Source organism: Polaromonas sp. (assembly GCF_036676035.1).
In the GTDB taxonomy this organism is placed as follows: Bacteria; Pseudomonadota; Gammaproteobacteria; order Burkholderiales; family Burkholderiaceae_C; genus Polaromonas.
Window position 1 is genome coordinate 1 of the sequence record NZ_JAKFDR010000118.1, and the last position, 106,086, is coordinate 106,086.

At 63.3% G+C, this 106,086-nt stretch carries 102 protein-coding genes and 3 pseudogenes; 44 read left to right on the forward strand and 61 right to left on the reverse strand.

Going from position 1 to position 106,086, the window contains the following annotated elements; all coding sequences use genetic code 11:
• From V6M61_RS18280 to flgL, 3 genes and pseudogenes are all read left to right on the forward strand, one after another.
• Nucleotides 1–301: pseudogene (locus V6M61_RS18280) on the forward strand (methyl-accepting chemotaxis protein); the annotation flags it as partial.
• A 129-nt stretch (nucleotides 302–430) separates the two neighbouring features.
• Complete coding sequence (gene flgK / locus V6M61_RS18285) at nucleotides 431–2,419, forward strand: flagellar hook-associated protein FlgK (protein WP_332778023.1); 1,989 nt, start codon at nucleotides 431–433, stop codon at nucleotides 2,417–2,419.
• A gap of 20 nt (nucleotides 2,420–2,439) precedes the next feature.
• Complete coding sequence (gene flgL / locus V6M61_RS18290; protein WP_332778024.1) at nucleotides 2,440–3,657, forward strand: flagellar hook-associated protein FlgL; 1,218 nt, start codon at nucleotides 2,440–2,442, stop codon at nucleotides 3,655–3,657.
• A gap of 129 nt (nucleotides 3,658–3,786) precedes the next feature.
• Here flgL and fliR read toward each other — a convergent pair whose 3' ends face one another.
• From fliR to fliF, 13 genes are all read right to left on the reverse strand, one after another.
• Nucleotides 3,787–4,581: a flagellar biosynthetic protein FliR gene (fliR, locus tag V6M61_RS18295; RefSeq protein ID WP_332778025.1), complete on the reverse strand. Its 795-nt coding sequence runs from the start codon at nucleotides 4,579–4,581 to the stop codon at nucleotides 3,787–3,789.
• A complete protein-coding gene (gene fliQ / locus V6M61_RS18300; RefSeq protein ID WP_332778026.1) occupies nucleotides 4,581–4,850 on the reverse strand; it encodes a flagellar biosynthesis protein FliQ in 270 nt (89 codons plus the stop codon). The genes fliR and fliQ overlap by 1 nt, the downstream gene beginning before the upstream one ends.
• Nucleotides 4,851–4,863: 13 nt before the next feature.
• Entirely contained in the window at nucleotides 4,864–5,643 is a 780-nt protein-coding gene (gene fliP, locus V6M61_RS18305; protein ID WP_442957810.1) for a flagellar type III secretion system pore protein FliP, read from the reverse strand.
• A gap of 5 nt (nucleotides 5,644–5,648) precedes the next feature.
• The gene (gene fliO, locus V6M61_RS18310; RefSeq protein ID WP_332778027.1) at nucleotides 5,649–6,128 is read right to left on the reverse strand and encodes a flagellar biosynthetic protein FliO; all 480 of its coding nucleotides are present in this window, start codon (nucleotides 6,126–6,128) and stop codon (nucleotides 5,649–5,651) included.
• Nucleotides 6,125–6,562, reverse strand: a complete 438-nt coding sequence (gene fliN / locus V6M61_RS18315) for a flagellar motor switch protein FliN (RefSeq protein WP_332778028.1) — start codon at nucleotides 6,560–6,562, stop codon at nucleotides 6,125–6,127. Before fliN ends, fliO begins: the two co-directional genes overlap by 4 nt.
• Nucleotides 6,555–7,559: a flagellar motor switch protein FliM gene (gene fliM, locus V6M61_RS18320; RefSeq protein ID WP_332778029.1), complete on the reverse strand. Its 1,005-nt coding sequence runs from the start codon at nucleotides 7,557–7,559 to the stop codon at nucleotides 6,555–6,557. Before fliM ends, fliN begins: the two co-directional genes overlap by 8 nt.
• A gap of 22 nt (nucleotides 7,560–7,581) precedes the next feature.
• Complete coding sequence (gene fliL, locus V6M61_RS18325) at nucleotides 7,582–8,031, reverse strand: flagellar basal body-associated protein FliL (RefSeq protein WP_332778030.1); 450 nt, start codon at nucleotides 8,029–8,031, stop codon at nucleotides 7,582–7,584.
• Between the two features lie 244 nt (nucleotides 8,032–8,275).
• A complete protein-coding gene (locus tag V6M61_RS18330) occupies nucleotides 8,276–9,598 on the reverse strand; it encodes a flagellar hook-length control protein FliK (RefSeq protein WP_332778031.1) in 1,323 nt (440 codons plus the stop codon).
• Nucleotides 9,599–9,615: 17 nt separating this feature from the next.
• Nucleotides 9,616–10,071: a flagellar export protein FliJ gene (fliJ, locus tag V6M61_RS18335; RefSeq protein ID WP_332778032.1), complete on the reverse strand. Its 456-nt coding sequence runs from the start codon at nucleotides 10,069–10,071 to the stop codon at nucleotides 9,616–9,618.
• Between the two features lie 30 nt (nucleotides 10,072–10,101).
• The gene (gene fliI, locus V6M61_RS18340; RefSeq protein ID WP_332778033.1) at nucleotides 10,102–11,523 is read right to left on the reverse strand and encodes a flagellar protein export ATPase FliI; all 1,422 of its coding nucleotides are present in this window, start codon (nucleotides 11,521–11,523) and stop codon (nucleotides 10,102–10,104) included.
• Entirely contained in the window at nucleotides 11,516–12,301 is a 786-nt protein-coding gene (gene fliH, locus V6M61_RS18345; protein ID WP_332778034.1) for a flagellar assembly protein FliH, read from the reverse strand. Before fliH ends, fliI begins: the two co-directional genes overlap by 8 nt.
• Nucleotides 12,294–13,286 (reverse strand): flagellar motor switch protein FliG, encoded by a 993-nt coding sequence (gene fliG / locus V6M61_RS18350; protein ID WP_332778035.1) that lies wholly within the window; start codon nucleotides 13,284–13,286, stop codon nucleotides 12,294–12,296. The genes fliH and fliG overlap by 8 nt, the downstream gene beginning before the upstream one ends.
• Nucleotides 13,279–14,991 (reverse strand): flagellar basal-body MS-ring/collar protein FliF, encoded by a 1,713-nt coding sequence (fliF, locus tag V6M61_RS18355; protein WP_332778036.1) that lies wholly within the window; start codon nucleotides 14,989–14,991, stop codon nucleotides 13,279–13,281. Before fliF ends, fliG begins: the two co-directional genes overlap by 8 nt.
• A 411-nt stretch (nucleotides 14,992–15,402) precedes the next feature.
• On the opposite strand from fliF, the gene fliE reads away from it, so the two are divergent.
• The 14 genes from fliE (at nucleotide 15,403) to cheA (ending at nucleotide 27,540) form a co-directional block, all read left to right on the forward strand.
• Entirely contained in the window at nucleotides 15,403–15,720 is a 318-nt protein-coding gene (fliE, locus tag V6M61_RS18360; RefSeq protein WP_332778037.1) for a flagellar hook-basal body complex protein FliE, read from the forward strand.
• Nucleotides 15,721–15,889: 169 nt separating this feature from the next.
• Entirely contained in the window at nucleotides 15,890–17,203 is a 1,314-nt protein-coding gene (locus tag V6M61_RS18365) for a FliC/FljB family flagellin (protein ID WP_332778038.1), read from the forward strand.
• A 144-nt stretch (nucleotides 17,204–17,347) separates the two neighbouring features.
• A complete protein-coding gene (locus tag V6M61_RS18370; protein WP_332778039.1) occupies nucleotides 17,348–17,746 on the forward strand; it encodes a flagellar protein FlaG in 399 nt (132 codons plus the stop codon).
• A 50-nt stretch (nucleotides 17,747–17,796) separates the two neighbouring features.
• Nucleotides 17,797–19,233 (forward strand): flagellar filament capping protein FliD, encoded by a 1,437-nt coding sequence (gene fliD / locus V6M61_RS18375; protein WP_332778040.1) that lies wholly within the window; start codon nucleotides 17,797–17,799, stop codon nucleotides 19,231–19,233.
• Nucleotides 19,234–19,248: 15 nt separating this feature from the next.
• Nucleotides 19,249–19,725, forward strand: coding sequence for a flagellar export chaperone FliS (gene fliS / locus V6M61_RS18380; RefSeq protein WP_332778041.1), 477 nt, complete (start codon nucleotides 19,249–19,251; stop codon nucleotides 19,723–19,725).
• Between the two features lies 1 nt (nucleotide 19,726).
• Nucleotides 19,727–20,071 carry a flagellar protein FliT gene (locus V6M61_RS18385; protein ID WP_332778042.1) on the forward strand — a complete coding sequence of 115 codons (345 nt, stop codon included), beginning with the start codon at nucleotides 19,727–19,729 and terminating at the stop codon, nucleotides 20,069–20,071.
• 53 nt (nucleotides 20,072–20,124) lie between these two features.
• Complete coding sequence (locus V6M61_RS18390) at nucleotides 20,125–21,495, forward strand: flagellar hook-length control protein FliK (RefSeq protein ID WP_332778043.1); 1,371 nt, start codon at nucleotides 20,125–20,127, stop codon at nucleotides 21,493–21,495.
• A 106-nt stretch (nucleotides 21,496–21,601) separates the two neighbouring features.
• A complete protein-coding gene (locus V6M61_RS18395; protein ID WP_332778044.1) occupies nucleotides 21,602–21,880 on the forward strand; it encodes an EscU/YscU/HrcU family type III secretion system export apparatus switch protein in 279 nt (92 codons plus the stop codon).
• A 264-nt stretch (nucleotides 21,881–22,144) separates the two neighbouring features.
• Complete coding sequence (gene flhD / locus V6M61_RS18400) at nucleotides 22,145–22,462, forward strand: flagellar transcriptional regulator FlhD (RefSeq protein ID WP_332778045.1); 318 nt, start codon at nucleotides 22,145–22,147, stop codon at nucleotides 22,460–22,462.
• A 57-nt stretch (nucleotides 22,463–22,519) separates the two neighbouring features.
• On the forward strand, nucleotides 22,520–23,137 hold the full coding sequence (gene flhC, locus V6M61_RS18405) for a flagellar transcriptional regulator FlhC (protein ID WP_332778124.1): 618 nt from the start codon (nucleotides 22,520–22,522) through the stop codon (nucleotides 23,135–23,137).
• A 59-nt stretch (nucleotides 23,138–23,196) separates the two neighbouring features.
• The gene (motA, locus tag V6M61_RS18410; protein WP_332778046.1) at nucleotides 23,197–24,060 is read left to right on the forward strand and encodes a flagellar motor stator protein MotA; all 864 of its coding nucleotides are present in this window, start codon (nucleotides 23,197–23,199) and stop codon (nucleotides 24,058–24,060) included.
• A 16-nt stretch (nucleotides 24,061–24,076) separates the two neighbouring features.
• Nucleotides 24,077–25,000, forward strand: coding sequence for a flagellar motor protein MotB (motB, locus tag V6M61_RS18415; protein ID WP_442957809.1), 924 nt, complete (start codon nucleotides 24,077–24,079; stop codon nucleotides 24,998–25,000).
• On the forward strand, nucleotides 24,997–25,380 hold the full coding sequence (locus V6M61_RS18420) for a response regulator (RefSeq protein WP_332778048.1): 384 nt from the start codon (nucleotides 24,997–24,999) through the stop codon (nucleotides 25,378–25,380). Before motB ends, V6M61_RS18420 begins: the two co-directional genes overlap by 4 nt.
• Before the next feature lie 123 nt (nucleotides 25,381–25,503).
• On the forward strand, nucleotides 25,504–27,540 hold the full coding sequence (gene cheA, locus V6M61_RS18425; RefSeq protein ID WP_332778049.1) for a chemotaxis protein CheA: 2,037 nt from the start codon (nucleotides 25,504–25,506) through the stop codon (nucleotides 27,538–27,540).
• Between the two features lie 342 nt (nucleotides 27,541–27,882).
• On the opposite strand, the gene V6M61_RS18430 is transcribed toward cheA, so the two are convergent.
• The 8 genes from V6M61_RS18430 to V6M61_RS18465 form a co-directional block, all read right to left on the reverse strand.
• A complete protein-coding gene (locus V6M61_RS18430) occupies nucleotides 27,883–28,278 on the reverse strand; it encodes a RidA family protein (RefSeq protein ID WP_332778050.1) in 396 nt (131 codons plus the stop codon).
• Entirely contained in the window at nucleotides 28,275–28,727 is a 453-nt protein-coding gene (locus V6M61_RS18435; protein WP_332778051.1) for an acyl-CoA thioesterase, read from the reverse strand. Before V6M61_RS18435 ends, V6M61_RS18430 begins: the two co-directional genes overlap by 4 nt.
• Nucleotides 28,724–30,370 (reverse strand): AMP-binding protein, encoded by a 1,647-nt coding sequence (locus tag V6M61_RS18440; protein WP_332778052.1) that lies wholly within the window; start codon nucleotides 30,368–30,370, stop codon nucleotides 28,724–28,726. Before V6M61_RS18440 ends, V6M61_RS18435 begins: the two co-directional genes overlap by 4 nt.
• A gap of 8 nt (nucleotides 30,371–30,378) precedes the next feature.
• Nucleotides 30,379–31,560, reverse strand: a complete 1,182-nt coding sequence (locus tag V6M61_RS18445; RefSeq protein ID WP_332778053.1) for an acyl-CoA dehydrogenase family protein — start codon at nucleotides 31,558–31,560, stop codon at nucleotides 30,379–30,381.
• 45 nt (nucleotides 31,561–31,605) lie between these two features.
• The gene (locus tag V6M61_RS18450) at nucleotides 31,606–32,460 is read right to left on the reverse strand and encodes an enoyl-CoA hydratase family protein (RefSeq protein ID WP_332778054.1); all 855 of its coding nucleotides are present in this window, start codon (nucleotides 32,458–32,460) and stop codon (nucleotides 31,606–31,608) included.
• Entirely contained in the window at nucleotides 32,457–32,948 is a 492-nt protein-coding gene (locus tag V6M61_RS18455; protein WP_332778055.1) for a MarR family winged helix-turn-helix transcriptional regulator, read from the reverse strand. Before V6M61_RS18455 ends, V6M61_RS18450 begins: the two co-directional genes overlap by 4 nt.
• A gap of 29 nt (nucleotides 32,949–32,977) precedes the next feature.
• Entirely contained in the window at nucleotides 32,978–35,335 is a 2,358-nt protein-coding gene (locus V6M61_RS18460) for a bifunctional salicylyl-CoA 5-hydroxylase/oxidoreductase (RefSeq protein WP_332778056.1), read from the reverse strand.
• Nucleotides 35,336–35,475: 140 nt separating this feature from the next.
• Nucleotides 35,476–36,225 (reverse strand): 2OG-Fe dioxygenase family protein, encoded by a 750-nt coding sequence (locus V6M61_RS18465; protein ID WP_332778057.1) that lies wholly within the window; start codon nucleotides 36,223–36,225, stop codon nucleotides 35,476–35,478.
• Between the two features lie 98 nt (nucleotides 36,226–36,323).
• Between V6M61_RS18465 and V6M61_RS18470 the strand changes: the two genes are divergently transcribed.
• Nucleotides 36,324–36,638 carry a DUF1840 family protein gene (locus V6M61_RS18470; protein WP_332778058.1) on the forward strand — a complete coding sequence of 105 codons (315 nt, stop codon included), beginning with the start codon at nucleotides 36,324–36,326 and terminating at the stop codon, nucleotides 36,636–36,638.
• 141 nt (nucleotides 36,639–36,779) lie between these two features.
• Here V6M61_RS18470 and V6M61_RS18475 read toward each other — a convergent pair whose 3' ends face one another.
• The 10 genes from V6M61_RS18475 to V6M61_RS18520 form a co-directional block, all read right to left on the reverse strand.
• Nucleotides 36,780–37,745, reverse strand: coding sequence for a Bug family tripartite tricarboxylate transporter substrate binding protein (locus tag V6M61_RS18475; protein WP_442957811.1), 966 nt, complete (start codon nucleotides 37,743–37,745; stop codon nucleotides 36,780–36,782).
• A 198-nt stretch (nucleotides 37,746–37,943) separates the two neighbouring features.
• Nucleotides 37,944–38,927, reverse strand: a complete 984-nt coding sequence (locus V6M61_RS18480; protein ID WP_332778060.1) for a tripartite tricarboxylate transporter substrate-binding protein — start codon at nucleotides 38,925–38,927, stop codon at nucleotides 37,944–37,946.
• A gap of 85 nt (nucleotides 38,928–39,012) precedes the next feature.
• A complete protein-coding gene (locus V6M61_RS18485; protein WP_332778061.1) occupies nucleotides 39,013–40,272 on the reverse strand; it encodes a phenylacetate--CoA ligase family protein in 1,260 nt (419 codons plus the stop codon).
• A 168-nt stretch (nucleotides 40,273–40,440) separates the two neighbouring features.
• On the reverse strand, nucleotides 40,441–41,250 hold the full coding sequence (locus tag V6M61_RS18490) for an ABC transporter ATP-binding protein (protein ID WP_332778062.1): 810 nt from the start codon (nucleotides 41,248–41,250) through the stop codon (nucleotides 40,441–40,443).
• A gap of 148 nt (nucleotides 41,251–41,398) precedes the next feature.
• Nucleotides 41,399–42,733, reverse strand: a complete 1,335-nt coding sequence (locus tag V6M61_RS18495; RefSeq protein WP_332778063.1) for an ABC transporter substrate-binding protein — start codon at nucleotides 42,731–42,733, stop codon at nucleotides 41,399–41,401.
• A 187-nt stretch (nucleotides 42,734–42,920) separates the two neighbouring features.
• Nucleotides 42,921–43,997, reverse strand: a complete 1,077-nt coding sequence (locus V6M61_RS18500) for a branched-chain amino acid ABC transporter permease (RefSeq protein ID WP_332778064.1) — start codon at nucleotides 43,995–43,997, stop codon at nucleotides 42,921–42,923.
• Between the two features lie 152 nt (nucleotides 43,998–44,149).
• Nucleotides 44,150–45,079, reverse strand: coding sequence for a branched-chain amino acid ABC transporter permease (locus V6M61_RS18505; RefSeq protein ID WP_332778065.1), 930 nt, complete (start codon nucleotides 45,077–45,079; stop codon nucleotides 44,150–44,152).
• 139 nt (nucleotides 45,080–45,218) lie between these two features.
• A complete protein-coding gene (locus V6M61_RS18510; protein WP_332778066.1) occupies nucleotides 45,219–46,100 on the reverse strand; it encodes an ABC transporter ATP-binding protein in 882 nt (293 codons plus the stop codon).
• Between the two features lie 55 nt (nucleotides 46,101–46,155).
• Entirely contained in the window at nucleotides 46,156–48,102 is a 1,947-nt protein-coding gene (locus V6M61_RS18515) for an AMP-dependent synthetase/ligase (protein ID WP_332778067.1), read from the reverse strand.
• Nucleotides 48,103–48,275: 173 nt separating this feature from the next.
• The gene (locus V6M61_RS18520; RefSeq protein ID WP_332778068.1) at nucleotides 48,276–49,469 is read right to left on the reverse strand and encodes an ABC transporter substrate-binding protein; all 1,194 of its coding nucleotides are present in this window, start codon (nucleotides 49,467–49,469) and stop codon (nucleotides 48,276–48,278) included.
• A 153-nt stretch (nucleotides 49,470–49,622) separates the two neighbouring features.
• On the opposite strand from V6M61_RS18520, the gene V6M61_RS18525 reads away from it, so the two are divergent.
• Nucleotides 49,623–50,348 carry a Crp/Fnr family transcriptional regulator gene (locus V6M61_RS18525; RefSeq protein WP_332778069.1) on the forward strand — a complete coding sequence of 242 codons (726 nt, stop codon included), beginning with the start codon at nucleotides 49,623–49,625 and terminating at the stop codon, nucleotides 50,346–50,348.
• A 98-nt stretch (nucleotides 50,349–50,446) separates the two neighbouring features.
• Here the strand turns inward: V6M61_RS18525 and V6M61_RS18530 are convergent, their stop codons facing one another.
• Entirely contained in the window at nucleotides 50,447–51,457 is a 1,011-nt protein-coding gene (locus V6M61_RS18530) for a zinc-dependent alcohol dehydrogenase family protein (protein ID WP_332778070.1), read from the reverse strand.
• A gap of 130 nt (nucleotides 51,458–51,587) precedes the next feature.
• Here V6M61_RS18530 and V6M61_RS18535 point away from each other — a divergent pair, with 130 nt between their 5' ends.
• Entirely contained in the window at nucleotides 51,588–52,496 is a 909-nt protein-coding gene (locus tag V6M61_RS18535; protein WP_332778071.1) for a LysR family transcriptional regulator, read from the forward strand.
• Nucleotides 52,497–52,805: 309 nt separating this feature from the next.
• Nucleotides 52,806–53,669 carry a pseudouridine synthase gene (locus V6M61_RS18540; protein ID WP_332778072.1) on the forward strand — a complete coding sequence of 288 codons (864 nt, stop codon included), beginning with the start codon at nucleotides 52,806–52,808 and terminating at the stop codon, nucleotides 53,667–53,669.
• 93 nt (nucleotides 53,670–53,762) lie between these two features.
• On the opposite strand, the gene V6M61_RS18545 is transcribed toward V6M61_RS18540, so the two are convergent.
• Nucleotides 53,763–54,134 (reverse strand): hypothetical protein, encoded by a 372-nt coding sequence (locus V6M61_RS18545; protein WP_332778073.1) that lies wholly within the window; start codon nucleotides 54,132–54,134, stop codon nucleotides 53,763–53,765.
• Nucleotides 54,135–54,416: 282 nt separating this feature from the next.
• Between V6M61_RS18545 and V6M61_RS18550 the strand changes: the two genes are divergently transcribed.
• Nucleotides 54,417–55,772, forward strand: a complete 1,356-nt coding sequence (locus V6M61_RS18550) for an esterase/lipase family protein (RefSeq protein WP_332778074.1) — start codon at nucleotides 54,417–54,419, stop codon at nucleotides 55,770–55,772.
• A gap of 19 nt (nucleotides 55,773–55,791) precedes the next feature.
• Here the strand turns inward: V6M61_RS18550 and V6M61_RS18555 are convergent, their stop codons facing one another.
• The 6 genes from V6M61_RS18555 to V6M61_RS18580 form a co-directional block, all read right to left on the reverse strand.
• Nucleotides 55,792–56,700, reverse strand: coding sequence for a hypothetical protein (locus V6M61_RS18555; protein ID WP_332778075.1), 909 nt, complete (start codon nucleotides 56,698–56,700; stop codon nucleotides 55,792–55,794).
• Between the two features lie 225 nt (nucleotides 56,701–56,925).
• Nucleotides 56,926–57,831 (reverse strand): spore coat protein U domain-containing protein, encoded by a 906-nt coding sequence (locus V6M61_RS18560; RefSeq protein ID WP_332778076.1) that lies wholly within the window; start codon nucleotides 57,829–57,831, stop codon nucleotides 56,926–56,928.
• Nucleotides 57,828–60,200 carry a fimbria/pilus outer membrane usher protein gene (locus tag V6M61_RS18565; RefSeq protein WP_332778077.1) on the reverse strand — a complete coding sequence of 791 codons (2,373 nt, stop codon included), beginning with the start codon at nucleotides 60,198–60,200 and terminating at the stop codon, nucleotides 57,828–57,830. Before V6M61_RS18565 ends, V6M61_RS18560 begins: the two co-directional genes overlap by 4 nt.
• Before the next feature lie 50 nt (nucleotides 60,201–60,250).
• Nucleotides 60,251–60,982: a fimbrial biogenesis chaperone gene (locus V6M61_RS18570; protein WP_332778078.1), complete on the reverse strand. Its 732-nt coding sequence runs from the start codon at nucleotides 60,980–60,982 to the stop codon at nucleotides 60,251–60,253.
• Nucleotides 60,983–60,984: 2 nt separating this feature from the next.
• Nucleotides 60,985–61,569 carry a hypothetical protein gene (locus V6M61_RS18575; RefSeq protein ID WP_332778079.1) on the reverse strand — a complete coding sequence of 195 codons (585 nt, stop codon included), beginning with the start codon at nucleotides 61,567–61,569 and terminating at the stop codon, nucleotides 60,985–60,987.
• Between the two features lie 35 nt (nucleotides 61,570–61,604).
• A complete protein-coding gene (locus V6M61_RS18580; RefSeq protein WP_332778080.1) occupies nucleotides 61,605–62,081 on the reverse strand; it encodes a hypothetical protein in 477 nt (158 codons plus the stop codon).
• Nucleotides 62,082–62,362: 281 nt separating this feature from the next.
• On the opposite strand from V6M61_RS18580, the gene htpG reads away from it, so the two are divergent.
• Together htpG and V6M61_RS18590 are read left to right on the forward strand one after the other, a co-directional pair.
• Nucleotides 62,363–64,243: a molecular chaperone HtpG gene (gene htpG, locus V6M61_RS18585; RefSeq protein ID WP_332778081.1), complete on the forward strand. Its 1,881-nt coding sequence runs from the start codon at nucleotides 62,363–62,365 to the stop codon at nucleotides 64,241–64,243.
• Nucleotides 64,244–64,316: 73 nt separating this feature from the next.
• A pseudogene (locus V6M61_RS18590) lies at nucleotides 64,317–64,634 on the forward strand (hypothetical protein); the annotation flags it as partial.
• 80 nt (nucleotides 64,635–64,714) lie between these two features.
• Here the strand turns inward: V6M61_RS18590 and V6M61_RS18595 are convergent.
• Both V6M61_RS18595 and V6M61_RS18600 read right to left on the reverse strand, forming a co-directional pair.
• The gene (locus tag V6M61_RS18595; RefSeq protein WP_332778082.1) at nucleotides 64,715–65,746 is read right to left on the reverse strand and encodes a serine/threonine protein kinase; all 1,032 of its coding nucleotides are present in this window, start codon (nucleotides 65,744–65,746) and stop codon (nucleotides 64,715–64,717) included.
• Between the two features lie 238 nt (nucleotides 65,747–65,984).
• Nucleotides 65,985–66,668 (reverse strand): GntR family transcriptional regulator, encoded by a 684-nt coding sequence (locus V6M61_RS18600; RefSeq protein ID WP_332778083.1) that lies wholly within the window; start codon nucleotides 66,666–66,668, stop codon nucleotides 65,985–65,987.
• A gap of 125 nt (nucleotides 66,669–66,793) precedes the next feature.
• Between V6M61_RS18600 and V6M61_RS18605 the strand changes: the two genes are divergently transcribed.
• From V6M61_RS18605 to V6M61_RS18620, 4 genes are all read left to right on the forward strand, one after another.
• Nucleotides 66,794–67,480: a DUF2848 domain-containing protein gene (locus V6M61_RS18605; RefSeq protein WP_332778084.1), complete on the forward strand. Its 687-nt coding sequence runs from the start codon at nucleotides 66,794–66,796 to the stop codon at nucleotides 67,478–67,480.
• 17 nt (nucleotides 67,481–67,497) lie between these two features.
• A complete protein-coding gene (locus V6M61_RS18610) occupies nucleotides 67,498–68,856 on the forward strand; it encodes an amidase (RefSeq protein WP_332778085.1) in 1,359 nt (452 codons plus the stop codon).
• Between the two features lie 23 nt (nucleotides 68,857–68,879).
• A complete protein-coding gene (locus tag V6M61_RS18615) occupies nucleotides 68,880–69,536 on the forward strand; it encodes a hypothetical protein (protein ID WP_332778086.1) in 657 nt (218 codons plus the stop codon).
• Nucleotides 69,537–69,647: 111 nt separating this feature from the next.
• The gene (locus V6M61_RS18620) at nucleotides 69,648–70,667 is read left to right on the forward strand and encodes a Bug family tripartite tricarboxylate transporter substrate binding protein (protein ID WP_332778087.1); all 1,020 of its coding nucleotides are present in this window, start codon (nucleotides 69,648–69,650) and stop codon (nucleotides 70,665–70,667) included.
• Nucleotides 70,668–71,142: 475 nt separating this feature from the next.
• On the opposite strand, the gene V6M61_RS18625 is transcribed toward V6M61_RS18620, so the two are convergent.
• Together V6M61_RS18625 and V6M61_RS18630 are read right to left on the reverse strand one after the other, a co-directional pair.
• Nucleotides 71,143–71,571 carry an organic hydroperoxide resistance protein gene (locus V6M61_RS18625; protein ID WP_332778088.1) on the reverse strand — a complete coding sequence of 143 codons (429 nt, stop codon included), beginning with the start codon at nucleotides 71,569–71,571 and terminating at the stop codon, nucleotides 71,143–71,145.
• A 68-nt stretch (nucleotides 71,572–71,639) separates the two neighbouring features.
• Nucleotides 71,640–72,095, reverse strand: a complete 456-nt coding sequence (locus V6M61_RS18630) for a MarR family winged helix-turn-helix transcriptional regulator (RefSeq protein ID WP_332778089.1) — start codon at nucleotides 72,093–72,095, stop codon at nucleotides 71,640–71,642.
• Between the two features lie 131 nt (nucleotides 72,096–72,226).
• Here V6M61_RS18630 and V6M61_RS18635 point away from each other — a divergent pair, with 131 nt between their 5' ends.
• A complete protein-coding gene (locus V6M61_RS18635) occupies nucleotides 72,227–73,186 on the forward strand; it encodes a class I SAM-dependent methyltransferase (RefSeq protein ID WP_332778090.1) in 960 nt (319 codons plus the stop codon).
• A gap of 5 nt (nucleotides 73,187–73,191) precedes the next feature.
• Here the strand turns inward: V6M61_RS18635 and pcaQ are convergent, their stop codons facing one another.
• Nucleotides 73,192–74,130 carry a pca operon transcription factor PcaQ gene (gene pcaQ, locus V6M61_RS18640; RefSeq protein WP_332778091.1) on the reverse strand — a complete coding sequence of 313 codons (939 nt, stop codon included), beginning with the start codon at nucleotides 74,128–74,130 and terminating at the stop codon, nucleotides 73,192–73,194.
• Between the two features lie 143 nt (nucleotides 74,131–74,273).
• On the opposite strand from pcaQ, the gene pcaH reads away from it, so the two are divergent.
• The 3 genes from pcaH (at nucleotide 74,274) to V6M61_RS18655 (ending at nucleotide 76,547) form a co-directional block, all read left to right on the forward strand.
• Nucleotides 74,274–74,987 carry a protocatechuate 3,4-dioxygenase subunit beta gene (gene pcaH, locus V6M61_RS18645; protein WP_332778092.1) on the forward strand — a complete coding sequence of 238 codons (714 nt, stop codon included), beginning with the start codon at nucleotides 74,274–74,276 and terminating at the stop codon, nucleotides 74,985–74,987.
• Nucleotides 74,988–75,004: 17 nt separating this feature from the next.
• Nucleotides 75,005–75,595, forward strand: a complete 591-nt coding sequence (gene pcaG, locus V6M61_RS18650; protein ID WP_332778093.1) for a protocatechuate 3,4-dioxygenase subunit alpha — start codon at nucleotides 75,005–75,007, stop codon at nucleotides 75,593–75,595.
• A gap of 214 nt (nucleotides 75,596–75,809) precedes the next feature.
• Entirely contained in the window at nucleotides 75,810–76,547 is a 738-nt protein-coding gene (locus tag V6M61_RS18655; protein ID WP_332778094.1) for a hemerythrin domain-containing protein, read from the forward strand.
• 26 nt (nucleotides 76,548–76,573) lie between these two features.
• Here the strand turns inward: V6M61_RS18655 and V6M61_RS18660 are convergent, their stop codons facing one another.
• The 4 genes from V6M61_RS18660 to V6M61_RS18675 all read right to left on the reverse strand — a co-directional run bounded on the left by V6M61_RS18660 (nucleotide 76,574) and on the right by V6M61_RS18675 (nucleotide 80,455).
• On the reverse strand, nucleotides 76,574–77,944 hold the full coding sequence (locus V6M61_RS18660) for a GAF domain-containing protein (RefSeq protein WP_332778095.1): 1,371 nt from the start codon (nucleotides 77,942–77,944) through the stop codon (nucleotides 76,574–76,576).
• Complete coding sequence (locus V6M61_RS18665) at nucleotides 77,941–78,453, reverse strand: hypothetical protein (protein WP_332778096.1); 513 nt, start codon at nucleotides 78,451–78,453, stop codon at nucleotides 77,941–77,943. The genes V6M61_RS18660 and V6M61_RS18665 overlap by 4 nt, the downstream gene beginning before the upstream one ends.
• A 47-nt stretch (nucleotides 78,454–78,500) precedes the next feature.
• Nucleotides 78,501–79,328, reverse strand: coding sequence for an ABC transporter permease (locus V6M61_RS18670; RefSeq protein ID WP_332778097.1), 828 nt, complete (start codon nucleotides 79,326–79,328; stop codon nucleotides 78,501–78,503).
• Nucleotides 79,329–79,486: 158 nt separating this feature from the next.
• Complete coding sequence (locus tag V6M61_RS18675) at nucleotides 79,487–80,455, reverse strand: ATP-binding cassette domain-containing protein (RefSeq protein ID WP_332778098.1); 969 nt, start codon at nucleotides 80,453–80,455, stop codon at nucleotides 79,487–79,489.
• A gap of 115 nt (nucleotides 80,456–80,570) precedes the next feature.
• On the opposite strand from V6M61_RS18675, the gene purT reads away from it, so the two are divergent.
• On the forward strand, nucleotides 80,571–81,797 hold the full coding sequence (gene purT, locus V6M61_RS18680; RefSeq protein WP_332778099.1) for a formate-dependent phosphoribosylglycinamide formyltransferase: 1,227 nt from the start codon (nucleotides 80,571–80,573) through the stop codon (nucleotides 81,795–81,797).
• Nucleotides 81,798–81,979: 182 nt separating this feature from the next.
• Here purT and V6M61_RS18685 read toward each other — a convergent pair whose 3' ends face one another.
• Nucleotides 81,980–82,906: a LysR family transcriptional regulator gene (locus tag V6M61_RS18685; protein ID WP_332778100.1), complete on the reverse strand. Its 927-nt coding sequence runs from the start codon at nucleotides 82,904–82,906 to the stop codon at nucleotides 81,980–81,982.
• Between the two features lie 97 nt (nucleotides 82,907–83,003).
• Here V6M61_RS18685 and V6M61_RS18690 point away from each other — a divergent pair, with 97 nt between their 5' ends.
• Nucleotides 83,004–84,083 (forward strand): 4-oxalomesaconate tautomerase, encoded by a 1,080-nt coding sequence (locus V6M61_RS18690; protein WP_332778101.1) that lies wholly within the window; start codon nucleotides 83,004–83,006, stop codon nucleotides 84,081–84,083.
• 11 nt (nucleotides 84,084–84,094) lie between these two features.
• Nucleotides 84,095–85,066 carry a tripartite tricarboxylate transporter substrate binding protein gene (locus V6M61_RS18695; RefSeq protein ID WP_332778102.1) on the forward strand — a complete coding sequence of 324 codons (972 nt, stop codon included), beginning with the start codon at nucleotides 84,095–84,097 and terminating at the stop codon, nucleotides 85,064–85,066.
• Nucleotides 85,067–85,198: 132 nt separating this feature from the next.
• On the opposite strand, the gene V6M61_RS18700 is transcribed toward V6M61_RS18695, so the two are convergent.
• Genes V6M61_RS18700 through V6M61_RS18710 form a run of 3 tightly spaced genes read right to left on the reverse strand, consistent with a single transcriptional unit; the run spans nucleotide 85,199 to nucleotide 88,992 of the window.
• Nucleotides 85,199–86,695, reverse strand: coding sequence for an AMP nucleosidase (locus V6M61_RS18700; protein ID WP_332778103.1), 1,497 nt, complete (start codon nucleotides 86,693–86,695; stop codon nucleotides 85,199–85,201).
• Nucleotides 86,696–86,708: 13 nt separating this feature from the next.
• Nucleotides 86,709–88,088 carry a glutathione-disulfide reductase gene (gene gorA, locus V6M61_RS18705; RefSeq protein WP_332778104.1) on the reverse strand — a complete coding sequence of 460 codons (1,380 nt, stop codon included), beginning with the start codon at nucleotides 88,086–88,088 and terminating at the stop codon, nucleotides 86,709–86,711.
• Nucleotides 88,089–88,101: 13 nt separating this feature from the next.
• Nucleotides 88,102–88,992 carry a LysR family transcriptional regulator gene (locus tag V6M61_RS18710; protein WP_332778105.1) on the reverse strand — a complete coding sequence of 297 codons (891 nt, stop codon included), beginning with the start codon at nucleotides 88,990–88,992 and terminating at the stop codon, nucleotides 88,102–88,104.
• Between the two features lie 123 nt (nucleotides 88,993–89,115).
• Here V6M61_RS18710 and V6M61_RS18715 point away from each other — a divergent pair, with 123 nt between their 5' ends.
• Both V6M61_RS18715 and V6M61_RS18720 read left to right on the forward strand, forming a co-directional pair.
• A complete protein-coding gene (locus V6M61_RS18715) occupies nucleotides 89,116–89,781 on the forward strand; it encodes a glutathione S-transferase family protein (protein WP_332778106.1) in 666 nt (221 codons plus the stop codon).
• 112 nt (nucleotides 89,782–89,893) lie between these two features.
• Nucleotides 89,894–90,844, forward strand: a complete 951-nt coding sequence (locus V6M61_RS18720) for a pyridoxamine 5'-phosphate oxidase family protein (protein WP_332778107.1) — start codon at nucleotides 89,894–89,896, stop codon at nucleotides 90,842–90,844.
• Between the two features lie 28 nt (nucleotides 90,845–90,872).
• On the opposite strand, the gene V6M61_RS18725 is transcribed toward V6M61_RS18720, so the two are convergent.
• The gene (locus tag V6M61_RS18725) at nucleotides 90,873–91,796 is read right to left on the reverse strand and encodes a LysR substrate-binding domain-containing protein (protein ID WP_332778108.1); all 924 of its coding nucleotides are present in this window, start codon (nucleotides 91,794–91,796) and stop codon (nucleotides 90,873–90,875) included.
• A 95-nt stretch (nucleotides 91,797–91,891) separates the two neighbouring features.
• Between V6M61_RS18725 and V6M61_RS18730 the strand changes: the two genes are divergently transcribed.
• The 3 genes from V6M61_RS18730 (at nucleotide 91,892) to V6M61_RS18740 (ending at nucleotide 93,341) form a co-directional block, all read left to right on the forward strand.
• A complete protein-coding gene (locus V6M61_RS18730; RefSeq protein WP_332778109.1) occupies nucleotides 91,892–92,131 on the forward strand; it encodes a DUF2917 domain-containing protein in 240 nt (79 codons plus the stop codon).
• A 44-nt stretch (nucleotides 92,132–92,175) separates the two neighbouring features.
• Nucleotides 92,176–92,961, forward strand: a complete 786-nt coding sequence (locus V6M61_RS18735) for a crotonase/enoyl-CoA hydratase family protein (protein ID WP_332778110.1) — start codon at nucleotides 92,176–92,178, stop codon at nucleotides 92,959–92,961.
• A 65-nt stretch (nucleotides 92,962–93,026) separates the two neighbouring features.
• Nucleotides 93,027–93,341, forward strand: a complete 315-nt coding sequence (locus V6M61_RS18740) for a hypothetical protein (protein ID WP_332778111.1) — start codon at nucleotides 93,027–93,029, stop codon at nucleotides 93,339–93,341.
• Between the two features lie 218 nt (nucleotides 93,342–93,559).
• On the opposite strand, the gene V6M61_RS18745 is transcribed toward V6M61_RS18740, so the two are convergent.
• Together V6M61_RS18745 and V6M61_RS18750 are read right to left on the reverse strand one after the other, a co-directional pair.
• A complete protein-coding gene (locus V6M61_RS18745; RefSeq protein WP_332778112.1) occupies nucleotides 93,560–94,780 on the reverse strand; it encodes an MFS transporter in 1,221 nt (406 codons plus the stop codon).
• Between the two features lie 151 nt (nucleotides 94,781–94,931).
• A pseudogene (locus tag V6M61_RS18750) lies at nucleotides 94,932–95,210 on the reverse strand (antibiotic biosynthesis monooxygenase family protein); the annotation flags it as partial.
• On the opposite strand from V6M61_RS18750, the gene dbpA reads away from it, so the two are divergent.
• Entirely contained in the window at nucleotides 95,204–96,598 is a 1,395-nt protein-coding gene (dbpA, locus tag V6M61_RS18755; RefSeq protein WP_332778113.1) for an ATP-dependent RNA helicase DbpA, read from the forward strand. The pseudogene V6M61_RS18750 and the gene dbpA overlap by 7 nt on opposite strands.
• A gap of 259 nt (nucleotides 96,599–96,857) precedes the next feature.
• Here the strand turns inward: dbpA and V6M61_RS18760 are convergent, their stop codons facing one another.
• On the reverse strand, nucleotides 96,858–97,493 hold the full coding sequence (locus V6M61_RS18760) for a cysteine hydrolase family protein (protein ID WP_332778114.1): 636 nt from the start codon (nucleotides 97,491–97,493) through the stop codon (nucleotides 96,858–96,860).
• A 115-nt stretch (nucleotides 97,494–97,608) separates the two neighbouring features.
• Between V6M61_RS18760 and V6M61_RS18765 the strand changes: the two genes are divergently transcribed.
• A complete protein-coding gene (locus V6M61_RS18765) occupies nucleotides 97,609–98,601 on the forward strand; it encodes a GlxA family transcriptional regulator (RefSeq protein ID WP_332778115.1) in 993 nt (330 codons plus the stop codon).
• 135 nt (nucleotides 98,602–98,736) lie between these two features.
• Complete coding sequence (locus tag V6M61_RS18770; RefSeq protein ID WP_332778116.1) at nucleotides 98,737–99,954, forward strand: RtcB family protein; 1,218 nt, start codon at nucleotides 98,737–98,739, stop codon at nucleotides 99,952–99,954.
• Nucleotides 99,955–100,049: 95 nt separating this feature from the next.
• On the opposite strand, the gene V6M61_RS18775 is transcribed toward V6M61_RS18770, so the two are convergent.
• The 5 genes from V6M61_RS18775 to V6M61_RS18795 all read right to left on the reverse strand — a co-directional run bounded on the left by V6M61_RS18775 (nucleotide 100,050) and on the right by V6M61_RS18795 (nucleotide 104,910).
• Nucleotides 100,050–101,072, reverse strand: a complete 1,023-nt coding sequence (locus V6M61_RS18775) for a branched-chain amino acid ABC transporter permease (protein WP_332778117.1) — start codon at nucleotides 101,070–101,072, stop codon at nucleotides 100,050–100,052.
• A 143-nt stretch (nucleotides 101,073–101,215) separates the two neighbouring features.
• Complete coding sequence (locus V6M61_RS18780; RefSeq protein WP_332778118.1) at nucleotides 101,216–102,100, reverse strand: branched-chain amino acid ABC transporter permease; 885 nt, start codon at nucleotides 102,098–102,100, stop codon at nucleotides 101,216–101,218.
• A 52-nt stretch (nucleotides 102,101–102,152) separates the two neighbouring features.
• On the reverse strand, nucleotides 102,153–103,349 hold the full coding sequence (locus tag V6M61_RS18785; protein ID WP_332778119.1) for an ABC transporter substrate-binding protein: 1,197 nt from the start codon (nucleotides 103,347–103,349) through the stop codon (nucleotides 102,153–102,155).
• A gap of 83 nt (nucleotides 103,350–103,432) precedes the next feature.
• Entirely contained in the window at nucleotides 103,433–104,137 is a 705-nt protein-coding gene (locus tag V6M61_RS18790; RefSeq protein ID WP_332778120.1) for an ABC transporter ATP-binding protein, read from the reverse strand.
• A complete protein-coding gene (locus V6M61_RS18795) occupies nucleotides 104,137–104,910 on the reverse strand; it encodes an ABC transporter ATP-binding protein (RefSeq protein ID WP_332778121.1) in 774 nt (257 codons plus the stop codon). The genes V6M61_RS18790 and V6M61_RS18795 overlap by 1 nt, the downstream gene beginning before the upstream one ends.
• Nucleotides 104,911–105,416: 506 nt before the next feature.
• Here V6M61_RS18795 and V6M61_RS18800 point away from each other — a divergent pair.
• Complete coding sequence (locus tag V6M61_RS18800; RefSeq protein ID WP_332778122.1) at nucleotides 105,417–105,797, forward strand: hypothetical protein; 381 nt, start codon at nucleotides 105,417–105,419, stop codon at nucleotides 105,795–105,797.
• The last annotated feature ends 289 nt before the right edge of the window (nucleotides 105,798–106,086 follow it).

A 106,086-nucleotide genomic window follows, 5' to 3' on the forward strand; every position in this document is an offset into this window, starting at 1 on the left:
GATCAACCAGGCGATCACGCAGATGGACCAGGTGACGCAGCAAAACGCGGCCCTGGTGGAGGAGGCCGCTGCAGCCGCCGCATCCCTGCAGGAGCAGGCCAGCGGCCTGTCGCAGGTGGTCAGCGTCTTCAGGCTCGATGGCCTGCAGGAGACGATGTCTGTGCAGGCACGCGCAAAGCAGCCCAAGGTCCCGGTGACGAAGGTACACCCGCAGCCGCCCAGGCGGGCGATGGAAGCTTTGCCATCCGGGCGGCTTGCTGCGGCAGGGCCTTCTGGGGCGGGCAATTGGGAAGAGTTTTAAGCCACCGGCAAAGCGTCGTGGCAAATGAATTGCGCATTCACCCTCAAGTTCTTCTTGAGGCTGTCGTTATCTACCAAGGAGCCGTTAAAAGCTGCCGGGTGCGAGTTGTTGCTTTAGAGGATCAGGTTTATGTCAAACAGCATGTTTTATACCGGGCTTAGCGGCCTGAACGTTGCACAGGCCGCCCTGGTGACCACTGGCCACAATACGGCCAACGTGAATACCGCTGGCTACAGCCGCCAGTCAGCACAGATTGCATCAAGCGGTGGTGTTTACAGCCCGAGCGTCGGGTTTTTCGGCAGTGGCGCAAAGGTCAGCGACGTCACCCGCAGTTACGACCAGTACCTGGCATCGCAGCTCAATCAGGCGCAGTCGGCCAATCAATCGCTGACCACTTATTACACGCAGGTCAGCCAGATCGACAACCTGCTGGCCAATCAGAAGGCCGGGCTGGCACCGCAGATACAGACCCTGTTTACCCATGTGCAGGCGGTAGCGAACACCCCGGCCGACCCGTCGGCCCGGCAGCAATTGATCAGTTCCGGGCAGGCCGTGGCCAATCAGTTCAGAGCGATGGATCAATACCTGGGCAGCCTCAACGCCAGCGTCAATGAGCAGATTTCGGGCAGCGTCGCTCAAATCAACACCTACGCAGACCAGATCGCCAATCTCAACAAGCAGGTGGCACTGCTCAGCAATGCGGCGGGCGGTCAGGCGCCCAATGACCTGCTCGACCAGCGTGATCAACTGGTCAATGAACTGGGCAAGCTGGTCGGGACCAAGCTGGTCGTGCAGGACGGCGGCCAATACAACGTTTTCATTGGCAACGGGCAAACCCTGGTGCTGGGCGACAAGGCGACCCGCTTGACGGCCCTCAGCTCGGCCAGCGATCCGAGTCGCACCACCCTTGCAGCGGTCAATGCCGCTGGCAATGCGGTGGAATTGCAGGAGGGCCTGATCTCCGGTGGTTCGCTTGGCGGTCTGCTGCAATTTCGCACCGAGACGCTGGCGACATCGCAGAATTCGCTGGGCCGCATTGCCATTGCATTGGCCGATACCTTCAATGACCAGCAAAATCTGGGCGTCGACCTCAATGGTGCGCTGGGAACGGATTTCTTTTCCCAGGCCAGTCCAGGCCTGATCTCGAACAGCAGGAACACCGGCACCCTGGTGTTGACGCCGTCGTTTGCCAATAGCAATCAATTGACCACCAGCGACTACCGCCTGGATGTCACCGCCGGCCCGGCGTACACCCTGACGCGGCTGTCAGACAAGCAGACGATTCCTCTTACGCCCGGTTTTCCGGGCGCTGCACCTGCGAACACCACCACCTTCGACGGTGTCACACTCACGCTCGCCAGCGGTGCCGCCATGGCCGGCGACTCCTTCCTGATTCAGCCAACCCGCACGGGTGCGCGCGATCTGACGGTTTTGGTGTCCGATCCCGCCAAGGTGGCGGCAGCTTCGCCCATCGCCACTGGCAATGCGGCTGACAATCGGGGCAGCGGCGCGATCAGTGCCGGGACGGTGGATGCCAGTTATCCGGCGACGCCACTCGCTGCCAACGCGACGCTGACGTATAACAGCGCGACCAATCAACTTTCCGGTTTCCCGGCCGGAGCGGCCGTCTCGGTGACGCTGGCAAATGGCTCGCCAGATCCGGCCAGTCCTTATGCCGCAGGCACCCCGGTCACCTATTCGGCCGGTGCCAGGATGACCTTCGACGGCATCACGGTCAGCATCAGCGGTGCGCCATCCAATGGCGATACCTTCACCATAGCAAAAAACACCGGCGGCGTGTCCGATGGCAGCAACGCGCTGCTGCTGGGCGCGCTGCAAAACAAAAAAACAATCGGCAACAACACGACCAGCTTCAACGACGCCTACGGTCAGCTGGTCAGCACCGTCGGCAACAAGGCCCGGCAGATCCAGATTGCAAATACGGCCCAGACAAGCCTGGCAACGCAAATCCGCGCCGCCCAGCAGTCGGTTTCGGGGGTCAACCAGGATGAAGAAACCGCCAACCTGCTGATGTTCCAGCAGATGTACCAGGCCAATGCCAAGGTGATCCAGACGGCATCAACGATGTTTGATGCGGTACTGGGCATCAGCCATTAAGCGCCATCAAGGAGTTCACGATGCGTATCAGCACCCAGTCTTTTTACGAACAAAGCCAGACGGCAATGGGGTCGCAGCAGAGCAACCTGCTGCGCGTGCAGCAACAGATTGGCGCCATGACCAAGGTTTTGGCGCCGTCGGACGATCCGCTTGGCGCCACCCGCGCGCTGGCCATATCCCAGTCAATCGCACTGAATTCACAGTATTCGGCCAGCCGTTCTCACGCCACACAGACCCTGACACTGGAAGAAAATGCCTTGCAAAGCGTCACCACGGTTCTGCAAAATATCAAGAGTCAACTGATAGCGGCGGGCAACGGCACCATGACCGATGCCGATCGGGCCACCATCGCCACCACGCTGCAAAGCAGTTTTGACCAGTTGCAGGGTCTGGCCAATAGCGATGACGGCAACGGTCAGTTTCTGTTTGCCGGCTTCAAGAGCGGCAGTGCGCCCTTCGTTAAGCAGGCCAACGGCAGCATTGTGTATGCCGGCGACCAGGGGCAGCGCCTGATGCAGGTCGATGTCTCGCGGCAGATGGCCGGTACTGACGATGGCCGAAGTATTTTTCAGACGGTGCAAGGGGGTGCCGGCTACGTCAGCGCCTCCCCTGTTGGCAACGTTGGCAGTGGGGTGTTCAGCGCAACGTCGGTGATCGACGTGACCGATCCGAATTACGGCCAGGATTTTGTGATCAGCTTCCCGACTGCCACGACTTACCAGGTCGATACCGCGACAGTGCCACCGGTAGCCATCGTGCCCGCCACGGCCTACACGGCGGATAGCGCTATCCAGTTCGGAGGTCTGCAAATCAGCATCAGCGGCTCGCCTGCTGTGGGTGACAAATTCAATGTGTTCACCGCAAAAAATGCCGGCGCCAATGTTTTTTCTGCCATCAGTGACGTGATCACCGCGCTGAAGACACCGGTGGACAATGCCGGTCCGGCGGCTCAGGCTAAATTGTTGAATGCCTTGAGCACGGGCAACAGGAAGATCACCAATGCGCACGACAACGTACTGACTGTGCGCGCATCGGTTGGTTCGCGCCTGCAAGAGCTGGAGGCGCTGGGGAGCACCGGAGACAGCCGCAATCTTTCTGACAAGAGCTATCTGTCCGATTTGCAGGACCTGGACTATGCCACCGCGATCGCCGAGTTTTACCAGCGCCAGACGGCCTTGCAGGCGAGCCAGCAAACCTTTGTCAGGATCCAGCAGATAGCGTTGTTTAACTATTTGTAGGCGTCTGGTCTGGTTTTGTAAATCAATTTGCTATCAATAACATAGCTTGTTGAGGCCATATTTAAAGGGCTACAGGTCTAAATGGCATGTATGCCTGCGGGCCTGGGCAGGTCCCGAGCCCGACAGCCCCTAGGGGCGCAAACCTTGCAGGAACTGAAGGGTAGACGCAAATCCGGCCGCAAACCGCGGTTCGAGAAATGGCGCGATGTACTGCATCAGCATTTGCAGCATGCCCATGCCTGCCAGCAGCGTGATGGGAAAGCCCACCGCGAAAATGCTGAACTGAGGTGAGACCCGGTTCATGATGCCCAGGGCCAGGTTGAGCGTCAGCAGGGCCGCGATGAGTGGCAGCGCCAGCATCAGTCCGCCGGAAACAATCTGACTGCCTGCCGCGACCAGCAAAAGCCAGCCGCCGGCGGCCAGCGGCGCGTCAGCAATCGGCAGCGTGTGAAAGCTTTCGACCAGTGTCGTGATCAGCATCAGATGGCCGTCTATCGCCAGGAAGATCAGCATGGCCATCACGTTCAGCAGGCGCGCGAGCACCATGGTGTTGCCGCCACTGGTGGGGTCGAAGAAGGAGGCGAAAGACAAACCCATCTGCAGGCCTGCGTATTCGCCCGCCGCCTGCACAATGGCAAATACCATCCGCATCGAAAATCCCATCGCCACGCCAATGAGGACTTGCTGAATCAAAATCCAGGCGCCGCCGGCAGAAACCAGCGGGACCGACGGCATGGCGCCTAGCGCAGGCGTGATGACAATCGACAGCAAGGCCGCCAGACCAACCTTGGCGGAGCGCGGAACGGCCGCCTCACTGAAAACCGGTGCGGTGCCGATAAGGGCCAGCATGCGCACAAAGGGCCAAAGAAAGGCCACCATCCAGACGCTCAACTGGTCTGAGGTGACCGAAAAAACGGGGGGCATCAGCCTACCAGCTGCGGAATGCTGGAGAACAGATTGCGCATGTAGTCGAGGACCGTGCCCAGCATCCACGGGCCGGCAATCACCAGCGTGGCGAACACGGCCAGCAGCTTGGGGATGAAAGACAGCGTCATTTCATTGATCTGGGTGGCGGCCTGAAACAGGCTGATGAGCAAGCCGGTGATGAGCGCCACCAACAGCAGCGGCGCACCCAGCAGCAAGGAAAGTTTCATGGCTTCGTAGCCCAGCGTCATGACCGATTCGGGTGTCATTGTCAGCTCATCCCTAGGTGTAAAAGCTCTGCGCCAGCGCTCCGATCAGCAGCTGCCAGCCATCCACCAGAACGAAAAGCATCAACTTGAACGGCAGCGAAATGGTGGCTGGCGGCACCATCATCATGCCCATGGACATCAGTACGCTGGCAACAACCAGATCGATAATCAGGAAGGGAATAAAGATGGTGAAGCCGATCTGGAAGGCGGTTTTAAGTTCGCTGATTACAAATGCCGGCACCAGAATCCGCAAGGTGACTTGTTCCGGACCTTCCATGGGCGCCACGTTGGCCAGTTTCGCAAACAGCGCCAGATCGGCTTCCCGGGTTTGCTTCAGCATGAACTGCTTGAAGGGCTGAACGCCCCGCTCCAACGCCTGCTCTGCACTGATTTTGTTGTCGGAGAACGGCTTGTAGGCGTCGCTGTGCACCTTGTCGAATACCGGCGACATGACAAAAAAGGTGAGAAACAGCGAGAGCCCGACCAGTATCTGGTTGGGCGGTGCCGATTGTGTGCCAATGGCGGTGCGCAGCAACCCCAGTACGATAAGAATCCGGGTGAAGCTGGTCATGGACAGCAACAGCGCCGGCAGGAAGGACAGCGAAGTCAGCAGCACCAGCGTCTGGACGCTGAGCGACCAGGTCTGGCCGCCGCCGGGCCCGCGCGTGCTGGTGATGCCCGGCAGCCCCTGGGCGGACGCCCCTGCCGGCAACAACATCAACACCAGCAGCAGGAAGAGGAAAAGCGTCAAGAGCGGGAAGGCCGCACGGCTTCGCAGACGGACCAGGCGCATGTCCATCAGTCCCGCTTTCTCAGCTTGTTCAAGTGGTTGAGGGATTCAAGCAGTTTTTGTGAAAAAGCACCTGCGGCAGTGATCCCGTTCATGGCCGGTGCTGCTTCGACTTCATACAGGTTTTCGGCTGGCATGGTGTGCAGGGCGCGGACCTGGCCAGCAGCGACGCCCAGCACCAGCCATGAGCCGCCTATTTCCACCACCACAACACGCTCGCGCTGGCCGACCATGGCGCTGGACACCACCTTCAGCAGGCGACCGCTGCCGCGCTGTTGCAGGCCGAAGCGCCGCGCTGCCCAGGCGCACAGGAAAATCAGCGCCAGCACCATCGCCAGACCCAAGCCGGCCTGCAGCAGGCCGGCCGCGCCTATTGAGCGGGCCGACTCTGCAGTCGCAGCAGGCACGGTGGGCAGCGCCGCGCCGGCCGTACAACTGATGCCGGCCAGCAACGAAGCTGTCAGCCTGGAGATACGCGACCGGCTCATCGGTTCAGTTTCTGGATGCGTTCGGAAGGCGTGATGATGTCGGTCAGGCGAATGCCAAACTTTTCGTTCACCACCACCACTTCGCCTTGCGCAATCAGGTAGCCATTGATAAAGACGTCCATGGGTTCGCCCGCCAGGCCGTCCAGCTCGACGATGGAGCCTTGTGACAGCTGGAGCAGATTCTTGATGGTGATGCGCGTGCGGCCCAGCTCGGCGGTCAACTGCACCGGAACATCCAGAACCCGGTCGATGTCGGCCTTGGCAATGTCCGACCCGGTGCTGCCCTGCAGCGGCTGGAAAACCCGGTCGCCCGCAGAGGTGGATGCCGCTGCCGGTGTGGGTGCAGGCGCGGAGGCGAGCGCTTGCTCGGCCAGTGCGCTGCCCCAGATGTCATCTTCCTCTGCAGTCGGATCCTGCTGGTTGCCTTCACTCATAGTCGTTTCCCTTGCTTGAATCGCTGTCCTGGTGGGTGATCATCTTCTGTACCCGCAAGGCATAGTGGTTGTTGGACGTGCCGTAGCCGCATTCCATGACAGGAACGCTGTTGACCTTGGCGACAATCGTTTTCGGAATCTCGACCGGCAGCACATCGCCGGCTTTCAGTTTCAGCAACTGGCCAATGCTCGACTGCAAGGTCAGAAAATGCGCGCGGAGTTCAACGTCGGCGCTTTGCACCTGCTGCGACAGCTGTTTGACCCAGCGTTTGTCCACTTCAATCTCGTCCTGCAAGGGGTTCGACAGCAGATCCCGGATGGGCTCGATCATCGAATACGGGATGCAGACGGTCAACGCTCCCCCGATCGGGCCGAATTCGATATGGAAGGTGGTATTGATCACCACTTCGTTGGGCGCCACGATATTGGCCAGCTTGGCGTGCATCTCGGAACGCACATACTCGAAATCGAGCGGATAGACCGGCTGCCAGGCGCTGCCATAACTGTCCAGAGTCAGGTTGAGCAGGCGCTTGATGATGCGTTGTTCGGTCTGCGTAAAGTCGCGGCCCTCGATCCGGACGTGGTAACGACCGTCGCTGCCAAACAAATTGTCAACCACCAGAAACACCAGTTTCGGATCGAACACGAACAAGGCCGTGCCGCGCAAGGGCTTCATGTGCATCAGGTTGATGTTGGCCGGCACCGGCAAATGCCGGATGAAATCACCGTACTTCTGGATCTGAACCGCGCCGACGGAAATATCAGCGCTGCGGCGCATGAAGGTCAGCAGCGAAGAGCGCAGGTGCCGTGCGAAGCGGTCGTTGATGACCTCCAGCGTGTGCATGCGGCTGCGCACGATACGCTCGTCAGTGCCGAGGTTGTAAGTCGGCGGCCCTTGCGGAACCGGTGGCGGCGCGCAGGCAGCATCGGTGTCGCCGGTGACACCTTGCAGCAGCGCATCTACCTCGTCCTGAGACAGCTGCTGTTCATAAGCCATTGGCGATTTTCATTGAGCGGGTTCACTGCAGCATGAAAGTGGTGAACATCACGCTGGATATTTTTTGTGACGGCAGGCTCGGTGCGAATGGCTGATTCAACACGGCCATGATTTCACCGGCCAACTGGGTTTTGTCATTCGGCGTGAGCAGCGAGTCGGCTTGGCGATTGGACAGCACCGTCAGCACGCGGCTGCGTACTTCCGGCAGGTATTGGGTGACCTGGCCCTGAGACTTGGTGTCGGCTACTTTCAGCGTCACGCCGATGTGCAGAAAACGGCTCCGGCCATTGGGCTGCAGGTTGACCGTCAAGGGTTCCAGTGCGATAAAGATGGGATCTTTCGGCACCGTGGCTGCCGCTGTGCCGTTTTGATGGCTGCCCAGGTAATAGGCCGCTGCGCCGGCTGCCGTGATCCCAAGGGCGGCCAAGGCGACCAGTACGACGCTGAGCTTGCGAGTCTTTGGGGTATTCACTGGGTTGGTACTTGTGGCCATGACTTTGCTGCGTGAGTTTGAGGGTTAATTGTTCGCCAAAAGATCGCTCGGGCATCAGTTGATAAAAAGGGGGAAAACGCTTTATCTCCGGCATTTGCCGTGGTTCCTGGCCCCCACGCTTGCCACTTCGTGTGCCTCCGGCGTTGCGCTGCCCCTTGCACGAGGAAGAGGGGCTGTGCTTGCTCGGGGCGGCCCTTCGCCGCGCACGGCTCTACGGTTCCGCTCAGGCGTACGTATCGACGGTGATTCCATGGCCTCGCCGGGGCAGCTCTGTGACCGGCCGGGCGGCGAGGGCCGTAGTGTCCATCATGCGGGGACTTCGGTAGCTCCGTGGGTCCGGCTGCCCGCTTTGGCTGTTGGCAAACGCAGTCTGCTGCTGACTGTCTGCGCTGACCGATGTGTTGCCAAGACTGATTCCGTTGTCGGCCAGGGTGGTGCGCAATTGCGGCAATGCGGCCTCTACCGCGGCCCGGACCGATGAATGCGCTGATACAAACATGGCCTGAATCTGATGATCGTTCATGCTCAGTGTGACTTTCAGCGGCCCCAGCCCGGGTGGATTGAGCTGGAGTTCCGCGACCTGATGACCGGCATGGCCCATTTGGATCATTTGCTGGCCAAGCGCCTTGCCCCATTCGCTGCTGCCTACTTCAGGGGCCAGCAAGGGGGTGGTGGTCACAGGGGGGAGGGCATTCGGGGTAGAAATGCCTGCGGAACCCTGCACTGCCGCATTTACCGGATTGATCGGCAAGGCTGCGCTGGCGCTGAATGTATCGGTGGGGGCGGTCTGGCTGCCGGTCAGGGTTATGGCCGGGGTTTCAACACTGGGAGTCACTGCGGGCGCAACAACTTTGGCTGCGCTGTGTGCGTCGGGCGTCAAGTCGGCGCCTGCATCGCTCATCTTGTCTGCCCTGTTGGCGGCCCCGTCACCACCTTGCGATGACTGATCAGGAAAACCTGCGTCCGGCGCGGTGGGTTGACCGGCGATTTTTCCGAGGTCAAGCTGAAGGGCCGAGCTGTCGCTCACGGGATTGAGCCTGGCTTGCAGCGTGGCTGGGCCAGCATCCTTTTGACTGGCTGCCACCAGTGCAGGTGCCAGTGCAGCCTGCACGCCTGCGTCAGTGTTCACTTCTGTCGCAGCCATGGCACCGTCCGTGGGAACGGGTGTGCCCACAAGCAGGTCGGTCAGCGGCGCCGTGGATGTGGCAGTGGCCGAGGCCGCGTGGTCGGGGGCTGTTGCGGCCTCGCCGACGGGCGCGGCTTGGGCGACTCGGCTTTCCAGCGGAACGAAGGGTAGTGCCATGGCATTGGCCAGGTCTGCTGGATCGGTCTTGTGATCACCTGCCGGGCGTCGTGCCGGCGTGGGTCCTGTGGGCTTCCCGGCAGTTTTTTCAGTTGCTTTTTCCGCGGGTGCCAGCGAACGAGAAAGCGCCTCGCCAAAACTACCCGGCTTATCCTGCCCTTGTTCGTCGCTACGCGCTGTCGCATTGGACGGCGAGCTGCTGGGTTGACGTGGTGCGGAGGTGGCTGGAAGAGTTAAAGACATGACGTTCCCTGATAAATCTAGTCGGCCAAAGTGCTCGAGCGCAGGTAGAACTGTCGGGCGGTGCGCTCGTCACTGTCCCGCTGCTCCCGCTTATTGAGGACCAGCATCTCCTGTTGGCGAACCCGGTCTGCCAGGGTGTCAAAGGAATTGAGGCGGCGCTGGGTGTGCTGCCAGTCGCTGCGCCCATGCGCGAGCCGGGTATCGGCCTGCAAGGTCAATGCGCGCTGCTGCTCAATGGCACCATCCAGGGTGCCGATGAAATGCTGGAAATTGCGCAAATGGGCCGACGGGACGCCATCACGCATCTGCACCTGCAGCTGGTCCAGGTACTCCTGCCGGTACTGCAGCAGCATCTCGAGTTTTCCGGCGGCACTGGTGTGTGCGTTTTGCAGCTGGCCGAGCCGACGGGTCGCTTCGTCAGTTTTGCTTTGTGCCAGTTCGATCAGTGTTGCGAGCGGTAGCTTGTTGGGCATGGCGTTTTCTCCGGGAAAAGCATGAGGCGCTTAGCCCGCATTGAACAAACCGTGCAACTGGCTGGTTGCGGCGGCATAGTCGGCGCGTTCATGCATCGTCTGCTGCAGGAAGGCTTCGATCTTCGGATAGAGCGCAATCGCCTGATCCAGTTGCGCGTCATGGCCGGGGGCGTAGGCGCCCACGCTGATCAGGTCGCGATTGCGCTGGTAACGCGACAACATCTGCTTGAAACTGCGCACCGCTTCGAACTGCGAAGGCTCGATCAGCGCGGTCATCGCGCGGCTGATGGAGGCTTCGATGTCAATCGCCGGATAGTGGCCCGATTCGGCCAGGCTGCGCGACAGCACCACGTGGCCGTCCAGAATGGCGCGGGCAGAATCGGCGATCGGGTCTTGCTGGTCGTCGCCTTCGGTCAATACCGTGTAGAACGCGGTGATGGAGCCGCCCTGGCCCCCGGCATCGCGTGCGCCATTGCCCGCGCGCTCCACCAGCGCCGGCAGTTTTGCAAATACCGACGGCGGGTAGCCCTTGGTGGCAGGAGGCTCCCCCACGGCCAGCGCGATTTCACGCTGGGCCATCGCGTAGCGGGTCAGCGAATCCATGATCAGCAATACGTTCTTGCCCTGGTCCCGGAAATATTCGGCCAGACAGGTGGCATAGGCGGCGCCCTGCAGCCTTAGCAGCGGCGAGGTATCGGCCGGCGCGGCGACCAGCACCGCGCGGGCCATGCCCTCCTCGCCCAGCGTGTTCTCGATGAAGTCCTTGACCTCGCGGCCACGTTCGCCGATCAGGCCGACCACAATCACATCGGCACTGGTGTAGCGGGCCATCATTCCGAGCAATACGCTTTTGCCGACCCCGGAGCCGGCGAACAGCCCCATGCGCTGGCCGCGCCCCACCGTCAGCAGGGCATTGATGGCACGAACGCCGACATCCAGCACGCTGTCGATCGGTGCGCGGGTCAGGGGATTGATGGGCGCTGCGGCCAGTGGCACTTCACGGGCGAAATTGAGCGGGCCCAGGCCGTCGAGCGGCCGGCCTGCTGCATCGACCACCCGGCCCAGCATGCCAACACCGACCGGCAAACGCTTGGTTCTGGGCCCGGTGCCGCTGCCGTGACCCAGGGGCGACTCCAGCGCGTAGACTCGGGCGCCCGGCAACAGGCCGTCAACCTCGCTTTGTGGCATCAGGAAGAGGCGATCTCCGGCGAAACCGACGACCTCTGCTTCGGCGGTTTTTTGGGGGTAACCGGGAGGCAGCTCAATCAGGCAATCGCTACCCACTGGAAGGCGCAGTCCGACTGCTTCGAGCACCAGTCCCACGGCTCGCGTCAGCCGCCCGTAGGTGCGTGCCGGAACACTAAGGGCCACAGCGGCACGGGCGTCGCCCAGCGCGGCCTGCCACGCATCCAGGTGCGGCTTCGCGGCGGCGGGCGCGCAAACGTCAGCCATGGGCCGGGGCCACAGAGGGGGATGCGTTTCGTGCCAACGTCGCTGCAACCCGCTCCCAGCGGGTTTCCAGGGTCGCGTCCCGCTCACCGCTGGCCGCCAGAATTCGGCAACCGCCGCGTTGCATGGTGGCATCGACACGTATCCGCCAGCCGGCTGCCTGCAGGTCGTCAGTCAGGTGTTCTTTCGCCAGCGCCGCATCGTCCGGGTGCAGGAGCAACTGCGGTGTGCCAGTCAGGGCCGGCTCGGTTTGCAACAGTTCACGTACCACAGTCAGGATCGCTTGCGGCTCGACCGTCAAGGCCTGCCCCAGCACCTGGCGGGCAATGTCCAGCGCCAAGGCCAGCAAATCATCAGCGACTTCGCGCTCGGCCATGCGCAGAGCGGTGGGCAGCGCCAGCGTCAGCGCACGCAGGTGCTCGGCCTGCGTGTGTACAGCTGCCATGGCGGCTGCGTAACCCTCGGCATGACCCTCTGCCTGCCCCCGCGCGTAGCCTTGCCGATGGCCTTCGGTTTCGCCGGCCTGTTGTGCCTGGAGCCGCAGACGGGCCAGCTCGGCTTCATCGATCAGCAACGCAGGTTCGAGTGGCTCAAGCAAGGGTTCGGGGTCTGCCTTGGCCTCCCAGGGCGCGGGGACCGGATCCTCCGCGAAAGAGGTCATTTCCCAGCGCTGCCAGGCGGTCAACGACTCCTTGGGCCCGGTGGCCCGCCGCGCAGAAGGGTAGCCGGGCACAAACCTGTCGGCACCAGACGCCGGTGCAATGGCGGGCTTGCTATACATACGAATCGTCGCCTTGTCCGGCCAGCACAATCTCGCCGGCATCTGCCAGGCGGCGCACGATCTGCAGGATGCTCTTCTGCTCCGCCTCGACCTGTGACACCCGTACCGGGCCGCGCATTTCGATATCCTCGCGCAGCATTTCGGCGGCACGTTGTGACATGTTTTTCAGGAACTTGTCGCGCAGCTCTTGCGGCGCACCTTTCAGTGCGATGATCAGCGATTCCGATTCGACTTCCTTGAGCAGCAGCTGGACGCTGCGGTCCTCGAGTCCGAGCAGGTTCTCGAACAGGAACATCTCGTCGATCATTTTTTGCGCCAGCAGCTCATCGTGTTCGCGAACATGCTTGATCACGCTTTCTTCTTGCGCACTGCCCATCATGTTGACGATTTCGGCGGCCGCCCGGACGCCGCCAAGTCGGCTGCGCTTGACGCCTTCGCCCGACAGCATATCGGTCAGCACATCGGTCAATTCCTTGAGCGCCGCCGGTTGCACACCACCGAAGGTGGCTATGCGAAGAACGGCGTCGTGGCGCACGCGCTCGGGGAGCTGCTCCAGCACGTCGGCGGCCCTGCCGCGATCCAGGTGTACCAGCAGCGTGGCGATGATCTGCGGATGTTCGTCGCGAATCAGCTCGACCACTTCGGTGGCCTCCAACTGGTTCAGCCGCTCGATACCGCTGGCCGGGTCGTTGGGCTGGAGAATGTTTTCCAGCAGGTCTGCGGCACGGTTGTCGCCCAGCGCCTTGTTCAGTACGGCGCGCAGATAGCTGCCGGAGTCCAGGTGGAGCGCCGAGTACTGCTCGGTTTCGAGGCGGAACTCTTCCAGAACGTCGCTGACCTCGTCGCGCCTGACTTGCGTGAGGTTGGCCATGGCCTCGCCCAGTGCCTGGACCTCGCTTTGCGGCAGATGCTGCAACACGCTGGCCGCGCCAGCCTCACCGAGCGACATCAAAAGAATGGCGCTTTTTCTTGTGCCTTCACCCATTATTTTTACCCATCCAGTGCTTGATCAGCATGGCCACCATGCGGGGATCTTTGACGGCTGTTTCCTGCGCGTACTGGATGTTGTCCAGATGGCGCTGGGCTTGTCGCTCCTGCGCCAGTGCTTGTGCCTGCGGTTCGGTGCTTTCGGATTGGACCTCTTCCTTGCCTGCAAGCAGTGGTACGGTTGGTGCTGCCTGCAAATGCTTGCGCAACAGGGGCCGCAGCACAGCAAACCACGGATACAAAGCGAGCGTACCCAGCAGCAGGTAGTTGCCCAAGGTCTTGGCCAGCTCGATGTTTTCCGGTTGTTTCCACAGCGGCAGCTCGGCGACGTCGCTGCCGTCCGATGCAAACGGGCTGTTCACCACATTGAGCGAGTCGCCACGCTCGCGGCTGTAGCCCATCGCCTCCTTGACCAGGTTTTTGATCTGCTCCAGCTCGGCAGCCGACAGCGCTTGCGGCGCCCGCTTGCCTTGGGCGCTCAGTGTGCCGCGGTAGTTGACAACCACTGCCACCGACAGACGCTTGATGCCGCCCGCACCTTGCTGCACATGGCGGATGGATCGATCCAGTTCATAGTTGGTGGTGCTGTCTTTGCGTGCGTTGACCGGGCCCCCGCTGCGGGGAATCCCGCCGGCGCCGCCCAGTTCCGTGCTCATCTTGAGCGGGTCCGCGGTCTGGGCACCGGGCTTTTGCTGCCCTTGGGGTGCAGTGACGATCGGTGCAACCGGGTTGGTCGGTGGCTGGTTTGTCAGCGCACCCGGCACGCCACCCGGCGGGGTGGCGCCTTGCTGGCTGGACTCACTCGATTGTTGGCTGCGAATGGCCGCACTGCCAGGCTCCTGGTTCGGGCGGTATTTTTCATCGGTGTTCTCGACGATCGAGAAATCGATGTCTGCCGCCACTTGTGCATGGACATTGCTGGCGCCGACGATCGGTTGCAGTATGGCTTCAATGCGGCGGATATAGCCCTGCTCGATTTCCTGCGCATATTTCAACTGGCTGACATCCAGGCCGCGGGCGCCGGCGTTCGCCGCTGAGAGCAGATTGCCGGCCTGGTCCACCACGGTAATGCTTTTGGCAGACAGCTCCGGCACGCTGCTGGAGATCAGGTGCACGATCGCACTGATCTGGCCTTCGTCAATGGTTCTCCCGCGATGCAGCGTCAAGACCACCGAGGCGCTCGGTTTTTTCTGGTCACGCACAAACAGCGAGGGCTTGGGCAGCGCAAGGTGCACGCGCGCCGAGTCCACCGCGGAAATGGAATTGATCGAACGTGCCAGCTCGCCTTCCAGAGCACGCTGGTAGTTGACCTGTTCGGCAAACTGGCTGGTGCCGAACTTCTGGTTGTCCATCAGCTCAAAACCGACCGTACCGCCCTTTGGCAAGCCCTGCGAGGCCAGTCGCAGGCGCGCTTCAGGCACCTTGTTGGCAGCCACCAGCAATGCCCCGCCGCCTTCGGCGAACTTGTAGGGAATGTTCATTTGCTGCAGCGACGCGATGATGGCGCCGCCATCGCGGTCCGACAAATTGCTGTAAAGCACGCCGTAGTCGGGCGTACGGCTCCACAGCCACAGTGCGGCCATGGCGGCCACTGCGGCAGAGGCCCCGATCATCAGCGGCAAGCGCGGGTTGGCGCGCAGCTGATCGAGCAAGGGCCAGGTTTTGGGCGTTGCCACGTCAGCACCCATTGCGGCGGAACTCATTGGGTAAGCTCCGCGCTAGGCGCTGCGGTATTGGCTACGACGTCACAAGCGCTTCGCGCAGTTGTGAGTCCTTGCCGCAACTTCGTTGTCGCCTTGGGAGCGGCCCGGCATCTCATGCGCTCACCCGGCTACCGCCATGTCGCAAGGGTGATCGGCGTCGGGGATGTAAATGACTGATGACATACGAGACATACGACTGCTTTTTATTGAAAAGAGAGGGAAGGAGCTGGCCTGGCGGATGCCAAGGCACCCCGGGTCTCGCAAATGATTGTCAGAGCGCGGCGTTGTTCTTGATCCGCCGAATAGCCGGGGGTTTTGCCGTCTTTTGGGGCGATGCACCGGCCAGCCGGTTGGTACGCTTCAAGCCCTCCATCAAGAAATGGGCGCGTGTGCCGCCCCTAGGAAAATACCATGGCGATATCGTCTATTGAATCGGTGCTGCAGCAAATGCGTTCGGTGGCCCAAGCGGCTGGCCACGCAACCACTGCGGGCAGCGAAGTGGCCGGCGGTGGCTTTGCCGGCGAGCTGAAGAAATCGCTTGATCGCATCAGCGACACGCAGCAGCACGCGGACAGCCAGGCCGAAGCTTTCGAGCTGGGCAAGGCCGGGGTGGCGCTGAATGATGTGATGGTCGATATGCAGAAGGCCAACATCGGTTTTCAGATGGGCCTGCAGGTGCGCAACCGGGTGGTGGCCGCCTACCAGGAAATCATGGATATGCCGGCCTGATAAGGCGTGCGCATGGGTCAGACAAGGAATTTTTGCGTGTGGCCCTAAAGGTTTTTCCTGAACTGGCCGATAACCTGAATAACGGTGGCTTGCAAACTGTCTCGGCAGACAAGGCCAGCGTTACGGCGAGTTAGCCGGAGTCCACAACCTTTGTAATCAGGAGTCCATCATGGCGCAAGTCATCAATACCAATTCACTCTCGCTGCTCACGCAGAACAACCTCAATAAATCACAGTCTTCGCTGAACACTGCGATCCAGCGCCTGTCTTCCGGTCTGCGCATCAACAGCGCCAAGGATGACGCCGCCGGCCAGGCCATCGCCAACCGCTTCACCTCCAACATCAAGGGCTTGGCACAAGCCCAGCGTAACGCCAACGACGGCATCTCGCTGGCGCAAACGACCGAAGGCGCTCTGACCGAGGTCAACACCAACCTGCAGCGCATCCGTGAACTGGCCGTGCAGTCCACCAACGGCTCAAACTCTGCAGCCGACAAGGCCTCGATCCAGGCTGAAATTACACAGCGCCTGGCTGAAATCGACCGCACTTCGGCGCAAACCGACTTCAACGGCGTCAAGGTGCTGGCTGGCAACAACAAGCTGGCCATCCAGGTCGGCGCGAAGGACAGCGAGACCATCAGCATCGAGCTCAAAGGCATCGATTCCGCCAAGATTGGCCTCAGTGGCTTCTCGGTTGCAAGCAATGCCCTGAGCGTCAGCGCTGCCTATACGACGGTCGACAATGCCGGCACGCCTGTCACTGCCAACCTGGCCGCTGCCGCCTCGGACCTGTCGACCGCGACGGGCACGACCGTCGCCGCTGCCGACCTGTCGCTGCACAACGTACTGACCGCCGCTGGCGCGCCGACCGCGCAGTGGGTCGTCAAGCACGGCTCAGACTACTACGCCGCGTCCACGACGGCCGCCACCGGTGTGGTGGACCTGAACACGGCCGATGTGGACTTTACCGATCCCAACAATGGCATCACTGCAGCCGTCACCCTGACTGCCCAGGTGGTCAAGGTCGGCGCGAACGCTGCCGGTGCGGCAACCGCATTTGTCACGGTCCAGGGCAAGAACTACAACCTCGCTGCACTGGGCGCCGCGCAGACCAACACCGGCGCTGCAGGCAGCAACACGGCTTCCGCCGCCGGTACCGACATCGTTCTGAGTGGCGCGGCCGCGACGGCCGAGTTCTCGGGCGCTGCCAGCATCAATCCGCTGGCCAAGATTGATGCGGCGCTCAAGCAAGTCGCTGACCTGCGCAGCTCGCTGGGCGCCGTTCAAAACCGCTTTGACTCGGTGATCTCCAACATCGGCACCACCATGACCAACCTGTCTTCTTCACGCTCGCGTATTGAAGATGCCGACTACGCCACCGAAGTGTCTGACATGACGCGCGCGCAGATTCTGCAGCAGGCCGGCACCTCGGTGTTGGCCCAGGCCAACCAGACCTCGCAAGGCGTGTTGTCCCTGCTGCGTTAATCGCCGAAAAGCACGCGCCTTCGGGCGGGTGTATTTCAGCTCCACGTGCAAGTCAGGCGGTCCGTCCGCCTGCCCACTTGCGCTAAGCACTCCCGCTTGGAGGTTCAGGCGTGAGTGCCTAGCGATCCTTCAGGAGAGTAAGCGATGACGATTCCCGCAAGCGCCGTGACGGCGTACCCGCTGCGCCGGTCCGTGTTGTCCGCGCCACAGCCGCATGGAAATACCGGCCTGGCGCGCGAGACGGCTGTCCTTGGTCTCGCGGAAAAAACATTTGAGCTTACGCCGGCCTGGGAGAGTGCCACGCTGGTTGAGATCAACCAGGCTTTGGAGATGGCGGCCATCGGATTGCAGTTTGAGTTCGACAAGGAGGCCGACAAGATGATCGCCAAGGTGGTGGATGTGGGAAGCGGCGAGGTGATTCGCCAGATGCCCTCTGAAGAGGTGGTGCGGATCTCGAAAGCCCTGGGCAAGCTGCAGGGTCTCCTGATGCACCAGACGATTCTGAAGCGGTGGTGCGAGTCTCGAAAGCCCCTGGAAAATTAAAGGCTCTTCGAGCGAGGCAGGCGATCCAGTTTAAAGAATAAGGAGCCATCATGGCGTCAGTTGCAAGTTTGGGTGTGGGGTCCAATCTCGATTTGAGCGGCTTGCTCGACAAGCTCGCCAACGCGGAGCGTCAGCCGCTGGTGATGCTGCAGCGCCAGCAGGTCAGCTACACCGCCAAATTGTCGGCCTACGGCACCTTGCAGGGTGCGCTGAGCAGTTTCCAGGCGGCCGCGAGCAAATTGTCCGATGCCAAGTTGTTCCAGGGCGTCAAAGCGTCTTCGAGTGCGACCGACGTGCTCACGGCCACCGCTTCGGCGACGGGTGCGCCTGGCAGTTACGCGATCGACGTCACGCAACTGGCGCAAGCACAGTCGCTGGCAGCGGCCGGGGTGGCGGATGCGAAAGCCGTCGTGGGCAAAGGCACGGTGACGATCGATTTTGGGACCATTTCCGGCGGAACGCTGGACCCGGCCACCGGCCAGTACAGCGGTGCGGCCTTTTCACCCGACGCCAGCCGGGCCGCAAAGTCCATCGTGATCGACGACAGCAACAATTCGCTTGAAGGCTTGCGCGATGCCATCAACAAGAGTGCCGACATTGGCGTGACGGCGAGCATCGTCAACGACGGCGGCGCCTCGCCCTACCGCCTGGTGCTCAACTCCAAGCAGACGGGCGCGGCATCCAGCATCCGGATTGCCGTGACGGGCGATGCCAGCTTGCAGAGCTTGCTGAACCATGATGCTTCAGGGACGCAGAATCTGAAGCAGACAGTCGCAGCCAGCAACGCGGCACTCAAAGTGAACGGCATTGCCGTGACTTCCAGCACCAACACGGTGACGGAGGCCGTCCAGGGCGTCACCATGACGTTGGCAAAGACAGGGCTCAGCACCTTGACTGTCAGCCGCGACACCGCCTCGGTGGAGAGCGCTGTCAGCGATTTCGTCAAGGCCTATAACAGCCTGCAAAGCACGGCCGGCCAGCTGACCAAGTACGACAAGGAGAAGAAAACCGGCGCAGCGCTTGTCGGCGACTCGACGCTGCGCACGATACAGACGCGGATTCGCGCCGCGCTGAATACGCCACAGGCCGGTACGCTCCAGGTGCTGTCAAAAGTCGGCGTGACCTTCCAGAAGGACGGCACGATCGCCTTCGACGCGGCCAAGCTGAGGACGGAATTTGCGGCCAGCCAGGACGCTGTCTCGGAACTGTTTGCCGGCACGGGTGGCGACACGGGCTACGGCAAGCAGGTGTCTGCGCTGGTCGACACTTTCACCAGTACCAGCGGCATGCTCAGCGTCGCCACCGAAGGCGTCAAGACATCGCTGAAATCGCTGGACACGCAGTACGCCGCCACTGAAGACCGCGTGCAGACCAAGGTAGAGCGTTACCGCGAGCAGTTCACCCAGCTCGACATGCTGGTTGCCCGTATGAATTCGACCAACAGCTACCTGTCGCAGCAGTTTGCCAACATGAGCTCCAGCAAATAAGAAGAAGGGATATTTGTGTATACCCCATCCCATTCCTACAACGCGGGCGCCAATGCCTACGCCAAAATCGGTACGGAAATCGGCGCCATGAGTGCGTCACCGCACCAACTGATCACCATGCTGTTCGATGGCGCCAAAACGGCCATCGCCATGGCGCGCCACCATATGGCAAACCAGGACACCCGTGCCAAGGGCAATGCCATCTCCAAGGCGATCAACATCGTCGAAAACGGGCTGAAAGCCAGCCTTGACGCTGAGGCCGGAGGCAAGGCTGGCGCCGAACTGGTCGCGAATCTGTCGGCCTTTTATGACTACATCAACCAGCGTCTTCTCTACGCCAACCTGCGCAACGATCCAGCGCTGCTGGACGAGGCGGATCGGCTGCTGGAAAACATCGGTTCCGCATGGCGCGAAATTGGCCCCCATCAACCGGGCCAGACGCTGGACACGTCTGATGCGCCGGCGACGGCCCGTCTGTCCGTAGGAGCTTGATGTGGGTTCTCAAAGCGAGGTGATGCATTGCTACGAGCAGATTGCGCCACTCACCGAACGCATGCTGATACTGGCGCGCTCCGGCCAGTGGGGGGCGCTGCCGGCACTGGAAGCGCAATGCAGCGACATGGTCGACCGCCTGAAGCTCATCGAGCCACTGAAGACGCTGGATGAAGCGCAGTCGGCGCGAAAGTACCAGCTGCTTGGCCGGATAAATTCCAACCACGCTGAAATTTCCAACATTGTCATGCCGCAGCTGGCGCAGTTGATGGCGGTGCTCAAGAGCCTGGAGCTGCAGCAAAGCCTTCATCAGGCGTACAGCCGGACGGACGAGCCTTTGCTATGAGCGGTGTAACGCCTCTGGTGGATACGCTTTTGGCCACGCGGCTGGCTCAGCGCATGGATCTGATTCCACTCAAGGCGCAGCTCGAAATCGCCGGCCCGGGCGCCGTGACAAATGTTGAAGAAGTCGCCAATGACGTCCGCTTGCCTTCGCGCGCAGCCCTGCAGCGGCAATTGGGTGTGGCGCTGCTCGATCGCGATCACGGCGGCGACATCTCGCCGTCGGTTCGCCCGGGCGGAACCGTCACCTTGAGCACTGTGGCCCGCGCGATCGGTGCAATTCTGGATCTTCAATCCGGGGCTACGCACAAGATCCGGGGGGAAGAGCCGCTGTGGCCACAGCGGCAGCCACCTGTTGCGCATCTGCTGACGGCGACACTGGCCCGTACGGTGGCTGCCTCCGGCCTGTTCTACGAATCCCACCTGCAGCAGTATGCCGCCGGCACGCGCACACTGGCGCAACTGGCGCAGGAGCCGCAAGCCCGCTTTGATGCCCTGGCCAGAACGGAAGGAACGCCCGGTACGCGGCCCGATGCGGCGGCTGTTGTGCCATCCGATGCAAGCGCTGAACCTCCTGCATCGGTGCAGGCAGGCGCTGCTGCCAATGCTGGAACCATCAAGGGCAGCGAGTCCGACGCTGCACCCGCGGCTATGCGATGGCCTGCCGGTCTGCCTGCCCGTCCGGATGCTGCCCATCTGGCCGCAGCCTATGGCCGCGCCAGTGGTCGCGACAAAGCGCCTGCGCCAGTTCACATCATTGCCGGGCAATTTCCCGCCGGGCCGCCCCAAGGGGAATTAGCCCCCTCGGGGGGCAGAGAGCTACACGCAGTGAGCGAACGTGGGGGCCGGCAATTTCCCGCCGGGCCGCCCCAAGGGGAATTAGCCCCCTCGGGGGGCAGGGAGCTACACGCAGTGAGCGAACGTGGGGGCCGGCAATTTCCCGACGCAAAAAATCCCGGCGCAAGCGCGCTGGACGCCGTGCGCAATGACAGTCCTGTCGCCGGCGTGATTCACCCTGATGCCATGGCATTGGTGCGCCAGCAGCTGGAGCTGCTGGCGAACCCGGTATTTCGTTGGGGTGGCGAAGCGTGGCCAGGCACGCCCATGGACTGGGACATACACCAGGAGCGGGATGAAAGCCAAGCTGCGGCTGATGGCGAGGCGGTGCAGCGCACATGGACCACGCGTCTGGCATTGACCCTGCCGACCCTCGGGGCCGTTGAAGTGCGTTTGAGTCTTGCCGGCGCAACGCTGCAGGTGCATCTGGCCGCACGCGAGACCGCCACGCTTGCGTTGCTGAGTAACGAGGGGAAAGAGCTGCCCCAGCGCTTTGGTGCCTTGGGGCTGCAACTGACGGGTTTGCAGATGGGAGCGCTGGCGGTAGAGCCTGCAACACAAGACACCCGGAAAGATGATGATGCCGCCTAGACCCGTGCGCAGCGCAGGGCCGCCCCAAGCAAGCACAGCCCCCTCGGGGGGCAGCGCAGCACACGCAGTGGCAAGCGTGGGGGCTAGTGTGCTTGACGGAGAAATGATGGAGAGCCCGCGGGCAGACCGGCCAAGCGCCGTTGCGCTGTCCCATGTTGCGAAGGACAAGGCGCCCATCGTTGTGGCCAAAGGCTACGGCGCTGTTGCCGAATCGATTGTCCAGCGCGCACGTGAAAGCGGCCTGTATGTGCACACTTCGCCGGATTTGGTGAAGCTGTTAATGCATGTCGACCTGGATGCGCAGATTCCACCCCAGTTGTACTTGGCCGTCGCCGAGGTGCTGGCATGGCTGTACCAGCTTGAAACCGACTCGGCCATGAGTTAGGGATCAGGTGCTACAAAATAATCTAACTAGCAATTTTGTCATATTTATAGAAATTCATATTAATACTAATTGATATCGCATAAATGATACAAAAATGATAAATACGGTTAAACCCTGTAAAGATCCGTAAGAATATGTGAATAATTGCCTCAATGGATTCGGGCATACACATATTGCCAAATCCCTGACATGCAGTTAGGCAACCATGCGGCTTGCCTGCCCGTGTCTGCAAAGAGCAAGTTGTCAAAGAACTAGGAGCGCACAGTGGTTGAGACGGGTACTACCAATGAGATTGGTGATTTGAATTTGGCTTATCTGCTGCTGGCACAGCGGCTGGTGAGGGAGGACCTTGCGACGGCAATGTTCCGCCTTGGCTTGAGCAGGGAGCTGGCCGATTTGCTCGGGAACCTGTCGCTTTCGCAAATTGTGAAGCTGGCAGCTTCCAGCCTGCTGTTATGCCGTTTCAGATTTGATGATCACCCGATTTTGTCGACACTGACGCATGACGGGAAAAACCTGGCGTTGCAGCAGGCGCATACAGCCATTCTTCTTTCCGGGCAGCAGCTCGAGGTGGCTCGATGATGTCGCGCCTTGAGTGCACCGTTGGTGGTTTTTCCCTGGCTTGCAGTTCGGATCATCATGGCCGGTAAAAGCGTCATTCGTGAAGCGCGAGAAATCCATCTTGCGATCGACTTGATCAAACTTGGCGCTCGCCTGCAGTTTCTGGAGGCGGAAACCAGCTTGAGCCGGGATCGTCTGATCAAGCTGTACAAGGAAATCAAGGGCGTTTCGCCGCCCAAGGGGCTGCTGCCCTTCTCCACAGACTGGTTCATGACCTGGCTGGCCAATATTCATTCGTCGATGTTCTACAACATCTACCGATTCATGGTGACCCATGGGGGGTGCACGCGGATTGCCGCCATCATCAAAAGCTACCAGCTCTATATGGAGCAGGTAGAGCGGCAGGGCAGCGAGCCTGTCCTCGACTTCACGCGCGCCTGGACGCTCGTGCGATTTTTTGACGGCGACATGCTGCAGCTGAGTACCTGTACCCGTTGTACGGGCCTGTTCGTTGCGCATGCACACGACTCCCAAAGCAACTACGTGTGTGTTTTGTGCCGACCGCCATCGCGTGCCGGCAAGACGCGCAAGGTCAAACGCGATGCGACCGAAGTGTCCGGCGCCACGAACGGGGACAGGCGCGCGACTTCACCGTCGCAGTGGCTTGCGGATGTGATGAATGGGGCGCGTGCCTGACGGGCAACAAGGTAGTCGGGAGTTTTATTCTCTTCAGGTTTTTTCAGCGGGGGAACGTGGTGCTGGTTATTGTTGGCTATCTGGTGGTGGTGGGCTCCGTCTTTGGCGGCTATGCGCTGATGGGTGGGCATTTCGGTGCGCTGTATCAGCCGCTTGAATTGCTGATGATTGGCGGTTCTGCGGTGGGTGCATTTGTCGCCGGCAACGACGGCAAGACCATCCGCGCCACGATCAAGGAGCTGCCAAAATTGTTGCGCAGTTCGAAAAAGCATGACAAGGCACTCTATATGGAGCTCCTCGCCCTGCTGTATGTGCTGCTGTCGAAAGGACGCAAGGACGGCATGCTGGCGCTGGAGTCCGACATTGACGATCCGCAGGGCAGTGCCATTTTTGCGCCCTACCCGGTGATTCTGGGTGATGCCCGTGTCATGGAATTCCTGACCGACTACCTGCGCCTGATCGTCAGCGGCAACACGGATCCGTTCGAAATCGAGCAACTGATGGAGCACGAGCTCGACACCTACAAGCACGAGGCCGAAGTGCCGGCACACAGCCTGTCGCGGGTTGGCGATGCGCTGCCGGCGCTCGGCATTGTGGCGGCCGTGTTGGGCGTGGTGCACGCGCTGGCCTCCGCCGACTTGCCGCCCGCCGTCATGGGTGAGCTGATTGCCCACGCGATGGTGGGCACCTTCCTCGGCGTATTGCTGGCCTATGGCTTTGTCTCTCCACTGGCATCGTTGATCGAGCACAAAGTGGCTGAGTCCCTGAAGGTCTACCAGTGCATCAAGGTCACGCTCATGGCCAGCCTGAACGGCTACGCGCCGCAGCTGGCGGTGGAATTCGGCCGAAAAATCCTGTATTCGACCGAGAGGCCCTCGTTTACCGAGCTGGATGGGCATGTCCGTGAAGTCAAGAGCCGCTAACAGCACGCCGGGCTGAATGGTCATGAGCGAAGCGCTACACCGGATCATCATCAAGCGCCCTGTCGCGGCTGCGCACAAGCATGGCGGCGGCTGGAAGATTGCCTACGCCGACTTCATGACGGCCATGATGGCGTTTTTCCTGGTCATGTGGCTTCTGGCCATATCGACGCCGAAGCAACTGGCAGGCATTGCAGAGCATTTCAAAATGCCTCTCAAGGTGGCGGTCAACGGGGGCCAAAAAAGCAGCACCAGCACCAGCGTGATTCCCGGCGGCGGCACCGATCCGACCCATGCGGATGGCGAAGTCAAACAAGCCGACAGCGATGCTGATGACGTCAAGCGCCTGGACGAGCTGAAGCAGCGCCTGGACAACATGATCGAAGCCAGCCCCGTCCTCAAACAGTTCCGCCCGCAACTGCTGATCGACATCACGCCGGAAGGCCTGCGGATTCAGATCGTCGACAGCAGCAACCGGCCCATGTTCGACCGCTCCAGCGCCATTGTGGTGTCTTACATGCGAACCATCTTGCGCGAGATCGGTCCGGTGCTTAACGGACAACCCAACAAGATCACCTTGTCCGGACATACCGATGCGACGCTGTACACACAGGGCGACAAGTCCTACAGCAACTGGGAGCTGTCGGCGGACCGGGCGAACGCGTCGCGGCGCGAACTGATTGCCGGGGGCATGCAGGATAACAAGGTGCTGCGGGTCATGGGCGTCGCGTCGAGCATGCACTTGAACCAGGACGATCCGCTGGCACCGGTCAATCGCCGCATCAGCATTGTCGTGCTCAACCACCGTGCGCAAACGGAAATAGAAAGTGCCAATGCGGCCAATGCAGCCAGTGCCGGCGTCAAACCGGCCGTCGCACAGCCGGGCACTGCCCGGCCATCCGCGGTGAAGCTGTCAGCCGCCCACTCTGATCGCCGAATTTGATAAAAAACAAAACCATACTGGTGGTCGACGATTCCGCTGTGATGCGGCAGTTGACCTCGGCCATTCTCGAGGACGGGGGCTACCGCGTGCTGCTTGCCGACGACGGGCACACGGCACTGGAGCACGTCCGTCAAAGGGCGGTCCATATGGTGTTGACCGATTGGACCATGATTCCCATGGATGGCGGCGAGCTGACGCGTCAATTGCGGCTACGGCCCGATCACGCCCATGTGCCCATCCTGGTGTTGAGCACTGTCAGCAGTGGCGCCAGCAAGGCAGAGGCCAGACAAGCCGGCGCCAGCGGCTGGTTGTGCAAGCCGATCGAGCCCGCAACACTCCTGGCGGTGGCCGGCAGTCTGATGAATCTGGCGCAGGCATGAGGACCTGATGTAAGCCCGCAACCCCATTCATCCGCCACGCGACGCCACGGCGTCAGCAGGCACGCAAGGACTCATCCCAGTTAACACGAGCAGCGAGTACCCAACACGAGAGACGCACCCGAGATGGACATTACCCAGTTTTACCAGACATTTTTTGAAGAAGCCGATGAGCTGTTGGGCGAGATGGAGCAGCTGCTTTTGGGGCTCGATCTGCAGGCGCCAGACAGCGAGCATCTCAATGCGATATTTCGTGCCGCGCATTCGATCAAGGGCGGCGCGGCCACGTTTGGCTTCGTCCCGCTGACCGACACCACGCATCTGCTCGAAAATTTGCTCGATCGGGCACGCGTTGGCGAATTGAAACTAAACATAAAGATGATGGATGCCTTTTTGGAGACCAAAGACGTGTTGCAAGAACAATTGAGCGCCTATCGGGCTGGCGGTGAACCAGAGCCCGAAGTGGCTGCGCGAATCTGCGCGGTACTAAGGCAACTGGCTCTGGAGGGCAACGGCGGCGCTTGCGCTGCAGCCATCACAGCGGCGCCGGCGCAAGCGCCAGTTATCACGCCGGTGGCTGCGCCCGGACCCGCACCGGAGCCAACCACCAGCGCGGCGGCGGACCCATCCCTGAAAGTTCACTTTTCCAAGGTCTGCGAAAGCGACCGAAAACTGCTGAGCGAAGAGTTGGGCAATCTGGGCAAGGTGATAGCTCAAACCCAAACGGATGACAGTCTGACCTTATGGCTGGAAACCAGCTGTGGCGCCAATGACGTGATTGCCGTGTGTTGCTTCATCATCGAAGATGATCAGATTGAAATCAGTACTGGGTCGGCCTCCACCCCTGCCTCGGCCTCTGTTGCCGAGCCGGACATGGCGAGCCCCACCCCGCCGCTGGCCCTGGCCGCCACCACCGTGATGTCTGCTGACGCACCCGCGATGGCGAATGCCGCCGCTGCGGTGACTGCAGCAGCGGGCAACGGCAAAGAGTCAAGTTCAATCAGGGTCGATGTTGAAAAGGTCGACCAGATCATCAATCTCGTCGGCGAACTGGTGATTACCCAATCCATGCTGACGCAGACCGCGTCGACGCTGGACCCGGTGCTGCACGAGCGTCTGCTGAGCGGCATGGGGCATCTGGAGCGCAACGCCCGCGATTTGCAGGAGTCGGTGATGTCGATCCGGATGATGCCCATGGACTATGTATTCAGCCGCTTCCCGCGCCTGATACGCGATTTGTCGGCCAAGCTGGGCAAGCAGGTGCAACTGGTGACCGTCGGCAAAGAAACCGAACTGGATAAAGGCCTGATCGAGCGCATCATCGACCCGATCACCCATCTGGTGCGCAACAGTCTTGACCACGGTATCGAGAGGCCGGAACAACGCGCCTTCGCCGGCAAGGACCCGGTGGGCCGGCTGACGCTGTCAGCCCAGCACCAGGGCGGCAGCATCGTGATCGAGGTCAAGGACGATGGCGGCGGCCTGGTTCGAGAGAAAATCCTGGCCAAGGCGGTCCAGCAGGGAATGGTGATCAGCGAGACCATCTCCGACGACGAAGTCTGGCAACTGATTTTTGCACCCGGCTTTTCCACGGCAGAGGAAGTGACCGACATCTCCGGTCGCGGCGTCGGCATGGATGTGGTCAAACGCAACATCCAGGAAATGGGCGGCCATGTTGAAATAGCCTCCGCGCAAGGCCGGGGCACGACCATACGAATTGTCCTGCCCTTGACGCTGGCCATCCTCAATGGCATGTCGGTCAAGGTGGGCGAAGAGGTTTACATTTTGCCCTTGAACTACGTCATCGAATCCTTGCAGCCGCAGGCCAAGGATGTCCATTCGATCACCAGTGATGAGCATGTCATGCATGTGCGCGGCGAGTACCTGGCGCTGATCGAATTGCACAAGCTGTTCGAGGTCGCTGGCGCCGTGCACAATCCGACACAGGGCATCGCGGTGATTGTGCAGGCCGAGGGGACGCGTTTTGCGCTGCTGGTTGACCAGCTGGTCGGCCAGCATCAGGTGGTGGTCAAGAATCTTGAAACCAACTACCGCAAGGTGCCGGGTATTTCCGCGGCAACGATTCTGGGTGATGGCAACGTCGCGCTGATTATCGATGTGGCCGCGATGCAGCGGACGAATCGCGAAAAAGCAAGCCAGTGAATTCCAATGCGTCACGCGCCTGACGGAAAAATCTCATTACTCAGCAGTCCATAAGGAAGGCGAAGGAAGGCGAAGGAAGGCGACGCCACCCATGCTGTCATTCTGAGCAAGGCGAAGAATCTTGGCCAGCATGCCGGGATCCTTCGCTGCGCTCAGGATGACAAAGGATGTCGCACTACTTTTGGATTGCTGAGTAAACCCCGGCATTCAGGCCGGGCAGGGATGGTGCGTCGCCACGTGCGCAGCGAAGGGCCGCCCCAAGCAAGCACAGCCCCTATCTACCGTGAAAGGGGCAGCGAACCGCCGCAGGCACACGAAGTGACGAGCGTGGGGGCGATGTTCCTAGTCCGGCAGCACGGCCGTGACTTCAATTTCGACCTGCGCGCGCTCCTCCACCAGCGCCGCCACCTGCACGCAGGTCATGGCCGGGAAGTTCTTGCCCATCACCTCGCGGTAAACGCCGCCCAGCTCCTTCAGGCGGGCGACGTATTCGGCGCGGTCGACCACGTACCAGGTCATGCGGACCATGTGCTCGGGGCCGGCGCCGCCGGCCTGGAGCACGGCCAGAATGTTGAGCAGCGTCTGGCGGGTTTGGGCGACGAAGTCATCGCTTTCAAATTGCTGCCGGGCGTTCCAGCCGATCTGGCCGCCCACAAAAAGCAGGCTGCCGCGCGCCATCACGCCGTTGGCATAACCTTTGGGCTGGGCCCAGTTGGGGGGGTGCAGGTGTTTCATCATGGAGCTTCTTCCAGGCTGGTTTGAAGGTAGGGGGACAAGGCATGGCGCAGGCCATCGGGGATGCGCAGCGGCTTGCCCTGCGGCACGGTGGAGTGCACCACCACTGCATCAGCCATTAATTTAAGTGATTTAGGCGATTGGCCGGCGTAGATTATGCGCGGGTAGCTATGAATTTCATAGTGCATGCCGATGCTGGAGTGACCCAGTTTGGGCAAGTCCAGGGTGATCAGCACTTCATCGCCGTTGCGGCACATGCCGGTGAATTCGGTCTTCAGGTTCACGATGGGAACCCCCACGCCGGTGGCAATCAGCTGGTGCTCGGGGTAGCCGATGTGGGCCAGAAAATCTTCCTGCACCTCGTGCAGCAGGTAGAAAAACTGCGGGTAAAAAACAATGCCGGCCGGGTCGCAGTGGTGAAAGCGAATCTGCTTTTGGATGCTGAATTTCATGGCTGGCGCAACTTGAAACGCTGCAGCTTGCCGGTCTCGGTCCGGGGCAGGCTGCCCACGAACTGGATCTGGCGCGGGTATTTGAAGGGGGCCAGCATGGCCTTCACGTGGTCCTGCAGGGTTTTGACCATGGCCTCGCCGGCCTCGTGGCCGGGTTTGAGCACCACAAACGCCTTGACGATCATGCCGCGCGCTTCGTCGGGCAGGCCGATCACGCCGCACTCGGCCACGGCCGGGTGCTTGAGCAGGGCGTCTTCCACCTCGGGGCCGCCGACGTTGTAGCCCGCGGTGATGATCATGTCGTCGGCGCGGGCCTGGTAGAAGAAGTAGCCGTCGTCGTCCTGCAAAAATGCATCGCCGGGGTAGTTCCAGCCGTTTTTGACGTAGTTGGCCTGGCGCGCGTCGTCCAGGTATTTGCAGCCCGTGGGGCCTATCACCGCCAGCTTGCCGATGGTGCCGCGCGGCACTTCCGTGCCCTGGTCGTCCACCACCTTGGCGGTGTAGCCCGGCACCACCTTGCCGATGGCGCCACGCCGCACCTCGGCGCCAGCGGATGAGATGAAAATATGGAACATCTCGGTCGCGCCTATGCCGTCGAGCATTTCAATGCCGGTGGCATCTTTCCACAGCTGGCGCGTGGCGTCCGGCAGGCCCTCGCCGGCACTCACGCAGATGCGCAGGCTGGGCATGCCCTGCTGCTTGGCGAACGGGGCCATCTGGCGGTAGAAGGTGGGGGCGGTGTAGCAAATGGTGGCGCCTACCTGGTTGATGAGCTTGACCATGACCTCCGGCGTGTAGGGCACGCTGGGGTAGTACACCGACGCACCGGCCCACATCGGAAAGACCAGCATGCCGCCCAACCCGAAGGTGAAGGCCAGCGGCGGCGAGCCCATCACGATGTCGTCAGGCCTGGCCTTGAGCACATGACGCGGCCAGGCTTCGCAGGCCGCGAGCACGTCGCGGTGCGTGTGCACGGCGGCCTTGGGTTTTCCGGTGGTGCCGGAGGTGAAGGCCATCATGGCGATGTCGTCGGCCGCCGTCGGGCAGGGCTTGAAGCGGCCGTCTTTTTGCGCCGACAGCACGGCCAGCGAGCCGGGCTCGTTCATGACATTGAAGGGCACAATGGTTTTCAGCGTGCTGCTCCCTTGGCCCAGAGCCTGGTCTTGAGCGCTGCGCAGCTCCTCCAGCAGGCTGATATCGCACAGGGCCAGCGCGGGCTGCGACTTCTCGATGATCTCGCCGAGTTCCTTGGCGCGCAGCAGGGGCATGGTGGCGATGGCGACCAGGCCGGCTTTCACCACGCCCAGCCAGGCCAGCGCCATGCCGATCGAGTTGCCGCCGCGCAGCAGCACGCGGTTGCCGGGCACGAGCCCAAAGTCTTCGGTCAGCACCTGCGCGATGCGGTTGACACGCTCCGCCGTGTCGGCATAACTCAGCGTGATCCGGTCCGAACGCAGCAGCGGGCGCACCGACTGGCCGGCCTGGCTGGCCTTGTCGAACAGCACGTCCACCAGGTTGGCCTGCGCCGGGATGTCGAGTTCCGGCAAGTCATAGCGCATCTGCGGCCACTGCTCGGGCGATGGCAGCCGGTCATGGATGAAGCGGTCGGTCTGGACGCTGGGGGCGCCAGGAGGTGTATTCATGGACGTCGTCATGATTGCAACACTGCCTTCCCGATGATGAGTTGCTGTACCTCGGTGGCGCCTTCATAGATGCGCAGGGAGCGGATGTCGCGGTACAGGCTTTCGACCTTGGTGCCGACCTTCACGCCCAGACCACCGTGCATTTGCAGCGCCATGTCAATCACGCGCTGGGCGTTTTCGGTGGCGCTCATCTTGGCCATCGCCGCCTCTGCCGTCACACGGGCGCCGCCTCCCTGGCGCTCGCCTTCGTCGCGCAGCCAGGCGGCGCGGTAGGTCAGCAGGGCGGCGGCATCCACCAGCGCGGCCATTTCGCCGAGCTTGGCCTGCGTCAGCTGGAAGTCGGCCAGCGTTTGCCCGAACATCTGGCGCGTTTTCGAAAACTGGACGGCCTCGGCCAGCGCCCGCCGGGCCATGCCCAGTGCCGCAGCGGCCACGGAGGCACGGAAGATGTCCAGTGTCTGCATGGCCAGCTTGAAGCCGCCATGGAGCGCGCCCAGCCGGGCGCTGTCGGGCAGCCGGCAGTTGGAAAACTTCAGCGTTGCCAGTGGGTGCGGCGCCATCACCGCGATGTGCTCGCTGCTGTCCAGCCCCGGGTTGGTGGCGTCCACAATAAAGGCGGTGATGCCGCGCGTGCCGGCCTGCGCATCGGTTTTGGTGAAAGTCACATAGAAGTCGGCGATGCCGCCATTGCTGATCCAGGTCTTGCTTCCGTCGATGGCCCAGTCGTCGCCGGTGCGGCTGGCGGCGGTTTTCATGGCGGCAACGTCGGAGCCGGCCTCCGGCTCGCTCAGGGCAAAGGCGGCAATTTTTTCGCCGCGCGCCACCAGCGGCAGGTAGGCGGCCTGCTGCGCCGGGGTGCCCGCCAGCGTGATGGCGCCACTGCCCAGGCCCTGCATGGCAAAGGCAAAGTCCGCCAGCGGGGAGTGAAACGCCAGCGTCTCGCGCAGAATCACCAGCGCCCGGGAGTCGAGCTTTTCGAGCGCGCCGCCCAGCGCGCCGCCGGGGCCGGCCGGCACACAGTAGCGCAGCCACTGGCCGGCGCCCAGCCGCCGGACCCACTCCTTGCAGGCCAACCGGTCATCGCTCTCGTCAACCTGCTGCGTGGACACCCAGTCAGCCAGCTGCTGGCCCAGCGCACGGTGCACGTCGTCAAAAAAAGGCAGCGCCAGATGCGTGGTGTTGGATCTCATGCTGAAAGCGTCCTTGGGTTGGGAGGGGCTTGGGGCGAACCGGGCTCAGTCGCCCATGAACACCGGTTTTTGCTTCGCCGCAAAGGCCTCGTAGGCACGCGTGAAGTCTTTGGTCTGCATGCAGATGGCCTGTGCCTGGGCCTCGGCTTCGATGGCCTGGTCCAGCGTCATGGCCCATTCCTGGTGCAGCATGGTTTTGGTCATGCCATGGGCAAAGGTCGGGCCGCTGGCCAGCTCATGCGCCAGCGCCTGGGCTTTGCCGAGCAGCTCCTGCGGCTCGTGCAGGGCGTTGAAAAAGCCCCACTGCAAGCCTTCCTGGGCGCTCATGGCGCGGCCGGTGAACAGCAGCTCGGAGGCGCGGCCCTGGCCGATCAGGCGCGGCAGCAGCGCGCAGGCGCCCATGTCGGCGCCCGCCAGCCCGACCCGGGTGAACAGAAACGCGGTCTTGGCCTGCGCCGTGCCCAGCCGCAGGTCGGCGGCCAGCGCCATCATGGCGCCCGCGCCGGCGCAAATGCCGTCAATCGCCGCGATGACGGGCTGCGGGCACAGGCGCATGGCCTTGATCAGGTCGCCCGTCATGCGGGTGAACTCCAGCAGCTCGGGCATGCTCATCTTGGTCAGCGGGCCGATGATTTCATGCACATCGCCGCCCGAGCAGAAGTTGCCGCCGGCGCCGGTGATGACCACGGTCTTGACATCGGTTGCGCTGTTGAGGCTGCGAAACAGATCGCGCAGCTCGGCGTAGGAGTCAAAGGTCAACGGGTTTTTGCGTTCGGGGCGGTTCAGCGTCAGCGTGGCCACGCCCGCGTCAAACGCGTAGGCGAAGTGGCGGGCCTGGTAGCTGCCCAGCGCATCAAACTGCGCATGCATGGGGTTGTGGGGGCCAATGTAGTGTTTCATGCGGATTCCGGGTTGTTGGACATCTCGTTGTGGAGGTGGTGGTGTTGCTTGACCTTGCCCAGCAGCCTGTGCAGGTTGTCCACCTCGCGTGGCGTGAGGGCCTCGAACGCCGCCACAATCCAGGCTTCGTGCTCTCGGGCCATCTCGTCGAACACCTTGCGGCCGCGCGCCGTCAGGCGCACGCGGTAGGCACGGCGGTCGCCCTGCACCTCCACGCGCTCGACCACGCCTTCGGCCACCAGCTGGTCGGTGACGCCGGTCACGTTGCCGCCGGTAACCATCATGCGGCGCGAGAGCTCGTTCATCTTGAGCCCTTCCGGATTGCGCTCGAGCTGCGCCATCAGGTCAAAGCGCGGCAGCGTGGTGTCGAACTGCTCGCGCAGCTGCGCGCGCACCTGCTTTTCAATCAGCTGGGTGCAGGTGAGCAGGCGCAGCCAGAGCCGCAGGGCTTCAGGGTGCTCGCTGTGTCCCCGTGCTTCCAGGTCCATGGTTTCTCTCCTGTGTATTTTTTTGCTATCTATTTAATAGTGTGTTTTGACCGCTCTGTTTGGGCTGCAATCTCTTTTTGCTTGGAAAGTTCGCGGTAGAGCTGGTCTCGGCCACTGAGGTACTGTTTGGGCCAGTCCACGGCCCGGCTTTGCAGCTTGGCCGCCTCGTGCAGCGTCCAGGCCGGGTCGGCCAGGTGCGGGCGGGCCAGCGCGCACAGGTCGGCCCGGCCGGCGGCAATGATGCTGTTGACATGGTCGACCTCGGAAATCGCGCCCACCGCAATGGTCTGGATGCCGACCTCGTTGCGGATGCGGTCGGCAAACGGCGTCTGGTACATGCGGCCGTACACCGGCCGGGCCTGGCGCGTGGTCTGGCCCGAGGACACGTCGATCACATCGCAGCCGGCCTCCTTGAACAGCCGGGCCACCACGATCGCGTCATCGGGCGTGTTGCCGCCCGGCGCCCAGTCGTGCGCGGAGATGCGCACGCTCATGGGCAGGTGCGCGGGCCAGACCGCACGCATGGCGCGAAACACCTCCAGCGGGTAGCGGCAGCGGTTCTCGATGTTGCCGCCGTACTCGTCGCTGCGCAGATTGGTCAGCGGCGTGATGAAGGCCGACAGCAGGTAGCCGTGCGCGCAGTGCAGTTCCAGCCAGTCGAAGCCGGCAACGGCGGTGCGTCGGGTGGCGTCCACAAACTGCTGCTTGAGCGCTTGCATGTGGGTGTGCGTCATGGCCTGTGGCGTCTGGTTTCGCTCGCCATAGGGCACGGCGCTGGCCGACATCACAGGCCAATTGGCATGGGGCCCGCCGTCGGGCAGCGGCTCGTCCATCTCTTCCCAGCCCACCTGGGTCGAGCCCTTGGGGCCGCTGTGGCCGAGCTGCATGCCGATCTTGGCCGTGCTCTGGCCGTGCACGAAATCCACAATCCGTTTGAAGGCCGCCGTTTGCTCATCGTTCCACAGCCCGGTGCAGGCCGGCGTGATGCGGCCCTCGGGGTTGGGGCTGGTCATCTCCACCATCACCATGGCGGCGCCGCCGAGCGCGCGCGCGCCCAGGTGCACCAGGTGGAAGTCTTGCGGCACGCCGTCGACGGCGCTGTAGGTCGCCATCGGCGAGCAGACAATGCGGTTCTTGAGCTCGGTGCCGCGCACCTTGAAGGGCGTCAGCATGGGCGGCACCACGGGGCCGCCCGAGAGCCAGGACTCATAACCTTCGAGCCATTTCGCATCGCGCAGCCGCAGGTTCTCGTGGCTGATGCGCTGCGAGCGGGTCAGCAGCGAGTAGGCGAACTGCTCGATCTCCATGCCGCTGTAGCGGTTGACGTTCTCGAACCATTCCGTGGAGTTGCGCGCGGCGTTCTGGATCTTCAGCACCTCGACGCTGCGTCGCGCCTCGTAGGCCTGCAGCACCTCGTCCATGCCGCGGCCGGTGCTGAACGCCTCGGCGCTCGCGCTGAATTCATTCGCCAGGTCGATCGCGTCTTCCAGCGCCAGCTTGGTGCCGCTGCCGATCGAGAAATGTGCGGTGTGGGCCGCATCGCCCATCAGCACGATGGGCACGGCTTTGCCCTGGATGGTTTCGTGGTGCACCCAGCGCTCGCAGACCACCCGCGGGAAACGGATCCAGATCGCCGAGCCGCGCACATGGGTGGCATTGTTCATCAGGGCATTGCCGTCCAGGTACCTGGCAAACAGTTTTTCGCAAAAAGCAATGCCGTCCTCCTGGCTCATGGCGTCCAGGCCGTGGGCCTTCCAGACCGCCTCGGGCGTTTCCACGATGAAGGTCGAGGTGGTGTCGTCAAACTTGTAGGCGTGGGCCGCGAACCAGCCGTGCTCGGTTTGCTCGAACGCAAAGGTGAAGGCGTCAAAGGTCTTGTGCGTGCCCAGCCAGACAAAGCGGCAGGCGCGCAGCTCCACATCGGGCTGGTAGGTCGTGGCGTAGCGGTTGCGGATGCGGCTGTTCAGGCCGTCGCTGGCAATCACCAGATCGGCCTGGTACTGCGCGGCGATCTGCTGGTCGTCCTGCACATCGGTTTCAAACACCAGCTTGACGCCGAGTTCAAGGCAGCGGTCCTGCAGGATGTTGAGCAGGCGCTTGCGGCCAATGCCGCAAAACCCGTGGCCGCCCGAGCGCACGCTGCGGCCTTTGAAAAAGACCTCGACATCGTCCCAGTGGTTGAAGGCATCGCCAATCAGCTTGGCGGTGACCGGATCGGCCGCCTGCAGGTTGGCCAGCGTCTGGTCTGACAGCACCACGCCCCAGCCAAAGGTGTCAAACGGGCGGTTGCGCTCCACCACCGTGACCTGATGCGCCGGATTTTGCCGCTTCATCAGGAGCGCAAAGTACAAACCGGCGGGACCACCGCCCTGGCAAAGAATATGCATCGCAGCCTGTCTGTTCTAGATTAATCGAGCCTTAATTGTTTAGGTTTAAACTATTTTCGTCAAGCGGGTTTTTACGGACGGTATGCCGGCCGCAGCCTGGCCGCTTTTCGAGGGCCTGAAGGGCGAAAACCTTGGCAGGGTCAGGGCGACTGGAAGCCTGCAGCGCGGTAAGTGAGCACCAGCGTATCGCGAAAGCCGGGTTCTGCGGCGTTGCCAGCCGGCAAAATCGGCGTGGTTTCGTGGATCACGCGGGCATCATCGAGCAGCAAGGTGGTCAGGGGCTGCTGCATGACAAAGCGCACGCCATCCGGGCCGTTGGCATCAAACACCCGGGTCTCTCCGCCCTTGACGCCTTGGCGGGCCACCAGCATCACCACCACGAAATCCACACCGTCGCGGTGCGCGCCTTCCGGCGTGGGCCGGCCGACCCCCCCGGCCGTGTCGATGCGGAACTGGTGCGCCTCGATATGCCAGCGCGGCGTGGGCTGAACCTGCGCAAACAGCCGGCCCAGGCTGCCGAGCAGTTCGGTCCAGGCCGGCGCGGTGGCCACGGCGGGCTCCACCGGTTCAAACCAGCGCTCAAACCCGCCATGCAGGGCGTTGTAATCCGTTGGCTGCCAGTGAGCCCGGTGCGGCGTTTGCGTGAGCTGCTGGCTGCCCAGTTCCTGGATGAAGCAGGCATGGCGCCGTTTGCGGTAATGGCCGCCGTCCTTGAGGTGGGCATCGGGCGGCAGCCGGTTCCAGGACTCGGCGAGCGAGCGCCATTCGGTGGCCCATGCGGGTTGCCTGAGCGCGAGCGCAGGGGCAAAATCATCAGGCAGGAGCAGGCTCAGGCCGTCCTGGCGCAGGGCCTGCGGCGCGGGCTTTTGAACAGTAGCAATATTGAACATAGCTGCCTATTTTGCGTCAGCCCGGGCCTTGGAGTCTGTACAGGTACAGAGAAAGCGTGCACATAATGGGACGACCCAATTTGCAAGGAGGCTCAACGATGTATAAATTCAAATCGAAAAACGCCGGTGACGTCATCATGCTGGAACCGTATGGCCGGCGCGTGCTGGAGATTATTGGCAAGGGCGGCGGTCACAAGGGCATCATCCTGCCGGAGCAGATGCCCGCTGCCATTGCCGCGCTGCAGGCCGCCATTGAACAGGAAGAGGCCGATAGAAAAGCGGCCGACAAGAAAGAGAAGGACGAAGCCGCGGCCCACGCCGATGGGCTGGGCCTGCGCCAGCGGACGCTGTCGTTTATTCGCATGCTTCAGAGCTGCCGCCAGAGTGGCGATGAAATCATGTGGGGGGTCTAGAGGAGGAGCCCCCACGCTTGCCACTTCGTGTGCTGCGCTGCCCCCCGAGGGGGCTAATTTTCCTAGGGGCGGCCCGTCGGAAAATTGTTATCTTCTATCCGTTCCAGCCTGCGCTCATGCGGGCATTCAGGCTTGCTGCCCTTAATCGATCTTGGCGCCCGACACCTTGACGACCTGCGCCCATTTTTTGATCTCGGCATCAATCAGTTTGGCAAATTCCTGCGGCGTATTGCCACTCGGAATCGCGCCCTGAGCCAGCATCTTTTCCTTGATGGCGGGCGTGTTCAGCGCCTTGGCCACTTCCTGTTGAATACGGTTGACCACCTCAGGCGGTGTACCGGCGGGTGCCAGCAGGCCAAACCAGCTGCTGGCTTCAAAACCCTTGAGCTTGCCGGCTTCTTCCACCGTGGGCAGCTCGGGCATCGCTGCCGAGCGCTGGGCGCTGGTGACGGCAAAGGCCTTGAGCTTGCCGCCCTTGATTTGCGGCATCGCCGAGGGCAGGTTGTCAAACATCACGTCGACGTTGCCGGCGACCAGGTCGAGCAAGGCCGGGCCGGAGCCGCGGTAGGGAATGTGTGTCATGAAAATCCCGTTCTGGGCCTTGAACAATTCGCCCGCCAGGTGGATCGAAGTGCCGTTGCCGCTGGAGGCCATGCTGAACTGGCCGGGGTGGGACTTGGCGTATGTGACGAAATCAGCCACATTGTTGATGCCCAGCTTGCCCGCCTTCTCGGCGTTCATCACCATGACGTTGGGCACACCGGCGACCAGCGTGACCGGCGCGAAGTCTTTTTGGGGGTCAAAGGGCATCTTGCTGTACAGCGACTTGTTGATGCCGTGGGTCCCGACGGTGCCCATCAGCAGCGTGTAGCCATCTCCCGGTGACTTGGCCACGATGTCGGCGCCCACATTGCCGCCGGCGCCGGCACGGTTGTCCACAATGAACTGCTGGCCAAACGCCTTTGAAAGCTCCGGGGCGATGGCGCGCGCCAGGATGTCGGTGGTGCCGCCCGGGGCAAAGGGCACGACGAGCCGGACCGGCTTGCTCGGCCAGGAACTCTGGGCATTGACGGGTGTTGCTATTAAATTAGTAGCTGCCAGCGCAATGCTGACAAGGACAAGGCGGCGGTTCAATGTGAGTTCTGATTTCAAGCTGGTCTCCATGGAAATAGTTGGGCATCTGTCGGGGCAACGATACAGGCCGCCCCGGCGGGCTTCAAGAGGGTTAATCCGGCTCGGACCATGAAAAAAGCCGCCGGGCAGGGCCGGGCGGCTTTTGCTTTGGGCAGCGAGCGCTTGACGGCTTCAGTCTGCAAACTTGCCGGCAGCTTCGATCACCGGTTTGAGCTTGGCGATTTCGGCGGTCACAAAGGCTTTGTGGGCAGCGGGCTCGACGCGCTTGTCGGTCACCACAATGGCGCCCAGGCCTTCCTGCTTCTTGATGAAGTCAGGGTCTTTCAAAGCCGCCTTGAGGGCGGTGTTGAGCTGGGCCAGCACGGCGGGCGGCGTGCCTTTGGGTGCGTACAGGCCGTGCCAGATGGTCAGCTCGAAGTTTTTCAGGCCCATTTCCCGCAGCGTGGGGTAGTCCTTGAGCAGCTTGTGGCCGGACAGGGGTTTGGCCGTGGTGACGGCAAAGGCCTTGACGCGGCCGGCTTCGATCTGGCCGGTGGTGTTGGTGGTCTGGTCGCACATCAGGTCGACCTGGCCGCCGACCAGCGCGTTCATGGCCGGCGCGGTGCCGCCGAACGGGATGGTGGTCATGGCTTCGTTGGCCTTGATGGCCGACTGCCACATCAGGCCGCACAGGTGTGACGCAGAGCCGAGGCCGGCGTGGGCGATGTTCAGTTTGCCGGCATTGGCCCGGATGTAGTTTTCAAAGTCGCGGTAGTTGTTGGCCGGCAACTGGGGCTTGCCGATCAGCGTCATGGGCACTTCGTTGATCATGCCGACGTACTCGAAATCTTCCAGCGGCTTGTAGGGCAGTTTGCGGTACAGGGCGGGCGCGGAAGCCATGCCAATGTGGTGCAGCAGCAGCGTATGGCCATCCGGGCTGGCCTTGGCGACCTTGGCGGCGCCTATGGTGCCGCCGGCGCCACCGACGTTTTCAACCACGAAGTTGGCGCCGCCCATGGACTTGCGCATGGCTTCGGCCAGGTCGCGCGCCACACGGTCGGTCGGACCGCCTGCGGCAAAAGGCACGACAAAGGAAATGGGCTTGGAGCCGGGATAGGTTTGTGCGCTGGCGACAATCGCGGTCGCGGCAGCAGCCAGAACGAGCAGGCGTTTCATAAGGAGTCTCCGTTGAATGGACTCCTGCAGTGTAAGAGCCTGGCCGCCCCGGTATATCGCGGGAACTACGTAAGGGCAATCCCGTTTACTTGTAGCTGCGGGCGTCCTCGATGACCTTGCCGTCATTGGGGAGACTGCCCGGCGGCATCAGCTCGACCGTGCCGCGCAGCTTGGTGACATCGCGGATGGCTTCGCTGATTTTCTGCTCGAACCCCTGCGCCACGCCGGCGGTTTCGACCTTCAGGGTCATGCTGTCGTTGGCCATTTCGCCGGTCACCACCAGCCGGGCCTTGAGCACCTCGGGGAAGCGCCGGGCAATGGAGGCCACTTGGCCCGGGTGCACAAACATGCCGCGGATCTTGGTGGTCTGGTCGGCCCGGCCCATCCAGCCCTTGATGCGGGTGTTGGTGCGGCCACTCGGGCAGCTGCCTGGCAGCACGGCCGACAGGTCGCCCGTGCCGAAGCGGATCAGCGGGTAGTCGGGGTTCAGCGTGGTGACCACCAACTCGCCGACTTCGCCCTCAGGCACCGGGTCACCGGTGCCGGGGCGGACAATCTCGACAATCACGCTTTCGTCCAGCACCAGGCCTTCGCGGGCCTGGGTTTCGTAGGCAATCAGACCCAGGTCGGCGGTGGCGTAGCACTGGTAGCCGTCAATGCCGCGCTCGGCAAACCAGTCGCGCAGGCTGGGCGGGAAGGCCTCGCCGCCAAACATGGCTTTCTTGACGCTGGGCAGGGCCACCCCCATATCGGCCGCTTTTTCGACAATGATCTTGAGAAAACTGGGCGTACCAATATAGCCTGCGGGTTTCAGCTCGGCCATGGCCTGCACCTGTTGCTCGGTCTGGCCGGTGCCGCCTGGAAACACGGTGCAACCCAGGGCATGGGCGCCGGTTTCCATCATGGAGCCCGCGGGTACAAAGTGGTAGCTGAAGCTGTTGTGAATCAGCTCACCGGGACGGAAGCCGGCGGCAAAAATCGCCCGGGCCATGCGCCAGTAATCCTTGCGCGCGCCTTCGGGCTCGTAAATCGTGCCGGGGCTGGCAAAGACCCGGGGCATCTGGGCGCCGTAGCGCAAGGCGCTGAAGCCGCCAAATACATCCTCGGCGCCATCGGCCTGACGCAGTGCCTGCTGGCGCTCGAGCAATTCGTGCTTGCGCGTCACGGGCAGGCGGGCCAGGGCTGCCCGGGAGCTGATGTCCCGGGCATCCACTCCTTGAAGAAGGTTTGCAAAGGCGGAGGTGCTGGCCTGCGCATGGGCAATCTGCTGTGGCAAGGCGGCCAGTAGGGCGGTTTCACGGTCCGCTGGGGCGCGGTTTTCCAGGGCGTCGTAATGTGTTGTCATTTGAGATCTTCCAAATCTTGTCGATACCTCGGTGCGATCAGATTGCAGTGGCGGAGCATGGGGCGATGAATTTGAAGCCAGCAGGGGCCGCGGAACCGGCTTCGCCGGGCCGCAGGCGCAGCACCCCCTCGGGGGGCAGCGACCCGCGCAGCGGCGGAGCGTGGGGGCCTATGCCAACCAGCGCTTGCGGCGCTTGTAGCTTTTCACGTCCTTGAAGCTCTTGCGCTCGCCGCCACCTACGCCCAGGTAAAACTCCTTGACGTCCTCGTTGTTGGCCAGATCGCTGGCCGCGCCGTCCATCACCACACGGCCGCTTTCCATGATGTAGCCATAGTCGGCGTACTTCAGGGCCATGTTGGTGTTCTGCTCGGCCAGCAAAAAGGTGACTTTTTCCTTCTGGTTGAGGTCGCGCACGATGTGGAACACCTCTTCCACAATCTGCGGCGCCAGGCCCATGGACGGCTCGTCCAGCAGCACCATGCTGGGGTTGGCCATGAGGGCGCGGCCGATCGCGCACATCTGCTGCTCGCCGCCCGAGGTGTAGGCGGCCTGCGAGGTGCGCCGGGTTTTCAGGCGCGGGAAATAGTTGTAGACCTTTTCCAGATTGGCGGCCACTTCGGCTTTGCTCTTGCGAGTGTAGGAGCCGGTCATCAGGTTCTCTTCAATCGTCAGGTGGGCAAAGCAGTGCCGGCCTTCCATGACCTGCACCACGCCGCGCTGCACCAGGTCGGCCGGCGAGAGGTTTTCAATGCGCTCGCCGCGCAGCTCGATGGAGCCCTTGGTGACCTCGCCGCGCTCGCCCTTGAGCAGGTTGGAAATGGCGCGCAAGGTCGTGGTCTTGCCGGCGCCATTGCCGCCCAGAATGGCGACAATTTTTCCTTCAGGTACGTTCAGGGAAACCCCCTTGAGCACCAGAATGACGTGGTTGTAGATGACCTCGATGCCGTTGACGTTCAGAACGATGTTTGGTGTGTTCATAGTGTGTTTGGGTTCATTCTCAAGCGCTGCCTCAGCGCTTGAGAATGGACTGTCATTGCGGGCCTGACCCGCAATCCATGCCTCGCTTGAAGCGCAACTGCTTGCTGCGAAGCATGGATCCCGGGTCGAGCCCGGGATGACACGTCTCTCAAGACTGGCAGTCCGCCGGGGTGCGCGCCGTGAGTTTCTTCTCGGCGGCGTACCTGGCGGCGGTGGACTTGACCAGCGGCTTGATGATCTGCTCATCGGCCTGCAGCCAGTCGGAACTGAACTTCCAGGCCTTGCCGTCCCAGGTGTGGATGCGCGCCCAGGCCGCACCCATGTGGTCCGTGCAAGAGGTGCTGATCGGGCGCATCACGCCGGCAAAACCCAGTGCATCCAGCTTGGCCTGCGTCAGGTTCAGGTTCTCAAGACCCCAGCGCACCTGCTCACCGGTCATGACCTTGCCCTTGCCAAAGCGCTCCTGGGCGGCGCGAATGCCTTCCACTGCCAGCATGGCGCTCATGGCGCCGCGCATGTACAGCACCTGGCCCACTTCGTCTTTCGGACCCGTGCCCTGGCCTTTGCCATGCACCATGGTCAACACGTCCTTGACCACCTTGGACTGCGGCTCGGCGCCGTGCTGCATGGCCACGGCGTTATAGCCCTTGGCGCCATCGGCCACGTCTTTCACATCGGGCTCGGCGCCGGCCCACCACACGCCGTACATTTTTTCGCGCGGATAGCCGGTGGCTTGCGCCTCCTTGATGGCGGTGGAGTTCATCACGCCCCAGCCCCACAGCAAGGTGTAGTCAGGCCGGGCCTGGCGGATTTGCAGCCAGGTGGCTTTTTGCTCCACGCCGGGGGCCGTCACGGGCAGCAGTTGCAGCTCAAAGCCCAGTTGTTTGCTGCGTTCCTGCAGCAGCGCGATGGGCTCCTTGCCATACGGGCTGTCGTGGTAGACCAGCGCGATTTTCTTGCCCTTGAGTTTGTCGAGGCCGCCTTCTTTTTTGCCAATGGCTTGCAGGATGGCGTCGGAGGCGACCCAGTAGGTGCCTGCCAGCGGGAAATTCCACTTGAAGATGGAGCCGTCCGCACTTTCACTGCGGCCGTAGCCCACCGTGACGACGGAAATCTTGTCGGCGGGCGCTTTTTCCGTGATGGCAAACGTGGCGCCGGTGGACAGCGGTTGCACCAGGGAGGCGCCGCCGTTTTTGCCTTTCAGGCGTTCATAACATTCCACAGCGCGGGCCGTGTCATAGCCGGTTTCGCACTCTTCAAACGAGAGCCTGACACCGTTGAGGCCGCCCTTGGCATTGACCAGCTTGAAGTAATCGACGTAGCCGTTGGCCCAGGGCGTGCCATTGGGCGCGTAGGGGCCGGTCCGGTACGACAGCACCGGGATGAATTGCTCTTTGGCCTGAGCGAACGCGCTGGTCGCCAGCAGGGACGACGCGCCAGCCGCCACCGCAGCGACTGCCAGAATCAATTTACGAACCTTCATTGTTGTCTCCTAAAAATTAAAAGCAAAGCACCTGAAAAACTAAAACCTCAGTAAACAAACCATTCCCTGACAACGCATTGGTGGTTGCGAGCATCGGAGCCGTGCGCCGCGCCGGGCCGCCCCAAGCAAGCACAACCCCCTCGGGGGCAGCGCATTACACGAAGTGAAAAGCGTGGGGGCCATCATTTCAGTGCGGGAAGGGCCACAGACGCAGCTTCTGCTTGCCAATCGACCAGAGCTTGGCCAGGCCGTGCGGCTCCACGATCAGGAACCAGACAATCAGGCCGCCGAAGATCATGAGCTCGGCATGCGCGATGCCGGCGGTGGAAATGTCGATGCCGAACAGGCCCAGCAGTACCGGCAGGAACTGGTTCAGCGCGATCGGCAGCACCACGATGAAGGCGGCGCCGAAGAAGCTGCCCATGATGGAGCCCATGCCGCCGATGATCACCATGAACAGCAGGCGAAACGACTGGTCGACCGAGAAGGCGGCCGGCTCCCAGGCGCCCAGGTAGACAAAGGCCCACAGCGCGCCGGCCACGCCGATGATGAAGGAGCTCACGGCGAAGGCGCTGAGCTTGGCGTACATCGGACGGATGCCGATCACGGCCGCGGCCACGTCCATGTCGCGAATAGCCATCCACTCGCGGCCGATGGCGCCGCGCACCAGGTTCTTGGCCAGCAGGGCCATGACCACGAGCACGGACAGGCAGAACAGGTATTTGCTGACCGCGCTGTCGATCGGCAGCCCGAACACCTGCAGGCCCGACACCGAGACCGAGCCCGAGGGCGTGTCCAGGGTGAACCACTTGATGCGCAGGAACATCCAGTCGCTGAAGAACTGGGCGGCCAGCGTGGTCACGGCCAGGTACAGGCCCTTGACGCGCAGGCTGGGCAGGCCGAACAGGATGCCGAAGAAGGTGGCGCACAGGCCGCCCAGGATCAGCGCCGCAATCAGCGGCATGCCGGGAATGCGCACGAAGAAGTTGTAGGCCCCGTAGGCGCCGACCGCCATGAAGGCGCCCGAACCCAGCGAGATCTGGCCGCAGTAGCCGACCAGGATGTTCACGCCCAGGGCGGCCAGCGACATGATCAGGAAGGGGATCAGGATGGCGCGGAAGGTGTAGTCGCTGGCCAGGCCTGGCACGACGATGAACGCGCACGCCAGGATCAGAAGGATGGCCAGCCTGTCCTGCGAGATCGGGAAGATCTGCTGGTCGGCGCGGTAGCTGGTCTTGAATTGGCCGTTTTCTCTGTAGAACATATTAGAGCTTTACCGTTAGATCGCGATGGAGAAATATCTGCGCGGGACTGTGTTCCGACCAACAGGGGCCGCGGAACCGGCTTCGCCGGGCCGCAGGCGCAGCGCCCCCCGGGGGGGCAGCGCAGTACACGAAGTGACAAGCATGGGGGCTTTCATACCCGGTCAATAATCTTCTCGCCGAACAGGCCTTGCGGGCGCACCAGCAGGAAGCCGAGCGCGAGCACATAGGCGAACCAGATTTCGATGCCACCGCCCAGCATGGGGCCGAGGAACACTTCGGCGAGCTTTTCGCCGACGCCCAGGATCAGCCCGCCGACGATGGCGCCTGGCACCGAGGTCAGGCCGCCCAGGATCACCAGCGGCAAGGCCTTGAGCGCCAGCACCGACAGCGAGAACTGCACGCCGAGCTTGCTGCCCCAGATCATGCCGGCCACCAGGGCCACGAAGCCTGCCACGCTCCAGACGATGACCCAGATACGGTTGAGCGGAATGCCGATTGACTGGGCGGCCTGGTGGTCGTCCGCCACCGCGCGCAGCGCCCGGCCGGTGCCGGTGTACTGGAAGAAGGCAGCGAGTGCGATGACCAGGGCGGTGGCGATCAGCGCGGCCACCAGGTCTTCCTGATTGACCAGCAGGCCGCCCTGGAACGTGCTTTCCAGCAGGAACATCGGGTCCTTGGGCATGCCCACGTCGATTTTGTAGATGCTCGATCCGAAAATCGTCTGGCCGAAGCCGTCGAGGAAATACGAAACGCCCAAGGTGGCCATCAGCAAGGTCACGCCTTCCTGGTTGACCAGCTTGCCGAGCACCAGCCTTTCGATCAGCCAGGCCACGACGACCATGATCAGCAGCGCGGCGACGAAGGCCAGCACATTGGGCAGGAATTTGCCTTCCAGCCCGGTCCACTGCGGAATCCATTCGGCGAAGCGCGCCATCGCGAGCGCCGCAAACAGCACCATGGCGCCCTGCGCGAAATTGAACACGCCCGATGCCTTGAAGATCAGCACAAAGCCCAGCGCCACCAGCGAATACAGCATGCCCGACATCAGGCCGCCGATCAGTGTTTCGAGGAAAGGTCCCATCACTTGCTCCCCCCCGTTGCCGACTCGCTTCGCGTAGCGGCCTCCCCCCTTGCAGGGGGCGCCGCCTGCGGCCCGGCGAAGCCGGTTCCGCGGCGGCCGCTGAAACAAGTCGGTTCAATGTTTATGTTGTGGTACATGGTTAGTGTGAAGTTCCGAGGTAAGCCTTGATCACATCCGGGTTGTTGCGCACCTCATCGGGCGTGCCGTCGCCTATCTTCTTGCCGTAATCCAGCACCACCACGCGGTCGGAGATGTCCATCACCACGCCCATGTCATGCTCGATCAGAACGACCGTGGTGCCGAACTCGTCGTTGACGTCGAGCACGAAGCGGCACATGTCCTGCTTTTCCTCGACGTTCATGCCGGCCATGGGCTCGTCGAGCAGCAGCACCTGCGGCTCCATCGCCAGCGCACGGCCCAGGTCCACGCGCTTTTGCAGGCCATAGGGCAACTGGCCCACGGGGGTCTTGCGGTAGGCCTGGATTTCGAGGAAGTCGATGATGCGTTCCACGAACTCGCGGTGCCGGATTTCTTCACGCTCGGCCGGGCCGATGCGCAGCGCCTGCAGGAACAGGTTGCTCTTGATCTTGAGGTTGCGCCCCGACATGATGTTGTCGAGCACGCTCATGCCCTTGAACAGCGCCAGGTTCTGGAAGGTGCGGGCCACGCCCATCACGGCCACCTGGTGGCTGTTCATGTGCTTGAAGGTCTGACCGCGGAAGGTGATGGAGCCGTGCTGCGGTGTGTAGACGCCGTTGATGCAGTTGAGCATGGAGCTTTTGCCGGCACCGTTGGGGCCGATGATGGCGCGGATCTCATGCTCCTTCACGTTGAAGGAGATGTCCGTCAGCGCCTTGACGCCGCCGAAGCTCAGGGAGATGTTGCTGACATCCAGGATGACCTCGCCGATTTTCTTGGCCGTGCCTATCGGCTGGTTGGCGCTGGTCTGCTCGACGAGTCGCGCCGCAGTGGCCGGTGCTATGGCTTCAACGGGCTCGGCCCGCAGGGGAATGGTGCTCATTGGGTAACCTCCGCGCTGCGCGCTCCGGTATTCGCCTTGGGAACGGCCCGGCTGCTCATGCTGCCGCCTTCACAGGTGAAAATGTTGTCGTGTCCGCAATCTTCAGGGTCGCGCTCACACTGCCGCTGCGGCCGTCTTCAAACTTGACCACGGTTTCAATGAACTGCTCGGTTTTCCCGCCGTACAGGGCATCCACCAGGGGCTGGTATTTTTCGGCGATGAAGCCGCGGCGCACCTTGTTGGTCCGGGTCAGCTCGCCGTCATCGGCGTCGAGTTCCTTGTGCAGCACCAGGAAGCGGCTGACCTGCGAGCCGGCCAGCAGGGCGTCGACGCTGAGGTCGGCGTTGACTTTTTCCACGCATTCCTTGATGAGCTGGTAGACCTCGGGTTTTTGCGCCAGGTCGGTGTAGCCGGCGTAGGGCAGGTTGCGCCGTTCGGCCCAGTTGCCCACCGCGTCAAAGTCGATGTTGATCATCACGCAGACTTTTTCGCGCTGGTCGCCGTAGGCCACCACTTCCTTGATGTGCGGGAAGAACTTGAGCTTGTTTTCCACATACTTGGGGGCAAACATGGCGCCGTCGTTGGCGCCGCCCTTGATGCGGCCCACGTCTTTCACGCGGTCAATGATCTTGAGGTGGCCATGCGCATCCAGAAAGCCTGCGTCGCTGGTGTGGTACCAGCCATCGGCCGTCAGCACCTCGGCCGTGGCGGCCGGGTTCTTGTAATACTCCTTGAGCAGACCGGCGGACTTGACCAGGATTTCTCCGTTGTCGGCGACCTTGATCTGCACGCCTCGGCAGGGTATGCCCACGGTGTCGGCCCGCGCCTGGTGGTCTGGTTGCAGGCAGACGAACACGGCTGTTTCGGTGGAGCCGTACAGCTGCTTGAGGTTGATGCCGATGGAGCGGTAAAAGGTAAACAGGTCCGGGCCGATGGCTTCGCCGGCTGTGTAGGCCACGCGCACGCGCGAAAAACCCAGGTTGTTGCGCAGCGGGCCATACACCAGCAGCCCGCCCAGGGCGTAGGCCAGCCTGTCCAGCACGCCGACCGGCTTGCCGTCCATCAGGTCGGAGCCGGCTTTCTTGGCCACCTTCATGAAGGTGTGGAACATCTTGCGCTTGATCGCGCCGGCGTCTTCCATGCGGATCATCACGCTGGTGAGCAGGCCTTCAAACACGCGCGGCGGTGCGAAGTAGTAAGTGGGGCCGACCTCCTTGAGGTCGATGGTGACGGTGCTGGCGCTTTCGGGGCAGTTCACCACATAGCCGCAGCACAGCCACTGCGCGTAGCTGAAAATGTTCTGGCCGATCCAGGCCGGTGGCAGGTAGGCCAGCACCTCTTCGGCGCCTGTGAGTTTGTCGAACTCGGCGCCGGCCTGGGCGCGGTCAAGCAGGGTGTTGTGCGTGTGCACCACGCCTTTGGGGTTGCCCGTGGTGCCCGAGGTGAAAAACATGGCGGCCACATCATCGGGCTGTGCCTTGTCAACCTCCGCCCTGAAAAAAGCGGGCTGGCTGGCGGCCAATGTTTTGCCGGATTCAATCAGTGCATCCAGTGAGGTGAGGCCCGGTTCCTGGTAGTTGCGCAGACCCCGGGGGTCGTCAAACACGAGGTTGGACAGCAGCGGGCAGCGGTCGCGGATCTCCAGCAGCTTGTCGACCTGTTCCTGGTCTTCCAGCATGGCAAAGCGCACTTCGGCATTGTTGATGGGGAACACGCATTCAGCGCCCACGGCATCCTGGTACAGGGGGATCGGGACGGCGCCAAGGGCCTGGGCGGCCAGCATGGTGGCGTACAGACGGGGCCGATTGGCGCCAATCACCACCATGTGTTCGTCGCGCCGCAAGCCGGCCTGGTGCAGGCCGCAGGCAATGTGCTCCACCAGCGTGGCCATGTCGGCCCAGCTGTGGGCTTGCCAGATGCCGTATTCTTTTTCGCGCATGGCTGCCGCGCCGGGGCGTTCGGCGGCGTGTTTCAGCAGCAATCGGGGGAACGTGGTCTGCATTCCGTTTCCTTGTCTCCAGCTTTTTCCAGTTTTTATGCGGCTTGCCTGTCATGGAAAACCGTTGGTATGAAATGAATGGTAGGCCCCGGTTTGACGCTATGTTGTCATTGCGACGACAATTTGCGGGTAAGTCCTAGTGGGAGTGTCCCCGGGGTGCTGGACGGACATGCTCCTTACCGTATGAACCGGCCGTCGCGTCCCACCATGGTGAGCTCCACAAAGCGGGACGCGCCCTTGGCGGAGTCGCTAAAGCTCACCTCGAAGCCGCCGAGGTCATAGCGCTTGAGGGCCCAGGTGCTGTCGATAAAGCTGCTGCGGCTCGGGTTGCGGCCGGTGCGGCGCAGTGCCTCGGTGAACACCCTGGCGTTGATATAGCCCTCCAGCGCCAGGTGCGAGGGCTCCAGTGTCACGCCAGCGGCTTTCCAGGCCTGCTGGAACTCACGCACCATGGGCACAATCGTGTTACCCGGCAGGGGCACGACCTGCGATACCGCAATGCCGGTCGCGTCGTCACCCAGCGCCTTGATGGTGGCGGCGGAGCCCATGATGGACAGTGCATACAGCGGCAGTCCCTTGCGCAGCGCGCGGGTGGCCTTCACAAAATCAATCGTCGGTTTGCCCGCCAGGCCGAGCAGCACGGCCTCGGGGTTGGCTGCGACCAGCTTGGCCGAGGCAGCGCCGGCATCCGAGGCGTTGTTTTCCACGGTGACGGTGGCCACCGCCGTGAGCTGGTGCCTGGCCATGGAGCGCTGCGTGGCTTCAAACACCTCCTTGCCGAACGAGTTGTTCTGGTAGGCAATGGCGATGCGCTTGATGCCGATGGTGGCCAGGTGCTGCACCAGCTGCTCGGCCTCGTCGGCGTAGCTCGCGCGGATGTTGAAGACGTTGCGCACGTCTTTCGGCCGCGCCAGCAGGGCGCCGGTGAAGGGCGCGAAAAATGGAATGCCCGACTCGATCACCTGGGGCAGCATGGCCTCGATCATCGGGGTGCCCATGCAGTTGAACAGGGCGAAGTTGCTGCGGTCTTCAATCAGGCTCTTCACATTGGCCAGCGCGCGCTTGACGTCGTAGCCATCATCGAGCGCCACCAGCTCAATCGGGCGGCCAGCCACGCCGCCCTTGGCGTTGACCGCGGTGAAGCAGGCTTTGGCCCCCTGGTGCATGGCCTGCCCCAGTTCGCCGAGCGGGCCGCTCAGGGCGATGGACTGGCCGATTTTGAGGGGCGCGGCGTCCTGCGCCTGCAGCGACGGGTGCACGAGCGCGGGCAGCGCGGCCATGGCGCCCAGTACGCTGCGGCGTGTCAGTTTCTGGCCGTCGGCGGCAACGGTCAAGGCCTGCGGATCAGACGGAAGTGGGTGTGCTTTCATGCCTGCCTTTCAAACGGGTTGGTGGATAAAGGAGGCGATGCTATGCTCACAAATGGCAACGGATTGTCCATCTGACGACAATCCAAGGGTGCGCCCTCCCCGGACTTTCCCGAACCAGTTCGAACCAGTTTTCTGTGAGCCAAGCCAACCGCCATGTCCACCGATTTGTCCCTGCACCAGCGCCGCCGCACCCCTACTGTCGAGGAACTCGGCGGCATTCCGTGGCTGCATCAGCTGCTGCCGGTGGAGCGCGAGCGTGCGGTGGCCGAGCTGCAGGTGGGCGATGCCCTGCCGGGCGACTATGTGTGCCGCATCGGGCGGCCCGTGACCTACTGGTTCGGCGTGGTCGAAGGCCTGCTCAAGATGAGCAGCGACAGCGCTCAGGGCGTCACCATGACCTTCACCGGTGTGCCGCCGGGCGGCTGGTTTGGCGAGGGCACGGCGCTCAAGCGTGAGCCCTACCGCTACAACATCCAGGCGCTGCGCAAAAGCGTGGTTGCGGGCCTGCCGGTCGATACCTTTCACTGGCTGCTCGACCACTCGATCGGCTTTAACCGCTTCGTGATGAACCAGCTCAACGAGCGCCTGGGCCAGTTCATCGCCGCGCGCGAGATTGACCGCATGAACAACCCCGACCTGCGGGTGGCGCGCAGCCTGGCCGCCCTGTTCAACCCGGTGCTCTACCCTGGCGTCGGTGAGGTCCTGCGCATCACCCAGCAGGAGATGGCCTACCTGGTGGGCCTGTCACGCCAGCGCGTCAACGAGGCGCTGACCGCACTGGAAGCGCAGGGCACGATTCGGGTGGAATACGGTGGCCTGCGCGTGCTCGATCTGGCGGCACTGCGTTCCAGCGTGTTTACATACAAAAGAGACCTGTAGCCCAATATTTGTGGGCACAAGTAGCTATTTAATTGATAGCAAAATCCCAGCGTGTATGCGCCTGACAGCACGCCGGGCCGCTGTGCCTGGGCACCAGCTCAGAACTTAAGCACGACCTTGCCGAACGGACCCCGCGTCAGATGCGCCAGCGCTGCGGGCAAGGCGGTGTAATCGTATTCGGCGGCGATCACCGGCTGCAGGCCGGTGGCGTCCACGGCGCGCACCAGTTCTTCGAGCGCACGGCGGTGCCCCACGCTGATGCCCTGGATGGTGGGGCGACCCAGAATCACCGGATAGACCGAGCTGCTGACCTCGTCGCCTTCCAGGATGCCGATCACCGAGGCCCGGCCGCCTTGCGCCAGTGCTTGCAGCGAGCGGCCCAGGTTGGCGCCACCCACGATCTCCAGTGCATGGTCCACGCCGCGCCCGCCGGTCAGCTCGCGCGCGGCGCTCACCCAGTCGGCCGCGCCCTGGCGGTTGATGCCGTGGCTGGCGCCCAGGGTGCGGGCCTGCGCCAGCTTGTCGTCGCTGCCCGATACCACGATGACCTGCGCACCGTGGGCGTGGGCGATTTGCAGCCCGAACAGCGCCACGCCGCCGGTGCCGTGCACCAGCACCGTCTGCCCGGCACGCAGCGCACCGGTTTCCACCAGAGCGAACCACGCGGTCAGTCCGGCGCAGGGCAGGGTGCTGGCCTGCGCGGCACTCAGCGAGCGCGGTGCCGCCACCGCCCATTGCTCGTTCAGCACCACATGGCTGGCCAGCATGCCCGGGCCGGTGCCGCCAAGCGCGAACGAGTCCGCCGGCCAGGCGCCATCGGTCCAGCCGGCCCAAAAAGTGCTGATGACGCGATCGCCTTCGCGCCAGCGGCTCACGCCGGCACCAGTGGCGATGACGGTGCCGCACATGTCGGACGCGGGGGTGAAGGGCATGGCGAGCGGCAGGCCCATGCCGTTTTCGATCATCAGCTTGTCGCGGTAGTTCAGGGAGACGGCCTCGACCCGGACCAGCAACTCGCCCGGGCCGGGTGTGGGCACGGGATGTTCTTCCAGGCTCAGGTTGTGCGGGCCGAAGCGGGTGAGTTGCCAGCGTTTCAGGGTGTTTTGCATGGTGTTGCTTTCATTTCAGGGGTTGCGGTGTTTCGTTGTTCACAGCAGAATGGTATTGATTCCAATGAATCGCCGGTGGTGTAAATTAGTAATCTAAATGTTGAATTAATTGATCCAATGAACGGAAGCCATGAATGACCGCTTGAGTGGCATCGAAGAATTTGTCGCCGCAGTGGAGGCCGGTAGCTTTGCGCTGGCGGCCCGGCGGCGGCAACTCACGCGCTCCGCCGTGGCCAAGAGCATTGCCCGGCTCGAGGCGCGCCTGGGCACCCGGCTGTTTCTTCGCACCACGCGCAGCCAGAGCCTGACCGAGGACGGCCAGGCCTACTACGAGCGCTGCCAGCGTGTGCTGGCCGAACTGGACGCGGCGGACGCGAGCATGGATGCCGCCCGTCGCACACCCACGGGCTGCGTGCGCTTGAGCATGCCGGTGCTGTTTGGCCGCCTGTGCATAGGGCCGCTGCTGCTGGAGTTGGCGCGCCGGCACCCGCAACTGGCGCTGGAGGCGTCGTTCTCGGACCGTCGCAGCGACCTGGTGGAGGAGGGTATTGACCTGGCCGTGCGCAGCGGGCCGCTACCCGACAGCACCGCACTGGTGGCGCGACGCCTGGGCGTGCAGCGCATGGTGATGTGCGCGGCCCCGGCCTACCTGGATGCACATGGCTGGCCGCGCGGCATGGATGAGCTGGCTGGGCACCAGGGCATCGTCTACGGGCGCGGCGGCCAGATCAAGCCCTGGGAGTTTCACGATGCGCGCGGCCTGCGGGTCGAGGTGCCCATTGCCTCGCGCTTTTGCTTCGACGACCTCCAGATGATCGCCAGCGCGGCGCAGGCCGGCGTGGGCCTGGCCCGCCTGCCGGTGTGGCTCGTGGCCGACGCGCTGCGCGAGGGCTCTCTGGTGCAACTGTTCGACGAGCCGCAGCCCTTCGGTTATGAGCTGCATGCCGTGTGGCCGTCCACCCGCTACCTGCCGCTGAAAACCCGCGTGGTGGTGGACCTGATGCTGCAAAAATTGCCGCCCTTGCTGGACGCGGGTTGAGGTGCCGGCTTGCAGCCGTGTTGCCACCACTTTGCGCGTCCGGCAGGACAGTTGTCTCCAAAAAAGGGCAGCGACGCAATAAACTGCTATTTAATTTGTAGCTGCTAACGCCCGAAGTGTTTGGGCTGTGGCCCGATTTATGCAAAAGTTACATCTTTCCCATCAAGGTTTGAAAATCCGAACCTTGAGGCCTTCAATGGCGGAAAAATGTTTGCATCGGCTGCCTCTTGCGCCAACGCGGTCAGGGGACAGGCTTCGGGAGGGGCTGCGCCAGCAGGCCGCATGCAGCCATAAAATGGGTGCCAGCCCATGTCTGAACAAACTCCCCCCAAACCACCTGTTGCCGGCGCTGTGCGTGTGCGGGCCGCCTCGGCTGCACCTGCCGGATCACCGGGCGCTTCAACCGGCGGCACCATCCGCCTGAACAAGCGCATGGCCGAACTCGGCCTGTGTTCTCGCCGCGAGGCCGACGACTGGATTGCCCGCGGCTGGGTGCGCGTGAACGGGGCGCCCGCCGTGATGGGCCAGCCGGTCGCCTTTGATGCACGCATCGAGGTGGACCGCCAGGCCGAGCAGCAGCAGCGCCAGCTGGTCACCATCCTGATCAACAAGCCGGTCGGTTATGTCAGCGGCCAGGCCGAAGACGGCCACGAGCCGGCCGTGGCGCTGGTGCAGCCGCAAAACCGCTGGCGCGAGTGCAACAGCCGCATGCGCTGGGGTCATGAGCAACTGCGTGGCCTGGCCCCGGCCGGGCGACTGGACATCGACTCGATCGGCTTGCTGGTGCTGACGCAAGACGGGCGCGTGGCCCGCCAGCTGATTGGCGAAGACTCGGAGATCGAAAAAGAGTATTTGGTGCGGGTGAGCTACAGAACGGAAAAAGGGGAGGAAACCGTCAACGTGCAAGCGGTATTTCCGCCCGAAAAGCTGGCCCTGCTGTGCCATGGCCTGAGCCTGGACGGCCAGGCGCTACGGCCTGCCCAGGTGAGCTGGCAAAACCCCGAACAGCTGCGTTTTGTGCTGAAAGAAGGCAAAAAACGCCAAATTCGCCGCATGTGCGAGCAGGTGGGGCTGTTTGTGACTGGGCTCAAGCGCGTGCGCATAGGTCGTGTCAACCTGGGCCATCTGCCGGTAGGCCAGTGGCGCTACCTGGCTCCGCACGAGCGGTTTTGAAACCCAAGCCTGCCAGGCGCGGGGCAGGCTTAAACCCCGTTGTTTTTGCAGAAAACGACCTGATGCCGGCCAGGAAGGCAGGTTTTGACCCGGTCACCAGGAAATGGTCAGCTCCACCGGATCTGGCGAATTCATGGGTTTGCCGGCGGCCATCGTGAGTGCCGGGCGGTTGAGTTCACCGGGCTCGGCATTGATACGCTGGGATTGGCCGGTCTTGCTGGCAGAGGCGCTGGCAATGGCCTTCACGTCAACCGTGGCCGGGCAGCTGATGCGCAGCGTGCCCGTCTGGCCGTCGGTTTGCCCGCGGTGGGTGCACCGGTGGTCCGCCGTAACGGCTTCACTGAAGGTGCGCAGCACAATGGTGACGCCAAAGGAGCCGGAGGTGGACTCCGCATGGACAACACTGTAAGCCCCCAGCAGAGACTGGATGGCCAAAATAGCAAAGGCGGTTTTGAAAGTTCGCATGGCGCCAACTCCTTCAACTATCAGTGTTGGATACATTTTAACTAAATTGATGAAATTGATGCAAGTGGTAATTTCATTCTGAATTTGTGACTTATTGGCGGTCTCTTGGTGAAATTGATCGAGTCCATAGGGTGTTTACGGCTGAAACTGCGAAAAGTTGAATTGAAAGGCTTGATTTTTTCAATTTCATGGGCGGCATGACCCGTTGGTGTTAGGAGCCTGTCGGACTTGGCTAGTCACCATCCTCTAGTCCGAGCGGTGCATGCCCCCCACAATCGCGGCATGAGCACGCCCCCAAAGCCGGCCCGAACCGCCCAAAATCAGCGGGCCAAGCAGCCCACCCATCTGCATGTCGCTGACATTCAGGGCTTGGCCCGGTTGGCCGCGCAGGCCACGCTGGGGCTGACGGCGCTGACCGAGAAAGTCCACGGCAATGTGTACAAGGCCGTGGCCGCACCCTTGGGTGTGGTGGGCGACCAGTGGGTAGACCGGACGCCCGGTGCAAGCGGGGTCAGGAAATCGGGCATCACCGGCTTGGTGTATGGCAGCGTCAAAGCTGTCACGCGGCTGGCCGCGGGCACGGTGGATGCGGTGCTGTCCCGGGTGGCAGCCCGGGCTGGCGCGCCAAGCTCATCGCCGCAACGCGAAGCGGTGCTGTCGGCGCTCAATGGCGTACTGGGCGACCAGCTGGCTGAGACGTCCAACCCGCTGGCCATTGCCATGCATTTGCGCCATGCCGGCAGGCCGCTGGTCCTTGAAAAGGCGGCGCTCTCCGCCCGTTTTCCCCGGGCCGGCGGCAAGGTGCTGGTGCTGGTTCATGGCCTGTGCATGAATGATTTGCAGTGGTGCAGCGAAAATGCCGAGGGTCATTTGCAGGACCATGGCGAAGCCCTCGCCGGCGCGCTGGGCTACACCCCGGTCTACCTGCACTACAACACCGGCCTGCACACCTCCACCAACGGGGAAGCGCTGGCCGGTTTGCTGGAACAGTTGCTCAAGGCCTGGCCGCAGCCGGTCAAGGACTTGAGCCTGCTGGTGCACAGCATGGGCGGACTGGTGGCGCGCAGCGCCTGCCACCATGGCAAGCAGGCTGGGCAGGGCTGGCGCGCCCGATTGAAGCATCTGGTTTTTCTGGGCACCCCGCACCACGGCGCGCCGCTGGAACGGGTGGGCCACTGGGTGGACCATTTGCTGGGCAGCCATTGGGTGACCCAGCCCTTTGCCCGTATCGGCCAGATCCGCAGCGCGGGCATCACCGACTTGCGCCATGGCCATGTGCTGGAGTGCGATTGGGCGGGCCGCGGCCGCTTTGAGCTTGCGCCGGATGCGCGCCAGGCGCTGCCGTTGCCGCGAGGCGTGAACTGCTACGCCGTCGCCGCCAGTACCGCCATGGCAGCGCCAGCCAGTGGAGGCGGACATGGATCGCTGGCAGTGGTCAGGGATGCATTAAGTCAGAAAATCGTCGGTGATGGCCTGGTGCCCCTGGAGAGCGCTTTGGGCCGGCATGCGCAAGCGCGGCACAGGCTGGCGTTTGCGCCCGAGCACCAGTGGATTGCCTGCGGCATGAACCATATGGAATTGCTCAGCCGGCCGGAGGTGGCGCAGCAACTGGTGCGCTGGCTGGGGGCCGGCGGTTGACAGTAGCAGCGCCGCCCGTTCAGTAGGTGATGGTGACCGTCACCCCGGTCTGGGTCGCTGAGCAGGCGCCCGTGGCGCAGGTGCCGGCTTGCCCGGCTGCAATGGTGCCCGTGACCGTGTAGGGCTGGGCAAAGCCGTTGCCGGTCGCGCCGCTGCTGCTCAGCGCCAGCGTGTAGCTCAGGCCGAGCAACGTGCCCGCTGTCGGCGAAAGCGCCAGCGTGTAGGTGGTGCTGTTTGTGCAGTCCACCGTGAAGTTCATGGTGGCGGTCTGGGGGACCAGCGCAAATGAGGTGTAGTTCAAGGTCAGGGTCGAGGGATTGACCGCGCCAGGCGCCGGATTGCCGCTGGCGACCTGGCCCACGAAGCACTGGGCGGTGATGCTCACGGTGGGGGCGAAGGTCGCGGTCGCGACGACAGCACCTGCAGTAGTCAGTTGCAGGCTGGTGGTGAATAGCTCGTCGAAAATCCCCGCATTATTGCCGGTTTGCCCCGATGGCACGCGGAAGTCATAGGTCAGCGGCACGCTCGCGCTGAGCGCAGCGCCGAAGTTCAGCGTCCCGCTCACGCGCGTGGCCCCGCCTGCGGTGTTGCCCCAGTCGGTCGTCGTGCCATTCTTGAAGATATTGACATCGAGCCGGTTGGCGTTGAAAGTGTCTGTTGCACCGTGGCGAAAGACTCGCCGGGGAAGGCCTGTGCGAGAGCCGTAATTGATGCTGACCCAGTAGGTTTGGGTGGTCGGGTCCGTCGACAGGCGCGTGCAGTTCAGCGTGATCGTGCCGCTGGCATTGGCATTGGCGCCCTGGTTGTTGACGTAGTTGAGGTTGACCGATGTGGCCGTGAGCGTGCAGGTGATGGCCGCCTGGGCTTGCAGCGCGCAAATGCTCAGCAAGGCTGCTGCGGCAAGACGCAATGCGAAAGAGGCAGTCATCAATTTACTCCGTCACATCGTGCAGGACCTGCCTGCGTGATGCCTTCCAGATGCCGAGGGTAACATTATGTAACGGTACCGCTAACGCCGCCCCATTTCAAGCGCCAGCGGGTTCAAGGTTTGCAAACTCGTGACAAAAGCCTCACCGTATCGAACTCAATCCGAATCAGGGCATCCCTAGGCGAGTCGGACAGCCGATTCTGACAGCATTGACAGGGCCTCGCTTCAGTAAGTGATGAGTATTGTGTGCACGTTGGCGCCAGTGCAAATCGCGGTGCTGCAGGTGCCAGCTTGCCCGGCGGGGATGGTGCCCGTGACCGTAACAATCTGATCAGCACCTGTACCGGTGCCTGAGGCGGGGCTGGCGGCCAGGCTGTAGCTCAAGCCGAGCAGGGTGCCGCTGGGCGAAGGAATACTCACGCTCCAGGGAAGCGTATTGCTGCACCTGACTTCGAAATTTCGGCTGGCTACCTGCGGTGTCGGGCTGAACGACGTGTAGTTGAACACAATCGGGTGCGGCTGCAGATTGAATACGCACTGGCTGGTCACCCCGATCTGGTAGTACATCGGCTCGGCCACCGTCAGCGCGCCGGCATTGTTGTTGGGGTACTGGGCAACAATCCCGACCATATCGGTATACAGGCCCGCTGCCACGGCGCCTTGATTGCCGCGCACCCGTGCGCAAAACCCCCACGTCACTGAAGCGGTCGCGGCCGCGCCAAATGACAGGGTGCCCGTGATGACGTTGGTCGTCCCGGTCGCGGGAGCGAACCAGGTGCTCGAGTTTCCGCAAGTGGCACCGCCGCCGGCGGTGGTGCCGCGGCGCAGATAATAAGTCAGCCGGTTGCCCGTGGCGCCCAGCCTGGCGCGCCGGTTGGTGCCGCTCCAGTTCAAACCGTTGTCGGCCTTGATACGATAAGTCAGGGTGTTGGCGTCGGCCACGACATTGCGGGTGCAGGTGAGGATCACGGTGCCATTGGCATCGAAGTTGCTGAAGTTGAAGACGTAGAGCACGCCGACGCTTTGGGTGGTCAGGCTGCAGCTGTACGCTGCCCACGCCGCAGGGGAGAACAAGGCCGTCAGGCTCAGGACGGCCAGGGCCAGGGCGCGCAACAGCGCGGGCTTTTTCATCGCTTGACTCCAAAACATTGAATGGGCCCGACACGGGCGATGTCGTCCAGGTTCCCCGGCGGCAGCACCACTTCAAAGCTGCACGAAGCCCCATTCCATTTGAGGCGCAGTGTGTTCCTGGCTTGCAGCCCGGTGACGAACGATTCCCCCCGTCGTGCGACAAAAAACTCCTTCTTGTCGCCGACGAGCTCGACCTCGGCGCCGGCCGGGGCCGGCTCGCCGTCATCGAACACAATGCGGATCAAGGCGCCCCGGCCCGAGCGGACCGGGAAGGTGATCTTGACCGCGCTGCGCAAGGCCGGCACGGCTTCCTGTTCAATCGAATCGAGTTCGGCGCTGATGGGCAGCTCGGTCGGATCCAGCCGCACACTGTTGCGCTGGAAAGGCATCAGGCGGGGCAGCAGGGCCACGCCGTCGGCATTGGTCCGGGTCAGCGTGCTGCCCTGGAAACCCACGCCCACATTGGCATAGCCCGGCACTTCGACGATGGCGAAACTGTCCTGCACCCGGCGCGTGGCAAACACCTGCCCATCGGCCATCACGACCCCGCCAAGCAAGCCCAGGCGCAGGGTCTGTTGGTTTTGGGTGTGGCTGAGGTCGGCTGAAAACAAGCCCTTGGTACCCTGGTAATAAGCGCCGCCTTCGGTATAGCCGCCATCCGCGCGCGAACCCAGCGCCGTCCGCCAGCCCCAGCCGGTTTCGGCACTCAGGGCCCGGCTGGCGTTCACATAGCTTTCGGTGGCGCCGCTTCGGCGGGTGACGCCGCCGGCGATCGTCACGCGGCTTTCAAGCGGGACCAGCACGGAGGCGCCGACCGAGGTGCCGGACGACGCGCCGGTGATTTTGGTGGCGGTCAGGGTCAGGGCGCTGCGTGAGCCGAGGCGCGCGGTGTAGTTCAGGCTCAGGGTGTTGATCTTGCCCTGCTCGTAACTGTCAAAGCGGGCATAGCCCAGACTGAAGGCACCAAACTGGTCACTGCTGTAGCTGTAGCTGGCCGAGGTCTGCAAGCGGGGCAAGGGCGATGCCGTATCGATGCCGAGCTGGCGGTAGCCGCGCGATGCGCCTTCGGCGCTGAAGGAAAGACCATGGCGCAGGCCGCTGCGCTCTATGCCTATCAGCCAGTTGTGGCCACTGCCGAATGCATCGCTGCGGCTCACCGACAGTGCGGTTTGTCCCAGCATCTGGAACGGCAATTCGTAGCTGGCCCCCAGGCCGGCACGGCTCAGGGACTTTGACCATTCGCCATGGGCTTCAGCGGTCAGGCTTTTGCTCAGGCCCTGGCGCCACAGGCCCGAGACAAACCGGGTGTCGTAATCGGCGTTCTCGGTGCCCAGGTTGCGGCGGATCGCACCGAGCTCAAAGCTCCAGTCGCTCAGGTTTTCCTCCAGCAGGTTGGCGCTGCTGAAGAAGGACTGGGTGATGACGGTTTCTCGGCCCAGGATGTCGCGCACCACTATCCGGGCTTCGCCGGCGCCGGTCAGCGCGGGGAAGTTGTCAATGCTGAACGGCCCCGCAGGCACCTTGGACGTTTGCCGCAGCGCATCGTTGATGTACAGTTCCACCGTGCTGGGCGCGGCCGACAGGCCGCTCACGGTCGGAATGGGCTGGGTCACGAAGCCGGGCTGCAGGGAAAAATTCTTGGTGAGCTGCACGCCGCCAAAGTAAACCGAGCGCCCCGAGAGACCCGAACGCGTGCTGCTGTCACCGACTCGCAGCGAGCTGTTGCTGTCCAGAAAATTGCGCGTGTAGGTGGTCTCAAGACGCCGCCAGGAGGCGCTGACCGTGGGGTCGTGGGTGATGAGGTTGCGGCCCACATAGCTGCTGGTCAGCAAGCCCCACTGTCCCGAGACACCCAGTTCGGTCAAGGCGCCGAGGTCCCGGGCGGTCGAAGCGCCGCCGCCGGCGATGTGGCTGCGGCTGGTGGTGTAGTTCAGGTCGTAGTTGGCAAATGCCGCGGGAATCGCTGGTGACAGCGGGGGGCGGAAGGCGGCTTCCTGCGTCAGGCGCACGGCATTGAAGGCCGCCGGAGAAAACACCAGGTCGACCGACTGGTTGGCAAAATTGAGCCGTGCTTCAAACCCGGGAATCGCAGACAGGGGGAACCACTTCTGTCCCTGAAACTCGATATCCTGCGCGCTGGGCTGGTGGTTAAGGCGCCACTCCTCAAAGGCGTCTGCCGGCGCAAACAGAATGCCGTTGCGTTCCAGCAGGGTCCAGACGCCCCCCTTGGTGCTGTTGATGAACACTTCCAGCGGAAGCAGGCGGTCGCTGGCCGACCGGGCCGTGGCTGGAGCGCTGGAGGAGGACGTGGTTTGAGCATGCACCGCCATGCCGCAGCAAAGGCTTGCAATGGCAATGGCAAGGGCCAAGGGACGCTTTCGCAAAAACCACCAACGCCTCCTCGACATAAAACACAAAATCAAGGCAGCGTGACGCTGGTCTTCAGGCTTTGTCCGTCGTCAAACGTCACTACCAGCTGGGCTTCACCTGCGGGGATGGTCTTCTCGCCCTTGAGGCTGACGGTTTTGCTGGCGCCTGGCAGGATGTAGCTGCCGCCTTCAAACTGGGCCAGCGCCTGTTCGCCACGCATGACCGCGGCTTCCCGAATCTGCGCATAGGCGGTTCCGGTGTTGCTGCACTTCAGATTCAGGGTTTTGGCATCTGCACGGCTGGCGCTGCAGCTCATCTGGCGCTTGGCCACCGGGGGGGTGACGAAAACCGGCATGCTCAGGGCCAGCGCAATGGGAACCTGAATGCCCGGCGCGGGCAGGGCTTCAGGCACTTCGCGGATGATCATGCGGTAGGTCAGCTGCCTGCTCGCATCGGCCGGCCTTAACAGGGCCAGCCGCACCACCTGCCGCGCCTTGGGGGCCAGCTTGATGATGGGGGGGGCCAGAATCAGGTCTTCGGTGAGCACCAGTTCGTCGGTGCCGTCCGGCTTCTGGCTCCAGGTATTGATGTCAGCTTGCAGCACCACGGCGGTATCGGCTTCGTTGGACAGCGTCACGGCAATCGCCCGGTCGCGCGGCGTCATGTAAAGCCGGACCGGGGTGACGGAAAATACGCCGGCAGTCGCAACGGCCCAGGGCGCGAACAGGCTTAGCAGCAGGGCGTACGTGGCAAAGTGGCTTCGGCGCTGTAGGACGTTCATCCTCAGAAGGATACCAGCATCTCGACTGATCCTGAGAGCCCGCCGGCGTGGGCAACGCGCAGTGCCGTCAGGGTGCCGCGGTCGTCCTGAAGACGCAGGCGGGCCTGTGTTTGGGCCGCCGTGGCGTTTGTGTCCACGGCATAAAGCCGACTCTCAAGTTTCCATCCGTCACCGGCCTCGTCACCGCCGTAGGCGAATTGGCGCTGCGCATCTTCGAGCTCGGCATCGAGGCGGCAGGTAATGCCTGCCGCCTGGTTGGCGCGGGACAGCTCGTTGCGGCAGTAGTCAGGCAGCAAGGTATCCCTGGTGGGGCGAAAGCTCGGCATGAACTTGGCAGCCCCCAGCGTATTGGCTTGTGAGGTATTGACCTGCGCAATATCGACGAAGACGTTGGTCGTGCACGTGACCTGCACCGAAGAACTGCCTACCCCCGAACCCGTGGCGCTGGTGCAGCTGTTGCTGCTACCCGCAGTGATAGAGGGGTTGTTCAGCGTGATCTGGACCGCAAACTGCCCCGCTGCCGAGCCGGCAAAACTGGTAGCCGCCGCCAGTAGTAAAGAAACACCGAGAGCGAGCTTGCCGCGCATGGGGATCGGTGTTTCTTGAGTCAATTGGCGAGCGATCAGTAAGTGATGGTCAGGGTTTTGGTCTTGTTGGTCGCGGTCGAGTTGTTACACGTTGCCCCGGCGCAGGTACCGGCCTGGCCGGCGGCCATGGTGCCGTTCACCGTGTAAGCCTGGTCGGTGCCGTTACCGGTGCCGCCTGCGGCGCTCAGTGCCAAGGTGTAGGCCAGTCCAACTGCATCGTCGGTCACGCCGGTGTTGCTCAGTGCCATCGTGTAGGGCAGCGAGTTGGTGCAACGGACGTTGAAGCCGCCGCCGGTAGAGGTGGCAGCGGCGGTCTGGAATGACGTGTAAGTGAACGACACGTTGGTGATCACCGCGCCGGTGGCGGCATTGGTGCTGTTGATCTCGCACTTCGAGGTCAGGTTGATCACCACGTCAAAGGTGCCTGCTGCTGTCGCCGCGTGCGAGGGCAGGGTTGCAATGCTGGCAATGCCTGCAAGAGCCAGGGCAGCAAGTGAGAGCAGTTTTTTCATGAGGATCTCCAGGTAAATGCAGCGAAAATAGGACTGAGGGAAATTTGAAAGTGAGTGAACTGTAACTAAATATTTCAAGCTTGACCAGCGGGAGATCACTCTAAATCTGGTGGCGTCGGTAATTTATCACGCTAACCCCGTGAATTTATTGGGTTTAACCCCAAATCTGGCAAGCCAAAGACCGTTTTGGCGACTATTTGGCGGGAAATTGAGTCTGTGCGAACCTGTATTAACCTGTAACAAAGTCTGTAACAAGATCTAACATCCGGTATTTTTGACCCATGAGCAAGCAAACCCTGTCTTTTCAAGCCGAAGTGGCCCAGTTGTTGAAGCTGGTGACCCATTCGCTGTACTCCAACCCTGAAATCTTCCTGCGCGAACTGGTTTCCAACGCCTCGGACGCCTGCGACAAGCTGCGTTTTGAAGCGCTGAACAACGCTGCCTTGTATGAAGACGCGGCCAGCCTGGAGGTGCGCGTGACGCTCGACAAGGCCGCCGGGACGCTGACCATCACCGACAACGGCATTGGCCTGTCGCAGCAGGATGCCATTGACAACCTGGGCACGATTGCCAAGAGCGGCACGCGCGATTTCATGGCCAAGCTCTCGGGCGACCAGAAAAACGATGCGCAGCTCATCGGGCAGTTTGGCGTCGGTTTTTACGCCGGCTTTATCGTGGCCGACAAGATCACGGTGGAAAGCCGCCGCGCCGGCCTGGCTGCGAGCGAGGGCGTGCGCTGGACCAGTGGCGGCACCGGTGACTTTGAAGTCGACACGATCGAGCGCGCCCAGCGCGGCACCAGCGTCATCCTGCACCTCAAGGAGGATGCAACCGACTACCTCAACGCCTGGAAGCTCAAGGGCATCATCAACAAATACTCCGACCATATCTCGCTGCCCATCCTGATGCAGAAGGAAGAGTGGAAGGAAGGCGAGAATGACCAGCCCGGCGAGATGGTGAGCACCGACAGCTGGGAGACCGTCAACCAGGCCGCCGCCCTGTGGACGCGTGCCAAAAAAGACATCACGCAAGCGCAGTACGACGAGTTTTACAAGCAGATCAGCTACGACAGCCAGGCGCCGCTGGCGACCACGCACAACCGCGTCGAAGGCGCCACCGAATACACCCAGCTGCTGTTCATCCCGGCCAAGGCGCCCATGGACCTGTTCAACCGCGACAAGGCCGCGGGCGTCAAGCTGTACGTCAAGCGCGTCTTCATCATGGACGACGCCCAGGCGCTGCTGCCGACCTACCTGCGTTTCGTCAAGGGCGTGGTCGACTCCTCGGACCTGCCGCTCAACGTCTCGCGCGAGCTGTTGCAGGAAAGCCGCGCCGTCAAGGCCATTCGCGAAGGCTGCAGCAAGCGCGTGCTGGCCATGATCGAGGACCTGGCCGCCAACGATGCTGAAAAGTTTGCCGCCTTCTACGCCGAGTTTGGCGCTGTGCTCAAGGAAGGCCTGGGCGAAGACTTCGCCAACCGCGAGCGCCTGGCCAAATTGCTGCGTTTTGCCAGTTCCACGACCGACACGACCACGGTGGGCTTTGCCGACTACAAGGCGCGCATGAAGGAGGGTCAGGAGGCGATTTACTACATCACGGCCGACACGCTGGCCGCGGCCAAAAACAGCCCACAGCTTGAAATCTTCCGCAAAAAGGGTATTGAAGTGCTGCTGATGGTCGACCGCGTGGACGAGTGGGCGCTGAACTCCCTGCACGAGTTTGACGGCACGCCGCTGCAGTCGGTGGCCAAAGGTGCGGTGGATCTGGGCAAGCTGCAGGACGAGGAGGAGAAAAAAGCCCTAGAGGAAGCGCAGACCCAGTTCAAGCCGGTGCTGGACCGGCTCAGGGAAGTGCTCAAGGACAAGGCCAAGGACGTGCGCGCCACCACGCGCCTGGTGGATTCACCGGCCTGCCTGGTGGTGCAGGACGGTGACATGTCCACGCAGCTGGCGCGCCTGCTCAAGCAGGCCGGCCAGGCCGTGCCGGAGGTCAAGCCCATCCTGGAGGTCAATGCCCAGCATGCCCTGGTGAGGAAGCTGGAAGTGAGCGAGCACTTCGATAATCTGGCGCATATCCTGTTTGACCAAGCCTTGCTGGCCGAAGGCGGCATGCCGGAAGACCCTGCGGCTTACGTCCGGCGTGTCAATGCCTTGCTGCTCTGAGGCTGAGGCTGAGGCTTGATAAATGGACGTCTGGCTGGCATCTTGTAGGATGGACCCCATGACAACACGCGCCATGACTGGCCTACGCTTCAAATCCCTGCCGTCGGGACTGGTGCTGGCCTGCGCGGCCCTGCTCGGCGGCTGCAGCTCGGTCGGGGTGGGCATTGGCGTGCCGCTGGTTCCGGGCGTGTCAATCGGCGTGGGGGTGAGCAGCAGCGGCGTGACGGCCGGTGTGGGCACCAGCGCGGGCCCGGTGGGCGTGGGTGTCGGCGTGAACCAGCGCGGCCAGGTGACGGGCAATGTGGGCGTGGGGGCCAGTGTGCCGGTAGGCAGCGGTGGCGCCCGCGCGGGGGTCGGGGTGGGCACCGGCACGGTGCTGTATGACCCGAACGAGGATCTGAAGCGCAAGTAGGCAAGCGGCCGGAACCGGGATGACTGTGAAGGGCTCCCAGTCAGTCTTCAGCCGACGCTTCAGACCACCAAGGGCTCTTCCTGCATCGCCTCGGTTTGCTCTTGCAGCATGTCAACCTGGCCTTTCCAGTAGTCACTGCTGCCAAACCACGGAAAGTTGATTGGAAAAATCGGGTCGCGCCAGCGCTGGGCCAGCCATGCGCTGTAGTGCACCAGCCGCAGGGTGCGCAGGGGCTCGATCAGCGCCAGCTCGTGCCGGTCAAATTCGCGGAACTCTTCATAGCCATCGACCAGCGCGCCGAGCTGGCGTGTGCATTGCGCCCGTTCGCCCGACAGCAGCATCCACAAGTCCTGCACGGCAGGGCCGCTGCGCGCGTCGTCCAGATCGACAAAGTGCGGTCCGGCACCGGGCAAGCCTTCGGGGGTCCACAAAATGTTGCCGGGATGGCAGTCGCCATGCAGACGCAGGGTTTGCACCTCGCCGGCGCTCTCAAAAACCGCCTGCGCGACCTGCATGGCCTCGTCAAAGGCCTTGCACCAGCGCGACTCCATGTCCAGCGGCAGGTGGCCACCTGCCAGCAGCACTTCGCGGCTGGCGTAGCCATGGGTTTGCAGGTTCAGTGCCGGGCGGTGCACAAACGGCTGGCGGGCGCCGACGGTGTGAATGCGCGCTAGAAAGCGGCCAATCCATTCCAGCACCTCCAGGTTGTCGAGTTCGGGCCGGCGCCCGCCGCGGCGCGGTGAGACGCTGAAGGCAAAGTCTGCAAAGTGGTGCAGGGTGCTGCCGTTCAGTGACAGCGCGCCCACCACCGGTATTTCGGCGGCCATCAGCTCGGCGGCAAACGCATGCTCTTCGATGATTTGCGCATCGCTCCAGCGGCCGGGCCGGTAGAACTTGGCGACCACCATCTCGCCGGCGTCGGCCAATGGGTCTTCCAGGTGGATCTGGTAGACGCGGTTTTCGTAGCTGGAAAGCGCCATCAGACGCCCGTCGCCCAGCAGCCCGATGCTGGCCAGGGCATCGAGCACCTGGTCGGGCGTGAGCTTTTCGTAGGGATGCAGCGTGGCGGCTGGCGGGCGGGTTTCGGTCATACCCGATTGTCCATCCAATCCCGCGTTATAGGGATAGGAGGGCGGGGGTGCGGGTCGCCGCAACAGGCCGACCCTGGGCCGGGTTGAAGCCGGGAGTATTGATGAAATACGGCCTCAGCCCATGCAGAATGGGCTAATGGTGCTATTAAATAAATAGCAAATCATTGCGCCGCAGCCGCTGGCAGGACACAGCCTGCGGATAGCGCTGGCGTTTTGCCCCGGCGACCAGCGCTTTCGGCTACCTCGACATATTCAGCAACGACGACTTGAACGAGAGAATGTGCGTTTTGGCCGCCTCGGCCGCCGCTTGCGCATCATGGCTGGCCAGGGCCGCAACGATGGCGCGGTGCTCGGCCATCACCTCGTCCACATGGCCCTCGGTTGAAAACGAGATGGCCCAGAAGCGCTGCGACCGGGCGTGCAGCACGCTCAGGATGTCATGCAGCATGGTGTTGCGGGCGGCCATGGCGACTTTTTCGTGGAACAGGCGGTCGTTGTTCATGAGTGCGACCACGTCGCGCTGCGCGGCGGCGTTCTCGAAGTCCTGGGCAATGGTTTCCAGTTCCTGGATTTCACGGCCGGTGATGGCGGCGGCGGCCAGACGCATGCACAGCACCTCGTTGACCAGGCGCACCTCGATCAACTCCAGCGCGTCGTTGATGGACAGCGGCGCGGCCATGGCCCCCTTGCGCGGGATGATTTGCACCAGGCCTTCAGCGGACAGGCGGTGCAACGCCTGGTTGATGGGGGTGCGGCCCAAGCCAAAACGCTCCATCACCTGGGCCGTATTCAGGTACTCGCCCGGTTTGTAGACCAGCGTCACCAGGGCGTCCTTCAGGCGGGAGTAGGCGGCGTCGTTGCGGGACAGGTCGTCGCCCGGCTCACGGGCAGAAGGCCGGCGGGCGGTTGCAGCAGGTTTCATGGGGTTCGCAAATAACACATGGAGACCCTTGATGCTACACGGGAAAACGTGGCATGAAATTCGCTTGAAGAAATTGTAATATTTCACTGAAATTTCTCAGTTGTTTCAATGAAAGCGCTTTTCCCATGACTCTTGTTTTCAATCTCCCTCCTGAAAATGCCGCCCAGCCCCTGCAGATCGAGGTCAATCGCCTGGTTATTGCAGGCTGGACGGGCCGCGATGCGCACGCCATCGAGCACCACATCGGTGAACTCGAAGCGATTGGCGTGCCCCGGCCTAGTGCAGTGCCGCTTTTTTACCGCGTCGCGGCCAACCAGTTAAGCCAGGCCGGCACTGTGCAGGTGGTGGGCGATGGAACTTCCGGCGAGGTAGAGCCCTTCCTCTTCTTCCACGCAGGCGAGTTTTTTGTGTCGATTGCCTCCGACCACACCGACCGCGCGCTCGAAGCCCACAGCATTGCCTTGTCCAAGCAGGTTTGCCCCAAACCGGTGGCGCGCAATGCGTGGCGCCTGGCCGATGTGCGCGACCACTGGGACGAGTTGGTGCTGCGCTCGTGGATCGAGGAAGACGGGGAATCCCGCCTGTACCAGGAAGGCACACTGGCCGCACTGCGCGGCCCGGCCGATCTGCTGGCACGCTACGGTGCAGACAACCCTGCGCCGGCAGAAGGCTTTGCGATGACCTGCGGCACGGTGGGGGCCATCGGCGGCATACGCCCATCGGCCAGCTTTCGCATGGAGCTGCTTGATGCGCGCCTGGGCCGCAGCATTACCCACGCCTACCGCTGCGTGGCGCTGCCCGTCATCGCCTGAACACAGGGAGTCACGTCATGCATTCCCCTACTTTCACCACGACCAGCGCACGCGCTGCACTTGACGCCGGGCACAGCAGCGCCACCGCGTTGACCGAATCGGCGCTGGACCGCATCGCTGACCCTTCCGGTGAAGGAACGCGCGCCTTCACACAGGTGCTTGCCGAACGCGCTTTGCGCCTGGCACAAGCATCCGACAGCCTGCGCACGGCAGGCCTGCACCGCTCACCGCTGGAGGGCTTGCCCGTCTCCGTTAAAGACCTGTTCGACGTGGCCGGCACGCCCACCACGGCTGGCTCTACCGTGCTGCGCGATGCCCCTGCGGCAGCGCAAGACGCAGGCGCGGTGCAGCGTTTGCTGGCGGCGGGCGCAGTCTTGGTGGGCAAGACCAATATGACCGAGTTTGCCTATTCCGGCCTGGGCATCAACCCCCACTATGGCACTCCGGCCAACCCCTGGCAGCGGCATGAACAGCGCATTCCCGGCGGGTCGTCATCAGGTGCTGCGGTGGCTATTGCCGATGGCATGTGTATTGCCAGCGTCGGCAGCGATACCGGGGGCTCGGCGCGCATCCCGGCCGCGCTGTGCGGCATTACCGGTTTCAAGCCGACGGCGCGGCGCATGCCCGCCGCAGGGCTGGTGCCGCTGTCGTCCACGCTCGACGCAGTGGGTGTGCTGGCCGCCGATGTGGCGGGCTGCGCCGCGATGGATGCCGTGCTCTGCGACACCCCCAGGCCTACACGCCTGAGCCACTTGGGCCAGGCACGTTTCGCCGTGCCCACCACGCTGGTGCAAGACGGCATGGATGCCGAGGTGGCCGCTGCGTTCCAGCAGGCGCTGCAGCGTTTGTCTGCTGCGGGCGCGCAACTGGTGGAGCTGGCGGCGCCCGAATTTGACGAGTTGGCGGGCATCAATGCTGCAGGCGGCTTTGCTGCGGCGGAGTCCTGGGCCTGGCATGCCGAGCTGGTGGAACGGCGCGGCGCGGGCTACGACCCGCGTGTGCTGTCGCGCATCCTGCGTGGGCGTGAGTTCACAGCGCGGGCGTATATCGAGTTGCTGGCCCAGCGCGCCGACTGGCAACGCCGGGTCGCGGCCCGCCTGGACGAGTTTGACGGCTGGCTGATGCCCACCGTGCCACGCATCGCACCGCGCACCGCCGATCTGGTGGCGGACGAGGCGCTGTACTTCACGGTCAATGGTGCCATGTTGCGCAACCCAGCCATCGTCAACTTCATGGATGGCTGCGCGATTTCGCTGCCCTGCCACCAGCCCGGAGAGGCCCCGGTGGGTCTGAGCCTGGCAGGCCCGGCGCTGTGCGACGCGGCCATCCTGGGCTGGGCCGCGGCCATCGAAACCACGCTTCATTTCCACCGCTAATTTTCATTTGAAGGAGCATGGGCATGAACTCCACTTCCCATGGCATGTTGTTTGTGGCGACCGACGTCGGTACGGCAGACGAGGCTGATTTCAACGACTGGTACGACCACGAACACGTGCAAGAGCGCGCTCGCATAGAAGGTTTTGTTTCGGCGGCGCGCTATCAGTCGGTGCGCGGCGGCAAGCGCTACCTGGGCTTGTACCGCACCGGTTCGCTGGCGGCCTTCACCTCGCCCGCGTACCAGGCAGCATTTTGCAAACAGACGGCATGGTCCGTCACCAACCTGGGCCGCATGGTCAACCCGATGCGCCGCGTCTGCGCGGTCACCGCCGTGGTCGGCCAGGGCAGCGGCAGCTGCTTGTCTGTGTTGGTGATCCACTCGGCCTCTGATGCAAAAGCGCTGGCAACGCGGGCAGCCCATCTGGGGCAGGAACTGGCTGCGCAACCCGGCTTTGTGCAGTCGTACCTGCTGGCCCCCGACCCCACGCTGAGCACACCCTTGCCCAAGGAAAGCACGCAAGGCCGCCAGCTGCAGCCCCTGCTGATCATCGAGACCAGCAGTGCCCAGGCCAATGACGCCGCTCTCGCCCAGGCGCAAGCCTTGCTGGGTGCTGATGCACAAGACGCCGCCTGTTACGCGCTGAAATGGAAGCTGTTCTCGCAGGAACTGGCCCGCTGAGTCGCCCACACAACCCAAGTTGAAAGGAGGCCGGCACGTCGAAAATAAAGCATGAACATCATCACCCCAAGCGGGTTTCCTCCGGGTGCTGCGCAAGCCTGAGCAAACCCGATGGAAACGCCACCCCAACCCAAAATTCGCCGTGAGTTATTTATGAAAAAACAGTTTCACCTTCTTGTCGCATGCATCGCGATCAGTTTTACCTGCATTTCACCTCCCGCAAACGCACAAGACAACTACCCGTCCAAACCCGTTCGCCTGGTCGTTCCGTTTCCTCCGGGGGGCAGCATCGACATGGTGGCCCGATTGATGGGCCAAAAGCTCTCGGCCAGCCTCGGCCAGCCCGTCCTGGTGGATAACCGGGCTGGGGCGAGCGGGAACATCGGGATGGACTATGTGGCCAAGGCGCCCAAGGATGGTTACACGCTTTTACTGGCCCACGCCGGCTTGGCCTCCAACGCCCACATGTTCGCGAAGCTACCGTTTGAGCCTCTCAAAGACATCGCGCCGATCATCCGTATTGCAGACCAGCCAAATGTCCTCATCATCAATCCAAAATGGCCGTTCAAGAACGTCGGCGAGTTGGTGGCCTACGCGAAGGCCAACCCGGGCAAGCTAAGCGTTGGGACCTCTGGCGTCGGTGGTCCGCAGGACGTTGCCGCCCGCATGTTCATGCGGATGACGGGCACCGACATGCTCAATGTCGCTTACAAAGGCGGCGCACCGGCGCTGGCCGATCTCCTGGGCGGCCAGATCGATCTGATGTTTGAAACTTCTCCCACTGCGGTGCCTTATGCCAAGAGCGGCAAGCTCAGGGCGCTTGCGGTGACCAGCGACAAGCGTTTGTCAACGCTGGCGGACGTGCCAACGGTTGCTGAAGCCGGCGTTGCGGGTTACAAAGCCGTGGCATGGATGGGCTTGGCGGCGCCGGCAGGCACGCCACCAGCCATCATCGCCCAACTGAACGAGCAAGTGCAGAAGCTTCTGAATACCGGCGAGATGCAAAAGCAAATCGCTGACCTCAGCCTGGACGTGGCGGGCGGTTCGGCTGCCAGTTTCGTCACCTTCGTGCGCAAGGAGTCGGATGCTTACGCCAAGTTCGTCAAGGATTTCAACATCACGCCCCAATAAAACTCCGCTTCCCAAGCATGCGCTGGAGCGGAGTTTCGGCCTTTTTACTCAGCAGTCCGAAAGTAGTGCGACATATTTTGTCATCCTGAGCCCTTAGCCCGCGCTCAGGACAGGCTCCGCGAAGGATCTCGGTGTGCTGGCAAGATTCTTCGCGTTGCTCAGAATGACAGCATGGGTGGTGTCGCCTTCATTACGGACTACTGAGTAAGACATAAAAAATGCCTGTAGCCCTTTAAATGTATGCGCAGATAGCTATTAAAACAATAGCAAATTTGCCTGCGCCAACCCATGTTCATGCCGTCACCGTCAACGAAGCGCCCGGCTTCGCAAGAAGACCGGGCCGTCTTGGCGACAGCTTCAGGGCGCTGTCACAGAAGTAGCGTCGAAGGCAGCGCCCCCACGCTTGTCACTTCGTGTACTTCGCTGCCCCCGGAGGGGGCTATTTCCCCTTGGGGCGGCCCGGCGGGGAAATGCCTCAGGCCAGGGACACCGCCACCTCGATGTTGCCGCGCGTGGCGTTGGAATAAGGGCAGACCTGGTGCGCGGCATCGACCAGTTTCTGGCCCACTTCGCGGACCATGCCGGGCAGGCTTACCACCAGCTTGGCTTCAATGCCGAAACCGGCGGGGATGGGGCCGATGCCGACACTGGCGTCGATAGAGGCGTCTGCCGGCACGGCAATCTTCTGCATGCCGGCCACGTGCTTGAGCGCGCCCATGAAACAGGCGGCGTAGCCGGCCGCGAACAGCTGCTCGGGGTTGGTCGCGCCGCCCATGCCGCCCAGCTCCTTCGGTGGAGCCAGTTTGACGTCGAGCAGCTTGTCGGAGCTGACGGCGCGGCCATCACGGCCGCCGGTGGCGGTGGCGTGGGCGGTGTAGAGAACTTTGTCGAGCTTGGTGGTCATGGTGCTTCCTTTGAGGTTACGGGGTTGAAAAACTGAAAACTGAAAACTGAAAACTGAAAGAGCTTGGCCTAAACAGGCTGAATCAGGCTGTTGCGCAGCTTCTGGATCTGCCGGGTCAGGCCGGTGATTTCCTGCAGTGAGCACTGACTGGCTTGCATCACGCAAAAGGGGATTTTTTCGGCGCGGCTTTTGAGCTGCTGGCCGGCGGCGGTCAGGCGGACATGAACGCGCCGCTCGTCAGCGCTGTCGCGCTGGCGTGTGAGCAGTTCGGCAAGCTCCAGCCGCTTGAGCAAAGGCGTCAGCGTGCCGGAGTCGAGGTAAAGACGCTCGCCCAGCTCGGAGACGGTCAGCCCATCGCGCTCCCACAGCACCAGCATCACCAGGTATTGCGGGTAGGTCAGGTCCAGTTCGGCCAGCAAGGGCTTGTAGAGCTTGGTCATGGCCAGCGAGCTGGAATACAGCGCAAAGCAGAGCTGGCGGTCCAGCAGCAGGGCCGAGGCAGAGATGGGGGTGGTGGTGCGCATGGTTTGAATTATAGCGAACAATTAAATTGCGTGCAATTTAATTAAAATATCACACCTGTCCCTGAATCGCCCGCCAAGAGGCTTACCCGTCAGCCAGCGCCGCCATGGTTGGGGCGGTAGACTTGCAGGCGATGCCTATCTCAACCAGCAAGTCAACCAGCAAGCGCGCGGGCCAAGCGCGCCAAGCTCCCGAAGCCGGCCAAGCGGCCAAAACCCCGACGGCCGCGCCGCAGGTGATCGAAGAAATCCGGCCGGGCCAGTCGATGGAGCTGCTCAAGGAGCTGCACATCCTCACGCGCGAGGGCCGGCTGAACCAGGACACGCGGCGCAAGCTCAAGCAGGTTTACCACCTCTACCACTTCATTGAGCCGCTGCTCAACGAAGTGTTCGAGCACAGCGCGGCGCCCACCCTGGCAGACCATGGCGCCGGCAAGTCTTACCTCGGCTTCATTCTGTACGACCTGTTTTTCAATGTCGCGCACCGAGGGCAAAAAACCGCAGGCCATATCTACGGGGTGGAGACCCGGCCCGAACTGGTGGAAAAATCACGCGCACTGGCCCAGCGGCTGGGCTTTTCGCGCATGTCCTTTCTCAACCTGTCGGTGCAGGCCTCCATGACTTCGCCCGAGCTGCCGCTCACGGTGGACATCGTCACCGCGCTGCACGCCTGCGACACGGCCACCGACGATGCGATTGCCTTTGGCCTGGCCAAGCAGGCGCGCCACATGGTGCTGGTGCCTTGCTGCCAGGCCGAAGTGGCCGGTGTGCTGCGCAGGAACAAGGCGCTGTCGCTGGCCAGGTCGCCGCTGGCCGAGCTCTGGCGCCACCCGCTGCACACGCGCGAGTTTGGCAGCCAGATCACCAATGTGCTGCGCTGCCTGCAGCTGGAGGCGCATGGCTATCAGGTCACCGTGACCGAGCTGGTGGGCTGGGAGCATTCGATGAAAAACGAACTCATCATTGCGAGCCGGCCGGCGACACCCAGCCCGGGCAAAACCCGCGCCGCGCAGGAGCGTTTGCGGCAGGTGCTGGCCGAGTTGAACCTGGGCGACCTGGCCAAGCGGTTTGCGGTGCCGCAGAGCGAGCCTTAACTAAATCAGGCGGCGGCTGAACGCCGCGCTTTGGCAATCAGGCGGATGGCGTTGAGCAGCGTCTGCTGCGCCGCAGAGGCCACCATGTCGGCGCGCAGCGTGAGCCCCACCAGTTCTTCGGTGCCGGCCATGTTGATCGGCAGGCGCACCAGTGCGCCACGGGCCAGTTCGGCCTCCACCGCCCCCAGCGGGAACAGCCAGACCGCATCGCTGGCGGCGGTGTACTGGCTGGCCATGGCCACCGACAAGGTTTCAATCGTGCGCGGCAGCTGACCCAGGCCGTGGGCCAGCAAGAAACTGTCGGCCGAGTGCCGGATGGCGGTGCTGCGCGTGGGCAGCACCACGGTGAATGCCGCCAGGTGGGCCAGCGGGTCCAGCCGCAAGGCCGCATCGAGCAGCAAGGGGTGCCCCGGCCGCACCGCCAGCACCAGCGGCTCCGCGTACAGGTGTTCAAAGCTCAGGCCCAGCATCTGCTCGGGCTCGGCAAAGCGGCCTATCACCATGTCCAGCTCGTGCTGGCGCAGCTGGGTGAGCAACTGCGGGTTGGCGGCGGTATGGATGCGCAGCTTGTGCTGCGGCTGGCCGGGCTGGTCCAGGTGCAGCAACAGCTGCAGCATCAGCGAGGGCGCCACGGTGGGCAGCACACCGACCGTGACGACGGCGCTGCCTGGGCTGCGGGCCTGCGCCACGCTGGCCACCGCTTCACGCAAGGCGCTGGCGCTGGCGCTGGCATGGTGCATGAAGGCCTCGCCTTCGCGCGTGAGCACGGCGCCCTTGCGGCCGCGCTCAAACAGGCGCACGGCCAGCATGTCTTCCAGCTCCTTGAGGGTTTTGGACACCGCCGGCTGGGTGATAGCCAGCACGCCGGCGGCCTTTTGCAGGCTGCCGTGCTGGGCCACGGCCAGAAAACACTGCAAATGCCTGAATTTGATGTGTTCGTTCATGATGAAATCAACTATATCCAATGGTTATGGATAAATCTAAAAAATGTCAATTTACATAACCATTAGAGCGAACTAAAGTCCATTCATTCGTAAAACAAGCCTTACGGCCTTTTTTTCTTTCTTTTTGTTTGATCGGAGACGCCATGAACCCAGCAGATCAGCCCACCTACCTTGCGCCGCGTGACTGGAACAGCCACTCGCCGCATATCTATCCGGGGTACAAGTCCACCCTGTTGCGCGGCCCCACGCGCCCGCTGCTGCCCATCAAGCAGGCGCTGGCGCAGCTCAATGCGCCGGTCTATGGGGCTGAAAACCTGGGCCCGCTGGACAACGACCTGACCAAAAACGCCGTGAAAAACGGTGAGCCGCTGGGCGAGCGCATCATCGTGACGGGGCGCGTGAGCGACGAAGACGGCCGCCCGGTGCGCAACACGCTGGTCGAGGTCTGGCAAGCCAACGCGGCCGGCCGCTATGTGCACAAGGTGGACCAGCACGACGCGCCGCTGGACCCGAACTTTCTGGGCGCAGGCCGCTGCCTGACCGACGACAAGGGCCAGTACCGCTTCATGACCATCAAGCCGGGGGCCTACCCCTGGGGCAACCATCCCAACGCCTGGCGCCCCAACCACATCCACTTCTCGCTGTTTGGCGACTACTTTGCCAGCCGCCTGGTCACGCAGATGTATTTCCCGGGCGACCCGCTGCTGGCCCATGACCCGATGTACCAGGGTGCACCTTCGAGCGTGCGCGAATTCATGGTGGCGAAGTTCAGCCTGGACGTGACCCAGCCCGACTTTGCGCTGGGCTATGTGTTTGACATCGTGCTGCGCGGCCCCCAGGCCACGCGTTTTGAGTAATCCGGGAGCTTTTCACCATGAGCAAACTTGCGCAAACCCCTTCGCAAACCGTCGGCCCTTTCTTCGCCTACGGCCTCGTGCCTACCCAGTACGGCTATGACCTGGCCAGCCTGTTCACGCCGGTGCTGGCACAGCCGCACGCCGAGGGTGAACATATCCGCATCACCGGGCAGGTGTTCGATGGTGCGGGCCAGCCGATTGCCGATGCGCTGGTTGAGATCAGCCAGCCCGATGCCCGCGGGCAGGCCATCACATCGCCGGCCGAGGCGCAGGCCCGGGGCCTGACCGGCTTTGGCCGTTGCGGCACCGGCACCTACGCGCAAAACCATTTTGTCTTCGACACCGTCAAGCCCGGCATTGCGGCGGCGGGCCAGGCCCCCTTCATCAACGTGTGCGTGACCATGCGCGGCCTGCTGGTGCATACCTTCACACGCATCTACTTTGACGATGAGGCCGCCGCCAACGCCCAGGACGGTGTGCTGCAAAGCGTGCCCGCCGAGCGCCGCGCCACGCTGCTCGCCACGCGCCAGCAGGCCGGGGCCGGACCGCTGTACCGCTTTGACATTCACATGCAGGGCGAGCGCGAGACGGTGTTTTTCGATCTCTGAAAACTGCCGGCCGATTTTGTGATCCATATCACAAGGCGTACCGGGCAGGCCTGCCTGCCCGGATTTTTAAGGTTTCTTTAGCGTTGGCGTAAGCAATTTTTAGCAACGCCACCTCTCGCATTTTTCTAGACTTCTTTCCATGGTTGTGCGGCGCATGGGGTGCCGCAGCACCACCCACCCCGTGGCCACCAGGCCCGATGAAAGAAGATCCCTCATGAACATCGATTCCACCGAAATGCAGCAGGTCGCCGCCGCTCAGGGCGTGCCCCGCATGGACATGTATGCCGGCATCCACAAGGCGCTGCGTGCGCTGATGGCCGACACCCTGGTGGCGCTAGGCCGCATGGACACCGACGACACGCTGGAGCTGCTCCAGACCACCCAGCGCGTCATGGAGCTGCTGGACTTTTGTGCCTCGCACCTCAGGCATGAAAACCAGTTCGTCCACGCCGCCATCGAGGCGCGTGCGCCGGGCGCCAGTGACGTGATTGCGCACGAGCACGAGGCGCATGAAAAGCACATTGCCGAGCTGGCTGAGATCACCGGTGCATTGCTCAAGTGCCCGGCCCCTGCGCGCGCAGCCGCCGCTCTGAGCCTGTACCGGCAACTGGCCCTGTTCATTGCCGACAACTTCCAGCACATGCATATCGAGGAAACCGCGCACAACGCGGTGCTGTGGGCGCGCTACACCGACGCGGAGCTGGCAGACATCCACAACGCGCTGGTGGCCTCGATCCCGCCGGACGAGATGATGTACGTCATGCGCTGGCTGGTGCCTTTCATGAACCCTGCCGAGCGCACCGCGGTATTGGCGGACATGCAGGCCCATGCACCGGCACCCGCTTTTGCGGCGGTGCTGGACATGGTGCGCCCGTACCTGACGGAAACCGAGTGGGCCAAGCTGACGCGCAGCCTGGGGCTGGCCGCGGTGCCCGGCCTGGTGCAGGGCTGACTCAGGGTTGACTCAGGACGGGCAGCTCAAGCCGCCACGTCCCGCAGTTCCAGCGGGCGCAGCACGGTCAGCCGGAAGCGGCCGCGCCCGGTTTTCTCGATGCGGATGTGCGGGCCGTGCTCGGTCAGGCGGCGCTGCAGAAGCAACAGCCGGGCCTCCAGGTTGTCGGTGACGTCGGGCAGGCGGATGGCCGGATCCAGCCGCAGCTCGCGGTTGGAAAATTCGGTGCGCCCGTGCCGGGTGTAGTCATGCACCAGCTTCCAGAAGATGGCGCCCGCCACGCCCTTGATCAGGTAGGCGTCATTGATGAATACACTGTCATTGGCCCGAAAGCGGCGCAACTGCAAAGCGGCGCCACGGGCCGGGTCGCCCGCCGCAGGCTGGGCCAACGCCTCCCCGGACGGCTCGGTCAGCTCGGGGCTGTCTTGCATCAGGTCAATCGCGGCCCCCAAATGTCCGGCCATGGCCACCAGCACATCCTCGTCTTCAAAGCCGAACTGCAGATCGTTGGGGCTTTCGGCAAACAGCACCCCCAGCAGCCGCCCGGCCGACAGCACGGGCACGGCCAGCTGGCTGTGCGGTTGAGGCAGGCCGGGGTAGGGGATGTCGGTGTCCAGCGCCAGCCCCGGCGCATCGGCGCGCAGGCTGCTGCGGATGGCGCGGCTGTAGAGGTAGGCGCTGGTCATGTGGCCGATGCGCACCGGAGTGCGCTCGCGCGCGGCCACGCCGACCACGCCGTCGCCCATTTCAATTTCAGAGCCCACCCCGGACGTGGCGTAGCCGCAGCTGGCCACGGTGTACAGGCGCTGCGTGGCGGGGTCCAGCATCAGCACCATGGCGTGGCGGATGTCCAGAAAGTCGGTCAGCGTAGCCAGTGCGGCATTGAGCAGTTCATCGAGCCCGGTGCAGCGTGACAGCCGCTCGCTGCTGCGGCGCAGTGCCGCCAGCATGCCGCAGCGCGCCGGCGCTTCTGGCAGCGGTCGGCCGTCGATGCGCTCGATCTCCCGCACTTCATACATGTCGGAGCCCAACAGCTGGAACACGCCGGCCATGCCGCTGTGCGAGGCAATGCCGGCCAGCTGCGCCTTCATGCCTTCAAACACCGGGCCTTGCGTTTCCGTGCGCAGGTAACGGATGTGCAGGCGGAAGAAAGCGGCCGTGACCGGGTGCAGCACCAGCACCGTGGCGTACGGGTTGGCGAGTATGTTCTGCCGTGTCTTGTTGAAAAACTGGAAGGACAGCGCCACGTGGCGCTCGTCGACATAAAACACCTGCGAGATGTAGGCGACGTTGGGCGTGCCGTCGGCGGCGCAGGTCGCCATGACGGCGGGAATCGCGCCTTCGAGGCAGGGCCGGATTTCACCCAGGGAAGGCTGCTGTGCCGTCACGCTGTTCATGCGGCACTTCTGGGGGTGGCCGGCAGCGCTGCGCCGGCTTTGGGCCCGGGGGTCTGGTCAAACGCCTGTGAGGGCTCGAAGCTGATGGCCACCACGTCTTCGAGCTGATGGGTCAGCATGGTGCGCGTGAAGGGCGGGGCGAAGCCCACCAGCCGGATTTCGTCCTCCATGGACTTCAGGTAGCGCGCCAGCACGGGCGCATCGGAAGCCTGCGCGTTGCGGATGCGCGCGCTGCTGGCCTTGACCTGCACCGTGCGATGCGAAGCCGGTTCCGAAAACACCACGGCAATGCGTCCCGTCGCCGCGATGTCCTGCACCAGCTGGCGCGACTGCGGGCGCGAGACGTAGACCGTGACCGAGCGTCCGTCCGGCGCCACCGCGCTGCCCACGGCCCGCATGATGCTGGGCCGCATGGCGAGGTCGCACGAACTCACGATGACGGACACGCCCTTGTCCATCATGGCGATCAGTTCGGGCGACAGCAGGCCGCTGGGTGTGGGAGGGTTCATGCGGCCACAGTATAAAAGCGCGCCAGCCTGCAGCTCTGCCAGCCGGCTCAGACGCTGAAACGCTTGCGTGTGAGGGCCAGGGCCACCCAGAACGCGCCTATGGTGTAGGCCGCCAGCACCAGCAGATGGCGCAGCGGGTGTTCGGGCCACTGGTCCATGAACAGCGGGCGAACCAGCTCGATCGCACTGGTCAGCGGCAGCCAGTCGGACGCCATGCGCACCACTCCGGGCAACTGTTCACGCGGGAAAAACACGCCGCTCAGAAACATCATGGGCGTCAGTACCAGTGTGAAGTAGTAGGTGAAAAAATCGTAGCTCTTGGCCAGGGCGTTGAAGATCAGCGCGATGCATGAAAACATCATGCCGGCCAGCAGCAAAATCGGCCAGGCCAGCAGCAGCTTGGGGCTGTGGCTGATGCCCAGAGCCAGCATCACGCCCAGGATGGCCGTGACGGTGAACAGCGCCTTGAAAGCGGCCCACAGCATCTCGGCCAGCAGCACGCTGTCCAGGCTCACCGGCGCATTCATGATGCCGTCCCAGGTTTTCTGCACATGCATGCGCGAAAACGCCGAATACAGGGCCTCGAACGAAGCGGCATTCATCGCGCTCATGCAGATGGAGCCGCTGGCCAGAAACAGGATGTAGGGGACTTTGGCCGGACCCAGTCCGCCTTCGCCGCCGTTGCCGCCGTTGCCACCCACGCTGACCTCGCCCACCAGCGCGCCCATGCCGTAGCCAAAGGCCACCAGCCACATCAGCGGCTCGGCGATGTTGCCGACCAGGCTGGGAATGGCCAGTTTGCGCCAGACCAGCAGGTTGCGCAGAAACACCGGCCACCAGCGCGACGAGAGGTCGGGCACTCTCCAGGTAGGCAAGAGGCCCTCACGCTCGGCACGGGCGTGTCCTCGCTGGACGTGCCGCCGCGAAACGCGGCTGCTCTTGCGTCCGTCCAAGCCTGCACAGGCAGGCTTGGAGCCGCGGACGTCAGCCCCGAGGGGGCGGTGCTCAAGATTGCGTTCGTCGCTGTTCATGGTCAACTGTCCTCCCGGATTTTCCGCCCGGTGAGCTTGAGGAACAAATCCTCAAGATTCGCGGGCCGGTGCAGCGTGCGCAGCTGCGAATGCACGGCCAGTGCGTCGAGCAGCTGTTTGGCGCCTTGCGTGTAGAAAAATACGGTCTCGCCGCTGACCTCGACGCGCGCGGCGAGCGAGGTAAGGGGCGAGTTCACCAGTTCGAGCGCACCATTGCCATAGGCCTCGACCACATCGGGCTCCAGATGCTGGGCAATCAGGTCGCGCGGCCGGCCTTCGGCGATTTTTTTGCCGTGGTCCAGCACCAGCAGGCGTGAGCACAGGCGCTCGGCCTCGTCCATGAAATGGGTGGTCAGCAGGATGGACTTGCCTTGCTGCAAGAGCAGCTGCAGCCGCTCCCACATCAGGTGGCGGGCCTGCGGGTCCAGGCCGGTGGTGGGCTCGTCGAGCAGCAGCAGCTGGGGGTCGTTCACCAGCGCGCGCGCCAGGCTGAGGCGCCGCCGCATGCCGCCCGACAGCTCGCCGGGTTTGGCGTTGGCCTTGTGCGAGAGCGCGGCGAACTCCAGCAGTCGGGGGATGCGCTCGCGGATCTGCGCATCCTTCATGCCGAAATAACGGCCGTAGACCAGCAGGTTCTCGGCGCAGCTGAAGTCCGGATCCAGCGTGTCGAACTGGCTGACCACCCCCAGCTGCGCCTTGATGGCCAGCGCGTCCTGCGGCATCTGCAGGCCCGGCGTGCTGCCGCTGTCCGAAAAATAGGCGATGCCGCCCGCATCCGGCGCGGTCAGGCCCAGGCACATGCGGATGGTGGTGGTCTTGCCCGCGCCGTTGGGGCCGATCACGCCCAGGCACTCACCCGGCGCGATGTCGAATGAGAGATTCTCGACCACCGTGGCGGCGGCGTAGCGCTTGTGAAGACCCCGCACGGAAAAGATGGGGGAGGGTGCCGAAGAACTGGCAACTTGGTTCATCAATACATTGTGACCCAAGCGGTGAAGAGCGGCCTGGGCCGGGCGGCCCGCGACTTGCGGTAAATTGCATGGTTCCGTTCGACACCCTCCTTACTTTCTTATTTCTACCTGCCTCATGACCACCCTTGGAACCCCTTACTCATCCCACGCCACCCGAGTCATGCTGCTGGGCTCCGGCGAGCTCGGCAAAGAGGTGCTGATTGCCCTGCAGCGCCTGGGCGTGGAAACCATCGCGGTAGACCGCTACGACAACGCCCCTGGCCAGCAGGTCGCCCACCACGCCCGCACCATCACCATGAGCGATCCGGCGCAGCTCAAGGCGCTGATTGAAAAAGAAAAGCCGCACCTGGTCGTGCCCGAGATTGAAGCGATCGCCACCGACATGCTCGAAGCACTGGAGGCCGCCGGCACGGTGCGCGTGATCCCGACGGCGCGCGCCGCACGCCTGACCATGGACCGCGAAGGGATTCGCCGCCTGGCCGCCGAGACGCTGGGCCTGCCGACCAGCCCCTATGTGTTTTGCGATTCGCTGCAGGAACTGCAGGCTGCGATTGACGGCAAGATTGGCTACCCCTGCATCGTCAAGCCGGTGATGAGCTCATCGGGCAAGGGCCAAAGCAAGATTGCCGGGCCGGCCGACGTGAAAGCCGCCTGGGACTATGCCATGTCCGGTGGCCGTGTGAGCCGCGGCCGGGTGATTGTCGAAGGCTTCATAGACTTCGATTACGAGATCACCCAGCTCACGGTGCGCGCACGCGGCGCAGACGGACAGGTCGAAACGCATTTTTGCGAGCCCATCGGCCACCTTCAGGTCAGCGGCGACTATGTGGAAAGCTGGCAGCCGCACCCGATGCGTGCGGCGGCGCTGCAGAAAAGCCGCGACATTGCCAGGGCCGTGACCGACAACCTCGGAGTTGGCCTTGACGGCAAGCCCTCCGGGCTGGGCCTGTTTGGCGTGGAGTTGTTCGTCAAGGGCGACGAGGTGTGGTTCAGCGAGGTCAGTCCGCGCCCGCATGACACCGGCATGGTGACCCTGTGCACCCAGTGGCAAAACGAGTTTGAACTGCACGCGCGCGCCATTCTCGGCCTGCCGGTCAACACCGCGCTCAAAAGCCCGGGCGCCAGCGCCGTGATTTACGGTGGCATCGATGCGCAAGGCCTGGTGTTTGACGGCGTGGCCGATGCGCTGCGCGTGCCCAACACCGACATCCGCCTGTTCGGCAAGCCCGAGAGCTTTGTCAAGCGCCGCATGGGGGTGGCGCTGGCGTTTGATGCGGATGTGGAAGTGGCACGGGCCCATGCCCGGCTCGCGGCTTCCAAAGTCAAGCCGCGCCAGCCTTAGGGACGCACCGCAAAACTCCTCCCGTTCGGACTGAGCTTGTTGAAGCCTTAAAAGCCCTTCGATACCTTAGGGCGAACGGTAACGCAGTCCCATCATGCCCCGTCATGATTGATGGCAAGCTCAACGCATGGCCTGCGCCGCACGCTCGGCGCTGTCTTTGGTACGAACGCCACGGGCAGTATTCAGGTGGCGGTGGTCTTGCGGGCGCCGCGGCGTCCCTTGCGCAGGTCCGACAGCAGTTCGTAAAGCCGTTCGGCCGCCGGTGTGAAGCTGCGGCCCTTGCGCCGTATCAGTCCGATGCGGCGCGTCACCACCGGGTCGTGCAGCGGCACGCTGGCCAGCACCGGGTGGTCGGCTGCCGGCATGGCCAGGGCCGGCACGGCGGCCACGCCCATGCCGGCCTCCACCAGACCGAGCAGTGTGGTGACGTGCTGGGCTTCGTAAATGCTCTGCGGCCGCAATTCAACGCCGGCCAGCGCCAGGTCCAGCAGCATGCGGTTGCCCGATGACTTGGAGACCGACATGAAGTCGTACTGCCCCAGCTCGCTCCAGCTGACCTTGCGTTTCTTCGCCAACGGGTGGTCCTTGCGGCAGGCGGCGACAAAGCGTTCTTCGAGGATGGTGCGGAATTCGATGCCGGGTTCGTCGTTGCCGATGAAGTTGACACCGAAGTCGGCCTGGCCGCTCGCCACCACCGACAGCACCTCGTTGGCGCTCGCGTCGTGCACCTTGATGCGGATGCGCGGGTAGCGCGCGTGGTAGGTGCGCAGCACCTGCGGCAGGAAATAGTACACCGCCGACGGCACGCAGGCCACGGTGATCTCGCCCGTGCGCGTGGCGCCCACCTCGCGGATGCCGAGCAGGGTTTCATCGAGGTCGTCCAGCAGCTGGCGCACCTTGCGCGCGAAGTCGCGGCCCACGCCGGTCAGGTTCATGCTGCGGGTGTTGCGGTCGATCAGCCGCACACCCAGTGCTTCTTCCAGCTTGTCGATGCGGCGGCTGAAGGCGGGCTGGGAGATGTGCACGGCTTCGGCCGCCTTGCGGAAGTTGCCGAGCTCGGCCGCCGAGGCAAAAGCCTGCAGATCATGCAGGTCAAAGTTGATGCTCATGGTGTCGCCAACGAAGAAGTAGGTATTCAGTATTTTGCATCAATAGTTCTGAAAGTTGCAATTTACAAAATTCTTGTGAACTTCCATCATTCGTTCCATGAACACTTCACTTCCCTGCGTCCTGATGCGTGCAGGCACATCACGCGGCCCCTTCTTCCTGCGCGACTGGCTGCCCGAGAGCCCGGCCGAACGCGACCAGGTCCTGCTCAGCGCGATAGGCTCGTCGGATCTGACCCAGATTGACGGGCTGGGTGGCGGCAACTCCCTCACCAGCAAGGTCGCCATCGTGTCGCGCTCGTCGCGGGTGGACTGCGATGTGGACTACCTGTTTGCGCAGGTGGGCGTGGGCCAGCAGACGGTGGACACGCGCCCCAACTGCGGCAACATGCTGGCCGGGGTGGCACCGTTTGCCATCGAGCAGGGCCTGATCCAGGCCAGCGACGGCATCACCTCGGTGCGGGTGCACAACGTCAACACCGGCGCCCGCATCGACGTGACGGTGCAGACGCCCGGCGGCCGCGTGACCTATGACGGCGACGTGTGCATCGACGGTGTGTCGGGCCCGGCAGCGCCTATCCACCTGACCTTTCTCGATGCCTGGGGCGCGGTGACGGGGCAGCTGTTTCCGACCGGCCAGCGCATCGATTGGATCGACGGGGTGGCGGTGACTTGCATTGACGCGGCCATGCCCATGGTGCTGATCCGGGCGGCCAGCCTGGGCGTCACCGGTCGCGAATCGGCCGCTGAACTCGATGCCACCCCCGGCCTGCTGGAGCGGCTGGAGCGCATTCGCTGCCAGGCCGGCGCCCTCATGGGGCTGGGCGATGTCTCTGCCAGCGTGGTGCCCAAGCCGGTGCTGGTCAGTCCGCGCGGGGAGCCGGGCGCCATCGTGTCGCGCTACTTCACGCCCAGGCGCTGCCACACGGCGCATGCGGTGACCGGCGCCATCGGCGTGGCCACCGCCCTGGCGCTGCCGGGCACCGTGGCCAGCGGCAAGGCGCTGGCACCCGGCCACCACACGCTGCGCGTGCTGCACCCATCCGGCGCGATCCAGATTGCGGCCGACCTGCAGGACGGCCGCGAGGGGCTGCGCGTGAGCCAGGCCTCCGTTATCCGCACCGCCCGAAAAATCATGCAAGGGGAACTGCATCTCCCTGCGCGCCTGTTGACCCACTGAGGAGACTGACCATGAACCGTTTGATGAAACACGCCCGTCCGCTGCTGTCGGGTCTGGCCCTGGCCTTGTGCGCGGCTGCTGCGCAGGCCTACCCGGACAAGACCATCACCATCGTCGTGCCCACGGCCGCTGGTGGCGGCAATGACGCCATGGCCCGCATCGTTGCCCAGAAGATGGGACCGTTGCTGGGCCAGACCGTGATTGTCGACAACAAGCCCGGCGCCAACGGGGCGATCGCTTCTGAAGCCGTCGCCAGGGCCGCGCCCGACGGCTACACCATCCTGTTCGGCTATGTGGCCACCCACGCCATGAACCCGGCCCTGCAAAAGCTGCGCTACGACCCGGTGGCCGACTTCGAACCCATCGGCCTGGTGGGCTATTCGCCCACGCTGATGGTGGTGAACCCGGGGCTGAAAGCCAGGGACGGCAAGGACCTGATGGCGATGCTGAAAACCCAGCGCGACAAATACAGCTACGCGTCGGCCGGGAACGGCACGGCGCCGCATTTTGCCGCCGAGCTGTTCAAGCTCAATGCGAATATCGGCCTGCTGCACGTGCCCTACAAGGGCTCGGCACCGGCACTCTCCGACACGATAGGCGGGCACACCCACGTGATGTTCCCCAGCCTGTTCAGCGCGCTGCCGCATGTCAAGGGCGGCAAGCTGCAGGCCGTCGCCGTGGCGGGCCCGCGCCGCTCCAGCGCGCTGCCCGACGTGCCCACGCTCAAGGAGCTGGGCGTGGACGGTGTGGACGTGACCCAGTGGTACGCCCTGTTTGCGCCGGCCAAAACGCCCAAGGCCGTGGTGGACAAGATCAACACCGCGCTCAACAAGGTGCTGAACGACAAGGACACCATCAAGCGCATCGAGGACCAGGGTGCCGATGTGGAGACCAGCAGCCCGGAACAGCTGCGCACCCTGGTCAGCAGCGAGCTGGTCAAGTGGAAGCGCGTGGTTCAGCTGGCGAAACTGTCCGCCGACTGAGGCGGGCAGGGTAGGTGCTTGGCTTGTGTGGCGGGGAGCCTGTCAAGCCCGTTGGCATGCATCAAAACGGGCTTGATCCCAATCAATATGTGCGCAAACAGCTATCAAAAAATAGCGTAAAACTTCGCCGAATTACTGGAAGGCTACCTCGGCAAAGCTGCGCAGCTTGCGGCTGTGCAGCTGGTTGATGCCTTGGCCGCGCAGCAGCTCCACCGCGCGGATGCCTATGCGCAGATGCTGGTCCACCCGCTCGCGGTAGAAGTGGTCGGCCATGCCCGGCAGCTTGATCTCGCCGTGCAGCGGCTTGTCGCTCACGCAAAGCAGGGTGCCGTAGGGCACACGGAAGCGGAAACCGTTGGCCGCGATCGTGGCGCTTTCCATGTCGAGGGCGATCGCCCGGCTCTGGCTGAAGCGGCGCTGCGGCTGGTTGGCTGGCAGCAGCTCCCAGTTGCGGTTGTCGGTCGAGGCCACGGTGCCGGTGCGCATGATGCTTTTGAGCGCCGAGCCCTTGACTTGGGTCACGTCGGCCACGGCGCGCTCCAATGCGACCTGGATTTCGGCCAGCGCCGGGATAGGCACCCACAGCGGCAGCTCTTCGTCCAGCACATGGTCCTCGCGCACATAGCCGTGCGCCAGCACGTAGTCGCCCAACTGCTGGCTGTTGCGCAGGCCGGCGCAGTGGCCCAGCATGATCCAGGTGTGAGGCCGCAGCACGGCAATGTGGTCGGTGATGGTCTTGGCGTTGGCCGGGCCCACGCCGATGTTGACCATGGTGATGCCGCTGCGGTCGGCGCGCATCAGGTGGTAGCCCGGCATTTGCGGCAGCCGGGGCGGCGGTGTGCCCAGCGCGTCACTTGCTTCAGCAGGCAGGCCGGTGCGGCGCGTCACCACATTGCCGGGCTCGACAAAGGCGATGTACTCGCTGTCGGGCTTGGCCATCTCTTCGTGGCCAAGCCGCACAAACTCGTCGATGTAGAACTGGTAGTTGGTGAACAGCACGAAGTTCTGGAACCAGTCGGGCGAGGTGCCGGTGTAGTGGCGCAGGCGCTGCAGCGAGTAATCGACCCGGGCCGCCGTGAACAGCGACAGGGGCTGGGCCTCGCCGGGCCTGGGCTCGTGCGTGCCGTTGGCAATGCCATCATCCATCGCCGCCAGGTCGGGCAGGTCAAACACATCGCGCATCAGCATGCGGCGCGCCACGCTCAGGTTGCCTTCGATGTGGTCGCGTTCGGCAAACGAAAAATGCACCGGAATCGGCTGCGTGCTGGTGCCTATCTCCAACTCGACCTGGTGGTTTTGCAGCAGCAGGCGGAACTGCTCCAGGTAGTAGTCGCCATACAGGTCGGGGCGCGTCAGCGTGGTTTCAAAACGGCCGGGCCCGGCGACAAAACCGTAACTCAGCCGGGCGCTGTCGGGGGCGGCCGGGGTGCGCGCCACCGTGACGGTGTGGACGCGCACAAAGGGGTAGCAGGCGCGCACATGGCCGGGCAGTGTTTCACCGGCCACATAGCGCTGCATGGCATCACGCAGGTGGGCAATCTGCTGGTCGTAAATCGCTCGCACCTGCGCCAGCGCGGCGGCGGGGTCGGTGTAGCGGCTGGGGGCGATGAAAGTGGGCAGGTAAGGCATGTACAGGGGCCTTTCAGGTGGGGGATTTCACGGGTTCACGCATGGTGACGAATTCTTCAGCCGCCGTGGGGTGGATGCCAATGGTGCTGTCAAACACCGCCTTGGTGGCGCCGGCCTTCATCGCCACGGCAAAGCCCTGCACGATCTCGCCGGCATCGGGCCCCACCATGTGCAAGCCCACCACGCGGTCCGAGGCGTCGTCGACCAGCAGCTTCATGAGTGTGCGCTCGGTGCTGTTGCTGAGCGTGTGCCTGAGCGCCTTGAAATCGCTGCGGTACACGCTGATGCTGGCAAACTTCTCGCGCGCCTCGGCCTCCGAATAACCGACCGTGCCAATGTTGGGGTGGGTGAACACGGCGGTGGGGATGAAGTCGTAGCTCATGCTGCGCGGCGCCTTGCCGGCGGCCGGGCCGAACAGCTGGTCCACCACCACCATGGCTTCACCCAGCGCCACCGGCGTGAGCTGAAGGCGCGCGGTGACATCGCCCAGCGCATAAAGGGACGCCACCGAACTTTGGTAGCGCTCGTTCACCTCAATCGCTCCGTGGGCGTTGACGGCCACGCCGGCATCTTCCAGCCCGAGTCCGCGGGTATTGGGCCGCCGGCCGGTGGCATACAGCACGGTGTCGACCACGAACGGTCCCTGGCTGCCGTCTTTCAGGTCAACCCGCAGCCCCTCGGCGGTTTGGGTGATGGCGGCCACTTCTGCGCCCAGCTGCAGCTTGACGCCGGTCTTGCTCATTTCGCTGGCGAGAAAACGGCGCACATCGTCGTCAAACCCCGTGAGGAGCTTGTCGCGGCGGTGCACCTGCGTGACCTGTGCGCCGAGACCGTTGAAGATGGAGGCAAATTCGCAGGCGATATAGCCACCGCCAACCACCAGCAGGCGCTTGGGGAAGGGGTTCAGGTCAAACATGTCGTCGGACGTCACCACCAGCTCACGTCCCGGCACGTCGGGGATGGTGGGCGCACCGCCCGTGGCAATCAGGATGTTTTGGGCCGTGTAGCGCTGGCCTGCCACGTCGATGGCGTGGGCGTCCAGCAGGGTGGCCCAGCCCCTGAGGGTCTGCACCCCGGCACTGTCGAGCAGCTGGAGGTACACGCCATTGAGGCGGCTGATCTCGCGCGCCCGGTTGGCCTTGAGCAGTTCCCAGTCCAGCTGGGGGGCCGTCCCGACCCAGCCAAAGCCATGCGACTCTTCAAACGACTCGGCGTAATGCGCGGCATAGCTGTAGAGCTTCTTCGGAATGCAGCCCACATTGACGCAGGTGCCGCCCATGGCGCCCGCTTCGGCCAGCGCCACGCGCGCGCCGCGCTGCGCCGCCATGCGCGCGGCCCGTACGCCGCCGCTGCCGCCACCGATGACGAAGAGATCGAAGTCAAAAGTCTGCATGCGTTTTTTCCTTTCAGGACTGGAAGTCCTGGAGTTCTTTTTTTATCCACTCAATGAACACCCGGGTACGTTTGGGCAGCAGGCGGGCATGCGGGTAGACCACGTGAATGGGGCGAATCGGCGGCTCAAAATCCTCCAGCACGGTGCGCAGTTGTTTATTTTGCAGAAACGGTGCCACCTGATAAGACAGAAACATGCCCAAGCCCGCGCCCGCCACGCAAGCTGCAACGGCCGGAGCGATCTGGTTGAACTCCAGATTACCACTGACCGCCAAACGCAGCTGCCGGCCCTGGTCATTGAACGGTCCCCACGTGGGGGCATGGTCGGTCACACGCACGCAGTTGGCTTTCAGGAGGTCTTTGGGATGTTGGGGCACGCCGTGGCGGCGCAGCCAGGCCGGGCTGGCCACCACCAGGTGCCGGATGTGGCCCACGGGCTGAGCGACCAGGCTGGAGTCTTCGAGCTCGCCAATGCGAATGCCCACGTCAATGCCCTCTTCAAGCAGGTTGACCACGCGGTCCAGCAGCACCACACTGCAGCGCATCTTCTCGTGCTGCTGCACAAAACGCGTCACGGCGGGCGCCACATGCATTTGGCCGAACAACATGGGCGCGGTGATGGTCAGGTGGCCCGCCGGCTCCCCGGCTTCTGCCGTCAGCGCCGCCTCGGCGTCATCGATGGCCGCCAGCACCTGTCGGCAGCTCTCCAGGTGCCGCCGGCCTTCTTCGGTCAGCGAAATGCGCCGCGTGGTCCGGTTGAACAGGCGCACACCCAGCTGCGCCTCAAAGCCGGCCAGCGTACGCACCATGGCCGGCAACGACGAAGCCATGACGCGGGCCGCGGCGGTCAGGCTGCCCTCTTCGGCTATGTGAATAAAGGCCTGCATGGCCCTGAGCTTGTCCATGGGTTGAATGCTAATTCAAATTGATTCACTTAACGGAGTAGTTAAATTCTGTTTTGACTATTTATTCAAGTTAATGGATGAAACAGAATCCAGCTTGTCCAACCAACTTCCTGAAAGATCATCATGAGCCCAGCCGCTGCTTCAACCTTCCCTACGCGCCCCGCGCAGCCCATCAAGCTTTATCGCTCCAGGATCTCCGGCCACTCCCACCGGGTGGAACTGTTTCTGTCTTTGCTCGGCCTGCCGTTTGAGCCAGTGGATATCGACCTTGCCGCCAGGGGGCACAAAACACCTGAATTCCTGGCCATGAATGCTTTCGGCCAAGTGCCGGTGATTCAGGACGGGGACGTCACCCTGGCCGATTCCAACGCCATTTTGGTGTACCTCGCAGGGCGTTATGCGGCCAACGCCGAGCAGTGGCTGCCGCGCGAGCCTCTGGCCGCTGCCGCAGTGCAGCGCTGGTTGTCGGTGGCCGCCGGCCAGCTGGCGTTCGGGCCCGCCGCGGCGCGGGTTATCCAGCTCTTCAAAAGGCCGGACAGTCCCGATGTCGCCATTGCCCGTGCCCATGCCCTGTTCACCGTGATGGAGCAGCAGTTGGGGCAGTCGGCGTTTCTGGCGGGTAGCACGCCCACCTTGGCCGACATTGCCAATTACAGCTACATTGCCCGCGCGCCCGAAGGCAATGTCTCGCTGGCGCCTTACCCCCATCTGCGCGCCTGGCTGGCCCGCATCGAGGCCCTGCCGCGTTTTGTGCCCATGGTCAAAACACCCATCGGGCTGGCGGCATGAGCCGCCGGGCCGCTCCCAAGGCGACAACGAAGTTGCGGCGAAGACTCACAACTGCGCGAAGCGCTTGTGACGTCGTAGCCAATACCGTAGCGCATAGCGCGGAGGTTACCCAATGAGCAGCGCCACATTTCACGAAGGCGAGCGCGCGGTGCAGGAGCGCGTGGGCGTGCGGGACCGGCTGGCGCAGCTCGGCCCGCGCGTGATCCGGGATTTCATGCCGGAGCAGCACCGCGAATTTTTCGGGCAATTGCCTTTTGTGATTGCCGGGACCGTGGATGACGCCGGCCAACCCTGGGCCTCTGTGCTGGCGGCGCCGCCCGGTTTCATTCAGTCCCCCGATCCGCAGCAATTGGTGCTGCAGGCACGGCCCCTGCCGGCCGATCCGTTGCAGGCGACACTGGCCGACGGTGCTGCCATCGGTCTGCTGGGCATAGAGCCCCACACCCGGCGGCGCAACCGCATGAACGGCGTGGTGCAGGGCTTGAATGCGTCGGGGTTCAGGGTGCAGTTGAGCCAGAGCTTTGGCAACTGCCCCAAATACATCCAGGCCCGCGAGCCGGTGTATGTAGAAGGCCACCGGTCCGGCAGCCCGGCCGTGCACAGCGCCGCGCAACTTGATGATGCGGCGCGCCGCATGATTGAAGCGGCCGACACCCTCTACATCGCCACCGCCTATGCGGGCGACCAGCTGGAGGCGGGCCGGGCCGGCGGTGTGGACGTGTCGCACCGAGGCGGCAAACCAGGCTTTGTGCGGGTGGACGCCGACGGCACGCTCACGGTGCCGGATTTCATGGGCAATTTTTTCTTCAACACCCTGGGCAATATTGCGGTCAATCCGCGGGCCGGCCTGCTGTTCATCGATTTTGACAACGGTGACCTGTTGTACCTGGCGGTCACGGCAGACATCATCTGGGATGGCCCTGAAGTGGCGGCCTTTGACGGCGCCCAGCGCCTGCTGCGTTTCAAGGTGCAGTCGATGAAGCGGGTGGAGGCCTCGCTGCCCCTGCGTTGGGGCCCGGCGGAGCTGTCACCCGTGCTGGAGGCCACCGGCGCCTGGACCTGAGCCTCCAGGAATCCGCCGCTGCGGGGGATCAGCCGATCACCTCGAGCGTGAGTTCGCGTTCAAGCCACTCGCGGAATTTCTGCACGGCCGGCCGCTCCGCGCTGTGGGCCGAGGTGACGATGCGGTAAGCCATGCCCTCGACCGTCTGGCCGGGCAGGACCACCTGAAGCTGGCCGCTCCGGAGCAGGGGCAGCACCAGCGGTGTGCGCCCCATGGCCACGCCTGCGCCCTGCACGGCGGCGTTGAGCACATGTTCGTACTGCGAGAAATACAGGCAGGGCTGCTGCGGCGACTGCCGCAGGCTCAGGCGTTCGTACCATGCAGTCCAGGACATCCAGGGAAAGCGCATCGCCGGGTCGTAGTAAACGAGCAGCGGCACGTGCAGTATGTCCGCGGCAGAGGCGATGCGCGCCGCGATGGCCGGCGCCGCCACGAGCATCACCTGCTCCTGCAGCAAGGGCGGCGGGCCTTCCGTGCCGGCCTGCAGCGGACTGAGCCGCACCGCAAGGTCCATGCCTTCGCGCTCAAGGTTGAGCCTGGCCTCCGAGGCGTCGACGCGTACATCGATGGCCGGCTCCAGCGCCTGAAACTTCGCCAGCTTGGGCGCCAGCCACAGCGCGGCAAAAGACGGCGTGGTGGTGACCGAGACCGACACCCGGTCCACGGCCAGCAGGCGGTCAATGGCGGTGGCCAGTTGCGCCAGCGATGCACGGGCCGCCTCATAGAGCTGCCGGCCCTCGGGTGTCAGGCTCAGCCCCTTGCCGCCGCGCAGGAACAGCGCCATGCCGAGCGCGTCTTCAAGGCTTTTCACCTGCTTGCTCACGGCTGACTGCGTGATGCAAAGCTCCTCGGCCGCAGCGGTGAAGCTCAGGTGGCGGGCTGCCGACTCAAAGCCGCGGATCGCGTCGAGTGACATCGCACGAAGGGAGTGGGATGAAGAGCTGTTGAGCATGGCATGAATGTTTGGAATACCCCGGATGACAAACCATCCGGCCACGCGGGCCGGTTCCAGAGAAGAATCAGATCACAGTTTTGAAGGAGACCATCATGAGCGCATTGCAATCCCCACTGAAGGTCGGGCTCATTCCCCAAGCCCTGCACCTGCACCCTGGCGAGGCCTTGACCTGCACCCGGGGCGGCGTCTGGATCACCAGCGACGCTATAGCCGGCGACGTCGTGCTGGACCGCGGCCAGGCCTTCGTGGCGCAGCGGGCCGCCGACTACTACGTGAGCGGGCTGCGGCGTCACGGCGCCTGCAGCCGCATCGCCTTTGCTTCCCAGCCCTAAAACCAAATCTAAACCTAAACCTAAACCCTCCAGGAGACTACGGCATGCTATTGGAAACCGAGCGCCGCGGCCAGCACGTGGTGCTGACGCTGAACCGCCCCGAAAAACTCAACGCCCTGAGCTACGAACTCATCGACGAACTGATGGACCGGCTCGATGCGCTGGAGCGCGACGACACCGTACGCTGCCTGGTGCTGACCGGGCGGGGCAACAAGGCCTTCAGTGCAGGCGCGGACATCACCGGTTTCGCGCCCGATGTTGCCTCATCGCCCGAAACAGCCTACCGGCGCTTCGTTGCGCGCGGCCAGGCCATGACGCGCCGGATCGAAAATTACCCTAAACCCATCATTGCAGCCGTGAACGGCATCGCCTTCGGCGGGGGCTGTGAAACCATGGAGGCCTGCAGCCTGGCGATTGCGGCTCGCCACGCGACGTTTGCCAAACCTGAAATCCGGCTGGGTTTTCCTCCTCCTTTTGGCGGCACGCAACGCCTGCCGCGCCACATAGGCCGCAAGCGCGCCAACGAAATGATCCTGACGGGGGAGGCCATCAGTGCGGAAGAGGCATTGCTGATCGGGCTCATCAACCATGTGGTGGGGGCGGAAGACTTGCTGCCTGCCTGTCTGCGCATGGCGGATTTGATTGCGGCCAACTCAGCCGTGGCCGTGACCGCCTCGCTGCGCGCCGTCACGCGCGGCCTCAATGTCTCAATCGACGAAGGCCTGGCCATCGAGGCGGCGCAATTCATGATCGCTGCGGCTTCACCGGATGCGAGGGAGGGAACGGCTGCTTTCGTGGAGAAGCGGCAACCGGTATTCCTTCATCGGTGAAGCTGTATTTTTAGTTCTTTGCCTCATTGGGCCTCATCGGCCACACAGTACACCAGGAGGTGCAGATGATCATCGTCTTTACTACGTTCACTTTGCCAAAGCCAATCACTCGCGAGGAAGCCCGCAGCATCTTCCTGAGCACCGCGCCAAAGTATCGAGGCGTACAAGGTTTGTTTCGCAAACACTACGTGCTCTCCCAGGACGGAGCAACAGCAGGTGGCGTCTACCTTTGGAATTCGAGGCCAGAGGCAGAAGCAATGTACACAGAATCATGGCGCTCGTTCGTCCGGGAGAAGTACGGCACTGATCCGACCGTAACCTACTTCGAAAGTCCCGTGGTGGTCGATAACGTGACTCAGCAGATCCTTACCGACGAGTAGGAAAGCACCATCCTGCAGCGCAATGACGTCCAGCCCTTCCATCGAGCGGACATGCTTCGGGTACCCTTGATTTTCCGAATATTGGCCCAGCCGAGACTAAGAATTTATCCGTAAATCCAATGGGTAATCCCCCGGCACAGCCGGGGGATTACCCATTGGATTTAATAGCGAGGAGGGTCCACGTTGCGCGGCCGGCTGGAACTACACGCCCAAGCCCGTCACGCCGCAACCGCATAGCGGCGCGCATACCCCAAGGTTCCCGCCACCACAGCCGCCGCCGCTGCCAACACGCTTGCCAGCAGCATGGTGTTGGAAATCCCGTAGCCGTCGACCACGACCCCGCCGAGCAGCGAGCCCGTGGCAATCGCCACCTGGAAGGCGCTGACGAGCAGGGCCTGGCCGGCTTCGGGCATGTCGGGCACGGCGTTGAGCATCCAGGCGGTCACTGCCACAGGCACCAGGCCGAACGCGATGCCCCACAGCACAACCACTGCCGCCGCGCCAACGATGCCGCCGCCGATCATGGTGGAAAGCAGCAGCGCGGACGCGATCAGCAGGCTGGTCAGCACCGCCGTTGCGCGAACGCTGCGCGCCGCGAGGCTGCCCCCGAGGAACGTGCCGACAAAGCCCGCGGCGCCATAGACCAGCAGCAAGGCCGAGACCAAGCGCGGGGGCAGGCCGAACACCTGCTCCAGCAGCGGCCGCAGATAGGTGTACGCCGCAAAGTGCCCGGCAATGAGTAGCAATGTCATCAGGAGGCCGACCTGCGCGAGGCGGCGCGTCAGCGGTGTCAGCAGATCGCGTGCCTTGATCGCGCGCGTCGGCGGCATGGCGGGGAGCAGCCAGAACTGCGCGGCCAGCACCACGGCAGCCAGCAGGCCGTTGGCTGCGAAGGCGGCGCGCCAACCGGCCAGGTTGCCGATGAAGGCGCTGAGCGGCACACCCAGCACGGTGGCCACCGACACCCCCATGAGCACGAGCGACATGGCTCTTGCCTGCGAGGCGGGCGGCACGAGTTGCGTGGCCGCGCCGGGGGCGAATGTCCAGAAGCCGCCGATGCACAGGCCCAGCAGCAGCCGTGCCGCCAGCAGCGTGACCAGGTTGGGCGCCATCGCAGCCACGGCGTTGGAGACAACCAGCATCGCGGTGAGCGCGATCATCACGGCGCGGCGGTCCAGCCGGCCGGAGGCGACGATCAAGGCGGGGCCCGCCAGCGCGGCGAGAATGCCCGGTACCGTGACCATCAGGCCGGCGGTGCCTTCCGTGATGCTCAGGCCGGCTGCGATGTCGGTCAGCAAGCCGACCGGCAGGAACTCGGTCGTCACCATAGAGAATGTGCCGACGGCGATGGAGCCTACGGCAAGCCAGGCGGCTCTGGAAGGTGGGTTGGGCACGCGGGCCGATGCAATGGCATCGACGGAGGCGGAAGTGGGTTGCATTTCGAATCTCGGTGCGGCTGCACTGTTTGGTTGCGATGCAGGCTAGTGTCCCGAAGTCTCGCCTTCAGAGTAAGAAGGCGCGAAGCACTTGTCTGTTTCCAGGCCGTGAACAATCAGTGCGCTGATACGCTGTTTTGCGGCGCCGGCTTCATCAATGCGAAGCGACCGTAGTCTGCGCCAACTCGCTCACCAGTCCAAGGCCCGCGCCGCCATAAGTGCGAAGCACCTGCAAAATGACGACCTTGTACCCGTCTAGCGTGCAACACCACACTAGCCACCAGGCATGCGCGGCCTTGGCCTCGAGGTGCCGCGGATACTGCATCAAGGCCTGCAGGGCCTCCAGTGATTCCCAATAGTAGACGTTCGACATCAGCCCGGTAGCGGGGTTTTCCCAAGCTTCAGGGCCGGGCCGATAATCGGGGCATGACCTCCTCTCCAGCTTCCTCTTCCGATTTCAGCGCCTTGTCCCTGCCGGCCCATGTGCTGGCCAATTTACAGCAGTTGGGCTACCTGAGCATGACGCCGATCCAGGCCGCCAGCCTGCCGATCGCCCTGCTTGGCAAGGACCTGATCGCCCAGGCCAAAACCGGCAGCGGCAAGACGGCGGCGTTTGCGCTGGCTTTGCTGGCCAATCTCAATGCCCGCCGCTTTGCGGTGCAGGCCGTGGTGTTGTGCCCGACGCGCGAGCTGGCCGACCAGGTCACGACCGAAATCCGGCGTCTCGCGCGCGCTGAAGAGAACATCAAGGTGGTGACACTGTGCGGCGGCGTGCCGCTGCGCAACCAGGTGGCGAGTCTTGAGAACGGCGCCCACATCGTGGTGGGCACGCCGGGGCGCATCATGGACCATCTGGAGCGCGAGACGCTGAATATCGACGCACTCAACACCCTGGTGCTGGACGAGGCCGACCGCATGCTCGACATGGGCTTTTACAACGACATCGCTACCGTGGCCAAACAGTGCCCCGATGAGCGGCAAACCCTGCTGTTCTCGGCCACCTACCCCGAGGGCATTGCCAGGCTCAGCGCCCAGTTCATGCGCGAGCCGGTCACCGTCAAGGTGGAGACGCAGCACGCCGGCAGCCAGATCCGCCAGCGCTGGTACGAGGTGAAGAACAGCGAGCGCCTGCATGCGGTGAGCCTGCTGCTCAACCACTTCCGCCCGGCCAGCACGCTGGCGTTTTGCAACACCAAGGCCCAGTGCCGCGATCTGCTGGCCGTGCTGCAGGCCCAGGGTTTCAGCGCGCGGGCGCTGTATGGCGAGCTGGAGCAGCGTGAGCGCGACCAGGTGCTGGTGCAGTTTGCCAACCGCAGCTGCTCGGTGCTGGTGGCCACCGACGTGGCCGCGCGCGGGCTGGACATCGCGCAGCTCGAAGCCGTGATCAATGTCGACATCACGCCCGACTCTGAGGTGCATATCCACCGCGTCGGCCGTACCGGCCGCGCCGGCGAGGAGGGCCTGGCTTTAAGCCTGGCCAGCATGGACGAGATGGGCTACGTGGGCAAGATCGAGCAGCTGCAGGGCCGCGAATCGGAGTGGCACAAGCTGGCCGAGCTCACCCCCGCCAGCCAGGAGCCGCTTCAGCCACCCATGGCCACGCTGCAGATCATCGGCGGCCGCAAGGAAAAAATCCGCGCGGGCGACGTGCTGGGCGCGCTGACCGGCGACATGGGATTCAGGAAAGAGCAGATCGGCAAGATCAATGTCAACGAGTTCTCGACCTATGTCGCGGTGGACCGCGCCATCGCGCGGGAAGCCGAGGCGCGCCTCAACGCCGGCCGTGTGAAGGGCAAGAGCGTCAAGGTGCGCCTGATTTAGGCCCAATACGGTTCAATCAGGTGCCGCACTCCGTTCGGGCTGAGCTTGTCGAAGCCCCTGTAGCCTTGCGACCCGACTCTTCGACAAGCTCAGGGCGAACGGCTTACTCAGCAGTTCGAAAGTAGTACGACATACTTTGTCATCCTGAGCGCAGCGAAGGATCTCGGTATGCTGGCAAGATTCTTCGCGTTGCTCAGAATGACAGCATGGGCGGCGTCGCCTTCGTTTCGGACTACTGAGTAACTGAGCGGTATTGGATTTAGACCAGCGCTTCCGCGCGGGCCGCCGCGTACGAGGCCGGGATGTTGCCGCGCGGGATGGCCCGACCGGCCTTGGCCGCTGCAATCCAGTCGCCGGTGCTGGTGACGGCGGCAAAGCGCGTATGGAACACGACGCTGAACACACGGTGGATTTCTTCGGCTGTCGCGCTGCCGGCCGTGTTGGCGTAGGCCAGGGCGCCGGTGGCGTCGTGCAGGAACTCGACATTCAGGCCCCGATGCGTGGCTTCGAAAATGGTCGAGGCGTCGCAGTTGTGCGTCATGTAGCCGATCACGGTCAGCGTGTCGATCTGGTTCTGTTGCAGCCAGTCGGCGAAGTCGGTGCCGGTGAAGACGCTGGGCCAGGCCTTCTCGATGTAGTGGTCGCGCGGGCGGCTTCCCACCACCTCGTTGAGCTGCCAGCTGGGCGAGCCCTTGGCGAACAGCGGCGCGCTGGCGGCCTCGCTGTGCTGCACCACCACCACCGGAATGCCGGCGGCCCGCGCAGCGTCCATGGCGCGGCCGATGTTGGGCAGCGACTGTTCGACCGGGGGGTAGTCGATCAGCAGGTTTTCGGTGAAATATTCGTTCTGCACGTCGATCACAACGAGGGCGCGGCGCGGGGAGGCAGTGGTCATGGAAGTTCTCCTTGAAGAAAGGGGGTTGAAGAAAGGTGGCTGATGGGATCGATTGTTCGTTTCAACCCGATTTGGCGAAAGTGGCCCGAGCGCCATAAATCGATAGAATCGGGCCATGCCTGCCCCATCCTCCAAAAACACCCCGGCCCAGACCGTGGCCGTGGTCGCCTTCGACGGCATCAGCCCGTTTCACCTCTCCGTGCCCTGCCTGGTGTTTGGCCAGGAGATGACGAGTCCCGGCATGCCGCGCTTCAAGCTGCTGGTGTGTGCGCCGGAGGCGGGACCGTTGCGCACGCCGGCGGGCTTTTGCGTCGACGGCGTGCGCAAGCTCTCCGCCATGGCCAAGGCCGACATCGTCATCGTTCCCTCATGGCTGAGCCCGAACGAGCCGGACTACCGGCCACCCCCCGAAGCCTTGCTCAAGGCCCTGCGCGCCGCCCACCAGCGCGGCGCGCGTATCGTCGGCCTGTGTCTGGGTGCCTTCGTGCTGGCCGAGGCGGGGCTGCTTGATGGCCGGCCTGCCACCACGCACTGGGCGCTGGCGCCCACCTTCGCGCAGCGCTACCCGCAGATCGAACTGCGGCCCGACGTGCTGTATGTGGACGACGGCGACGTGCTTACCTCGGCCGGCACGGCCGCAGGCATCGACTGCTGCCTGCACCTGCTGCGCACCGAGCATGGCGCCGAGGTGGCCAACCACATGGCGCGGCGCATGGTGGTGGCGCCGCACCGCCAGGGCGGGCAGGCCCAGTATGTGGAGCAGCCGTTGCCTGCGTCGGGCGCGGACCATCGGCTGGCCGACGTGCTGGCCTGGGTGCAAAAGCATTTGAACCGCCCGCACAGCCTGGACGATCTGGCGCGCCGCGCGCTGCTCTCGCGCCGCACCTTCACGCGGCATTTCCGGCAGGTCACCGGCACCACGGTGGGCCAGTGGCTGCTGAACCAGCGCCTCGCGCTGGCGCAGCAGCGGCTCGAGTCCACCCGCCGCAGCATCGAGCAGATCGCGGCCGATGCGGGCTTCGGTTCGGCCGTGTCGCTGCGCCAGCACTTCGCGGCGGCGTTCAACACCTCGCCCTCGACCTACCGGCGGGAATTTCGCCAGATCTGAAGCCGCTGACACGCACGGCCGGACGCATCGACAAAATCTCCGTGTTCGGGGGTCTGGATCAGGTGCCGGACGGGCTGCTGAAGCTGCATTGAGACCATAATGGAAGCTGGCGCCTTCGCTTGCGAAAGGAGCAGCATGGAACCCAATTACATCCATGAAGACGTGCCCGGCGGCGTGCCGGTGAAGATGTGGACGCGCGGCGTGCCGATCGAGGACGAAGCCAGGCGCCAGCTGACCAATGCCGCGCGCCTGCCCATTGTCTTCAAGCACATCGCCGCCATGCCCGACGTGCACTTCGGCATCGGCGCCACCATCGGCTCCGTCATTCCCACCGTCAAGGCCATCATTCCGGCGGCCGTGGGGGTGGACATCGGCTGCGGCATGATCGCCTGCAAGACCACGCTGGCGGCCGGGGATCTGCCGGACAACCTGGCGCCGCTGCGCTCGGCGATCGAACGCGCGGTGCCGCATGGCCGCGCGCCGGGATCGCGCGACCCCGGCGCCTGGAGCAAGGTGCCGGGCGCGGTGGACACGGCCTGGGCCCAACTGGAGCCGGTGTTCACCGAGCTGTGCCGTGACTACCCCAGGCTGGCCAAGACCAATAACCGCAACCACCTGGGGACGCTGGGCACCGGCAACCATTTCATCGAGGTCTGCCTGGACGAGCAGGGCTTTGTCTGGTTCATGCTGCACTCGGGCTCGCGCGGCGTGGGCAACGCCATCGGCACGATGTTCATCGAACTGGCCAAGCAGGACGCGCTGCGCAACAACGTCCAACTGCCCGACCGCGACCTGGCCTACTTCGAAGAGGGCTCGCGCTACTTCGGCGACTATGTGCGCGCGGTGGGCTGGGCCCAGCAGTTCGCGCGCCTGAACCGCGAGGTGATGATGCGCCGCGTGATCGAGGCCGCGAAGACGGTGATCCGCAAGAACTTCCAGAGTCACATCGAGGCCGTGAACTGCCACCACAACTATGTGCAGAAGGAACACCACTTCGGCCAGGACGTCTACGTCACGCGCAAGGGGGCGGTCAGCGCGAGAGCCGGCGAGCTGGGCATCATTCCCGGCAGCATGGGCACGCGCAGCTACATCGTGCGCGGCAAGGGCAACCCCGAGAGCTTCGAGTCCTGCTCGCACGGCGCCGGCCGCGTGATGAGCCGCGGCGAAGCCAGGCGCCGCTTCACGCTGGCCGATCACCGTGCGGCGACCGAGGGCGTGGAGTGCCGCAAGGACAAGGACGTGATCGACGAAACGCCGGCCGCCTACAAGGACATCGACGCGGTGATGCAGGCGCAGCAGGACCTGGTCGAGGTGGTGCATACCCTCAAGCAGGTGGTGTGCGTCAAGGGGTGAGGCCTGTTCCAGGCCGATTTGGCGCCTTCTTTATATGGAAAACTGGCCCGCTGCCCTTGCGAAGATTGCGCAATTGGCTATCAAATTAATAGCAATTACGATGGCTGAGTAGTCTCCACCGCTGACAGGTCAGGTGCTGGCGACGCCGGCCGATGTGGCGCACCGAGGGGTTCCGGCGCGCGGCGACGACGTTCCAGGAAGGCGCTGAGTTCGCCGACCACGCCCTTGCGGAAGGCCAGCACGCAGATCACGAAGATCGCACCGATGATCACGGTCACCCAGGAGCCGACCTTGTCGGCCAACAGGTTTTGCAGCGAGATCACGATGCCGGCGCCCATCACCGGGCCAAAGAAGGTGCCCACGCCGCCGAGCAGCGTCATCAGGATCACCTCGCCTGACATGGACCAGTGCACGTCGGACAGGGTGGCAAAACCCATGACCAGCGTTTTGAGCGAGCCGGCCAGGCCGGCCAGGCCGGCCGACAGCACAAAGGCCAGCAGCTTGTAGCGGTCCACGTGGTAGCCCAGCGAGATGGCGCGGGGCTCGTTCTCGCGGATCATCTTGAGCACCTGGCCATAGGGCGAAGTGACGATGCGCGAGATGCCCAGGAAGCAGGCGATGAAGATCGCCACCACCACGTAGTACATGGTCGTGTCCGAGGCCAGCGGCAACACACCGAACAGCTTGCCACGGGGCACACCCTGCAGGCCGTCCTCGCCGCCGGTGAAAGGCGCCTGCAGGCAGATGAAGAACACCATCTGCGCCAGCGCCAGCGTGATCATCGCGAAGTAGATGCCCTGGCGGCGAATCGCGACCAGGCCGAATATCAGGCCCAGGAACGCAGCTGTCACCGTGCCCGCGAACATGCCCAACTCGGGCGTCCAGCCCTGGGACTTGATGAACCAGCCGGTGATGTAGGCGGCTCCGCCAAAAAAGGCAGCATGGCCGAAGGACAGCAGGCCGGTGAAGCCCAGCAGCAGGTTGAAGGCGCAGGCGAAGAGGCCGAAGCACAGCAGCTTCATCACGAACACCGGGTACAGGCCGATGACCGGCGCGAGGAGCAGCAGCGCCAGGATGGCCACATAGGTGATGCGGGTCAATTTTTGTGCGTTATTCATTCAGATATCCATCGAACAGCTAAGTGGCGAGCGCGGGGTTCCAGTTCCAGCAGGGGCCGCGGAACCGGCTTTGCCGGGCCGCAGGCGCAGCGCCCCCTGGGGGGCAGCGCATTACACGAAGTGAAAAGCGTGGGGGCCAACATCTAGGCTTCCTTGCCAAACAGGCCGGCGGGGCGCAGGATCAGCACGATCACCATCACCACGAACACCACCACGCTGGAAGCTTCCGGGTAGAACACGCGGGTCAGGCCCTCCACCACACCGAGGCCCAGGCCAGTGATGACCGAGCCGAGGATGGAGCCCATGCCGCCGATCACGACCACGGCGAAGACCACGATGATCAGGTTGGAGCCCATCAGGGGTGTCACCTGGATGATGGGGGCAGCCAGCACGCCGGCGAACGCCGCCAGGCCGGCGCCGGCGCCGTAGGTCAGCATCACCATCAGCGGCACGTTGACGCCGAAGGCCTGCACCAGCTTGGCATTCTCGGTGCCAGCGCGCAGGTAGGCGCCCAGGCGGGTGCGCTCTATCAGGAACCAGGTGCCCAGGCAGACCGCCAGCGAGGCCAGTACAACCCAGGCGCGGTAGTTGGGCAGGACCATGAAGCCCAGGTTGGTGGCGCCGGACAGCAGCTCCGGCACCGGGTAGGACTGGCCGGAGACGCCGTACTGCTCGCGGAACACACCTTCGGCGATCAGCGACAGGCCGAAAGTGAGCAGCAGCCCGTACAGCGGGTCCAGCCCGTACAGGTGCTTGAGAAAGGTGCGCTCGATCGCCACCCCCAGCGCGCCGACAATGAGGGGCGCAAGGATGAGCGCGAACCAGTAGTTCACGCCGAACTTGTCGAGCATGATCCAGGCGGCAAAGGCACCCAGCATGTAGAGGGCGCCATGCGCGAAGTTCACGATGTCCAGCAGGCCGAAGATCACGGCCAGGCCAAGACTGAGCATGGCGTAGAACGCGCCATTGACCAGCCCCAGCATCAGCTGGCCGAGAAATGCCTGGTGGGGGATGCCGAATATTTCCATGAGTCCGTCTTGAAGAAGTTGCAGCCGGCCGCAGGCCGGCTGCTTTTCACCTTTATTTTTTGATCAGCGAGCACTTGGACTCGGCCGCGGTGGTGAACGCCTGGTCGCCGGGCACCTTGGACACCAGCTTGTAGTAGTCCCACGGCGTGGTTGACTCCTTGGCGTTCTTGACCTGGAACAGGTACATGTCGTGGATCATGCGGCCATCGGCGCGGATTTTGCCCTTGCTGTAGAAGTCGTTGGCCGGCGTGCTCTTCATCTGCGCCATCACCTTGTCGGCATCGGTGGTGCCGGCGGCCTTCACCGCGCTCAGGTAGGTCGTCGCGGCAGAGTAATCAGCGGCCTGCAGGCTGGAGGGCATGCGCTTGTACTTGTCGAAGAAGCGCTTGGCGAACTTGCGTGAGGCGTCGTCCTGGTTCCAGTACCAGCTGTCGGCCAGCTGCAGGCCTTCGGTGTTGGACAAGCCCAGGCTGTGGACATCGTTGATGAACACCAGCAGGCCGGCGATCTTCATGCTCTTGTTGATGCCGAATTCCTTGGCCGCCTTCATCGAGTTGGTGAAGTCGCCGCCGGCGTTGGCCAGGCCCAGGATCTGCGCCTTGCTCGACTGGGCCTGCAGCAGGAAGGCCGAGAAGTCGGCGGCGTTGAGCGGGTGGCGCACCGCACCGGCCACCGTGCCGCCGTTGGCCTTGACCACCGTGGACGCGTCGCCTTCCAGCGAGTGGCCGAAGGCGTAGTCAGCCGTCAGGAAGTACCAGTTCTTGGCACCGGCCTTGACCAGGGCCGAGCCCGCTACCTTGGCCAGGGCCACGGTGTCGTAGGCGTAGTGGACGGTATAAGGCGAGCAGTCTTCATTGGTCAGGCGGGCCGAGCCGGCGCCGACCACCATGAAGGGGCGCTTCTTTTCGGCCGCGACCTTGGACATGGCCAGGGCCGTGCCAGACGAGGTGCCGCCGATCAGCATCGACAGGCCGTCCTTGTCGATCCATTCGCGGGCCTTGGAGCTGGCCACATCGGCCTTGTTCTGGTGGTCGGCCGTCAGCACTTCGATAGTGCGGCCCAGCACCTTGCCGCCGAAATCCTGCGCGGCCCACTTGATCATTTCACCGCCGGCCGGGCCGTCGATGTCGGCATACAGGCTGGACATGTCGGTGATGAAGCCGATTTTGACCGGGCCGGTATTTTGCTGCGCAAAAGCGGCTGCGCACAGGCCGACGGCCATGGCGGCGATGAGAGCTTTGAGTTTCATGGGGGTCTCCTTCATGAGGTGGTGAGGACGGGAACTGGAAAAGCAAGAACGCTTGATAAAAACAGGGGCAGGCAGTGAACCGCCTAAACCCCCAAATACTCCTGCAGCATGCCCATGTTGTCTTGCAGTCCGGACTGGGAAAACTGCTTGACGATGCGGCCATGCTCCATGACGTAGAAACGGTCGGCCAGCGGCGCGGCAAAGCGAAAGTTCTGCTCGACCAGCACGATGGTGTAACCCTTGGCCTTGAGCGTGAGGATCATCTCGGCGAGCTTTTGCACGATCACAGGCGCCAGGCCTTCGGAGATTTCATCGAGCAGCAGCAGCCGCGCGCCGGTGCGCAAAATGCGCGCCACGGCCAGCATCTGCTGCTCGCCGCCCGACAGGCGCGTGCCGGGGCTGCCGGCGCGTTCCTTGAGGTTGGGGAACATCTCGTAAATCTCGCCGATGCCCATGCCGCCGGTCGCGATGGTGGGCGGGAGCATCAGGTTTTCTTCGGCGCTGAGGCTGGCAAAAATGCCGCGCTCTTCGGGGCAGTAGCCTACACCCAGGCGCGCTACCTTGTGCGGCGCCAGCTTGATGGCTTCCTCGCCGTTGATCCGGATCGAACCCTTGCGCGTGCCGGTCATGCCGACAATGGCGCGCATGGTGGTGGTGCGCCCGGCGCCGTTGCGGCCCAGCAGCGTCACCACTTCGCCTTCATTGACGGTCAGGTCGACGCCATGCAGGATGTGCGACTCGCCGTACCAGGCGTGCAGGCCTTCGATTTTGAGGAGCTCTTTAGTCATCAGTGAGCGCCTTGTAATTCGGTGTTGGTGGTACCCATGTAGGCCTCGATGACGAGCGGGTTGGCCGAGACTTCGGCATAGGGGCCGTCGGCAATGATGGCGCCGCGCTGCAGCACCGTGATGCGGTCGGCAATCGACGACACCACATTCATGTTGTGCTCCACCATCAGGATGGTGCGCTTGGCCGAGACTTTTTTGATCAGCTGCGTCACGCGGTCCACGTCTTCATGGCCCATGCCTTGCGTGGGCTCGTCGAGCAGCATCAGCTCGGGCTCCAGCGCCAGCGTGGTGGCCAGCTCCAGGGCGCGCTTGCGGCCATAGGGCAGGTTCACGGTCAGTTCATCGGCGAAATGGCTTAAATCCACTTCGGCCAGCAGCTCGCGGGCCCGCGCATGCAGGTGAAACAGCGTGTCTTCGGATTTCCAGAAATGAAACGAGGTGCCCAGATTGCGCTGCAGGGCGGCGCGCACGTTTTCCAGCACCGTCATGTGCGGAAACACGGCCGAAATCTGGAACGAGCGCACGATGCCGCGCCGCGCGGTCTGCGCCGGTTTCTCATGCGTGATGTCGGCGCCGTTGTAGGTGATGGTGCCCGAGGTCGGATGCAGGAACTTGGTCAGCAGGTTGAAAAAGGTGGTCTTGCCGGCGCCATTGGGCCCGATCAATGCGTGGATATGCCCGCGCTGAACCTTGAGATCGACCTGGTTGACGGCCACAAAGCCCTTGAACTCCTTGGTCAATCCGCGTGTTTCAAGAATGAACTCCACTGACAAATTGTTCTCCGGCAGATAAGAAATAAAAAGAACAGGTTCACGGGGCGGCAGCCCATGAAAGGCAACAGGTCATCGTAGCCAGCTGACTGGCGCCCAGGTACCGGGTCAGACCCTTAGGTAGTTTTGCGTGATGGGCAACCCTGATTTTGCAGAGCCGGTGCACCGGTATGCGGACGCTTGCAATTTCCTGACAATCCCATCAAATCATCAGGCAAACTTTTCCGGTTGGCCACCGGACGCCCACAGCCACACTCCCGCAGAAGCGTCGCCGTCAAAGCTGGCGCAATGTGTGTTGCCAAGGCCGATCTCGCCGGGGCCGGTCAGGGAGGGAAAGTCGCATAATCGAGCGCTCTTTGATTGACGCAGTCGCCAAAACGAGGGCGATGCGTTTTATCTCGAACTACTGGCCAAAAATTGCCACGGCAAAAACCAGGGCGACGGGCACGGGGGATGAGCAGCAGGCCCAGCCATAAGCTGTTGCAGTCCGCGGTCAGAACGGCAAAACGATGAGCTCGAACCTGACATTGAACTATCTGGACTTTGACTACAGCGAGGACCCGCAGGGTATCGGTACGTTTGACGCGATGGCGTCCACCCGGCCCGAGCACGTCGCCGCGGTCCGCGCTGAAATCGCGCTGGTGCTCGACTGGGCGCATGCGGCTTTCCCGGGCCTGCGGGCGCCGCTGGACGAGGGCGGAGAGTGGGACTTCAACCTGCAAGGCCAGCAGGAATGGTCAGCCTTTGAAACCATGACTTACGACGAGAACACGCGGCAGTTCGCGGTCCAGCTGAGCCCGGCCGGGCCGCCGCGACACACGGTGACTTTGTCGCTCAGCGGCAGCCCGCAGTTTTGTGCCGCCTTCAGGCAGCGCTTTGACCCCGAATAGAAAAGACCCGTTCGGCCGGGTGCGGCTTCAATCCTGGAAACAGCAGTTGACCGCTCGCAAACTTCAGGAAAGCCGCATGCACATTGACTTTTCCCTCTTAGCTCACGTTCACCTTCTGGGTGACAGCGCTATGCGCCCGATTGCACCATGCTCGACCCGCCATGCTGCGTTGCTCCGCCTTGTGGGCAGGAGCCCACTGCGTTGTCACCCTTGCAGGGCGCGGCTCAGTCGCAGCCTGAGCCCGTTCGCGCTGTCCACTGGCACGCAGGTGCCAGCGGAGCCGCAGCGC

Bases quoted from the DNA above. Each gene is read 5' to 3' on its own strand.
- fliH (WP_332778034.1), bottom strand. From the start codon at position 12,301: ATGTATAGCAAGCCCGCCATTGCACCGGCGTCTGGTGCCGACAGGTTT.
- V6M61_RS18575 (WP_332778079.1), bottom strand. From the start codon at position 61,569: ATGCGCGGCAAGCTCGCTCTCGGTGTTTCTTTACTACTGGCGGCGGCT.
- fliN (WP_332778028.1), bottom strand. From the start codon at position 6,562: ATGAGTGAAGGCAACCAGCAGGATCCGACTGCAGAGGAAGATGACATC.
- dbpA (WP_332778113.1), top strand. From the start codon at position 95,204: ATGACCTCCTCTCCAGCTTCCTCTTCCGATTTCAGCGCCTTGTCCCTG.
- fliJ (WP_332778032.1), bottom strand. From the start codon at position 10,071: ATGCCCAACAAGCTACCGCTCGCAACACTGATCGAACTGGCACAAAGC.
- V6M61_RS18685 (WP_332778100.1), bottom strand. From the start codon at position 82,906: ATGAGCATCAACTTTGACCTGCATGATCTGCAGGCTTTTGCCTCGGCG.
- V6M61_RS18775 (WP_332778117.1), bottom strand. From the start codon at position 101,072: ATGAATAACGCACAAAAATTGACCCGCATCACCTATGTGGCCATCCTG.
- V6M61_RS18490 (WP_332778062.1), bottom strand. From the start codon at position 41,250: ATGAACACACCAAACATCGTTCTGAACGTCAACGGCATCGAGGTCATC.
- V6M61_RS18655 (WP_332778094.1), top strand. From the start codon at position 75,810: ATGAACATCGATTCCACCGAAATGCAGCAGGTCGCCGCCGCTCAGGGC.
- V6M61_RS18365 (WP_332778038.1), top strand. From the start codon at position 15,890: ATGGCGCAAGTCATCAATACCAATTCACTCTCGCTGCTCACGCAGAAC.
- V6M61_RS18745 (WP_332778112.1), bottom strand. From the start codon at position 94,780: ATGCAACCCACTTCCGCCTCCGTCGATGCCATTGCATCGGCCCGCGTG.
- V6M61_RS18620 (WP_332778087.1), top strand. From the start codon at position 69,648: ATGGAAACGCCACCCCAACCCAAAATTCGCCGTGAGTTATTTATGAAA.
- fliQ (WP_332778026.1), bottom strand. From the start codon at position 4,850: ATGACACCCGAATCGGTCATGACGCTGGGCTACGAAGCCATGAAACTT.
- V6M61_RS18480 (WP_332778060.1), bottom strand. From the start codon at position 38,927: ATGAAACGCCTGCTCGTTCTGGCTGCTGCCGCGACCGCGATTGTCGCC.
- V6M61_RS18785 (WP_332778119.1), bottom strand. From the start codon at position 103,349: ATGAAACTCAAAGCTCTCATCGCCGCCATGGCCGTCGGCCTGTGCGCA.
- V6M61_RS18735 (WP_332778110.1), top strand. From the start codon at position 92,176: ATGCTATTGGAAACCGAGCGCCGCGGCCAGCACGTGGTGCTGACGCTG.
- pcaG (WP_332778093.1), top strand. From the start codon at position 75,005: ATGAGCAAACTTGCGCAAACCCCTTCGCAAACCGTCGGCCCTTTCTTC.
- V6M61_RS18780 (WP_332778118.1), bottom strand. From the start codon at position 102,100: ATGGAAATATTCGGCATCCCCCACCAGGCATTTCTCGGCCAGCTGATG.
- V6M61_RS18730 (WP_332778109.1), top strand. From the start codon at position 91,892: ATGAGCGCATTGCAATCCCCACTGAAGGTCGGGCTCATTCCCCAAGCC.
- V6M61_RS18515 (WP_332778067.1), bottom strand. From the start codon at position 48,102: ATGCAGACCACGTTCCCCCGATTGCTGCTGAAACACGCCGCCGAACGC.
- V6M61_RS18445 (WP_332778053.1), bottom strand. From the start codon at position 31,560: ATGAGATCCAACACCACGCATCTGGCGCTGCCTTTTTTTGACGACGTG.
- V6M61_RS18330 (WP_332778031.1), bottom strand. From the start codon at position 9,598: ATGTCTTTAACTCTTCCAGCCACCTCCGCACCACGTCAACCCAGCAGC.
- V6M61_RS18625 (WP_332778088.1), bottom strand. From the start codon at position 71,571: ATGACCACCAAGCTCGACAAAGTTCTCTACACCGCCCACGCCACCGCC.
- V6M61_RS18535 (WP_332778071.1), top strand. From the start codon at position 51,588: ATGAATGACCGCTTGAGTGGCATCGAAGAATTTGTCGCCGCAGTGGAG.
- fliI (WP_332778033.1), bottom strand. From the start codon at position 11,523: ATGGCTGACGTTTGCGCGCCCGCCGCCGCGAAGCCGCACCTGGATGCG.
- fliO (WP_332778027.1), bottom strand. From the start codon at position 6,128: ATGAGCCGGTCGCGTATCTCCAGGCTGACAGCTTCGTTGCTGGCCGGC.
- V6M61_RS18630 (WP_332778089.1), bottom strand. From the start codon at position 72,095: ATGCGCACCACCACCCCCATCTCTGCCTCGGCCCTGCTGCTGGACCGC.
- V6M61_RS18800 (WP_332778122.1), top strand. From the start codon at position 105,417: ATGAGCTCGAACCTGACATTGAACTATCTGGACTTTGACTACAGCGAG.
- V6M61_RS18740 (WP_332778111.1), top strand. From the start codon at position 93,027: ATGATCATCGTCTTTACTACGTTCACTTTGCCAAAGCCAATCACTCGC.
- V6M61_RS18510 (WP_332778066.1), bottom strand. From the start codon at position 46,100: ATGAGCACCATTCCCCTGCGGGCCGAGCCCGTTGAAGCCATAGCACCG.
- flgL (WP_332778024.1), top strand. From the start codon at position 2,440: ATGCGTATCAGCACCCAGTCTTTTTACGAACAAAGCCAGACGGCAATG.
- V6M61_RS18695 (WP_332778102.1), top strand. From the start codon at position 84,095: ATGAACCGTTTGATGAAACACGCCCGTCCGCTGCTGTCGGGTCTGGCC.
- V6M61_RS18440 (WP_332778052.1), bottom strand. From the start codon at position 30,370: ATGAATACACCTCCTGGCGCCCCCAGCGTCCAGACCGACCGCTTCATC.
- flgK (WP_332778023.1), top strand. From the start codon at position 431: ATGTCAAACAGCATGTTTTATACCGGGCTTAGCGGCCTGAACGTTGCA.
- motB (WP_442957809.1), top strand. From the start codon at position 24,077: ATGGTCATGAGCGAAGCGCTACACCGGATCATCATCAAGCGCCCTGTC.
- fliG (WP_332778035.1), bottom strand. From the start codon at position 13,286: ATGGGTGAAGGCACAAGAAAAAGCGCCATTCTTTTGATGTCGCTCGGT.
- V6M61_RS18435 (WP_332778051.1), bottom strand. From the start codon at position 28,727: ATGAAATTCAGCATCCAAAAGCAGATTCGCTTTCACCACTGCGACCCG.
- pcaQ (WP_332778091.1), bottom strand. From the start codon at position 74,130: ATGAACGAACACATCAAATTCAGGCATTTGCAGTGTTTTCTGGCCGTG.
- V6M61_RS18675 (WP_332778098.1), bottom strand. From the start codon at position 80,455: ATGAACCAAGTTGCCAGTTCTTCGGCACCCTCCCCCATCTTTTCCGTG.
- V6M61_RS18430 (WP_332778050.1), bottom strand. From the start codon at position 28,278: ATGATGAAACACCTGCACCCCCCCAACTGGGCCCAGCCCAAAGGTTAT.
- V6M61_RS18525 (WP_332778069.1), top strand. From the start codon at position 49,623: ATGTCCACCGATTTGTCCCTGCACCAGCGCCGCCGCACCCCTACTGTC.
- V6M61_RS18450 (WP_332778054.1), bottom strand. From the start codon at position 32,460: ATGAAACACTACATTGGCCCCCACAACCCCATGCATGCGCAGTTTGAT.
- V6M61_RS18615 (WP_332778086.1), top strand. From the start codon at position 68,880: ATGAACTCCACTTCCCATGGCATGTTGTTTGTGGCGACCGACGTCGGT.
- V6M61_RS18495 (WP_332778063.1), bottom strand. From the start codon at position 42,733: ATGAAGGTTCGTAAATTGATTCTGGCAGTCGCTGCGGTGGCGGCTGGC.
- V6M61_RS18555 (WP_332778075.1), bottom strand. From the start codon at position 56,700: ATGACTGCCTCTTTCGCATTGCGTCTTGCCGCAGCAGCCTTGCTGAGC.
- V6M61_RS18505 (WP_332778065.1), bottom strand. From the start codon at position 45,079: ATGGGACCTTTCCTCGAAACACTGATCGGCGGCCTGATGTCGGGCATG.
- pcaH (WP_332778092.1), top strand. From the start codon at position 74,274: ATGAACCCAGCAGATCAGCCCACCTACCTTGCGCCGCGTGACTGGAAC.
- V6M61_RS18715 (WP_332778106.1), top strand. From the start codon at position 89,116: ATGAGCCCAGCCGCTGCTTCAACCTTCCCTACGCGCCCCGCGCAGCCC.
- V6M61_RS18485 (WP_332778061.1), bottom strand. From the start codon at position 40,272: ATGACAACACATTACGACGCCCTGGAAAACCGCGCCCCAGCGGACCGT.
- V6M61_RS18470 (WP_332778058.1), top strand. From the start codon at position 36,324: ATGTATAAATTCAAATCGAAAAACGCCGGTGACGTCATCATGCTGGAA.
- V6M61_RS18595 (WP_332778082.1), bottom strand. From the start codon at position 65,746: ATGACCGAAACCCGCCCGCCAGCCGCCACGCTGCATCCCTACGAAAAG.
- htpG (WP_332778081.1), top strand. From the start codon at position 62,363: ATGAGCAAGCAAACCCTGTCTTTTCAAGCCGAAGTGGCCCAGTTGTTG.
- V6M61_RS18570 (WP_332778078.1), bottom strand. From the start codon at position 60,982: ATGAACGTCCTACAGCGCCGAAGCCACTTTGCCACGTACGCCCTGCTG.
- V6M61_RS18395 (WP_332778044.1), top strand. From the start codon at position 21,602: ATGGAGAGCCCGCGGGCAGACCGGCCAAGCGCCGTTGCGCTGTCCCAT.
- V6M61_RS18720 (WP_332778107.1), top strand. From the start codon at position 89,894: ATGAGCAGCGCCACATTTCACGAAGGCGAGCGCGCGGTGCAGGAGCGC.
- fliD (WP_332778040.1), top strand. From the start codon at position 17,797: ATGGCGTCAGTTGCAAGTTTGGGTGTGGGGTCCAATCTCGATTTGAGC.
- flhC (WP_332778124.1), top strand. From the start codon at position 22,520: ATGGCCGGTAAAAGCGTCATTCGTGAAGCGCGAGAAATCCATCTTGCG.
- V6M61_RS18610 (WP_332778085.1), top strand. From the start codon at position 67,498: ATGCATTCCCCTACTTTCACCACGACCAGCGCACGCGCTGCACTTGAC.
- V6M61_RS18690 (WP_332778101.1), top strand. From the start codon at position 83,004: ATGAACACTTCACTTCCCTGCGTCCTGATGCGTGCAGGCACATCACGC.
- V6M61_RS18530 (WP_332778070.1), bottom strand. From the start codon at position 51,457: ATGCAAAACACCCTGAAACGCTGGCAACTCACCCGCTTCGGCCCGCAC.
- V6M61_RS18765 (WP_332778115.1), top strand. From the start codon at position 97,609: ATGCCTGCCCCATCCTCCAAAAACACCCCGGCCCAGACCGTGGCCGTG.
- V6M61_RS18605 (WP_332778084.1), top strand. From the start codon at position 66,794: ATGACTCTTGTTTTCAATCTCCCTCCTGAAAATGCCGCCCAGCCCCTG.
- fliP (WP_442957810.1), bottom strand. From the start codon at position 5,643: ATGCGCCTGGTCCGTCTGCGAAGCCGTGCGGCCTTCCCGCTCTTGACG.
- V6M61_RS18390 (WP_332778043.1), top strand. From the start codon at position 20,125: ATGGATCTGATTCCACTCAAGGCGCAGCTCGAAATCGCCGGCCCGGGC.
- purT (WP_332778099.1), top strand. From the start codon at position 80,571: ATGACCACCCTTGGAACCCCTTACTCATCCCACGCCACCCGAGTCATG.
- V6M61_RS18550 (WP_332778074.1), top strand. From the start codon at position 54,417: ATGAGCACGCCCCCAAAGCCGGCCCGAACCGCCCAAAATCAGCGGGCC.
- V6M61_RS18545 (WP_332778073.1), bottom strand. From the start codon at position 54,134: ATGCGAACTTTCAAAACCGCCTTTGCTATTTTGGCCATCCAGTCTCTG.
- V6M61_RS18790 (WP_332778120.1), bottom strand. From the start codon at position 104,137: ATGACTAAAGAGCTCCTCAAAATCGAAGGCCTGCACGCCTGGTACGGC.
- fliR (WP_332778025.1), bottom strand. From the start codon at position 4,581: ATGCCCCCCGTTTTTTCGGTCACCTCAGACCAGTTGAGCGTCTGGATG.
- V6M61_RS18500 (WP_332778064.1), bottom strand. From the start codon at position 43,997: ATGTTCTACAGAGAAAACGGCCAATTCAAGACCAGCTACCGCGCCGAC.
- V6M61_RS18460 (WP_332778056.1), bottom strand. From the start codon at position 35,335: ATGCATATTCTTTGCCAGGGCGGTGGTCCCGCCGGTTTGTACTTTGCG.
- V6M61_RS18665 (WP_332778096.1), bottom strand. From the start codon at position 78,453: ATGAACCCTCCCACACCCAGCGGCCTGCTGTCGCCCGAACTGATCGCC.
- V6M61_RS18635 (WP_332778090.1), top strand. From the start codon at position 72,227: ATGCCTATCTCAACCAGCAAGTCAACCAGCAAGCGCGCGGGCCAAGCG.
- V6M61_RS18725 (WP_332778108.1), bottom strand. From the start codon at position 91,796: ATGCTCAACAGCTCTTCATCCCACTCCCTTCGTGCGATGTCACTCGAC.
- fliM (WP_332778029.1), bottom strand. From the start codon at position 7,559: ATGGCTTATGAACAGCAGCTGTCTCAGGACGAGGTAGATGCGCTGCTG.
- fliF (WP_332778036.1), bottom strand. From the start codon at position 14,991: ATGAGTTCCGCCGCAATGGGTGCTGACGTGGCAACGCCCAAAACCTGG.
- V6M61_RS18700 (WP_332778103.1), bottom strand. From the start codon at position 86,695: ATGCCTTACCTGCCCACTTTCATCGCCCCCAGCCGCTACACCGACCCC.
- V6M61_RS18520 (WP_332778068.1), bottom strand. From the start codon at position 49,469: ATGAAAGCACACCCACTTCCGTCTGATCCGCAGGCCTTGACCGTTGCC.
- V6M61_RS18600 (WP_332778083.1), bottom strand. From the start codon at position 66,668: ATGAAACCTGCTGCAACCGCCCGCCGGCCTTCTGCCCGTGAGCCGGGC.
- V6M61_RS18660 (WP_332778095.1), bottom strand. From the start codon at position 77,944: ATGAACAGCGTGACGGCACAGCAGCCTTCCCTGGGTGAAATCCGGCCC.
- V6M61_RS18465 (WP_332778057.1), bottom strand. From the start codon at position 36,225: ATGTTCAATATTGCTACTGTTCAAAAGCCCGCGCCGCAGGCCCTGCGC.
- V6M61_RS18560 (WP_332778076.1), bottom strand. From the start codon at position 57,831: ATGAAAAAGCCCGCGCTGTTGCGCGCCCTGGCCCTGGCCGTCCTGAGC.
- cheA (WP_332778049.1), top strand. From the start codon at position 25,504: ATGGACATTACCCAGTTTTACCAGACATTTTTTGAAGAAGCCGATGAG.
- V6M61_RS18770 (WP_332778116.1), top strand. From the start codon at position 98,737: ATGGAACCCAATTACATCCATGAAGACGTGCCCGGCGGCGTGCCGGTG.
- V6M61_RS18370 (WP_332778039.1), top strand. From the start codon at position 17,348: ATGACGATTCCCGCAAGCGCCGTGACGGCGTACCCGCTGCGCCGGTCC.
- V6M61_RS18760 (WP_332778114.1), bottom strand. From the start codon at position 97,493: ATGACCACTGCCTCCCCGCGCCGCGCCCTCGTTGTGATCGACGTGCAG.
- V6M61_RS18455 (WP_332778055.1), bottom strand. From the start codon at position 32,948: ATGGACCTGGAAGCACGGGGACACAGCGAGCACCCTGAAGCCCTGCGG.
- V6M61_RS18580 (WP_332778080.1), bottom strand. From the start codon at position 62,081: ATGAAAAAACTGCTCTCACTTGCTGCCCTGGCTCTTGCAGGCATTGCC.
- gorA (WP_332778104.1), bottom strand. From the start codon at position 88,088: ATGCAGACTTTTGACTTCGATCTCTTCGTCATCGGTGGCGGCAGCGGC.
- V6M61_RS18540 (WP_332778072.1), top strand. From the start codon at position 52,806: ATGTCTGAACAAACTCCCCCCAAACCACCTGTTGCCGGCGCTGTGCGT.
- fliE (WP_332778037.1), top strand. From the start codon at position 15,403: ATGGCGATATCGTCTATTGAATCGGTGCTGCAGCAAATGCGTTCGGTG.
- V6M61_RS18710 (WP_332778105.1), bottom strand. From the start codon at position 88,992: ATGGACAAGCTCAGGGCCATGCAGGCCTTTATTCACATAGCCGAAGAG.